The 114124-nt window shown below is 58.2% G+C and carries 106 protein-coding genes, 1 tRNA gene and 1 pseudogene (1 of these 108 running past the window's edge); 53 read left to right on the top strand and 55 right to left on the bottom strand.

Annotated features, from left to right (window positions below):
- Positions 1-23 precede the first annotated feature (23 nt).
- The 3 genes from purC to QMK58_RS22610 all read left to right on the top strand — a co-directional run bounded on the left by purC (position 24) and on the right by QMK58_RS22610 (position 1999).
- On the top strand, positions 24-737 hold the full coding sequence (purC, locus tag QMK58_RS22620) for a phosphoribosylaminoimidazolesuccinocarboxamide synthase (protein WP_007944067.1): 714 nt from the start codon (positions 24-26) through the stop codon (positions 735-737).
- A gap of 83 nt (positions 738-820) precedes the next feature.
- Positions 821-910, top strand: a tRNA-Ser gene (locus tag QMK58_RS22615).
- A 111-nt stretch (positions 911-1021) separates the two neighbouring features.
- Entirely contained in the window at positions 1022-1999 is a 978-nt protein-coding gene (locus tag QMK58_RS22610) for a site-specific integrase (protein WP_320395473.1), read from the top strand.
- A gap of 8 nt (positions 2000-2007) precedes the next feature.
- On the opposite strand, the gene QMK58_RS22605 is transcribed toward QMK58_RS22610, so the two are convergent.
- From QMK58_RS22605 to QMK58_RS22590, 4 genes are read right to left on the bottom strand one after another with little or no spacing between them, the layout of a single operon-like run.
- Positions 2008-2259: a hypothetical protein gene (locus QMK58_RS22605; protein WP_320395472.1), complete on the bottom strand. Its 252-nt coding sequence runs from the start codon at positions 2257-2259 to the stop codon at positions 2008-2010.
- 51 nt (positions 2260-2310) lie between these two features.
- Complete coding sequence (locus QMK58_RS22600) at positions 2311-2694, bottom strand: hypothetical protein (RefSeq protein ID WP_320395471.1); 384 nt, start codon at positions 2692-2694, stop codon at positions 2311-2313.
- 50 nt (positions 2695-2744) lie between these two features.
- On the bottom strand, positions 2745-3206 hold the full coding sequence (locus QMK58_RS22595) for a hypothetical protein (protein WP_320395470.1): 462 nt from the start codon (positions 3204-3206) through the stop codon (positions 2745-2747).
- Between the two features lie 58 nt (positions 3207-3264).
- Positions 3265-3963, bottom strand: coding sequence for a hypothetical protein (locus tag QMK58_RS22590; RefSeq protein ID WP_320395469.1), 699 nt, complete (start codon positions 3961-3963; stop codon positions 3265-3267).
- Positions 3964-4028: 65 nt separating this feature from the next.
- On the opposite strand from QMK58_RS22590, the gene QMK58_RS22585 reads away from it, so the two are divergent.
- From QMK58_RS22585 to QMK58_RS22545, 9 genes are all read left to right on the top strand, one after another.
- On the top strand, positions 4029-4478 hold the full coding sequence (locus QMK58_RS22585) for a terminase small subunit (RefSeq protein ID WP_320396560.1): 450 nt from the start codon (positions 4029-4031) through the stop codon (positions 4476-4478).
- Positions 4475-5632: a hypothetical protein gene (locus tag QMK58_RS22580; protein ID WP_320395468.1), complete on the top strand. Its 1158-nt coding sequence runs from the start codon at positions 4475-4477 to the stop codon at positions 5630-5632. Before QMK58_RS22585 ends, QMK58_RS22580 begins: the two co-directional genes overlap by 4 nt.
- Positions 5565-6086: a phage terminase large subunit gene (terL, locus tag QMK58_RS22575; RefSeq protein ID WP_320396559.1), complete on the top strand. Its 522-nt coding sequence runs from the start codon at positions 5565-5567 to the stop codon at positions 6084-6086. The genes QMK58_RS22580 and terL overlap by 68 nt, the downstream gene beginning before the upstream one ends.
- A 62-nt stretch (positions 6087-6148) precedes the next feature.
- Entirely contained in the window at positions 6149-8632 is a 2484-nt protein-coding gene (locus QMK58_RS22570) for a tail fiber domain-containing protein (RefSeq protein WP_320395467.1), read from the top strand.
- Between the two features lie 182 nt (positions 8633-8814).
- The gene (locus tag QMK58_RS22565; protein WP_320395466.1) at positions 8815-8979 is read left to right on the top strand and encodes a hypothetical protein; all 165 of its coding nucleotides are present in this window, start codon (positions 8815-8817) and stop codon (positions 8977-8979) included.
- Positions 8980-9137: 158 nt separating this feature from the next.
- Positions 9138-9908, top strand: coding sequence for an acyltransferase (locus QMK58_RS22560; RefSeq protein WP_320395465.1), 771 nt, complete (start codon positions 9138-9140; stop codon positions 9906-9908).
- A gap of 97 nt (positions 9909-10005) precedes the next feature.
- Complete coding sequence (locus QMK58_RS22555) at positions 10006-10428, top strand: cell wall hydrolase (RefSeq protein ID WP_320395464.1); 423 nt, start codon at positions 10006-10008, stop codon at positions 10426-10428.
- A 658-nt stretch (positions 10429-11086) separates the two neighbouring features.
- Positions 11087-12013 (top strand): LysR substrate-binding domain-containing protein, encoded by a 927-nt coding sequence (locus QMK58_RS22550; protein WP_053155786.1) that lies wholly within the window; start codon positions 11087-11089, stop codon positions 12011-12013.
- 60 nt (positions 12014-12073) lie between these two features.
- A complete protein-coding gene (locus QMK58_RS22545) occupies positions 12074-12439 on the top strand; it encodes a 5-carboxymethyl-2-hydroxymuconate Delta-isomerase (protein ID WP_053155789.1) in 366 nt (121 codons plus the stop codon).
- A 3-nt stretch (positions 12440-12442) separates the two neighbouring features.
- On the opposite strand, the gene QMK58_RS22540 is transcribed toward QMK58_RS22545, so the two are convergent.
- On the bottom strand, positions 12443-13375 hold the full coding sequence (locus QMK58_RS22540) for a LysR family transcriptional regulator (protein WP_053155791.1): 933 nt from the start codon (positions 13373-13375) through the stop codon (positions 12443-12445).
- 113 nt (positions 13376-13488) lie between these two features.
- The gene (locus QMK58_RS22535; protein ID WP_053155794.1) at positions 13489-14406 is read right to left on the bottom strand and encodes a DMT family transporter; all 918 of its coding nucleotides are present in this window, start codon (positions 14404-14406) and stop codon (positions 13489-13491) included.
- 376 nt (positions 14407-14782) lie between these two features.
- On the opposite strand from QMK58_RS22535, the gene QMK58_RS22530 reads away from it, so the two are divergent.
- The 5 genes from QMK58_RS22530 to QMK58_RS22510 all read left to right on the top strand — a co-directional run bounded on the left by QMK58_RS22530 (position 14783) and on the right by QMK58_RS22510 (position 19758).
- The gene (locus tag QMK58_RS22530; protein WP_320395463.1) at positions 14783-16432 is read left to right on the top strand and encodes a phosphoethanolamine--lipid A transferase; all 1650 of its coding nucleotides are present in this window, start codon (positions 14783-14785) and stop codon (positions 16430-16432) included.
- Positions 16433-16497: 65 nt separating this feature from the next.
- Positions 16498-17160 carry a class I SAM-dependent methyltransferase gene (locus QMK58_RS22525; protein ID WP_320395462.1) on the top strand — a complete coding sequence of 221 codons (663 nt, stop codon included), beginning with the start codon at positions 16498-16500 and terminating at the stop codon, positions 17158-17160.
- Between the two features lie 123 nt (positions 17161-17283).
- Positions 17284-18417 carry a ribonuclease D gene (rnd, locus tag QMK58_RS22520; protein ID WP_053155803.1) on the top strand — a complete coding sequence of 378 codons (1134 nt, stop codon included), beginning with the start codon at positions 17284-17286 and terminating at the stop codon, positions 18415-18417.
- A complete protein-coding gene (locus QMK58_RS22515; RefSeq protein WP_053155806.1) occupies positions 18414-18707 on the top strand; it encodes a YcgL domain-containing protein in 294 nt (97 codons plus the stop codon). Before rnd ends, QMK58_RS22515 begins: the two co-directional genes overlap by 4 nt.
- A gap of 118 nt (positions 18708-18825) precedes the next feature.
- Complete coding sequence (locus tag QMK58_RS22510) at positions 18826-19758, top strand: D-2-hydroxyacid dehydrogenase (protein ID WP_320395461.1); 933 nt, start codon at positions 18826-18828, stop codon at positions 19756-19758.
- Positions 19759-19827: 69 nt separating this feature from the next.
- Here the strand turns inward: QMK58_RS22510 and QMK58_RS22505 are convergent, their stop codons facing one another.
- Positions 19828-20421, bottom strand: coding sequence for a nitroreductase family protein (locus QMK58_RS22505; protein WP_053155811.1), 594 nt, complete (start codon positions 20419-20421; stop codon positions 19828-19830).
- A 164-nt stretch (positions 20422-20585) separates the two neighbouring features.
- On the opposite strand from QMK58_RS22505, the gene QMK58_RS22500 reads away from it, so the two are divergent.
- Both QMK58_RS22500 and QMK58_RS22495 read left to right on the top strand, forming a co-directional pair.
- Complete coding sequence (locus tag QMK58_RS22500) at positions 20586-21035, top strand: YcgN family cysteine cluster protein (protein WP_053155815.1); 450 nt, start codon at positions 20586-20588, stop codon at positions 21033-21035.
- 36 nt (positions 21036-21071) lie between these two features.
- On the top strand, positions 21072-22301 hold the full coding sequence (locus QMK58_RS22495; RefSeq protein ID WP_320395460.1) for a hypothetical protein: 1230 nt from the start codon (positions 21072-21074) through the stop codon (positions 22299-22301).
- Between the two features lie 89 nt (positions 22302-22390).
- On the opposite strand, the gene QMK58_RS22490 is transcribed toward QMK58_RS22495, so the two are convergent.
- The 3 genes from QMK58_RS22490 to QMK58_RS22480 all read right to left on the bottom strand — a co-directional run bounded on the left by QMK58_RS22490 (position 22391) and on the right by QMK58_RS22480 (position 23928).
- Positions 22391-22768: a DUF2892 domain-containing protein gene (locus QMK58_RS22490; protein WP_053155821.1), complete on the bottom strand. Its 378-nt coding sequence runs from the start codon at positions 22766-22768 to the stop codon at positions 22391-22393.
- Positions 22769-22859: 91 nt separating this feature from the next.
- Complete coding sequence (locus QMK58_RS22485; protein WP_046816778.1) at positions 22860-23330, bottom strand: RNA methyltransferase; 471 nt, start codon at positions 23328-23330, stop codon at positions 22860-22862.
- A gap of 136 nt (positions 23331-23466) precedes the next feature.
- The gene (locus QMK58_RS22480; protein ID WP_053155824.1) at positions 23467-23928 is read right to left on the bottom strand and encodes a MarR family winged helix-turn-helix transcriptional regulator; all 462 of its coding nucleotides are present in this window, start codon (positions 23926-23928) and stop codon (positions 23467-23469) included.
- A 170-nt stretch (positions 23929-24098) separates the two neighbouring features.
- Here QMK58_RS22480 and QMK58_RS22475 point away from each other — a divergent pair, with 170 nt between their 5' ends.
- Complete coding sequence (locus QMK58_RS22475; RefSeq protein ID WP_053155826.1) at positions 24099-24848, top strand: sulfite exporter TauE/SafE family protein; 750 nt, start codon at positions 24099-24101, stop codon at positions 24846-24848.
- Here the strand turns inward: QMK58_RS22475 and QMK58_RS22470 are convergent.
- Complete coding sequence (locus QMK58_RS22470) at positions 24838-25692, bottom strand: LysR substrate-binding domain-containing protein (RefSeq protein ID WP_053155830.1); 855 nt, start codon at positions 25690-25692, stop codon at positions 24838-24840. The two genes, QMK58_RS22475 and QMK58_RS22470, sit on opposite strands and share 11 nt — an antisense overlap.
- A gap of 95 nt (positions 25693-25787) precedes the next feature.
- Here QMK58_RS22470 and QMK58_RS22465 point away from each other — a divergent pair, with 95 nt between their 5' ends.
- Positions 25788-26003, top strand: a complete 216-nt coding sequence (locus QMK58_RS22465; protein ID WP_053155833.1) for a DUF1127 domain-containing protein — start codon at positions 25788-25790, stop codon at positions 26001-26003.
- A 64-nt stretch (positions 26004-26067) separates the two neighbouring features.
- Entirely contained in the window at positions 26068-27297 is a 1230-nt protein-coding gene (locus QMK58_RS22460) for a winged helix-turn-helix domain-containing protein (protein WP_053155836.1), read from the top strand.
- A gap of 87 nt (positions 27298-27384) precedes the next feature.
- Here QMK58_RS22460 and QMK58_RS22455 read toward each other — a convergent pair whose 3' ends face one another.
- Complete coding sequence (locus QMK58_RS22455; RefSeq protein WP_053155839.1) at positions 27385-28731, bottom strand: class II 3-deoxy-7-phosphoheptulonate synthase; 1347 nt, start codon at positions 28729-28731, stop codon at positions 27385-27387.
- Positions 28732-28880: 149 nt separating this feature from the next.
- Between QMK58_RS22455 and QMK58_RS22450 the strand changes: the two genes are divergently transcribed.
- On the top strand, positions 28881-29636 hold the full coding sequence (locus tag QMK58_RS22450) for a spermidine synthase (protein WP_053155842.1): 756 nt from the start codon (positions 28881-28883) through the stop codon (positions 29634-29636).
- A gap of 95 nt (positions 29637-29731) precedes the next feature.
- On the opposite strand, the gene QMK58_RS22445 is transcribed toward QMK58_RS22450, so the two are convergent.
- A complete protein-coding gene (locus QMK58_RS22445; RefSeq protein WP_053155844.1) occupies positions 29732-30523 on the bottom strand; it encodes a crotonase/enoyl-CoA hydratase family protein in 792 nt (263 codons plus the stop codon).
- 422 nt (positions 30524-30945) lie between these two features.
- On the opposite strand from QMK58_RS22445, the gene QMK58_RS22440 reads away from it, so the two are divergent.
- Positions 30946-32619, top strand: a complete 1674-nt coding sequence (locus QMK58_RS22440) for a DEAD/DEAH box helicase (protein ID WP_034150150.1) — start codon at positions 30946-30948, stop codon at positions 32617-32619.
- 151 nt (positions 32620-32770) lie between these two features.
- Here the strand turns inward: QMK58_RS22440 and QMK58_RS22435 are convergent, their stop codons facing one another.
- A complete protein-coding gene (locus QMK58_RS22435) occupies positions 32771-33538 on the bottom strand; it encodes a DODA-type extradiol aromatic ring-opening family dioxygenase (protein WP_053155848.1) in 768 nt (255 codons plus the stop codon).
- Between the two features lie 102 nt (positions 33539-33640).
- Between QMK58_RS22435 and QMK58_RS22430 the strand changes: the two genes are divergently transcribed.
- Positions 33641-34297, top strand: a complete 657-nt coding sequence (locus QMK58_RS22430) for a thiopurine S-methyltransferase (protein WP_053155850.1) — start codon at positions 33641-33643, stop codon at positions 34295-34297.
- Between the two features lie 177 nt (positions 34298-34474).
- Here the strand turns inward: QMK58_RS22430 and htpX are convergent, their stop codons facing one another.
- On the bottom strand, positions 34475-35365 hold the full coding sequence (htpX, locus tag QMK58_RS22425; protein WP_008059113.1) for a protease HtpX: 891 nt from the start codon (positions 35363-35365) through the stop codon (positions 34475-34477).
- A 317-nt stretch (positions 35366-35682) separates the two neighbouring features.
- Complete coding sequence (locus QMK58_RS22420; protein ID WP_008030363.1) at positions 35683-36894, bottom strand: pyridoxal phosphate-dependent aminotransferase; 1212 nt, start codon at positions 36892-36894, stop codon at positions 35683-35685.
- A gap of 226 nt (positions 36895-37120) precedes the next feature.
- Between QMK58_RS22420 and msrB the strand changes: the two genes are divergently transcribed.
- The 3 genes from msrB to QMK58_RS22405 all read left to right on the top strand — a co-directional run bounded on the left by msrB (position 37121) and on the right by QMK58_RS22405 (position 38635).
- Positions 37121-37516 (top strand): peptide-methionine (R)-S-oxide reductase MsrB, encoded by a 396-nt coding sequence (gene msrB / locus QMK58_RS22415; protein ID WP_053156062.1) that lies wholly within the window; start codon positions 37121-37123, stop codon positions 37514-37516.
- A gap of 175 nt (positions 37517-37691) precedes the next feature.
- Complete coding sequence (locus QMK58_RS22410) at positions 37692-38177, top strand: glutathione peroxidase (protein ID WP_053155853.1); 486 nt, start codon at positions 37692-37694, stop codon at positions 38175-38177.
- Positions 38174-38635, top strand: a complete 462-nt coding sequence (locus QMK58_RS22405) for a MarR family winged helix-turn-helix transcriptional regulator (protein ID WP_053155856.1) — start codon at positions 38174-38176, stop codon at positions 38633-38635. Before QMK58_RS22410 ends, QMK58_RS22405 begins: the two co-directional genes overlap by 4 nt.
- On the opposite strand, the gene QMK58_RS22400 is transcribed toward QMK58_RS22405, so the two are convergent.
- Positions 38619-40940 (bottom strand): response regulator, encoded by a 2322-nt coding sequence (locus QMK58_RS22400; protein WP_320395459.1) that lies wholly within the window; start codon positions 40938-40940, stop codon positions 38619-38621. The genes QMK58_RS22405 and QMK58_RS22400 overlap by 17 nt on opposite strands.
- Positions 40941-41105: 165 nt before the next feature.
- On the opposite strand from QMK58_RS22400, the gene QMK58_RS22395 reads away from it, so the two are divergent.
- Complete coding sequence (locus QMK58_RS22395; protein ID WP_053155862.1) at positions 41106-41996, top strand: ATP-binding protein; 891 nt, start codon at positions 41106-41108, stop codon at positions 41994-41996.
- Positions 41993-42475: a GAF domain-containing protein gene (locus QMK58_RS22390; protein WP_053155865.1), complete on the top strand. Its 483-nt coding sequence runs from the start codon at positions 41993-41995 to the stop codon at positions 42473-42475. Before QMK58_RS22395 ends, QMK58_RS22390 begins: the two co-directional genes overlap by 4 nt.
- Here the strand turns inward: QMK58_RS22390 and QMK58_RS22385 are convergent, their stop codons facing one another.
- From QMK58_RS22385 to QMK58_RS22370, 4 genes are all read right to left on the bottom strand, one after another.
- Complete coding sequence (locus QMK58_RS22385; protein ID WP_320395458.1) at positions 42476-45421, bottom strand: HD domain-containing phosphohydrolase; 2946 nt, start codon at positions 45419-45421, stop codon at positions 42476-42478.
- 48 nt (positions 45422-45469) lie between these two features.
- Positions 45470-49099, bottom strand: coding sequence for a transporter substrate-binding domain-containing protein (locus QMK58_RS22380; protein WP_320395457.1), 3630 nt, complete (start codon positions 49097-49099; stop codon positions 45470-45472).
- 8 nt (positions 49100-49107) lie between these two features.
- A complete protein-coding gene (locus QMK58_RS22375; protein WP_053155873.1) occupies positions 49108-49734 on the bottom strand; it encodes a response regulator transcription factor in 627 nt (208 codons plus the stop codon).
- A gap of 245 nt (positions 49735-49979) precedes the next feature.
- The gene (locus tag QMK58_RS22370; protein WP_053155876.1) at positions 49980-50372 is read right to left on the bottom strand and encodes a response regulator; all 393 of its coding nucleotides are present in this window, start codon (positions 50370-50372) and stop codon (positions 49980-49982) included.
- Between the two features lie 599 nt (positions 50373-50971).
- Here QMK58_RS22370 and QMK58_RS22365 point away from each other — a divergent pair.
- The gene (locus tag QMK58_RS22365) at positions 50972-52333 is read left to right on the top strand and encodes a deoxyguanosinetriphosphate triphosphohydrolase (RefSeq protein WP_320395456.1); all 1362 of its coding nucleotides are present in this window, start codon (positions 50972-50974) and stop codon (positions 52331-52333) included.
- A 250-nt stretch (positions 52334-52583) separates the two neighbouring features.
- On the opposite strand, the gene QMK58_RS22360 is transcribed toward QMK58_RS22365, so the two are convergent.
- From QMK58_RS22360 to QMK58_RS22350, 3 genes are read right to left on the bottom strand one after another with little or no spacing between them, the layout of a single operon-like run.
- Positions 52584-52928, bottom strand: a complete 345-nt coding sequence (locus QMK58_RS22360) for a hypothetical protein (protein WP_053155879.1) — start codon at positions 52926-52928, stop codon at positions 52584-52586.
- Entirely contained in the window at positions 52925-53314 is a 390-nt protein-coding gene (locus QMK58_RS22355) for a phage holin family protein (RefSeq protein WP_053155882.1), read from the bottom strand. The genes QMK58_RS22360 and QMK58_RS22355 overlap by 4 nt, the downstream gene beginning before the upstream one ends.
- Position 53315: 1 nt before the next feature.
- The gene (locus QMK58_RS22350; RefSeq protein WP_053155885.1) at positions 53316-53630 is read right to left on the bottom strand and encodes a DUF883 family protein; all 315 of its coding nucleotides are present in this window, start codon (positions 53628-53630) and stop codon (positions 53316-53318) included.
- Positions 53631-53958: 328 nt separating this feature from the next.
- On the opposite strand from QMK58_RS22350, the gene QMK58_RS22345 reads away from it, so the two are divergent.
- The 4 genes from QMK58_RS22345 (at position 53959) to QMK58_RS22330 (ending at position 56947) form a co-directional block, all read left to right on the top strand.
- Positions 53959-55167: an ammonium transporter gene (locus tag QMK58_RS22345; RefSeq protein WP_320395455.1), complete on the top strand. Its 1209-nt coding sequence runs from the start codon at positions 53959-53961 to the stop codon at positions 55165-55167.
- 93 nt (positions 55168-55260) lie between these two features.
- Positions 55261-55497: a glutaredoxin family protein gene (locus tag QMK58_RS22340; RefSeq protein WP_053155893.1), complete on the top strand. Its 237-nt coding sequence runs from the start codon at positions 55261-55263 to the stop codon at positions 55495-55497.
- Positions 55498-55668: 171 nt separating this feature from the next.
- Positions 55669-55986 carry a transcriptional regulator gene (locus QMK58_RS22335; protein WP_053155896.1) on the top strand — a complete coding sequence of 106 codons (318 nt, stop codon included), beginning with the start codon at positions 55669-55671 and terminating at the stop codon, positions 55984-55986.
- Between the two features lie 70 nt (positions 55987-56056).
- Positions 56057-56947 (top strand): pseudouridine synthase, encoded by an 891-nt coding sequence (locus QMK58_RS22330; RefSeq protein WP_053155899.1) that lies wholly within the window; start codon positions 56057-56059, stop codon positions 56945-56947.
- Between the two features lie 84 nt (positions 56948-57031).
- Here the strand turns inward: QMK58_RS22330 and QMK58_RS22325 are convergent, their stop codons facing one another.
- Both QMK58_RS22325 and mobA read right to left on the bottom strand, forming a co-directional pair.
- Positions 57032-57253 (bottom strand): YgdI/YgdR family lipoprotein, encoded by a 222-nt coding sequence (locus QMK58_RS22325; protein WP_053155902.1) that lies wholly within the window; start codon positions 57251-57253, stop codon positions 57032-57034.
- Between the two features lie 78 nt (positions 57254-57331).
- Positions 57332-57934, bottom strand: a complete 603-nt coding sequence (gene mobA, locus QMK58_RS22320; protein WP_053155904.1) for a molybdenum cofactor guanylyltransferase MobA — start codon at positions 57932-57934, stop codon at positions 57332-57334.
- Between the two features lie 81 nt (positions 57935-58015).
- Between mobA and moaB the strand changes: the two genes are divergently transcribed.
- Both moaB and glp read left to right on the top strand, forming a co-directional pair.
- Positions 58016-58555, top strand: coding sequence for a molybdenum cofactor biosynthesis protein B (moaB, locus tag QMK58_RS22315; protein WP_053155908.1), 540 nt, complete (start codon positions 58016-58018; stop codon positions 58553-58555).
- Between the two features lie 22 nt (positions 58556-58577).
- Positions 58578-59765 carry a gephyrin-like molybdotransferase Glp gene (gene glp / locus QMK58_RS22310; RefSeq protein ID WP_172681797.1) on the top strand — a complete coding sequence of 396 codons (1188 nt, stop codon included), beginning with the start codon at positions 58578-58580 and terminating at the stop codon, positions 59763-59765.
- A gap of 62 nt (positions 59766-59827) precedes the next feature.
- Here glp and QMK58_RS22305 read toward each other — a convergent pair whose 3' ends face one another.
- Complete coding sequence (locus tag QMK58_RS22305; RefSeq protein WP_256220578.1) at positions 59828-60151, bottom strand: hypothetical protein; 324 nt, start codon at positions 60149-60151, stop codon at positions 59828-59830.
- Between the two features lie 210 nt (positions 60152-60361).
- On the opposite strand from QMK58_RS22305, the gene yegS reads away from it, so the two are divergent.
- Positions 60362-61279, top strand: coding sequence for a lipid kinase YegS (gene yegS / locus QMK58_RS22300; protein WP_053155915.1), 918 nt, complete (start codon positions 60362-60364; stop codon positions 61277-61279).
- On the opposite strand, the gene QMK58_RS22295 is transcribed toward yegS, so the two are convergent.
- The 3 genes from QMK58_RS22295 to QMK58_RS22285 all read right to left on the bottom strand — a co-directional run bounded on the left by QMK58_RS22295 (position 61263) and on the right by QMK58_RS22285 (position 63748).
- The gene (locus QMK58_RS22295; protein ID WP_053155919.1) at positions 61263-61922 is read right to left on the bottom strand and encodes a response regulator transcription factor; all 660 of its coding nucleotides are present in this window, start codon (positions 61920-61922) and stop codon (positions 61263-61265) included. The genes yegS and QMK58_RS22295 overlap by 17 nt on opposite strands.
- Complete coding sequence (locus QMK58_RS22290; protein WP_320396558.1) at positions 61919-62812, bottom strand: sensor histidine kinase; 894 nt, start codon at positions 62810-62812, stop codon at positions 61919-61921. The genes QMK58_RS22295 and QMK58_RS22290 overlap by 4 nt, the downstream gene beginning before the upstream one ends.
- A 465-nt stretch (positions 62813-63277) precedes the next feature.
- A complete protein-coding gene (locus QMK58_RS22285) occupies positions 63278-63748 on the bottom strand; it encodes a hypothetical protein (RefSeq protein WP_053155926.1) in 471 nt (156 codons plus the stop codon).
- Positions 63749-64176: 428 nt separating this feature from the next.
- Here QMK58_RS22285 and QMK58_RS22280 point away from each other — a divergent pair, with 428 nt between their 5' ends.
- Complete coding sequence (locus QMK58_RS22280; RefSeq protein WP_053155929.1) at positions 64177-65112, top strand: chemotaxis protein CheV; 936 nt, start codon at positions 64177-64179, stop codon at positions 65110-65112.
- 110 nt (positions 65113-65222) lie between these two features.
- Positions 65223-66029 carry an MOSC domain-containing protein gene (locus QMK58_RS22275; RefSeq protein ID WP_053155932.1) on the top strand — a complete coding sequence of 269 codons (807 nt, stop codon included), beginning with the start codon at positions 65223-65225 and terminating at the stop codon, positions 66027-66029.
- A gap of 72 nt (positions 66030-66101) precedes the next feature.
- Here QMK58_RS22275 and QMK58_RS22270 read toward each other — a convergent pair whose 3' ends face one another.
- The 8 genes from QMK58_RS22270 to QMK58_RS22235 all read right to left on the bottom strand — a co-directional run bounded on the left by QMK58_RS22270 (position 66102) and on the right by QMK58_RS22235 (position 75430).
- Positions 66102-66386, bottom strand: coding sequence for a pyrimidine/purine nucleoside phosphorylase (locus QMK58_RS22270; protein WP_007940055.1), 285 nt, complete (start codon positions 66384-66386; stop codon positions 66102-66104).
- A gap of 69 nt (positions 66387-66455) precedes the next feature.
- Complete coding sequence (locus QMK58_RS22265; RefSeq protein ID WP_053155935.1) at positions 66456-66998, bottom strand: exonuclease domain-containing protein; 543 nt, start codon at positions 66996-66998, stop codon at positions 66456-66458.
- A gap of 71 nt (positions 66999-67069) precedes the next feature.
- Positions 67070-69031 carry an acetyl/propionyl/methylcrotonyl-CoA carboxylase subunit alpha gene (locus QMK58_RS22260; protein ID WP_053155938.1) on the bottom strand — a complete coding sequence of 654 codons (1962 nt, stop codon included), beginning with the start codon at positions 69029-69031 and terminating at the stop codon, positions 67070-67072.
- A gap of 117 nt (positions 69032-69148) precedes the next feature.
- A complete protein-coding gene (locus QMK58_RS22255) occupies positions 69149-69946 on the bottom strand; it encodes an enoyl-CoA hydratase/isomerase family protein (protein WP_053155941.1) in 798 nt (265 codons plus the stop codon).
- Complete coding sequence (gene atuD / locus QMK58_RS22250; RefSeq protein ID WP_053155944.1) at positions 69943-71100, bottom strand: citronellyl-CoA dehydrogenase; 1158 nt, start codon at positions 71098-71100, stop codon at positions 69943-69945. The genes QMK58_RS22255 and atuD overlap by 4 nt, the downstream gene beginning before the upstream one ends.
- A 25-nt stretch (positions 71101-71125) precedes the next feature.
- The gene (atuC, locus tag QMK58_RS22245; RefSeq protein ID WP_053155947.1) at positions 71126-72742 is read right to left on the bottom strand and encodes a geranyl-CoA carboxylase subunit beta; all 1617 of its coding nucleotides are present in this window, start codon (positions 72740-72742) and stop codon (positions 71126-71128) included.
- A gap of 3 nt (positions 72743-72745) precedes the next feature.
- The gene (locus tag QMK58_RS22240) at positions 72746-73615 is read right to left on the bottom strand and encodes an SDR family oxidoreductase (RefSeq protein WP_053155950.1); all 870 of its coding nucleotides are present in this window, start codon (positions 73613-73615) and stop codon (positions 72746-72748) included.
- A 12-nt stretch (positions 73616-73627) separates the two neighbouring features.
- The gene (locus QMK58_RS22235; protein ID WP_320395454.1) at positions 73628-75430 is read right to left on the bottom strand and encodes an acyclic terpene utilization AtuA family protein; all 1803 of its coding nucleotides are present in this window, start codon (positions 75428-75430) and stop codon (positions 73628-73630) included.
- 178 nt (positions 75431-75608) lie between these two features.
- Between QMK58_RS22235 and QMK58_RS22230 the strand changes: the two genes are divergently transcribed.
- The 3 genes and pseudogenes from QMK58_RS22230 to QMK58_RS22220 form a co-directional block, all read left to right on the top strand.
- A complete protein-coding gene (locus tag QMK58_RS22230; protein WP_053155956.1) occupies positions 75609-76235 on the top strand; it encodes a TetR/AcrR family transcriptional regulator in 627 nt (208 codons plus the stop codon).
- Between the two features lie 91 nt (positions 76236-76326).
- On the top strand, positions 76327-77145 hold the full coding sequence (locus tag QMK58_RS22225) for a substrate-binding periplasmic protein (protein ID WP_082344427.1): 819 nt from the start codon (positions 76327-76329) through the stop codon (positions 77143-77145).
- 180 nt (positions 77146-77325) lie between these two features.
- A pseudogene (locus QMK58_RS22220) lies at positions 77326-77976 on the top strand (GNAT family N-acetyltransferase); the annotation flags it as partial.
- Positions 77977-78045: 69 nt separating this feature from the next.
- Here the strand turns inward: QMK58_RS22220 and QMK58_RS22215 are convergent.
- Entirely contained in the window at positions 78046-78594 is a 549-nt protein-coding gene (locus QMK58_RS22215; RefSeq protein WP_053155962.1) for an RNA polymerase factor sigma-70, read from the bottom strand.
- Positions 78595-78966: 372 nt separating this feature from the next.
- Between QMK58_RS22215 and QMK58_RS22210 the strand changes: the two genes are divergently transcribed.
- Positions 78967-91962 carry a non-ribosomal peptide synthetase gene (locus QMK58_RS22210; protein ID WP_320395452.1) on the top strand — a complete coding sequence of 4332 codons (12996 nt, stop codon included), beginning with the start codon at positions 78967-78969 and terminating at the stop codon, positions 91960-91962.
- A gap of 127 nt (positions 91963-92089) precedes the next feature.
- On the opposite strand, the gene dsbG is transcribed toward QMK58_RS22210, so the two are convergent.
- The 3 genes from dsbG to dsbD are packed head-to-tail and all read right to left on the bottom strand — an operon-like array spanning position 92090 to position 95423.
- Entirely contained in the window at positions 92090-92857 is a 768-nt protein-coding gene (gene dsbG / locus QMK58_RS22205; RefSeq protein ID WP_053155968.1) for a thiol:disulfide interchange protein DsbG, read from the bottom strand.
- Positions 92833-93687 (bottom strand): TlpA disulfide reductase family protein, encoded by an 855-nt coding sequence (locus tag QMK58_RS22200; protein WP_053155971.1) that lies wholly within the window; start codon positions 93685-93687, stop codon positions 92833-92835. Before QMK58_RS22200 ends, dsbG begins: the two co-directional genes overlap by 25 nt.
- Positions 93687-95423: a protein-disulfide reductase DsbD gene (dsbD, locus tag QMK58_RS22195; RefSeq protein ID WP_053155974.1), complete on the bottom strand. Its 1737-nt coding sequence runs from the start codon at positions 95421-95423 to the stop codon at positions 93687-93689. The genes QMK58_RS22200 and dsbD overlap by 1 nt, the downstream gene beginning before the upstream one ends.
- 154 nt (positions 95424-95577) lie before the next feature.
- Here dsbD and QMK58_RS22190 point away from each other — a divergent pair, with 154 nt between their 5' ends.
- The 4 genes from QMK58_RS22190 to QMK58_RS22175 all read left to right on the top strand — a co-directional run bounded on the left by QMK58_RS22190 (position 95578) and on the right by QMK58_RS22175 (position 99566).
- Positions 95578-96258: a response regulator gene (locus QMK58_RS22190; protein ID WP_053155978.1), complete on the top strand. Its 681-nt coding sequence runs from the start codon at positions 95578-95580 to the stop codon at positions 96256-96258.
- Positions 96255-97580: an ATP-binding protein gene (locus tag QMK58_RS22185; RefSeq protein ID WP_053155981.1), complete on the top strand. Its 1326-nt coding sequence runs from the start codon at positions 96255-96257 to the stop codon at positions 97578-97580. The genes QMK58_RS22190 and QMK58_RS22185 overlap by 4 nt, the downstream gene beginning before the upstream one ends.
- Positions 97581-97850: 270 nt before the next feature.
- The gene (locus QMK58_RS22180; RefSeq protein ID WP_053155984.1) at positions 97851-99257 is read left to right on the top strand and encodes an aspartate aminotransferase family protein; all 1407 of its coding nucleotides are present in this window, start codon (positions 97851-97853) and stop codon (positions 99255-99257) included.
- Positions 99258-99338: 81 nt separating this feature from the next.
- Positions 99339-99566 (top strand): MbtH family protein, encoded by a 228-nt coding sequence (locus QMK58_RS22175; RefSeq protein WP_053155987.1) that lies wholly within the window; start codon positions 99339-99341, stop codon positions 99564-99566.
- A gap of 155 nt (positions 99567-99721) precedes the next feature.
- On the opposite strand, the gene QMK58_RS22170 is transcribed toward QMK58_RS22175, so the two are convergent.
- The 9 genes from QMK58_RS22170 to QMK58_RS22130 all read right to left on the bottom strand — a co-directional run bounded on the left by QMK58_RS22170 (position 99722) and on the right by QMK58_RS22130 (position 106683).
- The gene (locus QMK58_RS22170) at positions 99722-100624 is read right to left on the bottom strand and encodes a metal ABC transporter substrate-binding protein (protein ID WP_320395451.1); all 903 of its coding nucleotides are present in this window, start codon (positions 100622-100624) and stop codon (positions 99722-99724) included.
- On the bottom strand, positions 100625-101524 hold the full coding sequence (locus tag QMK58_RS22165; protein ID WP_027925783.1) for a metal ABC transporter permease: 900 nt from the start codon (positions 101522-101524) through the stop codon (positions 100625-100627). It abuts the gene before it with no gap.
- The gene (locus QMK58_RS22160) at positions 101524-102372 is read right to left on the bottom strand and encodes a metal ABC transporter ATP-binding protein (RefSeq protein WP_053155993.1); all 849 of its coding nucleotides are present in this window, start codon (positions 102370-102372) and stop codon (positions 101524-101526) included. The genes QMK58_RS22165 and QMK58_RS22160 overlap by 1 nt, the downstream gene beginning before the upstream one ends.
- Positions 102369-103295, bottom strand: a complete 927-nt coding sequence (locus QMK58_RS22155) for a metal ABC transporter substrate-binding protein (RefSeq protein ID WP_053155996.1) — start codon at positions 103293-103295, stop codon at positions 102369-102371. The genes QMK58_RS22160 and QMK58_RS22155 overlap by 4 nt, the downstream gene beginning before the upstream one ends.
- A 35-nt stretch (positions 103296-103330) precedes the next feature.
- Positions 103331-103903, bottom strand: coding sequence for a DUF6162 family protein (locus tag QMK58_RS22150; protein WP_053155999.1), 573 nt, complete (start codon positions 103901-103903; stop codon positions 103331-103333).
- A complete protein-coding gene (locus QMK58_RS22145; protein WP_320395450.1) occupies positions 103900-104229 on the bottom strand; it encodes a hypothetical protein in 330 nt (109 codons plus the stop codon). The genes QMK58_RS22150 and QMK58_RS22145 overlap by 4 nt, the downstream gene beginning before the upstream one ends.
- On the bottom strand, positions 104226-104765 hold the full coding sequence (locus QMK58_RS22140) for a hypothetical protein (RefSeq protein WP_053156005.1): 540 nt from the start codon (positions 104763-104765) through the stop codon (positions 104226-104228). Before QMK58_RS22140 ends, QMK58_RS22145 begins: the two co-directional genes overlap by 4 nt.
- A complete protein-coding gene (locus QMK58_RS22135; RefSeq protein ID WP_320395449.1) occupies positions 104762-105964 on the bottom strand; it encodes a PepSY domain-containing protein in 1203 nt (400 codons plus the stop codon). Before QMK58_RS22135 ends, QMK58_RS22140 begins: the two co-directional genes overlap by 4 nt.
- A 260-nt stretch (positions 105965-106224) precedes the next feature.
- Entirely contained in the window at positions 106225-106683 is a 459-nt protein-coding gene (locus QMK58_RS22130; RefSeq protein ID WP_320395448.1) for a VOC family protein, read from the bottom strand.
- Positions 106684-106927: 244 nt separating this feature from the next.
- Between QMK58_RS22130 and QMK58_RS22125 the strand changes: the two genes are divergently transcribed.
- The 4 genes from QMK58_RS22125 to QMK58_RS22110 all read left to right on the top strand — a co-directional run bounded on the left by QMK58_RS22125 (position 106928) and on the right by QMK58_RS22110 (position 111150).
- Positions 106928-107197 carry a hypothetical protein gene (locus QMK58_RS22125; RefSeq protein WP_053156012.1) on the top strand — a complete coding sequence of 90 codons (270 nt, stop codon included), beginning with the start codon at positions 106928-106930 and terminating at the stop codon, positions 107195-107197.
- Positions 107198-107298: 101 nt separating this feature from the next.
- The gene (locus QMK58_RS22120; protein WP_053156015.1) at positions 107299-107913 is read left to right on the top strand and encodes a LysE family translocator; all 615 of its coding nucleotides are present in this window, start codon (positions 107299-107301) and stop codon (positions 107911-107913) included.
- Between the two features lie 206 nt (positions 107914-108119).
- Complete coding sequence (locus QMK58_RS22115) at positions 108120-109277, top strand: cysteine desulfurase family protein (protein ID WP_320395447.1); 1158 nt, start codon at positions 108120-108122, stop codon at positions 109275-109277.
- Positions 109278-109341: 64 nt separating this feature from the next.
- Positions 109342-111150, top strand: a complete 1809-nt coding sequence (locus QMK58_RS22110) for an aminopeptidase P family protein (RefSeq protein WP_053156021.1) — start codon at positions 109342-109344, stop codon at positions 111148-111150.
- A gap of 71 nt (positions 111151-111221) precedes the next feature.
- Here QMK58_RS22110 and QMK58_RS22105 read toward each other — a convergent pair whose 3' ends face one another.
- Both QMK58_RS22105 and QMK58_RS22100 read right to left on the bottom strand, forming a co-directional pair.
- Positions 111222-111812 carry a 2-hydroxychromene-2-carboxylate isomerase gene (locus tag QMK58_RS22105; RefSeq protein WP_053156025.1) on the bottom strand — a complete coding sequence of 197 codons (591 nt, stop codon included), beginning with the start codon at positions 111810-111812 and terminating at the stop codon, positions 111222-111224.
- Positions 111813-111854: 42 nt separating this feature from the next.
- A complete protein-coding gene (locus QMK58_RS22100) occupies positions 111855-112583 on the bottom strand; it encodes an SDR family oxidoreductase (RefSeq protein WP_053156028.1) in 729 nt (242 codons plus the stop codon).
- A gap of 90 nt (positions 112584-112673) precedes the next feature.
- Between QMK58_RS22100 and QMK58_RS22095 the strand changes: the two genes are divergently transcribed.
- Complete coding sequence (locus QMK58_RS22095; RefSeq protein ID WP_320396557.1) at positions 112674-113234, top strand: TetR/AcrR family transcriptional regulator; 561 nt, start codon at positions 112674-112676, stop codon at positions 113232-113234.
- A gap of 8 nt (positions 113235-113242) precedes the next feature.
- Here the strand turns inward: QMK58_RS22095 and QMK58_RS22090 are convergent, their stop codons facing one another.
- Together QMK58_RS22090 and rhtA are read right to left on the bottom strand one after the other, a co-directional pair.
- Complete coding sequence (locus QMK58_RS22090) at positions 113243-113524, bottom strand: hypothetical protein (RefSeq protein WP_053156036.1); 282 nt, start codon at positions 113522-113524, stop codon at positions 113243-113245.
- A gap of 165 nt (positions 113525-113689) precedes the next feature.
- On the bottom strand, positions 113690-114124 hold the final stretch of the coding sequence (gene rhtA, locus QMK58_RS22085) for a threonine/homoserine exporter RhtA (protein ID WP_053156038.1). Its footprint extends 453 nt past the window's final position; only the last 435 of its 888 coding nucleotides appear in the window; the start codon falls outside the window, past its right edge; the stop codon is at positions 113690-113692.

Raw genomic sequence — 114124 nt, 5'->3', positions numbered from 1 at the left:
CTACTTAGCAAGCGGAGCCCATCATGGAAAAACGTGAAGAACTCTACCGCGGCAAAGCCAAATCGGTTTACAAGACCGATGACGCTAACCGCTTGATCCTGCTGTTTCGCAACGACACCTCGGCGTTCGACGGCAAGCGCATCGAGCAGCTCGACCGCAAAGGCATGGTGAACAACAAGTTCAACGCCTTCATCATGCAGAAACTCGAAGCGGCCGGCGTACCGACCCAATTCGACAAGCTGCTGGGCGACAACGAATGCCTGGTCAAGAAGCTGGACATGATTCCGGTCGAATGCGTCGTGCGTAACTATGCCGCCGGCAGCCTGGTCAAGCGTCTGGGCGTGGAAGAGGGCATGAAGCTCAACCCTTACACCTTCGAACTGTTCCTCAAGGACGACGCCAAGGGCGACCCGTTCATCAACGAATCCCACGTCGTGGCTTTCGGTTGGGGCACGGCTGAGCAATTGGTTCGCATGAAAGAATTGTCGCTCAAGGTCAACGAAGTGCTGAGCAAGCTGTTCGACGACGCTGGCCTGCTGCTGGTCGACTTCAAACTTGAGTTCGGCGTATTCCACGACGGCAGCATCGTCCTGGGTGACGAATTCAGCCCGGACGGCTGCCGCCTGTGGGACAAGGCTACCGGCAAGAAAATGGACAAGGACCGATTCCGTCAGGGCCTTGGTGACGTCATCGAAGCCTACGAAGAAGTCGCCAATCGTCTGGGCGTACCGCTTTAATCGGCGCAAGCATCTGATAGCACAGAAATATTTCGCCAAGGGGGTTCGCTTCCGACGAAAGTGTTGTTATGATGCGCGCCGTTGGAGAGATGCCAGAGTGGCCGAATGGGACGGATTCGAAATCCGTTGTACCTTCACCGGTACCTAGGGTTCGAATCCCTATCTCTCCGCCATATTTAAAGGCCCCGAGCGCTTAACCGCCTCGGGGCTTTTTTGTATTTGGGGGAAATTTGGGGGAATCGGTCCCTCGTGCCATTCCCCCAGACTCGCGCTACTATCCCCGCATGGCCTATTACGAAAAACGCGGTGACGCCTGGCGAGCCCAGATCCGTCGCAAAGGATACCCGACACTTTCAGCCACCTTCGACACAAAGGCAGAAGCTCAGCGATGGGCTGCCGAGATCGAGGGCGATATGTCTCGCTCGCGATTTGTCGACACCCGGGAGGCGGAAAGCACCACGCTCGAAGACGCTCTGACGCGATACCTGAATGAGGTCAGCAAGACCAAGAAGGGCGAGAAGCAGGAAAAGGTCCGCGCCGAAAAGTGGAAGAAGTCGGAGTACGGCGCCAAATCGCTGGCGACCATCCGCTCCAGCGACATGGCCGCATACCGTGACGCCCAATTGAAGTCGGGGAAATCAACTGCCACTGTTCGGTTGGATCTCGCGCTGATCAGCCATCTATATACAGTTGCGTCGAAGGACTCGGGTATCGATGGACTGAAGAACCCGTGCACAGCTATCCGCATGCCGAAGGGCAACAAGCAGCGAGAGCGCCGACCAACGGCCAAAGAGCTGAAGAACATCTATAAGCATGCCGGCGAGATCAATGCCGAGCTGCCAGTCATCATCGAACTGGCCGTGGAGACGGCAATGCGCCGATCGGAGCTGGTAATGCTCCGGAAGGATCAGATCAGGGGAAGAGTTGCATTCCTCGAAGACACGAAGAACGGCGAGCGCCGGTCCGTCCCGCTATCAACGCGGGCGGTGGAACTCTTGGAGGGATTGCCGACGCCAATTGACGGCGGCAGGTACTTTCATTTGAAAATGGACAGCGTCAGCAACTATTTCGCGCTGGCCTGTGAAGCGGCAGAGATAAAAGACCTCCGCCTTCACGATATGCGTCACGAAGCAACCAGCCGCCTGTTCGAGCGCGGCCTTTCCTTGATGGAGGTGGCGAGTATCACCGGGCACAAGACCCTGGCGATGCTCAAGCGGTACACCCACCTTTCCCCGCACGACTTGGCCGAGAAGCTGGGGTAAACCCAGAATCACGCCACACCCCTCAGCGTTGGCGGCGCCTGCCGCTTTCTGCCGACCTTCGGTGCTTTGTTTTCGCCGTCGCGGCATCCGCGCAAAAACTCCCGCACATCTTCTTTCAGCCAGCAGTGCCTGGTGCCCATTTTGAAGCTCTTGGGCAGCCAGTCCACGCCGCGGCGAATCCCTTCCCTGACAGATGCTTCGGTTCGTCCGAGCATTTTGCCCAGTCCATCCACAAAAACTATTTCCGCGTCATCGCTCATTTGTTGCTCCGTTGTTTGGTGCTCCATGCCGCGCGTGGCGACAGAAGGTGGTTATTCGGTTTTTGCTGGAAACCATTCGGTGTCGTACTCGAACTGAGTTACGCGCTCGATCTCGATGCTTGGAAGCTCACGCCGGAAGGTTTCAGTGCCGTATGGTTTCTTCACGTAGTCCGCCGCCTCTTCCATGAACTTGTCCTTGAAAATGCGCAGCAGGTGGTCGGCGGCCTTCTCGTATTGGTCTTCGCGGTAGTTGCCATCGCAGACACCGCCGCGGCACACGCGCCAAACGATCCGCTTTGGCTGCGCCTCGGCTGCCTTGATCTTTTCGTCCATGGCATCCCGTGCGAAGCGGAGCTGGTCGAGTGTCAGCGCGGCAACCCAGTCGGTGGTGCTGACGTGCTGGGTGTGACCCATGTGGCACTTAATTTCTGCCATGCGAATTCCTCGCCCGCCGATCACCGACAGGCTGTTGAGTTGGGGCAGGCTTACTTCGGGGATTGAGCGGCGTTTCGCTTTCTGGCGGCGGCGACTAGAGCCTTTGATGTGCTGGCCACACCACCCGCAACATCCTCTGGAAGGATTGCGGTGTTGCAGTGAGGGCATAGCGGCGCCATCTTCGTGCTGCGCCAGGCTTCGTCCATCACCTTGGCGGCCCGGCTTCGCATCTGGAATTTTTCGGCTTCGTCCAGTTCGCGTCGCCGGCGCTGAAGCGAACTCATGCCGCCGCTTAAAACCTCAACGATCCCAACGAACGCATCAAAGGGCTCAACCTCGGCTTCGCAGTCGCTGCACCAGACACGGCGCTCCTTTTCGTCGTATACCAGCTTCTTGTGCCGGCATGACGACGCTGGGCGCCGAGTCATCCCTCTGGCTACGCGAAGGTCCTCGATCTGGACAACCTTCACGCCGTACAAATATTCCTGCGGCTCGATAGGTGCATCACTCATCGCCACGGCCCCTTGTAGATGAGCCAGAGCATGTAGAGCGGGGCGGCTATTGGGATGATCATGGCGTCACCTGCTTGAACTCGACGACCCAGACCCATGGGTTGGCGTCCCAGTCGCCGCCGACAGAATCCCAAAGACCCGCAAAGGCCTTGGCTGCTGTCGTCTGCAAGCCGGTCTTCCCATCGTCAGGCCCGACCATATAGCCGGTGCAAATCGGCCAGCCGTCATCGGGTCGGAAAGCCACGCCTACGATTCCTTCGGCCTGCGCCTGTTCTTCGCTGATGTCCTGCAACCGCTCGAGGCGTACGTCGGTGATTTCCAGCAAGATCCGGCTGACCCAGCGGGGCATGTGGATGCTCGGCTTCCATGTTGGCTGATCCTGCTCATACGGTGTCAGGCCATCTGCCGCATAAACGAGTTCGCCATCTTCCCGGGCCTGGTCCAAATCCGCCAGGTCGGCAGGTTGCAGGTATGGGCCACGCTCAACTTCGAAGTGATCGCAGTACCATGTCTCGCGCACCCACAGCTGGTCACCGGGTTGGCCGTATGGGCAGAAGTCGTTGTAGTACCCGACGCTGTTCGGGTGCAGCGGTCCTTCGGCTGGCAGTTCGTGGCACTCGCCGAGCTGAACGCCGTAGCCGATGTTCTTCAGCGCCTGCTCGTTCAGCGCGCGCCGTGTGACCGTCTTCCGGCCTTCCAGGATGGCGCGCACCATCGGGGCCGAGAATAAGATCGGCCGTTCCTTTATTTCAGGCATGACTTCGTCCTTGCCGCTATAGCGGCTGACTTTGAAGGGGGAGGGAGTTACGGGTAGGTGTGCATATGGAAAGGCCAAAAAAGCGTCGATTCACCGACAAGATGGAGTCGTTTTGCCTCGCTTATATTGAGACTGGCAACGCTTCCGAGGCCTACCGTCGCACCTACAACGTCACCAAGATGGCGGAAAAGACCGTGCAGCGCGAGGGCTGGAACCTGTTTCAGCGGCCTCAGGTGCAGGAACGGCTCGCCGAGTTAAGGGAAGCTGTCATGGACCGACACCAGATCACCGTCGATACGCTGCTGTTGGAGCTGGAAGAGGCGCGGAAGGCTGCTCTCTCGGCTGAAACCCCTCAAACCTCGGCAGCTGTCTCGGCCACCATGGGCAAAGCCAAGCTGCTGGGCCTGGACAAGAAGATCGTCGAAATCACTGGCAAGAATGGCGGCGCTATCGAAACGAAGTCGCAAGTCACGGTGGACAAAAAGACTCTCGAATCTGTGCTTGATCGCCTATGAGTGCGCTTCTCGACTGGGATTCAATGAGTCGGGAGGAGAAGGAAGCATCAAAACTGATCAGCGAGCATTCCCCGCTTGCCTTCATGCGCGTCTTCTTCCAGATCAATCAGGGGATGAAGTTTCTCTGCAACTGGCACCACCGATACATGGACTACACGGCCAAGCAAGTCCTGGCCGGCGAGCTTAAAAACGTCGTTTTCAACATGCCCCCGGGCGGCACAAAGACTGAATACTGGTCGATCCACCTGCCTGCCTATGTGATGACCAAGTTCGACCGCACGCGAAACCTGAGCGTGTCCTACTCGAAATCGCTGGTCGAAGAGAACTCCAACCGCATCAAGTCGATCGTCACCAGCTCCGAGTACCAGGAGTTATGGCCGTGCGAGCTGGGCAAGGCTGACGTGGCCAACTGGATCATCACCGACGAGAACGGACGGAATAAACACCAGATCTTCAGCCGATCCACCGGCGGACAGATCACCGGTGTGCGTGGCGGCTACATCTCCGAAGGCTTTACCGGATTCATCAACCTGGATGACCCCGAGAAGGCTGACAGTGCGTTCAGTGCAACCATGCGAGCCAAGGCTCAACGGATTGTTACCAACACCCTGCGCAGTCGGCGTGCATCGCCCGACACCCCGGTCATCTGCACCCAGCAGCGCCTACACACGGATGACGTGTCAGGCTTCCTGCTCAAGGGCGGCATGGGTCTGGACTTCAGCCACATTAAAGTTCCGGCCCTGGTCACCCGTGAATATATAGAAGGGCTTCCCGCAGAGATCCGCGAGCATGCCGAGCGTGACGTTTTTAGCAGTCCCTCAATCGTCCGTGGCGGCGTTGAATACTGGTCCTACTGGCCAGCCAAGGAGACGGTCGCCGATCTGATGGCGCTGTGGGACCGCGACCCATACACCATGGTCAGCCAGTACCAGCAGGAGCCGGTGGCATTGAGCGGCGGCATGATCGATGCCGACTGGTTCAAGACCTATCAGCAGTTGCCTTTCCTCGTTTGGCGCGGCGTGTACGTCGATACCGCGCAAAAAAACTGGCGAGCAGCACGACTATTCGGTCTTCAGTCATTGCGGCCTGGGAGTCGACGGCAACCTGTACATCATCGAGGTTCATCGCGGCAAATACGACGCGGGCGATCTTGAAGCGGCCGCCCTACGCCTATGGCAGCAATGGAAGCCGTGGGACCAATTTCGTCCGGCGGCCCTGCGCTATATGCGTGTCGAGGACAAGTCGAGCGGCACCGGCCTGATCCAGACCATTAGCAAAAAGGGTTCGATTCCGATCGAGCCGCAACCGCGCGGCCCTGCTGCCAACAAGGTCACCCGATGCATGGACGCTGTGCTCTGGTTCAAGTCGGGCCGGGTGTTCGTGCCGGCCATCTACGACGACCAAGGCTGCAAGATCGAGAACGTTCGCGATCACCGCGGCGAGATCGTCGCCACCACCGACTGGGTCGCTCCCTTCCTCACTGAAGCCTCGGCCTTCACGGCTGACGACACCCACGCGCACGACGACCAGATCGACACAATCTTTGACGCGGTGGCCGACATGCTGATCAGTAACGGCGGCGAATTCTTCTCCAGCAACTGGCTTTAACCCTATTCCTCTGCCGACCGCACCTGGTCGCGCTCATTAAATTCGCCCCAAGGAAATACATAATGGCAGACCAGACCCAGCGGCTAGAGATCGCCACGGTAAAGGCCGAGATCGGCAGCGATATAATCAGCCGGTTTTCTCATGACGCGGTCGGCGCTGATCCGATCCCTACGGACTCCGGCGATATCCAAAACCTGAAACAGGTGATCGTCAGCATTCAGGAGGAAGGCGCTGAAAAGATCAGCTTTGCTACAACGATTTATCCGACGACTGCTGCGGGTATTGCCGGGACAACTGATGGCGCCATCTTCCTGGTCCGCTCGGCCGATCCAGATGAAATCTATGCCGTCTACAGCAACACTGCCGGCGTGGCTGAGGATACTGGCAAGCGCGCATTATCTGCTGCAGCCATTCAAGCCGCTATGGATGCCGCGCTTGAGTCCGCAAACGCCGCCGAGGATTCGGCTGATCTGGCCACGGCTCGCGTGGCACCATTCCTTGGCACCTTTTCCGCGGAGCCGATTGCGCGCAATGACGGCGCTGCTCTACAACTGGGTGACCGCTATTTCAACAGCGAAGAAGACCTTGAATACATTTACAAGGCGTCTGAGTGGGAGCCTAACAATCTGGATGGGGCTTTGCTTGCAGCGCCTGACGGCTCCAATGTTGTCGGTGTTCAGCAGGCCGGCGTAGGTGCGGCTATCCGCACAGGGCAAGATAAATTTCGAGAAAGCGTAACGCCGCAGGATTACTTGGCTGTCGGAGATGGGGCGACTAACGATAGTTCGAAGTTTACAGCGCTGGAGGTTGTGCACACTGGTAAAGAAGTTGATCTGCTTGGCAAGACCTACCTAGTAAATGCCTTCCCAACGGGGAACAAGTATTATGGGGGCTACTTCAAAATCGGCGCAGTCACTCACCCAGCTATGTGGAAAATGGTGCGTGACGGGAACGGGGTGGTATGTATTGGCGGAGCTGGTGGTTCAATTCCGCCAAGCTATCAGCCTCCAGCAAACCAATTTGCATACCACTCGAGCATCTTTGCGGCCGGGGTAGGGGCATTAGCCCTTGCAACAGGAGCCCAACAAACTATCGCTATTGGGCCTGACGCAATCGGCACGGCGCAAAAGTCTTTCGATAACCTCGCCATGGGAGAGTGCGCCCTATACAGCTTGCAGCCTGTTACCGATTCATACAGCACCGTAGCTATCGCAGGCACACGCAATGTAGGGCTTGGCGGTAACGCAGGCAGGTCTTTGACCACGGGCCGGGCTAACGTGCTCGTGGGACGGAACACAGGAGCGAGCCTAGTCAACTGTGACACCGTACTGGCTATGGGCGCTAACGCTCTTTCCGGCGAGGTTTTGAGCGGCTGGTATGCGCAGGTCGAGAACTTCGATCCCAATACTAACGTTGCCACACAGATAGTGGCTTTGGGATCGGATGCTGCGAAGTCATACACTGGTATTGTCTTGGTGGCAAACGGGTACAGAGCAGGTTTCAACTTAAGGAAGGGCAACAACAACGTAATATGTGGCGCTCTTGCGGGGCAGTTTCTAGAAAATCTTTCCGGATTCGGCGGAAAGGTCAAGAGTGATTACCCTAGTGATCCTTACGTTACCTATAGCAAGATTGGATCAGTGATTACTGTAACTGCTCCCGGGCATGCAGCCGTTGTAGGTGGGCGCGCTAATATTTATTGGGCTGGAGGGGGCCCAGCCTATGCGGGCCACGGTCACGGATTTCCGGTGGATGTACTCAGCGTCAGTGGTGACAACTTCACTGTATATTGCCCTTATAATGGAGATGGGTCGGGAAACGCCAGACTTTACTGGACAACCTCCTTGGTCGATGCACCTTTATCTCAGAACAAATTAATTAACGGGTCGCAGGCCGCCTCTGACACAACTACTTGCAATAACTCAACTGTGTCCGGGGCCTACGCTGCGAAGACTGTAACGTCTATTAGCAATTCCGCGATTTCTGGCAGCAACTCCTGCGAGAATGCTGTCGGCCCCTTGGTCGGGGTAACAACCCATGGGTATCGAGCATTACTGAACAACTCGGGCCCGACAATCAACACTACTGCAATCGGATATCAGGCGGGACTGGTGATGATCGATGGTTCGACGCCTTCCGTATCGGTATCCAACAGCACCCTGCTTGGTGCGAATACACGGGTGTCCGGTCCTAATCAGGTCCAAGGCGGAGATAGTGCTACTAACTTCTATGTGTATGGCACTGTGCAGAACCGTTCAGATGAACGGGACAAGGCTGAGATTCGGGAAACCCTACTGGGGCTCGATTTCATCCTTGACTTGAAACCGATTGATTTTAAGTGGGACATGCGAGATGACTATATTGAATTGGAGCTTGATCCTGTAACTGGCGAAGAAATTTCCGTCGTTAAGCCCCGCGATGGCAGTAAAGTACGAAGTCGATTCCACCAAGGGTTTCGCGCTCAGGACGTGGAGCGCACCATCCAAACCAAGGGCATTGACTTTGGAGGGTTCCAGCATCATGCGGTTAAGGGGGGGGCGACGTGATGTCGCTTGGTTACGACGAGTTCATTGCCCCGATCGTCCGCTCCGTGCAGCAACAACACCATGAGTTTATCCTTCCAACTGCCTTAGCTGTAGAGGGGCTTCTGGCCCGAATGTCCGCCCTTGAGGACGCCGTAGCGCGCAATTCAAGCTTGCTCACAAATCAAACAAATGAGGTATAACCAATGAAATTTTTGATCGAACAACAATTGGCGCAGGCGGTAGCTGATTATTTGACAACCCGGCCATATCGCGAAGTTGCCATGCTGGTTCGCGGGCTTGAAGCCATGACCCCTGTTCCTGATTCAACTTCTGTGCCTGATCCAGCTCCTGAGCCAGGCAAAAAATAATTTCCACTCCTTTCTTCCAAGCCCGCGGAACGTCGGTTGGAGAGGTCTGACCTCGCGATAAGCCACATCCCTTGGCAGTCAATAAAACGGCTAGATAAAAAAATGTACTTCCGTTACAGTCCGGGCCTAATGCTTGATTGTCACGCTTGGAGTGTGGTTTGAAGATTGTTCTGACTAAGATTCAAGATTATAAAGATGACAATAATAATGTAATTTCTTGTGGGGTCGTCATCGAGTCGGGTTTTAAAGTTGAGTTTACAGGAAAAAATAACAAGCTGGTTATTCATCCTGAAGCTAAAAATAGAAATCTTACAATAATGTTTGATTGTGATGATGGTTATTGCGAGATAGGAAAAAACACTTTCAGTGGTGTTGTGAGAGTAGGGTTTGAGTCTACGATCAAGATTGGCTCTGGAATAAATTGCACTTCGCCGGTCTATATATCTGCGGCTGAAAAGGCATCAGTGCACCTTGGTGATGACATCATGTTCGCTTCTCAGGTTGAGATAAGAGCAGATGATGGACATCCAATATTCGATGTGCGAACCAGAAAAAGAATCAATCTTCCAAAAAATGTGATGATTGGTAATCATGTTTGGCTTGGCGCTTACACGCGGATTCTGGGCGGGACCACCATCGGCGACGGAAGCGTCGTGGGCATTGGCAGTATCGTGAAAGGTAAATTTCCCAATAACTGCATTATAGTCGGGGTGCCGGGAAAAGTCGTGCGGAAAGATATCGCATGGGAGCGCCCGCATTTGACATTAACAAAACCTTATTACAAAGATGACCCAGGCTCTATAGCGCTGACCGATTACTGGAATTTGACAGTTGAAGACACTCCTACGGTAGAATCGCTGGATTATACTTCCCCGGTGCACAAATACAGTCGTTTGACGAGCTTCCTGAAACTTCTTAAATTTTGGTAAGTTACTTTAGGTTTATATTATTTTTGCAATTACAGCCCTGCATGTAATTTGAAAAACAGGCCCGCCACGTGCGGGCTTTTTTACGCCTGGAGAAAATATGACCGTCACTGAAGGAGACCGCGACATCCTCGCGCGCACGCTGTGGGGCGAGGCTCGCGGGGAAAGCCTTGCCGGCCAGGTCGCCGTAGCCTGGACAATTCGCAACCGCGTGAACGATGGCAAGGCTAAATCATGGTGGGGCGAGGGCTACGCCGGTGTCTGCCAGAAGCCGTACCAGTTCAGCTGCTGGAACAAGAACGATCCGAACTTCGCTTACCTGTCCGGTGCGAAGCAAATCCCGTTCCGCGAGTTCGCTCAGGCGCAGATCGCCGCTGAGCAGGTGATGGGTGGCAAGGTGCCTGATCCCACCGGCGGCGCCACGCATTACTACGCCACCAGCATTAAGGCGCCGGCTTGGGCAGCGAAGGCGAAGAAGACACTGAAACTGGGCGGTCATGTCTTCTTCAAGGATGTGCCGTGACTGCGCATCCTTCCTTTATATAGGGAGTATGTTCGGCCGGCAGAGCGCTGGGGGAAAATTGGGGGAACCATTCCCCCAAATGGTGTGGAATGTCGTTGTGTTGGTCTGCGTCGAAAATGAGGCCATGAAAGGGTTCTGAGGAAGGGCGCCCAATGATCATTATGGGCGAAAACGGATTCGAAATCCGTTGTACCTTCACCGGTACCTAGGGTTCGAATCCTATCTCTCCGCCATACCTATACGTTAAAGCCCTGATTATTCAGGGCTTTTGCGTTTCTGCGGTTCTGAAAAAATGCCAGCCTAAACTTTGGCCCATACTCTGGATTGCTCAGTGTTTTTCGACCAAAGGCTGATTTTCCGACAGTTTCTAAGCGAGTCCAGCAGTGATCTGTCGATCGATCTGATTCGCATCGTTGTAATTGGGACCATCATCTGACCGACACCAACGCACGAACGCTTGCCAGCGATTGTCTGTTGGCGCCGACGCTGAATTGACCCGGTACGCATGATCAGACGCCAACCAAGGAGTCTGATGGTGTGTGGTGAAGCTGCTCGCTCAGAGCAGCTTCGCTTCAACAGATCTCAGGGTTGTGAATAGACGCCTGTTGTGTCCACTACCTAAACTGTCAGCAGACTTAGGGATTGAGGGGGGCAATGGATGAATCGCAACGAGCTACGCAAGGCCGATATCAACCTGATGGTGGTGTTCGAAACGCTGATGCTTGAGCGCAACGTTACTCGCGTAGCGGAAAAGCTGTTTTTGGGTCAACCGACCATCAGCTCTGCGCTCAACCGTCTGCGGGCGATGTTCAATGATCCACTGTTTATTCGGGTTGGACGTCGCATGGAGCCAACGGCGCGAGCCGAGGAGATCATCCGGCATCTGTCTCCGGCGCTGGATTCGCTGTCAGTGGCTTTGAGCCTTACCCATGATTTCGATCCTTCCAGCAGCACCATGACCTTTCGTATCGGGCTGTCCGACGACGTCGAATTTGGCCTGTTGCCGCCCTTGCTGCGTGCGTTGCGCCAGGAGGCACCCAGCGTGGTGTTTGTGGTGCAGCATGTCGATTACTGGCGGATTCCCGACCTGTTGGCGTCCGGCGATATCACGGTGGGTATCAGCCAGACCCGCGGCCTGCCGGCCAATGCCAAGCGCAAGTTGTTGCGTCACATCCAGCCCAGCATTTTACGGGCCGACGCCTCCGACACGCCGCTGACTCTGGATGAGTATTGCTCACGCCCCCATGTGCTGGTCTCCCATACCGCCAACGTCAGTGGCTACGCCGATGAGTGGCTGGCGGAGATTGGTCGTACGCGACAGGTGGTACTCTCCGTTCCGCAATACAGTTCGTTGCCGGCCCTGCTGGCCGGGACCGATCTGATTGCCAGTCTGCCGGACTACACCGCTGAGGCGATGGCCGTATCCGGGCATTTGTTCAAGGAGCCGTTTCCGTTCAAGACGCCGACCCTGGACCTGTCCATGGTCTGGCTCAGTCATGTCGATACCGACCCTGCCGAGCGCTGGTTGCGTTCGCGTCTGGAAGGGTTCATGAGTGAGCGAGCTGTGTTGCCGCTGCCTGAGTGAGCAGGGCGTCGCCGTGATATATGTAGGATCTTTCCCCCCCCCACTATCAGGATCAATGCCATGCCTCACCTGCACATGGAATACACCGCCAATTTACCTGAACTGAATGCCGACGTAGCGTTGATGCGGCTGAACAATACGCTGGTGGGGTCCGGTCAGTTCGGCGCCGAAATCGACATCAAGAGCCGTGCAGTGAAGGTCGAGACATTCAAGGTCGGTACGGCGTTGACAGAACGGGCGTTCGTGCATGTGAAACTGGCGTTGTTGAGCGGTCGTTCCGCGCAGATCAAGCAGCAATTGTCGCAAAGTTTATTGGCTGTGGTGCAGGAGTTGTGTGAATGGCCGGCGGGTGTCGAAGTCCAGTTGTGTGTGGAAATCCTCGACATCGATCGCGAGTCCTACAGCAAGACGGCCATCAACAACTGAATCTCAGGCAATTTCCTGTTCTGTGCAGGCCTGGATCACTTGTTCGCGAAGCCATCTGTTGGCGTCGTCCTGATCTAGGTTTTGACGCCATTGCATATCGAGGCTGAACCCGGGCAAGCCATCGGGTGCTTCGCAATGATTGAACGCCGCGTCGGTGGCGAGCAATTGCTGAATGCGCCGAGGCAGGGTCAGGATGAAGTCAGTACTGGCGATCATCTTCAGCGCCGCGCTGTAACTGTTGGCGCGCGCGACGATCTGGCGTCTTTGTCCCTGTTGTGCGAGCCAGCCATCGACCATGTTGGTGGTGGAGGTCCAGGGTGTCGGAAATACATGCCGGCGTTCAACGTACGCTTGCAGGTTTAAATGCTCCAGCGGTGTAGCGCGTTTATCGAATACACACACCAGATCGTCTTCAAGCAGCGTGCGCGATTTGAGGTCGGCGTGGTTGCGATGAAAATTCGGGCCGAAGCAAATCACCAGGTCAAGACGGCCATCGCGCAAGGCGTCGACAGGAATGTCGGCGTCGAGCTTGTGCATGTTGACCGTCACCGGAAGCTCGGCGAGAGCAAAGCGTTTCAACAAGCGCGGCAGGATTAGCTGTTCGAAGTATTCCGGTGCGCAGAGGTTGAAGGTCACTGAGCGCAAGGTCGGGTCGAACGTCGGTGAGCCGGCGTGACACAGGTTGATGCTGTCGAGGATCCTCAGGATGTGAGGGTACATCGTGCCTGCCTTGTCAGTTGGCTGCATGCCTGAGCGGGTATTGATGAACAGTTCGTCATCGAAGCAGTTGCGCAGTTTTTTCAGGCAGTAACTCACCGTGGACTGGCTGACGCAAAGCCTCTCGGAGACATCGGTGACGTTGTTTCGCTCGAACACGGCGACGAACACCATGAGGTCCTGCATGTCGAGCTTTCTGAGCAAATTGCTGTTCAGCATCCTTTCTGTCTCGCAGAGCTACTGGCGCAGAACGTGCGCAAGGTATGTGAGTGATCCTAGCGGAGCAGAGGAATCAGGAGAATGCCTTGTGGGACTTTTCATGCAGGCTCACGTCAGCCTTGTACCGTGACCGGTACGGATCGGCGGCTGGATCTCAACAGGGCCAACATACCGATGGCCACCAAAGCGGCCCCGGCAACCTCCCATGGCAGTGGCAACTGACGCCCCAACAGCCAGTGATACATCGTGATGAACAGCGTGCTCAGGTAAATGTACGAAATCACTGAGGAGGGTGCGATCTCACCGATAGCACGATGCAGCAGCCAGAAAGTCGCCAGCGTCGCAAACAACGCCAGATAAATCAGCCAGAAAAAGTCGTGGGCAGTCAGCATCGACGCTGAGCGCCAGCCGCCGCTGAATCCGCAGAACACCAGCAGAAACAATGCGCCGAACAACATGTTCCAGAACGTCATTGCCACCGGGCTGCGACCCTTCAGGCTGCCAGCTTTAAAACGCTGGCTCAGTGGCGCGTAAAGTGCCATTGCCAGACAACCGACACCAAACACCGAGAGTGCGTAAAACGATGGCGGTTCGTCGGGCCCACTTCCCTTCATGATCAGCAGAACAGCGCCTGTAGCGGCAGTCAGCATGGGCAATATTCGTTGTTTCAGGCTGCTGTCAGGTGTCAGCACGGACTCGAAAAACAGGGTCAGTAATGGCACCAGCGTGAACACGGTCCCGGTGTTGACCGCCGAGGTATAGCGCAGAGCCTCGAACAGCGACCCGAAGTACATCGCCAACAGCAATCCGAGGACGCCATGCTCAAGCAGTCCGCGAATAGTCACGCCTGTATCGCCTTTAACCAGTAGCAACGGCAGAAACGCCGCCGCGCAAAACAGCAGTCGTAATCCGGTCAGCAGGACCGGGTCTATGACCTGGCTGACCTGTGCTGCCGCGGAAAATGATGCGGCGACCAACAAGGCCCAAAGCAGCATGCCGAGGTGGGCGGCGGCGAAGCCGGTGGTTTTCATGGAGGCATTCCGAGTCAGTGGGGGAGATTGGCGTGGGTGAAATGAAGTTCGATTAGGCGCGCAAGATCGGGAGGCTGCAAATCAGAATGTGCAGAATGAAATCCAGAAATTAAATAGCGCTGGTGCGGATCGTGGGTGGGTCATGCATTTGGACGGCAGTTGATGAGCAGTTGAGCGTGCTTATTTAAGTAATTCCTGAACAAAAGCTGAACCATTCTCAAATGGTATGGAAGTTAAGCTCGATATCAGTCGGCAACTAATCGTTGGCTTATTTTTCACAAAAAATTGATGGTTGGCTGCTTAAAGTTAGTGCTGTCTCGGTTAATGAAATTTTCACATTTACCGCAGGCGCTCTTTTTAGGAATAGTCAAACATCATGTTGAAGATTAAAGCCGTGCGCCCGGAATGGGTGACACTGATTGCCAGTGCCTTTTTATTAATGGGCTTCAATTTTGTTCTCTGGCAACATCTTTTCGAAATCACCGCGTCAGATGGCAAAGGCATCGTCCTGCGCGTGGCATTCGGGTTGATGATCTTCGCGGCGTTCAATATTTTGTTGACGCTGATGGCTTTTCGATCGCTGCTTAAACCCGTTCTCACACTGCTCTTCATGGTCAGTGCAAGTGTGGCGTATTTCATGGGCCAATACGGTGTTTTGCTGGACGCCGGCATGTTGCGTAACTTTGCAGAAACCAATGTCACTGAAGTGCGTGGTTTGCTGTCGATCAAGTTGTTTATCTATATTCTTCTGCTGGGTGTCCTGCCGTCGTTATTGTTGTGGAAACTTCCGATTGCATATCGTCGCTGGCACCGCGAGTTGCTGAGCAAAGCTTTAGTGTCGCTGGCGTGCGCAGCGGTTATCGGTGGTGTCGCATTGATTAACTATCAAGGCCTGTCTTCACTGTTTCGAAATCACCATGAATTGCGTTTGATGGTGGTGCCGAGCAATTACATCGGCGCGACGGCCAGGTATCTGGGTGAGCAGCTGGTGTCAGCGCAGCAGCCGTTTGTCAAAGTTGGCGAGGATGCGCAGTTAAATTCGAGTTGGCAAACTCATGGTCGTAAATCCCTGACGGTACTGGTGGTGGGAGAAAGTGCGCGCGCGGAGAATTTCGGCGTCCTCGGCTATGACCGTGATACCACGCCAAAGCTCGATAAGGAACGCGGCCTGATAGCGTTTACCGATGTGACCTCGTGTGGCACTGAAACCGCTGTATCGGTGCCTTGCATGTTTTCCAATATGGGTCGCAAGGATTACAACGCGAGCAAGGCAAAGAATGAAGAAGGTTTGCTGGATGTGCTCAAGCGTGCCGGACTGGAGGTAATCTGGCGTGACAATCAGTCAGGCTGCAAAGGCACCTGCGATCGCGTCACCCTTCAGGATGTGAGTAATCTGAAAGACCCGGGCCTGTGCGCCAACAGTGAATGCCGCGACGAAATCCTGCTGCAGGGACTGCAGCACTTTATCGATACTCTGGATAAGGACACGGTACTGGTATTGCACCAGATGGGCAGTCACGGTCCGGAGTACTTCAAGCGATATCCGAAAGAATATGAACGCTTTACCCCGGTCTGCGAAAGCAATGCACTGAACAATTGCAGTCGCGAAAGCATCATCAACGGTTATGACAACACGTTGGTGTATACCGATCATGTGTTGTCGACCCTGATCGATTTACTGCGCAAGAACCAGGACAAGGTTGATACCGCCATGCTGTATCTGTCGGACCATGGTGAATCCCTGGGGGAATACAACCTGTTCCTCCATGGTACGCCTTACATGTTGGCGCCAGAGCAACAGAAGCGTGTGGCGATGCTGGCCTGGTTCTCCGACAGCTATCAAAAGTCGTTCTCGGTGGACACTCATTGCCTGCAGCTGAGTCGCGAAAAACCCTTGAGCCAGGATAATTTGTTCCATTCGATGTTGGGTCTGCTGGAGGTCAACAGCAAGGTCTACAACCAGGATCTGGACATGTTTGCCGGGTGTCGAAGCGCAGTGATCGATGGCGTGCTGGCCAAAGATTGAGGGCAGCGTTGGCGTTTCACTCAATGGCCGCAAGCCTGTAGATCGTTCACCAAGAGTCATTGCACATGTCCGCTCAACCCCCATCCGCCATAGAGCTCGAGATCACTCGGCGCTACGTTCAGGAGCACGCGCGCGTCTGCCTCCAGCCGCAATCCCCAGGCCTGGCCGGGCGCCTGACGCTCTGGCGCGAGGAACGCCTGGTTCGCAATGCGCTGAAGATTGCCGGCGAACCGGGCCTGATCCTCGACGTTACATGCGATGTCGGCCGCTTCTGGCCTGTGCTGGCCGAGCACGCGAATCGGGTGGTGCTGGCCACCGCACCCTCGCAAGACATTCTCGATCACGCCCGTACTCACCACCCCCAAAGTTTGTTGAAGCGGGTCAAGACCTTTCAAAGTTCTGCATTCACCATTGGCTTGTCGGAAAACGCGGTCGACAGCATTTTTTGCATGCGACTGTTTCAGCACTTGGTCAGCCCCGAGCATCGTTTGGCGATGCTCGGCGAGTTTCATAGGGTCAGTCGCGATACGGTCATCGTTGCTGTGCGGATCGACGCTCGATTCATGCCGCAAACTGCCGGTGCTCAGGGCACGGCGCCCCAGCGGCAGGCGAGCAAAGCCCAGGTGGAAAGCGAATTCAGACAGGTCGGGTTCCGTTTGATCAGCCATCAGGATTTCCTGCCCGGTTGCACGCGAATGCGCATTTACGTGCTCGGTAAGCCCAACTAACGCAGCTTTGTCGGACTATTCTTTTTGTCTGGCATGAATTTTCGCTAATGCTCTTGTTCAGTGGATGCGCGGAAATCGCCGGGGGCGATATATACTGCGCGCCATTCTTCAAGGGAGAGCCGTGTGGCCATCGATATTCACTGGATTCGCGACAACGATAGCCTCGGTCGGTTTTGCACCGAGTGGCAACAGCTGCCTTTCGTTGCCCTCGACACCGAATTCATGCGGGTCGACACCTTCTACCCGATTGCCGGCCTGCTGCAGATCGGCGACGGCCAACGCGCTTACCTGATTGATCCGCTGACCATCAATGACTGGAAGCCCTTATCCGCGCTGCTGGAAAATCCGGCCGTGGTCAAGGTCGTCCACGCCTGTAGCGAAGACCTCGAAGTCTTGCTGCGCCTGACCGGCAGCCTGCCGGTGCCGTTGTTCGATACGCAATTGGCTGCCGCTTACCTGAACCTGGGTTTCTCCATGGGGTACTCGCGGTTGGTGCAGGAAGTGCTCGGTATCGACCTGCCCAAAGGCGAAACCCGTTCCGACTGGCTGCAACGTCCGCTTTCCGATACGCAGATCAGCTATGCCGCCGAGGACGCCCTGCACCTGGCGGAGGTTTTCGTACAGCTGCGTCCGAAGCTTTCCGACGAGAAATATGCCTGGGTACTGGAAGATGGCGCCGAACTGGTGGCCAACCTGCGCCGCGAAATCGATCCGTACGAGGTCTATCGCGACGCCAAGCTGGCCTGGAAGTTGTCCCGCGCCCAACTCGTCGTATTGCGTGAGCTCTGTGCCTGGCGCGAGAAGGAAGCCCGCGCCCGTGACCTGCCTCGCAACCGCATCATCCGTGAGCATTCGCTGTGGCCGCTGGCGCGCACCCAGCCGGACAACCTTGGCGCACTGGCGAAAATCGAAGACATGCACCCGCGTACCGTGCGTCAGGACGGCGAGTTTCTGCTTGATCTGATCAAACGCTCTGGCAGTGTGTCGCCTGATCAATGGCCGCCAGCCGTGCCGGAGCCATTGCCGGTGGACGCCGCCGCGTTGCTCAAGCAAATGAAAGCCATCGGCCAGGCTGAGGCCGAGCGCCTGAACATCGCGCCGGAACTGATGCTGCGCAAGAAAACCCTGGAAGCGCTGCTCAAGAGCGGCTTCCCCAATGGTCCCTACCAATTGCCTGATTCGCTGCGTGGCTGGCGCCGCGAATTGATGGGCCAGGCGCTGCTCGACAGCCTGGCCACCGCCGGAGAACAGCCTTGAAACGAATTTGCTCGATCTATCGCAGTACCAAAAGAAACGAAATGTACCTGTATGTGCTCAAGAGCGATGCCCTGGAGCGCGTGCCGGAAACGTTGATGGCCGCCTTCGGCAAAGCCATTCACGCCTTTGACCTGGTGTTGAGCCCAGAGCGCAAGCTGTCGCGGGAAGACATCACGGTCGTGCTGGAAAACCTTGATAAACAGGGTTATCACCTGCAAATGCCGCCGGCCGAAGACGAGTACATCGAACATTTGCCGGAAGAGTTGTTGCGCCGCAACGATCCGATGTGATCGGCAGACAGGCTCCGTTCAGAGCCACTGTGAAACACTGATTGATTTTGGCGATGGCCGCATCGATGGATTGATACTTTATCGACGGCTGTCCGCACCGCTTTTGAAAGGTTGAAGCATGCGCGTTCTGATTGCTGAACACGACCACCCCGAGTACGCCCGGTTGTTGCGCGAGGCAGCGCCGGAACTGGACGTGCTGACCAGCGGGGATTCTGCTGAATTGGCCAGCCAGGCCGCCGATTGCCCGGTCTGGCTCGGTCAGCCTGATCTGCTGGCGACGCTGTTGCGTCAGGGCCATCAGCCACAATGGCTGCAATCGACTTGGGCGGGCATCACGCCGCTGCTGGCCGACGGTTTGCCACGGCACTATCGTTTGACCCGCGCGGTGGGGATTTTCGGGCAGGTCATGGCCGAATATGTGCTCACGTACATGCTCGGGCACGAGCGTGAAGTGCTGGCCAGGCTGGTCAGTCAGGTCGAGCGCAAGTGGGACAGTCGCCACGGCCAGAGTCTGGCGGGGCGCAAGGTGTTGATTGTCGGTACGGGTGATATCGGGCAAACCGTCGCGCAATTTCTCGTGCCGTTTGGCGTCGAGTTGTACGGTGTTGCCAGTAGCGCTCGCGAGCAGGCGCCGTTTGTCGAAGTCGGTTCGCTGGCGGATCTGCCGCGCCTGGTCGGTGAAATGGATTTCGTGGTCAACCTGCTGCCCAATACGCCAGACACCCACGACATTTATGATGCCGCGCTGTTCAAGCAATTCAAGGCGACCGGGTTGTTCATCAACGTCGGACGCGGCGTGGCGGTGGTCGATGCGGATCTGGTTGAAGCTTTGAAGGAAGGGCATCTGGCGGGGGCAGTGATTGACGTGTGCCGCCAGGAGCCGTTGCCGCAGCGCCATCCTTTCTGGACTGCCTGGGGCTTGCTGCTGACCGGTCACAGTTCCGCGCCGACATCGCCATCGATGATGGTGCAGTTGTTTGTCGAGAACCTGCGGGCGTATCAGGCGGGCGAGGCGTTGCGCGGAGAAGTGGATTTCAATCGCGGGTATTGAGGCGCAGGAAAAAGATCGCAGCCTGCGACAGCTCCTGTAGGAGCTGTCGCAGGCTGCGATCTTTTGCTTTTAGAGGGTGAAATCACCTTCCGCCGCCAACTCGCTCAACGGACGACGCGGGCTTGGCTCCTCTCGCGCTTGCAGGTACTCCGCCAGGCTGGCCTTGTCGCCCAGCTTGCCGACGGCCACGGCCGCGTGCAGCGCGTAACCTTCAGGAATGTTCAGTTCTTTGCGGGTCAGTTCCTGATCGAAACCGGCCATGCCGTGGGTGTGCCAGCCGCTGATGCTCGCTTGCAGCGCCAGATGACCCCAGGCGGAACCTGTGTCGAAGGTATGCCACAGCGCCGGGGTTTCTTCGCTGGCACCAGGCGCGGCGAAGGTGGTTTTCGAGATCACGATCACCAATGCCGAAGCATGCTGTGCCCAGCTGCGATTGAACTCGTTCAGCAGGCCCAGGTAACGCTCCCAGTTTGGCGTATCGCGACGCGCGTAGAGAAACCGCCAAGGTTGAGAGTTGTACGCCGACGGTGCCCAGCGTGCAGCTTCGAAGAAGCTCAGCAGGGTTTCTTCGGGAATGGCTTCGCCGGTGAAGGCGCGGGGCGACCAGCGATCGGTGAACTGTCGGTGGATGGCGTATTCGGCAACGCGTGGGTTAGCACTCATCAAGAGATTCCTTGCTACGTTTGAAGGTGGAAGCGACGCGAAACCCTACTTGGCGGCGCTAAAACTGACAAGCACGTTCTACCGGCAGTCGCCAATGCTTGGCCGCAAGGCCTGCGGGCACTAGACTGGCGGCCTTTTCACCATCTGATGTCGATGCTCGAACCATGGCTGCCAAAGTAGAACCGTTCTGGATACGCAAAACCCTCGATCAACTCGATCAGGAGGAATGGGAATCGCTGTGCGACGGTTGTGGCCTGTGCTGCCTGCAAAAGCTTGAAGATGAAGACGACAACAGTGTCTATTACACCCGCATCGCCTGCAAACTGCTGGACCTGAAAACCTGTCAGTGCAGCGATTACCCGAATCGTCGCGATTCGGTGCCGGACTGTATCCAGCTCACGCCGGGCAAGGCCGACGAGTTCAAGTGGTTGCCGCCGACCTGCGGCTATCGCCTGGTCAGTGAAGGCAAGGACCTGCCGCTGTGGCATCACCTGGTGTGCGGTGATCGCGATGCGGTGCACCACGAACGCATCTCCCAGTCCGGGCGCATGCTCGCCGAGGGCAGCGTGTCGGAAGACGACTGGGAAGATCATCTGATTTTCAGGGCTGGCTGATCGCCCACGGATCTGACGTTTCACGAAGGAGTGTGTATGGCTGTGGGATGGCGGCTGGCGTTGACGGTTGGATGTCTGCTCTTGGGCTCGCCCGTGTGGGCCGCTCAGAAGGTTGATCTGGATTATCACGTGCGCCTGTTGCCGCAAAGCGACCAGGCCGAAGTGCGCCTGACGCTGGCACGAGGTTCGGTGGTGCGCAGCCTGGATTTCGACCTCGGCGACGGCAGTCACTACAGCGACTTCAAGGCCGATGGGCAATGGCAGCTGAGCCCAGGCAAGGAGGCGCGCGGTCTCTGGCGACCGGCCGCCGACAAGGCCAGCCTGACCTATCGCGTTCGTATCAGCCACGGTCGCAAGAGCGGCAGTTTCGATACGCGCATGACACCGAACTGGGCATTGATGCGCGGCGACGATCTGGTGCCGGCCGCCCGCCTCGATCAGCAGGACGGTATCGAATTGGTTTCACGTCTTGAGCTCGAGCTTCCCGGCGGCTGGAAGAGCGTCGAAACTGCCTGGCCGCGGATCGGCAAAAATAAATTCCGTATCGATAATCCGTCCCGACTGTTCGACCGACCCACAGGCTGGATGCTCGCTGGTCAACTTGGTAGCCGTCGCACTCGACTGGGCGAAACCGAGGTCACCGTCAGCTCCCCGCAAGGGCAGGGCATGCGCCGGATGGATGTGCTGACGCTGTTGACGTTTGTCTGGCCGCAAGTGCAAGCGGTGTTTCCTCGTCATCCCACCAAGCTGTTGATCGTGGGCGCCAGCGATCCTATGTGGCGCGGCAGTCTGGCGGCACATGAGTCGATCTACCTGAACAGCCGTCTGCCGTTGGTCAGCGAAAGCGGCACCAGTGCGTTGGTGCGGGAGTTGGCACAGGTATTGGGGCGGATCAACGACAAGCAGCGCAGCGACTGGATCAGCGAAGGGTTTGCCGAGTATTACGCCATTGAACTGGTGCGCCGTGCTGGTGGCATGAGCGATGAACGGTTCGACAGCTTGCATGGAAAACTGCTGAAGAGCAGCCAGAAGGTCACGACCTTGCGCGGTGAGCAGGCCAGCCCGGCGCAGGTGGCCAAGGCCGTTCTGTTGTTGCAGGAGCTGGATCGCGAGATTCGCTTGAAGACTCGCAATAAGCGATCACTGGATGATGTGCTGCGCGGCGCGATGCGTCTGGAGAGCGTTGATACCAAGGACTTTGTTGAGCTGTCAGAAAGTGTTATCGGCGACTCCTCCAAAGTCCTCGATACCGGGTTGCTCGAATAGGGAGCAGAAGCTCGCAGCCTTCGGCGCCTCCTGCAGGGTGCGTACACCCATAGGAGCCGCCGAAGGCTGCGAGCTTTTGCTTTGAATCATCAAACGCCGGTTTTCGGTGAATTCAATGAATCATTGCCCGTCACCGTTGCGGTTTTGGTTGCCGCCTCGGCATTGGCTTTCAACTGGCTCAGCTCTTCACCCGCCCGCTGGATTTTCGCCCGCACGTTGTTCATGTCCTGACGGCTTTTCTCCAACAGGCTTTTCGCCGAACTGTGGCCGGTAATACCACGGGCCAGAGCAACACCGCCGATGGCGACCTGGATCAACCCGAAGATCCCGCCGCGACGCAGGCCCTTACCCACCATCACTACGCCACCGGCGATAGAACCGATGCGTTCCCAGCCCTGAACATTCTGATCGACAGGGGTCTGGAATGGGGTGGATTCGATTCGTTCGACGCGCTTGAGTTCTCTCATGATCTTTCTCCAGGCAGGAAGGGCTGCTTCAGACTCGATAGTAAAGCTGACTGCCGGGGCGGGCCGCTTGTTCCATCGAATATGCGTTGACTCAGCGAAATTTCGGTCCCGAGCGGGTGTTGAGCCCTTTGGCCATGCGGTCGTAGAGCACGACGTTGACCGTCGCGGCCAGGTTCATGCAACCCGTGGTCGGGATGTACACCACGTCTTCGCACCAGTCGCGAATCTCTTTATCCAGCGAGCCGTCTTCCGGACCGAAGATGTAAAGCGCGCGATCGGGGTGGGTGTACTCCGGCAACGGACGGGCGCCATCGACCAGTTCCACGGCGACCGGAACGCAGTTCAGTGGCAGGATTTTTTTCAGGTCGTCGATGCCGATCAGCGGGATATCGTAGTGGACACGCTTGGTATCGGTGACGAAATCGGCGGCGCGTTCATAGCGCTTGCCGGTGTAAAACACCGAGGCCACGCCATAACAGCCAGCGGCGCGCATCACCGAACCGACGTTCTCCGGTGATTTGGGGTTATACAAACCAATGCAGCTGTACCGTTTGTCTGCCACGAGCGGGGTGCCTTTCTAAAAAAAGCGCGATTATACGGGGATTGGGGGAGGGTGGTCAGTTTGTAGATTGGTGGTGTTCGGACGGCCGCCTTCCCGGGCAACTGCGCTCCCACAGGGGATTTTTTTACTTGGAACATTACAGGCGGTCTTGCAGGTGGCTGCGCAGCTCTTGCAGATCGGCTTGCAATTTTTGCAGGCGCTCGAGCGTCAGGCCGCTGGCGCCGAGGATGCACTGGGGAATATCCCGGGCCTTGTCCCGCAAGGCGCGACCCTGCTCGGTCAACTCGACGTTCACCACCCGTTCATCTTCGCGGCTGCGAGTACGGCTGAGCAAACCTTCAGCTTCCAGGCGTTTGAGCAGCGGAGTGAGTGAGCCAGGATCGGTCAGCAGTCGCGTGCTTATTTCGCCTACGGTCAAACCGTCCCGTTCCCACAGCACCATCATTGCCAGGTATTGCGGATAAGTCAGCCCCAGTGTCTGCAGCAGCGGTTTGTAGACCTTGGTCATCATCAACGACGTGGAATGCAGGGCGAAGCAGACCTGATTATCCAGCAACAGCTGCTCGCAGTTATCCGGTGTGATGCGCTCGGTGGTCATGTGGAAACCTTTTTCAGTGATCCTTGGAATCTAGCGGGCAAATCTTTAATGCGCCAGATAGTTCTGGCCGGCGTTGAGGCGAGTATCGCGAAGTCGATAGGTTGCTTTTTATTTCCGCGCCAGAATCATCTGCGTAGGATGAAAGGCCTGACGCAAAGGGAAAATCGCTTGTGATTGAGTTTTTGATGTACCTGGTTTTTGGCGCAGCCCTGGGCACGCTCGGTGGACTGTTTGGCATCGGCGGGGGATTGATCGCCATCCCGCTGCTGGGTGTGCTGTTCGGCCTCGATCAGCAGATTGCCCAAGGCACAGCTCTGGTAATGGTGGTGCCCAACGTCATGTTGGCGCTGTGGCGCTATCACCAGCGCAACCGTATTGTACTGCGCCACGCACTGCCGCTGGCTTCGATGGGTTTTTGCTTCGCCTGGCTCGGGTCCATCTGGGCGGTAGGGATCGATGCCCAAACCATGCGTATCGGTTTCGTTGCGTTCCTGGTGGCGTTATCGGCCTACAACCTGCTGAGAATGTTTTCCGCCAGCGCACCGGACGCGTCGCAGATGAACTATTCCTGGCCCTGGTTGGGTGTGCTCGGCGCTGCATCCGGTGCGATGGGCGGTCTGTTCGGGGTGGGCGGGGCGGTAGTGGCGACGCCAGTGCTGACCAGTGTGTTCGGCACCAGTCAGGTAGTGGCTCAGGGGTTGTCGCTGGCATTGGCGCTGCCCAGCACGGGCGTCACACTGGTGACGTACGCCGTGCACCACCAGGTTGACTGGTTGATTGGCATACCCTTGGCGATCGGAGGCCTGATGAGCATCAGCTGGGGGGTGAAAATTGCCCACGCGTTGCCTGAGCGACGATTGCGCGGTCTTTTTTGCGGCTTCCTGGTGTTTTGCGCAGTGATGCTCGCATTTAAAGTTTGAAGCCCTCGATGATGTGCTCGGCCAGGCATTCGGTAATGGGCGAAGGGTTGTGCAGGTTACGCACCAGCATGATGCTGGCCTCTGGCAGTACCGGGAGATCTTCGGCCTCACCCAGAATGCGCATGTCCGCAGTGATCAGGCTTTCCAGTTGTGCGGTGACGGCCAGACCTGCGCTGACCACGGCCATGATCGCCGACAGGCTGTCGCTGTTGTACGCGACGCGGTAATCGCGCCCCTGGGCATCGAGCGCATTGCACGCCCACAAGCGGCAGAAGCAATCACTGTTGAACATAGCCAGCGGCAGGGGCGTCTGTTCATGGGCGCTGTAACACTGTGCTTCGGCCCAGACAAACCGTTCCTTGCGCAACAGCTGGCCGATCTCGCTACCCGGCTCGCGGGTGACGATGGACAGGTCGAGATCCTGCCGCATCAACAGCTGTTTTGAGGATTCGCAGTGCACTTCGATCTGGATCAGCGGATAGGACTGGGCAAACTGCCGCAAAATCCCGGGCAGGAAACGCATCACATAATCGTCCGGCGTGCCGATGCGCACCATGCCGACCATGTCCGGTTCGCGCAGCGTATTGAACACCTCGCTGTGCAGCTTGAGGATTCGTCGCGCATACCCGAGCAATACCTGACCTTCGGCAGTCAGGCGCACTTGCCGCCCGTCACGCTGGAATAACTGACGTTGCAGCACGTCCTCTTCCAGTCGCTTCATCTGCATGCTCACCGCCGACTGGGTGCGATTGACCAGTGCACCGGCGCGGGTAAAACCGCCCTGGTCGGCAATGGCGACGAAGGTGCGCAGTACATCGGTATCGATACTCGGGTAGGCCGACATGCATCAATCTCCGAGATATGTGACATCAGAAACATTCGTTGGATTGATCTTAGACCTGGCGCGAGACTGGAGCCATCCAAACGGAGGGCAACAAGATGAAAGGTCAACATGAGTTTCATGGCGCAGAACACCATTCGGTTCACCTGATCTCCGATCTGCTGCACAAGGTCAGCCGCTGGTACGAATTGCATCGCGAACGCGAATTGCTGGCGAGCCTGAGCGACGAGGCACTCAAGGACATCGGCATGAGCCGTGCGGATGTGGAGAACGAGTCGATCAAGCCGTTCTGGAACGACCCGATGCATAAATGATGGGAGCCACGCTACACAAACCCCTTACCGGTGAGGTAGGTTGCGAGCAGACAAGGAGATGCCCATGCCCGCAACATTGTCCTTTACCCTCAAACAGGCTCGGCGTCTGGCGCTGGCCGCCCAAGGGTTCAATGGGCGGTCTTCGCCAGCGACGATCAAAGCTGTTGCGCTCAATCGCCTGATCGAACGGCTGGGCATTTTGCAGATCGATTCAGTCAATGCGTTGGTGCGATCGCACTACCTTCCGCTGTTTTCCCGCCTCGGCAACTACTCATCTGATTTGCTTGATCAGGCTGCCTGGAGTCAGGGCCGACGACGTACGTTGTTCGAGTATTGGGGGCATGAAGCTTCGTTGCTGCCTCTGTCGATGTACCCGTTGATGCGCTGGCGCATGCAGCGCGCGAGCCGTGGCGAAGACATTTATCAGCAATTGGCGCGTTTTGGTCATGAACAGCAGGACACGATTCGTCGGGTGCTGGCTTTGGTCGAGGAGCGGGGCGCGCTGGGGGCGGGGAGTTTGTCGACCCGTCAGGAGCGGGCCGGACCGTGGTGGGACTGGAGCGCAGAAAAGCACGCACTGGAATGGCTGTTCGCCGCTGGCGAAGTGACCGTGGCCGGACGTCGCGGATTCGAACGACTTTACGATTTGCCGGAGCGGGTGATTCCCTCGGCGATCCTCGCGCAACCGCCTCTGAATGAAGCCGAAGCGCAGCGTGGACTGTTGCTGCATGCAGCGACCGCGTTGGGTGTCGGCACGGAAAAGGATCTGCGCGATTACTTTCGACTCAATCCCGCGGACAGTCGTCCGCGATTGGCGGAGTTGGTCGAAGCGGGCGAGTTGCTTATCTGCGAAGTTCAAGGCTGGAAGCAACCGGCCTATTGCCTGTCCGAGCCCAAGGTGCCGCGCAAGGTCGAGGCCAGTGCATTGTTGTCACCCTTCGATTCGCTGATCTGGGAGCGCAGCCGGACGGAGCGTCTGTTCGACTTTCGCTATCGGCTGGAGATTTACACGCCGCAGGACAAGCGGGTCTACGGCTATTACGTCTTGCCGTTTTTGCACAACGAGCGAATTGCTGCACGGGTTGATTTGCGTGCGGAAAGGGCGGCGGGGCGATTGGCGGTGCACGCGGTGCATGAAGAGGAGACGGAGCTGGATGACGAGGGGATGCTGGCGCTGGCGGTCAATCTGCGGCAGATGGCGGATTGGCTGGGGTTGGCGCAGGTTCAGTTGAATTGCCCTAGGGCGAGTGCGGACAGGTTGCGGGTTGCATTGGCACAGGTTGGTGGCGACTGAGCTGACGCCATCGCTGGCAAGCCAGCTCCTACAAGGGGTTGCACATTCCTGTAGGAGCTGGCTTGCCGGCGATAAGTGCGACGCGATTTAGCGTCGAACCTGCTTCAAGGTTTCGGCAATCAAAAACGCCAATTCCAGCGACTGATCGGCATTCATCCGCGGGTCGCAATGGGTGTGGTATCGATCCGACAATCCATCCTCGGTAATCGGCCGAGCACCACCGATGCACTCGGTAACGTTCTGCCCGGTCATCTCGATATGGATGCCGCCGGCATAGGTGCCTTCCGCTTCGTGGACCTGGAAGAATTGCTTCACTTCCCCAAGGATCTGCGCGAAGTCGCGGGTCTTGTAGCCGCTGCTGGCCTTGATGGTATTGCCGTGCATCGGGTCCGAACTCCACAGCACTTGCTTGCCTTCACGCTGCACCGCGCGGATCAACTGCGGCAAGTGATCGCCGACCTTGTTCGCGCCCATCCGCGCGATCAGGTTCAGACGACCCGGGTCGTTGTCCGGGTTGAGCACGTCGATCAGACGAATCAGGTCGTCCGGGTTCATACTCGGGCCGACTTTGACGCCTATCGGGTTGTTCACCCCGCGCAGGAATTCGACGTGGGCGCCGTCGAGCTGGCGGGTGCGGTCGCCGATCCACAGCATATGTGCCGAGCAGTCGTAATAATCGTTGGTCAGGCTGTCGCGGCGCACGAACGCTTCTTCGTAGTTGAGCAGCAACGCTTCGTGGGCGGTGAAGAAGCTGGTCTCGCGCAGTTGTGGCGAGGTGTCCATGCCGCAGGCGCGCATAAACGCCAGGGTTTCATCGATACGGTCGGCCAGGTGACTGTACTTTTCCGCCAGTGCCGAGTTGGCAATAAAATCGAGGTTCCACTTGTGCACCTGATGCAAGTCGGCAAACCCGCCCTGGGCGAAGGCGCGCAACAGGTTCAGGGTGGCAGTGGACTGGTGATAGGACTGCAGCAGGCGTTCCGGGTCCGGCACGCGGCTTTTCTCGTCGAAACCGATGCCGTTGACGATGTCCCCACGGTAGGCGGGCAGGGTCACGCCATCGATGGTTTCGTCGTTGGCCGAGCGGGGCTTGGCGAACTGACCGGCCATGCGCCCGACCTTGACCACCGGACAACCGGCCGCAAACGTCATGACAATCGCCATTTGCAGCAGCACCTTGAAGGTGTCGCGGATTTTTGCCGCGGAGAATTCGGCAAAGCTTTCGGCGCAATCGCCACCCTGCAACAGGAAAGCGCGGCCCTGGGTCACTTCGGCAAACTGACGCCGCAACTCCCGGGCCTCACCGGCAAACACCAGCGGCGGATAGCTGGCCAGGGTTTGCTCGACATGCTGCAAATGTGCGGCGTCGGGGTATTGGGGTTGTTGCTGGATCGGCAGGGCGCGCCAGCTGTCAGGGCTCCAGGGTTGGCTCATCACGGTCTCTAGTGTTTTTCGCTCGGACGGTCATGTTATCAGCAAATTAGTGCGTGACCTGTTCCCGTCGCTTCGCGGACAATCGCGCCTTTGCCGCTTCATGTTGCGGTTCAGCGCGTTGCCGGGCCAGGCAGCGATCAGGAGACGAAATGACTGAGGAGCGCGTCGAGCATCTGCTCGCCGAGGTGCAGGACGAGTTTGGTGTGATCCGCGTGCTGGAAGTGGCCGATTACCGTTTTCTCGAGTTCGGTGATGCCATCGAACAAAGCTGTGTGTTCACCGCCGATCCGAGTTGGCTCGAGTACGACTACACCCGCGCGATGCTGATCGGTGCGCTGTGCCATGAGCAGCCGGAAAGCGCGCTGTTCCTCGGCCTCGGTGCCGGTACGCTGACCCAGGCCTGTCTCAAGTTCCTGCCGCTGGAAGATGTCGAGGCCATCGAGTTGCGCCCCGACGTCCCGCGTTTGGCTATCGAGTACCTGGGGCTGGATGACGATCCGCGCCTGTACATCCGGGTGGGCGATGCGCTGGAATTGCTCGATACCGCAGAGCCGGCGGACCTGATTTTCGTCGATCTGTACACCGACGTCGGTCCCGGTGTCGGGCATCTGGCCTGGAGTTTCCTGGAAAACTGCCAGAAACGCCTGAACCCCGGTGGCTGGCTGGTGATCAACCAATGGGCCACCGACGATGGCAAACCGTTGGGCGCCGCCCTGTTGCGCGGGTTGTATCACCGCCATTATTGGGAACTGCCGGTGAAAGAGGGCAATGTGATCCTGATCGTGCCGTCGGAGCTGGATCAGGTGCTGGACAGGCAAGGCCTGGCCGCCCGCGCCGAAGCGCTGGCGCCGCGGTTGGGGTATTCGCTGGATTCGCTGATCAAGTGCATTCGCCCGGCGACTTGAGGCATACAAATCTCCGTGTAGGAGCTGCCGAAGGCTGCGATCTTTTGGTCTTGAACGTCAAAAGATCGCAGCCTTCGGCAGCTCCTACGCGTTTTTCAGCAGCCTTTGAAAACTCCGGGTCTGCGCTCCACCATCGACCGCACGCCTTCGGCAGCATCCTCGCTGGCCATCAGCTTCTTCACCAGCGGCGGCAACCCCTGCGCCGCTGCGGTTTCCCCTTCATAACGGGCCTGTCGCGCAGACATGAGCGTGGCCTGAACGCCAAGCGGCGCCTGCCGGGCAATGCGTTCGGCCAGTTCAATCGCCCGGGGGAGCAGATCCTCACTGGCCATGACTTCCTGCACCAATCCCAGGTGCAGCGCATCGTGGGCGTCGAATTCATCTCCAGTCAGCAACCAACGCATCGCATTGCCCCAGCCTGAGACTTGATGCAGTCGCAGGGTGGCACCGCCAAATGGAAAAATTCCGCGCTGCACTTCCATTTGCGCGAACCGGGTGTTGCTGGCGCAAAGGTTGATGTCGGCTGCCAGCATCAATTCGATGCCAATGGTCAGGCAATAGCCTTGCGCGGCGACAATCACCGGTTTATTGACTCGCGGGCCTGCGAACACGCCCCACGGATCGCAGCCGCCCGGCGGCGCCTGCCAGCCTTCAGTCAGGGTGACGCTGGCGTTCACCAGGTCGAGTCCGGCGGTAAAATGCTCGCCATGACCAAACACCACCGCCACCCGCGCCGCAGCGTCGGCTTCGAACTCGCCATACGCCAGGCTCAGTTCATTGAGCAGGTCGAGATCGAAGGCATTGCGCTTGGCCACCCGATCCAGACCGATCAAGAACACATGACCCTTGCTTTCGCGGCTGACACGACTGGAGCAGGGCTGATTCATGGAGCGGTCCTCGGGGTGGGAGAGGCGTGTCAGACAGGCGGTCTGCACAGCAAAGGGTGAAGCGTTTTAGCGCTATCACCTGCAAGGCCGGGCCTTTGAAAAATAGACGGCTGATCGATTATTCGCAAAGCCTGTGACACAAAGGTGTATTCGGTGCATATCTGATAAAAAAAGCTCCCTTTTCGAGCTAATTCCGGTATAGTGCGCGCCGGCCTTTAACCGGGCCGCGTTTAGGTAGCGCAATTCCCCGAAGCCAGCTTCGGCTGCACGTCCGCCCCGCGGACTCTTCCTTGACGATTCTTTTCATTCATTCGTTTTCGCAAATCCCCGCCGACAAAGCTGCCAGGGCGACTCTTGAGTCTCAACACGGCACGCGCAGCTTTGGAGCATGGGTCTTTGCGGATGCACTTAGAGGCAGACCCATGACCCAGGAAACCGGCGGCTTCGCCGCTTTTAATCTTAATCCGAATATTCTTGCAGCCGTCACCGCGACTGGCTACGAAGAGCCATCGGCTATTCAGCAGCAATCGATCCCGATCATCATGGCCGGTCACGACATGATTGGTCAGGCGCAAACCGGTACGGGTAAAACCGCTGCGTTCGCCCTGCCGATCCTGCATCGCATCGATCCTGCAAAGCGCGAACCGCAAGCCCTGATCCTGGCCCCAACTCGTGAGTTGGCGCTACAAGTTGCAACCGCTTTCGAAACTTACGCCAAGCAAATGCCGGGCGTAACTGTTGTGGCTGTCTACGGCGGCGCGCCGATGGGCCCACAATTGAAAGCAATCCGTAATGGCGCACAGATCGTTGTCGCCACTCCGGGCCGTCTGTGCGATCACCTGCGTCGCGACGAAAAAGTACTGGCGACCGTGAACCACCTGGTTCTCGACGAAGCCGACGAAATGCTCAAGCTGGGCTTCATGGACGACCTGGAAGTTATCTTCAAGGCCCTGCCTGCAACCCGTCAGACCGTATTGTTCTCGGCCACCTTGCCGCAGTCGATCCGTGCCATTGCTGAACGCCATCTGCGCGATCCGCAACACGTGAAGATCCAGACCAAGACCCAGACCGTTACCGCGATCGAACAGGCTCACCTGTTGGTTCACGCCGACCAGAAGACTTCTGCCGTTCTCAGCTTGCTGGAAGTGGAAGATTTCGACGCCCTGATCATGTTCGTGCGCACCAAGCAAGCGACCCTGGACCTGGCCAGTGCCCTGGAAGCCAAAGGCTATAAAGCCGCTGCGCTGAACGGCGACATCGCCCAGAACCAGCGTGAGCGCGTGATCGACTCCCTCAAGGATGGCCGTCTGGACATCGTTGTGGCGACCGACGTTGCCGCTCGTGGTCTGGACGTTCCGCGCATCACTCACGTGTTCAACGTGGACATGCCGTACGACCCAGAGTCCTACGTTCACCGTATCGGCCGTACCGGCCGTGCCGGTCGCGAAGGTCGTGCGCTGCTGCTGGTGACTCCACGTGAGCGCCGCATGCTGCAAGTGATCGAGCGTGTAACCGGTCAGAAGGTTGCTGAAGTTCGCCTGCCGGACGCTCAAGCCGTTCTGGATGCGCGCATCAAGAAACTGACCAACAGCCTGTCGCCGCTGGTGGCTGAGGCCGAATCGACTCACGGTGATCTGCTCGATCGCCTGACCGCCGACATCGGTTGCAGCCCACGTGCCCTGGCCGCAGCCCTGCTGCGCAAGGCTACCAACGGTCAAGCGCTGAACCTGGCCGCTATCGAGAAAGAACGTCCACTGGTGCCGAACAACGCACCGCGTGGCGATCGTCCAGAGCGTTCCGGTGATCGTCCTGAGCGTGGTGACCGCGAGCGTCGCGCTCCGATGCCACTGGGCGAAGGCCGTGCACGTTGCCGTACCGCGCTGGGCGCGCGTGACGGTATCGCTGCCAAGAACCTGCTGGGCGCCATCCTTAACGAAGGTGGTCTGGCACGTGAAGCGATCGGTCGCATCCAGGTGCGTGACAGCTTCAGCCTCGTCGAGCTGCCGGAAGATGGTCTGGAGAAGTTGCTGACCAAACTGAAGGACACTCGCGTTGCCGGTAAGCAGTTGAAGCTGCGTCGCTACCGCGAAGATTGATCCGCTCTCGGGCTGATTGATCGAACATAAAAAATCCCCGACTGGTTCGGGGATTTTTTTTTGCCTGGGAAAAATTGCAGCCTTTGCCAGCTCCTACAAAGAAATGCGATCCCTTAGGAGCTGTCGAAGGCTGCGATCTTTTGCTTTTCCGCTAGCCGAATCGGTAGATGTCCATGCCCAGCGCGCCCAGGGTGAATCCTTGATGCGCAATGCTGAAATCGCCACCGGAGGCGCGAGCAAAGTACAGCGGCAACAAATGCTCATCACTCGGATGGTTGCGCACGGCGTTTGGCGCTTGCGCGCGATAGTCATGCAGCACGGCTTCATCGTCCGCCGCGAGTTTTTCGATCATCCAGTCACGGAATGATTGCGCCCAGGGTTCAACGCTTTCCGGGCCGGCATGCCAGTCCAGCTCCCGCAGATTATGGGTAATGCTGCCGGAGCCGATCAGTAACACGCCTTGCTCGCGCAGTCCGGCCAAGGCATGACCGACGCGGGTTTGCAGGGCAGGGCCGCCACGGGTGGGCAGGGAAACCTGAACAATCGGGATATCCGCCTGCGGATACATCAACGACAAGGGGACCCAAACGCCATGGTCGAACGGTCGCTGGGTGTCGAGGCGTGCGGCAAGGTCATTGGACTTCAGCAGCTCGACAACCTTTGCGGCCAACGCTGGATCACCCGCTGCCGGGTACTGCACGTCGAACAGGGCCTTGGGAAAACCACCGAAGTCATGCCAGGTTTCAGGCTGCGGATTTGCGCTGACCAGCAGCTCATTGCTTTCCCAGTGCGCCGAAACAATCACGATGGCCTCGGGTTTCGGCATCTCGGCGGCGAGGCGCGCAAGGGCTGGTCCGCTGGCGCCGGGTTCGAGTGCCAGCATGGGGGAGCCATGAGATATGTATAGGCTGGGGAACATGAATAAGCTCCTGAGAGTTAAGATGCTGTCATCTTCAATCAGTCATTGATCTAAATCTAATATAAGTTTTAGGGTTTTTTGATCGAATTTTCGGGGTTATTTATGCAGCCGGAGTTTTGGCACAAGAAATGGGCGTCGAACCAGATCGGCTTTCATCTGCCGCAGGTGAACCCTTATCTGAAGCGGTTCTGGCCGGCGTTAAGCCTGGAAGAAGGCGCGCGCGTATTGGTGCCCTTGTGTGGGAAAAGCCTGGATCTGCTGTGGCTCGCCCATCAGGGTCATGAGGTTTTGGGAATCGAACTGTCGGAAAAAGCCGTTGAGCATTTTTTCAGCGAACATGGCTTTGACCCGGCCGTCAGCGAGCAGGGACCGTTCAAGGTTTATCGGGCAGGTTCCATTGAGTTGTGGTGTGGCGATTTCTTTGAGCTGACGGCCGGGGATGTTGCCGATTGCTCTGCGCTTTATGATCGTGCGGCATTGATCGCATTGCCGACCGAAATGCGCGAGCGCTATGCCGCCCATTTGAAGCGGGTATTGCCGAAGGAGTCCCTTGGCCTGTTGATTACTCTGGACTATGAGCAGGCGCAAATGCCCGGTCCACCGTTTGCCGTACTTGATGATGAGGTGCAGAGGCTGTTCGGGGATTCATGGGCGCTGAAAATCCTGGAAGATCAGGATGTGCTGGGCGAGAGCGGGAAATTCCTGGAGGCAGGTGTCACACGGCTTGAGGAGCGGGTGTATCGGGTTTCCAGCCGCTAATAAAGTTCCCAGTCCCGGCCTCATCGCGGGCAAGCCCGCTCTCACAATGATCTGTGGTGTTCACAGATCCTGTGGGAGCGGGCTTGCCCGCGATGAGGCCCTGAAAAACACTGACTTTTTCGACCAGAAAAAAGGCCCGCATCGCTGCGGGCCTTTCAATTTTTGCTGTGAAGTCTCTTAGCCGCGACGACGCGCCAGCGCATCGATACGCTCTTCCAGTGGCGGGTGGCTCATGAACATGCGGGCAAACCCCTGCTTGATGCCACCGTTGATACCAAATGCATTGAGGGTGTCCGGCATGTGCACTGGCAGCCCCTGTTCCGCACGCAGTCGCTGCAGGGCACCGATCATTGCGGCAGTGCCCGCCAGGTTGGCACCGGCTTCGTCTGCACGGAACTCGCGCTTGCGCGAGAACCACATGACGATGGCGCTGGCCAGGATGCCCAGAACCAGTTCAGCGAAGATGGTCGCCACGTAGTAGGCGATGCCCTGGCCTTCTTCGTTCTTGAAGATCACTTTATCGACGAAGTTACCGATGATCCGTGCGAAGAACATCACAAAGGTGTTCACCACACCCTGGATCAGCGCCAGCGTGACCATGTCGCCATTGGCGACGTGGCCAATTTCGTGGGCCAGGACGGCTTTCACTTCATCCGGCGAGAAGCGCTCGAGCAAACCCTGGCTGACGGCGACCAAAGCGTCGTTCTTGTTCCAGCCCGTAGCGAACGCGTTCGCTTCGTAAGCCGGGAAGATACCCACTTCCGGCATCTTGATTCCGGCTTCGCGGGACAGCTGCTCGACGGTTTGCAGCAGCCATTGTTCATGGCGAGTGCGCGGCTGGCTGATGATCTGGGTGCTGGTGCTCATCTTCGCCATCCACTTGGAGATGAACAGCGAGAACAGCGAGCCGGCGAAACCAAAGACCGCACAGAAAATCAGCAGCTGATTGAGGTTGAGATCAACCCCATTGGCCGCCATGAACCCGTTGAAGCCGAAAAGGCTCAGGGTGATGCTGGCAATCAGCACGACCGCCAGGTTAGTGGCCAAAAACAGCAGGATGCGCATCATGGTTGTAGAAATCTCCTTGAGCTAAAGATGTAGCGTACTGCGGGGTATATAAGGTGCTGCACCGGGGTATTCAACTGGGTGACTATTTCAAACTGTGTCCTACGGCAATAGCTTAGCTGTTTGCAGGACATTTCCGAGGCGCAAGACGGAAGTGTTTAAAAGTCGATTTACCTCGAAGTCCCACGGTCCGTCAGGCGCAAACAGGTACGGCGTTATCGGTTGAGGACGGCAGCGGCAGAGAATTGCGGGACGTCAGTATGTGTTGCTGAATGAATCACCGGGCGACGGACACTCACGTCGCACGGTGGTAAGGCCGTTTACTGGCGGTAAGACTTGAGGAAGTTGCCGATGCGCCCGATGGCCATGTCCAGGTCGTCTACCCGTGGCAGGGTCACGACACGGAAGTGGTCCGGCCATGGCCAGTTGAACGCGGTGCCTTGCACCACTAGCAGCTTCTCGGAAAGCAGCAGGTCGAGGACAAATTTCTCGTCGTTGTGAATCGGGCACACCTTCGGGTCAATGCGCGGGAATGCATACAGCGCCCCCATCGGCTTGACGCAGCTCACGCCCGGGATGTCGTTGAGCAACTCCCAGGTGCGGTTGCGCTGCTCCAGCAGGCGGCCCTGCGGCAGTACCAGGTCATTGATGCTCTGATAGCCGCCAAGCGCGGTCTGGATCGCGTGCTGGCTCGGCACGTTGGCACACAGACGCATGTTGGCCAGCATGTCGATGCCTTCGATGTAGCTTTGGGCATGGTGCTTGGGACCGGAAATGGCGATCCAGCCGGAGCGGAAGCCGGCTACACGATAGGACTTTGACAGACCATTGAAGGTCAGACACAGCAGGTCCGGTGCCAGGGAGGCGGTGCAGATGTGCACGGCATCGTCATAGAGGATCTTGTCGTAGATTTCGTCGGAGAACACCACCAGATTGTGTTGGCGGGCCAGTTCCAGCATGCCCAGCAACACTTCTTTGGAATACACCGCGCCGGTCGGGTTGTTCGGGTTGATGATCACCAGCGCCTTGGTGTTCGGGGTGATCTTGGCCTTTATGTCGGCCAGGTCCGGCCACCAGTTGGCTTGCTCGTCGCACAGGTAGTGCACCGGATTGCCGCCGGACAGGCTCACGGCTGCGGTCCATAACGGATAATCAGGTGCCGGCACCAGCACTTCGTCGCCATTGTTGAGCAAGGCCTGCATCGACATCACGATCAGTTCGGAAACGCCGTTGCCCAGGTAGATGTCTTCAATGCCAACGCCTTCCACCTGCTTTTGCTGGTAGTACTGCATTACAGCCTTGCGCGCGCTGAACAGGCCTTTGGAGTCGCTGTAGCCTTGTGCTGTTGGCAAATTGCGGATGACGTCCTGGAGGATTTCATCCGGCGCTTCGAAACCAAAGGGCGCCGGGTTGCCGATGTTCAGCTTGAGGATGCGATGGCCTTCCTCTTCCAGGCGTTTGGCGTGCTTGAGCACTGGGCCGCGAATGTCGTAGCAGACGTTGGCGAGCTTGTTCGATTTGCTGACCTGCATGGCGATGTGTTCCCGAAAATGAACGATCCAGGCGGCGTGTGAACAACCGTGCTGGGAATCCTGCGTATTCACACAGGCCTGACGCCTTGAGATGCGGCACCCATAAATCCGTTTGAATGCGCGCGGTCCGGCTGCCAGACTGGGCTTTGACGAGGCGCAATCATACGTGCCGCCCGATCCGTGGAAAAGGTACAGATCGGGCTTTTTCAGCTGCTGAGGTGTGATGATGGAAAAGTTGGAAAAAACCCTGGAAGAATGGAAGGCGATGCTCGATCCAGAGCAATACAACGTGTGCCGCCTCAAAGGTACCGAACGACCGTTCTCCGGCAAATACAACGACAGCAAGATCGACGGTATCTTCCACTGCATCTGCTGCAACGAGCCGCTGTTCGACTCCAAAACCAAATTTGATTCCGGCTGCGGCTGGCCGAGCTTCTACGCACCGATCGGTGACAGTGCCATGACCGAGATCCGCGATGTCAGCCACGGCATGATCCGTACCGAAGTGGTTTGCGCCAAATGCGATGCACACCTGGGTCATGTGTTCCCGGATGGGCCACCACCTACCGGCCTGCGATATTGCATCAACTCGGTGTGCCTGGACCTGGTACCGCGAGGGTAATGCGAGCCCCGTAGGAGCTGCCGAAGGCTGCGATCTTTTGGCCTCAAATAGAGGTGATTAAGAGATCGCAGCCTTCGGCAGCTCCTACGGGTGTCGCTGGGTTGATTATTTAAATTGCACACAATTCAATTGTTAGCTACCTTTACGGTTCTTCCTCCCATCGGAAACCTTAACCATGAGCGACAATCTGCTGAACATCCCTTGCACCACCATCAAGGGTGAGCAAAAGACCCTGTCGGATTTCGCCGGCAAAGCCGTGCTGGTGGTCAATACGGCCAGTAAATGTGGCTTCACCCCTCAATACAAGGGACTGGAAGAGCTCTGGCAGACCTACAAGGATCAAGGCCTGGTGGTGCTCGGTTTTCCCTGCAACCAGTTCGGCAAGCAGGAGCCGGGCAACGAAGGGGCAATTTCCGAGTTCTGCGAGCTGAATTTCGGCGTCACTTTTCCGCTGTTCAAAAAGATTGATGTCAACGGCTCTGACGCCCATCCGCTGTTTGTGCAACTGAAAAAACGCGCGCCAGGTGTGCTGGGTTCCCAAGGGATCAAATGGAATTTCACCAAATTCCTGATCGGCAAGGATGGTCAGTTGGTCAAGCGTTTCGCCCCGGCGACCAAGCCGCAGGACTTGAACCGCGAGATCGAAGCCCTGCTCAAATGAATACCTTGTCCGTCGATTCGCTGAAACTGGACAGCCAGCTCTGTTTCAAACTGTACGCCGCGTCCCGGGCAGTGATTCGTGCCTATAAGCCGATGCTTGATCAATTAGGCCTGACTTACCCGCAATACCTGGCGATGCTGGTTTTGTGGGAGTGGCAGGAAACTGCGCCGCAGCAGCCCACCGTCAAGGCGCTGGGCGAGCGTCTGGCCCTGGATTCCGGCACGCTGACGCCGTTGCTCAAGCGTCTTGAGCAGCTGCAATTGGTCCAGCGCCAGCGTTCGGCGCGGGACGAGCGTGAGGTGCATCTGAGTCTGTCGCCAGCTGGGCAGGCCTTGCGTGAGCAGGTTGGGCCACTCAAGGCGCAGCTGTTGTGTGACAGCGGGGTCGACCTGGATCGCTTGAATGACTTGCGCAATGGTCTGGATCAACTGCTGGGGCAAATCAAGGCGCTGTCGTAAGAGGGATCCATAAATCCAGCAGGGCTGCCAGTTCCTCGCGCCTGAAGGGTTTGGCCAGATAGTCGCTCATGCCTGCCGCACGGCAACGTTCGCGCTCTTCGGACATCGCGTTGGCGGTCAGGGCGACAATGGGCAAATGCGGCCAACGCCCGCTGCGACGGATATGTCGGCTGGCTTCATAGCCGTCCATCACCGGCATGTTGCAGTCCATCAGTACCAGATCGAAATCACGCAGCTCCAGATGATCCAGCGCCTCGGCACCGTGGGCGGCGGTGACCACCTCACAGCCGAGTTTGCCGAGCATGCCCTTGGCCACCAATTGGTTGACCGGATTGTCCTCTACAAGCAAAACGCGCCCGCGACGCTGAAGGTTCTGCGCGTCGGGACGAGCTTCGTTGAGCGTGTTGTGTTCCGGTTGCAGAATCCGTTGCAAGGACTGGTACAGCGCCGTACGTGCCAAGGGCCGAGCCTGTTGCTGCAACGGGGCAAGTGCGCTGACCTCTTCGCTGGGCATGAAGTTACCGTAGGCCGTCACTAGCAAAATGGGTGCGGTAACGGTAGGGCGCAGGTTGAACAGGCATTCGGGGCAGTCGGTGATCAGCACGTCGAGCTCCACGCCATTCAGCGGATCATCGATGGAGCGCCGCTGAAATTCGAGTCCCCAGCCAGGCAACACTGTGCCCAGCAGCTCTGCCAGGCCACTGCTGGCGGCAGTGATCGCGATAACCTTGCCTTGCAATGGCACAGGAGGCAAGAAACGAGTGTGACTGGGCAACGGCAGAATCGCGCAGAACTGGCTGCCAAAACCCGCCTCGGAGCTGATGGTCAGGCGCCCCTGCATGGCTTCGCAGAGGTTATAGGTCAACGCCAGACCCAGTCCTGTGCCACCAAATTGCCGTGTAATGCCGGCACCGGCCTGGGTAAATGGCTGGAAAATCTTGAACTGGGCATCCAGTGGGATACCGATGCCGGTGTCGCAGACTTCTATTCTGACACCGCCCTCGAACGTCGCCAGGCGTACATCGACCCGACCGAATCGGGTGAATTTGAGGGCATTTGACAGCAGGTTGCTGACGATCTGTCGAACGCGAGTCGGATCGCCGAGCACCAGTGCCGGGAATTGCGGATCGATCAGGCAGGTCAGCTCCACGCTTGGCGCGGCGTTTTGCGACAACAGGTTGGCGGTGTCTTCGATCAGCGAACCCAGGTCAAACGGAATGTTTTCGAGTTCGAGCTGGCCGGCATCGAACTTCGACAAGTCAAGGATATCGTTGAGCAGCTCCACCAGAACTTTGCCCGAGTCGTGGGCAATGGACAGTTGCTGCTGCTGTTCGGAATTGAGCGGTCCGTCGAGGGACAGGGCGATCATGCCGAGCAACCCGTTGAGGGGGGTGCGGATTTCGTGACTCATATTGGCCAGGAATACCGATCGCGCTTCGGCCATTTCCAGCGCGGTGCTGCGGGCGATCTCCAGTTCCTGATTGGACTGGCTGAGCCGGGCATTGATCGCCTTGAGTTCAGTGGTGCGGGCCGAGACGATGTTTTCCAGTTGACCAAGGTAATCGGTCAGGCGATTTTCGGCGTTGCGCCGCTGCTGGATTTCCGTTGCGATATTTTTGAATTGCTGGTTGGCAACCTTGACCAGCACGCCAATTTCATCTTTGGCATGCCCGGCTGGACACTCCAGCGTCGTCGGCTCAGCGCTGCGCGGATCTCGGCTACTAAGCTCGCGAATCACCCGCACCAGGGGTTTGGTCAACATCACATAAAACAGGGCCAGCAGGATGCCCGTCAGGATCAGGCTGCGCGCAAAGCCGTTGAGCAGCGTGACTTCGGCGCGACGCAGGAAACGGTTGCCGAAAGAGTAGGTGTCGACGTCGAGCTGCAACGTGCCGAGGGATTCATTCGGCAAGTGACTCAGGTAAAGACGATCCTCGAAGCGCCGATTGGCCCCGAACAGGTAGTCGCTGATCACCCGATAGTTGCTTTCCATCGGCGGACGCTTGACGTTGGCCAGCACGGTTGCGTTGTTATCGGTCAACTTCGCGCCGATTATTGCCGGTGAGCGCAACAGGCCCTGGGTCAGCTCCTTGGCGAGTTCGGCGTCGATGTTATAGGCAATGCGCGAGGCCGGATTGTGGCTGATTTCCAGTAAAGACAGGATTTCACGATTGATGGAGGCGTCTTCACTGGCATAATCGATGCTGATTTGCACCAGGCTGAGCAGCGTGCCCAGAATAAAACCGACCAGCACGGTAAGCCGGGCTTGTTTGTAAGATAGCCGGTTGGTGAATTTGATATCCATGGGCGGGTGTGTCACTTCCTTTTCTTTTCGCTGCTCAAGCATAGCCGATCATGCATGGCGACCGATGCTCTGACGAGCCTTGTGCAGCGGGGTGAGTCGCTTGTTGGACGCTGTGTTTCGTCGTTTTACCGCCATCATTACTGTGAACGTGCCCTAGGAGAAGTCGTGGATTCCCGATTGAATGCTTTTCTTGAACGTGCCGATTCCGTTCTGGCCCGCATCGAGCCCTTGCTGCCTGCTCCCCGGCAGGCCATTGACTGGACTCAATGCCTGGCTGCGCGCTGGCAGCGAGAAGGTCGCAGCGGATTTCTGTTACCACTGAAGGTCAGCCTCGACATGCGTCTGTCGGACCTGATCGGCGTCGACCGGCAAGTCGAGCAGCTGGGGCGAAATACCCAGCAGTTCCTTGACGGCATGCCTGCCAACCACGCATTGCTGTGGGGTTCGCGCGGCACCGGTAAATCGTCGCTGGTGCGCGCCTTGCTGGCCGAGCACGCCGCGGCGGGACTGCGTTTGATCGAGATCGAGCGTGATCACCTGGCCGACTTGCCCCGCGTCGTTGAACAGATCGCCAGGTTGCCCCAGCGTTTCGTGCTGTTTTGCGATGACCTGTCGTTCGAGTCAGGGGAAGGTGATTATCGGGTGCTGAAGAGTGTCCTCGATGGCTCGCTGGAGCAGGCTCCGGATAACGTGCTGCTGTACGCCACGTCCAACCGTCGCCACTTGGTGCCAGAAAAGGAAAGCGATAACGAAAACTGGAAACGCGTCGACGGTGAGCTGCATCCAAGCGAGGCGGTGGAAGACAAGATCGCGCTGTCGGACCGCTTCGGCCTATGGTTGTCATTCTACCCGTTTACCCAAGAGCACTTTCTCAACGTCGTCGAGCACTGGATCGGGCAATTGGCCGACAAGTCGGGACTGACGTGGCAGCGCACCGAAGAGCTGGACATTCTGGCCGTGCGTTGGGCCACGGGCCGGGGCAATCGCAATGGACGATGCGCCTATCAATTTGCCCGTTATTGGGTCGGGCTGAAACTGTTGGAGCACAAGGCATGATCGATTTACAAAAGAGCGGCCAGGGCCTCGAAGGCTACGGCATGTTGCATGCGCAACTGGAGTCCTTGTTGGCGCACGAGCGGGATTTCATTGCCAATGCCGCTCAGTTTTCGGCGTTTCTGTTCAATCAGCTCGATGACCTTAACTGGGCCGGTTTCTATCTCAATCGCAACGAAGAACTGGTGCTTGGCCCGTTCCAGGGGCAGATCGCGTGTGTGCGAATTCCGTTTGGTCGTGGTGTGTGCGGGGCAGCGGCGGCGACCTTGCAGACTCAGCGGGTGGAGGACGTACACGCGTTTCCCGGCCACATTGCCTGCGACAGTGCATCGAACAGTGAACTGGTCGTGCCGTTGGTAAAGGAGGGCCGATTGATCGGTGTGCTCGATCTCGATAGTCCGAAACTCGCGCGTTTCACCGCGCAGGATCAGGTGGGCATTGAACAGTTGGCAGCGATTTTTTTGCGCCTGACAGACTGCTGATCAACTCGTTAAACCAGCCTTGCTCAGCAAGCTTGCCGTGTCCACGGCGTCGATCTGCTGTGGATCGAGAAAACGCCGGGCGTACTGCAAATAGATGTGTGCGTCGAGAAATAGCCCGAACAGTTCCGGGTCGATGTGGGCGTCACGGCACATGAAGGCCATGATGCCCAGCGCTTCGCTCAAGGTCTTGGCCTTCTTGTATGGACGATCGGCGGCTGTCAGTGCTTCGAAAATATCGGCAATCGCCATCATCCGTGCCGGCAGGCTCATGTCTTCGCGTTTCAAGCGTTTTGGATAACCGGTGCCGTCCATTTTTTCATGATGCCCACCGGCCAGTTCCGCGACGGTACTCAGGTGGCCGGGGAAAGGCAGATGGTTGAGCATCAGAATCGTCTGCACCATGTGGTGATTGATGATGTATCGCTCTTCGCTCGTCAGCGTGCCCCGGGCAATGCTCAGGTTATACAGTTCGCCTCGATTGTACTTGTAGGTCGGTACATCGAGTTTGAATCCCCAGGGATTGTCTTCCGGGATTCGTTCGTTCTCGGGGCGCTCGAACAGGTGTTCGGCTTTGTCCGCCAGCAACGGTTCATCGACAGGCAGGGCGGGCGGCGGCGTTTGTGCCTGTCGCCGGTTTTCTTCCCAGGACACACCTAAACGGTCATCCAGGGTTCGGCTCCAGGTCCGTTGGGCCACCGCGCGCAAACGCTGCATGTCGGCCTCGGCCATGGCTTCGCTACCGAGGTTGCAACGGGCGACGAAGGCAAAATCATCATCCAGTTCGGCCAGTTCGGTACTGCGCTGCTGCACTAGCCTTTGTTCTTCGCCACCTTGGGCAAGGGCTTGCCAATAGTTGATCCAGACATCGCGTTTAAGCACCTCGAATCGGGTGCGGATTTCATGGATGCGATCATTCAGGGTTTCCAGTTTCGTGGCTTTGTCGACAACGTATTCCGGGGTGGTGACCTTGCCGCAATCATGCAGCCAGGCGGCAATGTGCAGTGCTTCCCATTCATCCTCGGTGGGTTGATAACTCTTGAAGGCAGGTGCCTGGCTGGCCGCTGCCGCCTGAGCGAGCATCAGCGTCAGTTCCGGCACTCGCTGGCAATGACCGCCGGTATAGGGACTTTTGGCGTCGATTGCTCCGGCCAGTAGTTGAATGAAGGCGTCCAGCAGTTGTTTCTGCCGAGCTTGCAGGCGCTGACTTTCGATACTCACCGCTGCCGCACCGGACACTGCCTGGAGAAACGCGATGCGGTCCGGTTTGAGTTTTTCCAGGTCACTCTGGCTACCACTGTCGGACAACAGGAAGACCAGCAGGCCAACCGTTTCATTATGCCGATTGTGCAGTCGGATACCGATCAGGTGAACCCGCGGACATTCCAGCGCGAGCATCACTTTTTGCAAATCCCCCGCCTGTTCGAACCCGAGACTGCTGACAACATTGTCGGCCTTTGCCAACTGTTGCAGCCATAACGGGCTTTGCGGGTCTTGGAGCGCGTGAGCCTGAATGTCGAATGACGACAAGTCCTCGGCGCTGTCGTTGATCACCAGTCCTTGGGGCTCCATGCGATCACCGTCACCCTCACGCAGGTAGATCAGCCCGGCCTGGGCCTGACCGATTTTCACTGTTTCAAATAGTACCCGTTGCAACAATGGGGCAAAGCGGGTTTCAGCACTGAGGCTGTCGGTGATCTGGAAGAAGCTCGCCAACGTGTCCTTCATGCGCGCCATGGACACGCTCAGTTGGTCCACCTCCAGAACCGGCGAGCGACGGGAAAGCGGAAAATTGAAATCGAAACTGCGAATTGCGTCGGCTTCCTGCACCAGCGCCCGTAGGGGTTTGACCAGGACTCTGGAGATCAGCCAACCCAGCGGCAAGCACAACAACAGTGTTGCCAATGTAATCAGGGCACCTTGCCAGCGCATGCGATAGGCATCAACGAGCAACTCGTCCTCGGGCACCAGCAATGCGAGTTGCAGTCCATTGGGCCCTCCCTCCTGCATGCTGCTGCGGGCCACGATCCACTGTCGGCCGTTGGCGTTCAGTCGATTGCCTTGCGGAGGGCTTCTGAGCAGGGCGCCAAGACTGGGGCTCAGGTCGGCAGCCTTGGCGAGGCGCGCCGTCTGATCGTCGATGATCAACTTGCGGCTGTCGGGGTAGGCGATGGCATTGCCTTGGGCATCGAACAGCACAATTTCAGTGTTGGGGGTCACGACGTGCTTGGCCAGGGTCGCGCTGAGTTCGGCCAGGGTCAGGTCAGCGCCGATGATTGCGTTATCACCGCTACGGCGGGCCAGTGTCGTGCCAACCTCATGGGTGGAAAAAAAGATATACGGCTCGGTGGTGATTTGATTGTCATCAAGGCGGGCCTTGGCAAACCAGGCGCGGGTGCGTGGATCGTAATTATCCCCCGGGTTGTCCTGACGGCTGAGCAGGGTCAGATTCCGATCGAAGAACAGGGATTTTGAGCGAGGCTGGCCGCTGTCGTCATGCTCGATGCTCCAGACCTGATAGTGCGCTGCCTCGGGAGCTTTGAGCAGGGCTTTCAGATCCTGGGTCCGCAGCGGACGAACCATGAAGAAATCACCGTTGTCATAGCCCAGGTATAACGAGGCCAGATCGGGATTGTCCTTGAGGGATTGGCTAAACGGCTTGAGCAGTGCCAGGCGTTGCTCCAGGTCCGACGACTGGCTCGCCGGGTTGGTCGCCAACAGGCTCAGCAGGTGTCGAATCGGTTCATAGGTGGCATGCAGGTCCAGGCGGACATCCTGCTCAATGCGGTTGAAGAGTTTTTCACTGCTGGAAAGGATGATTTGCGTGGTTTGCCGATAATTGAAAATGCCCAGCACCACTCCGGTCAGCAACAACAGGAAGGTGAACATGACGCTGATATGGACGTGCAGCGGAAACCGGCGTGGGTCCGGGCGCAGTGGGCTTGGCATTGCAGGTTCTCCAGGAGGGTTAACGCACTGCTTAGCGTCCAAGCATAGTTAAGGCTCTGTCATTCTGCTTTCGTCGTTTTTTCTGATTTGTATCCGCAATGCATGCTCCAGTTCATCCATGGCGCGCTGAAGGCTTTTTATGTAAACGGCCATTTCGTTGTCATTGAAGATCCCTTGGCAGGTAGTTTCGAGCGCCTCGCAACTTTCGATCAAGCGAGAGGCTTGCACGATCCGTGCTGCACCCTTGATTTTGTGTGCGATGTCGAGCAATGCCTGTTTGTCCCCGGTCTGAGATAACGACTGCAGTATTTGCAGGTCCTGACGGTTGCTGTCCAGCAACTCGGTCAACAAGCGCCTGTCCAGCACCGGGTTTCCTCCCGTCAGCAGGTGTAGCCCCTGCAGACTGAATGCAGGCTTGTCGATGCGCGGTTTTACCCCTTCAACCCATTGACTCAGGGCGTTCAGAGGAAGGGGTTTGAACAGGCAATCATTCATCCCGGCCTTTTTGCAGCGTTGTATTTCTTCGGGCTGAGCGTTGGCGGTGAAGCCAAGAATGGTGCAAGCAGGGCGTCTGTGTTGGTGCTCATGTCTGCGAATGGCTCGAGCCAATTCGTAGCCGCTCATGATGGGCATGTTGCAGTCCGCAATAACCAGATCAAACGGCTCGATTTTCCACGCATCGAATCCTTCCCGACCATCCATCGCGACTTGGTATCGATGTCCGAGAAACTCCAGTTGCTGGCACATGAGCAAGCGATTGGCCGAGTGATCGTCGACCACCAGTACATTCAGCGGGGCTTTGGCGACATTGATCTGTACCTCGGCTGGTTGTGCTAAATGCTGCACAGGCAGCGTTTCTAGCAAGAGAGATACCTCGACCTGAGTGCCGACGCCCGGCTGACTGTTCAGTTGCAAGCTGCCGCCCATCATTTCGCACAAGTTACGGCTGATCACGAGACCTAGCCCGGCACCACCTCTGGCGGACTGCACGGCGTTGGCGGCCTGGGCGAAAGGTTCGAACAGGCGCTGTTGATCCTGATCGCTAATGCCAATACCACTGTCGTGGACTTGTAAACGTAACTGCACTTGTTCGGGCTTCGCGGCGTCTTGCAGCTCGACAATCACTTTGACCTGACCCCGTTCCGTAAACTTGATGGCATTGCTGATCAGGTTCGACAGCACTTGCTTGAAGCGTAACGGGTCGAGCAGAAGATCGATTGTCGGCCGGACGGGATGGAATTCCAGTGAAAGCTCGAGCTTTTTCTGTCGCGCCAGGCCATCGAATATTCGAACCACCGACGCCACTAGTTCACCTGGGTTGACGCGCTCAGGGCTCAGACTCAGGTGTCCGGATTCAATCCGGGCGATGTCGAGAATGTCGCCAATCAGATCCAGCAGATCCTTCGCCGAGTTGTACGCGACATCGATAGCCGGACGATCTGGATGCTGCTGATCAATGCGTTTTAGCGTCAGTTCGAGCATGCCGATGATCGCATTCATCGGTGTACGGATTTCATGGCTCATGGTCGCCAGGAACGTACTTTTGGCGCGGTTGGCGTCATCGGCACGCTCTTTCGCACACCGTAGATCATCGAACAGTTGTCGCCGTTCACTGATGTCGATCCAGCCGCCGATGATCCCTTGTACTTCACCGCGGGAATTGCGATAGGGAAGAATCCAATGATAAATCGTCAGCCGTCGCCCGCCGATGTGCAACTCCCGATCGACAATCAACGGTCGTCCTTCGGCGATGACCCGCTGGTAATCAGCCTGGTACTCCCGAGCCTCGAACACGTTGCTGATGGTCCCTTGCATGACACTTTTGCCAATGACATCTTCGCGTCTGGCACTGAACGCTCGCAGATAGCTGTCGTTGCAGCTTTGCAGCAGGCCCTGGCGATCGCGTACGTAAATGGGATGCGGTGTGCCATTGACCAGCGATCGCATGAACTCGTATTGGTCGTTCAGTGCACGCTCGGCTGCTTTGCGCTGCTTGATCTGACGCCGCATGTAATCGTTCCAGGCAACGGAAATCAGCAGCAACACACCTGCCCCGATGACGATCTGATAGAACACCCGGTGATAGTTTCGCCAAGTGCTTTGCGAGGATGCGGAATAACCCCGCCAGCGGCTGTTGATGATGCCCAGTTCTTCAGGCGCGATGCTCAGCAGTGCCTTGTCGAGAATGGCATTCAGCTCCTTGGCTTCCTGAGCGGTGGCGAGAGAGAACGCGGCCTGTTCGGTGCCGATGGTCGTGCTGATCTGCAATGTGTGTTCGAACAGTTGGGACGAGATGAAATAGTTGGCAGTAATCAACGAGTTCACCGCCCCTTCGGCGAGCATTTCAACAGCGCTGAAAGTGTCTGCAGTTTCAATCAATTTGATCCGGGGGAACTCCCTGCGCAGATATTCCATCAGCGGATTGCCTCGGGCAATTGCCAGGCGTTTGTCATCAAGTTGCGAAAGATTGGTCGGGCTGTCGGTAGCTTTACGGGTCAACAGGACGTAGGAGTTTTCGAGAAAGGGGCGGGTGAAGTTCAGCGTGGTTTGACGTTGGGTGCTGGGAAGCAGGGCTGCGATCACGTCGGTCTGATTGTTTTTGATTTGTTCGATCATCTCGTCATCGCTTCGGCTGCGGCGGATATCAAAGCGCAAACCGGTGCGTAGTCTGATCAATTCAAGCAGGTCGGCCGTGACGCCGCGAAGTTTGCCATCGCTGTCAAAAAAGGTCAGCGGTGCAAATGCTTCATTGGCAACTACACGCACGATTGGATGTTGCATCAGCCAGCGCTCCTCACGGTCGGTGAGTTGCAGCTTTTGGTCGGTCAGGAGAATGTCGCTGCCCGCGCTCCACCGTTTGGCGATACTTTCTCGTTCACTGACCGGAATGGCGGCGATCAGCGTGTTGATGATGCCGAGCAGTTCCCGGTGACTCTTGCGTACGGCGAAGCTGAAACCATGGGCTTCGTGTTTGCCGAAGTTGGCCATGCGAATATTGTTCAGGTACCCCTTGTTGATCATGTAGTGGGTTGAAATGGTATCGCCCAGGAAAACGTCCGCCTGATCGAAGGCGACGGCGTTTATTGCGTTCTGGTAGGAAGGATAGGACGTGATCATTGCGTTGGGGTACAGCGCCTTGACCTCCGACAGCGGCAAATAGTGATACACCATGCTCAGACGCAGTCCTGCAAGACCTTCGGTCAGGGACCGGGTTTCTCCCTCCCGGGTCACCAGGACAGGCTGATCCACGGCATAGGGAGTGGAAAGGGCAATGTCGGCATTGCTGGCTTCGTATCCATTGGCGGTACCAAGCAGATCGACTTCGCCGTTTTCCAGTGCGGCGATTGCCGCCCCGCGCGACTCGAAGCGCTGAACCTTGATGGGCAATCCGGTAATTTTGCTCAGGATACCAGCGTAGTCAGCGGTGTACCCTTCGTAGTCGTGACGGCTGGTGGTCAGATCAAAAGGTGGATAATCGGGAGCCGAAGTGCCGAGACTCAGTTCGCGTTTCTGTTTGAGCCATTGTCGTTGTGATTCATCCAGTTGAACTTCCAGATTTCCGGCCTTTGAGCGTCCGAGCAACCTGTAGTTCTCACTGGCCTGCGCCGCGGACACAAGAATGCTCAGGCATAAACCTGTTGTTACCCGTATCAGATCATCCATTAAACGACTGGGCATTCAGGCTCTCACACAAGTGCGTTGCGTTTTGCCATCTCAATGAGTTCAACCAGAGATTTGGCCTTGAGTTTTTGCATGAGTCTTTTTTTATAAGTACTCACGGTCTTGTTGCTGAGGAACATGCCTTTGGCAATTTCCTTGTTGGTGCGCCCTTGTGCAAAAAGTTGCAGCACCATCAGTTCCCGGTCGTTCACCGACTTGAAGAGCTCCAGTTCGGCGCAGCGTGCTTCATCGCCACGCACGGGATTCAAGGCTTCGCTGGGAAAGTAGTTGTAACCTGATAACACCGCTTTAATCGCACTGACGAGTTCACTCAGGTCCTCTTGTTTGCACACATAACCAGAGGCTCCTGACTGCATGCAGCGAATGCCGAAAAGTGTCGGGCATTGTGCTGTCAATACGAGTGTTTTCAGCGGGGTACTCATGGCATTGAAACGGGAAAGTACTTCCAGACCGTCCAGCTTCGGGATGCTGATGTCGAGAATGACGAGGTCAGGCATGCATTCGCGAACCATTTGCATAGCGTCGACCCCGTTATCCGTTTCGCCGACAACTTTGTAACCTTCGTGTTCCAGTAACATTCGAACGGCAAGGCGGATGACTGGGTGGTCATCGACAATAAAAACGGAGTTCATAATAAAATCCCATGCGAGCTCAGATAAAGCGCGCACCTTAGCTCAGATGGTTTGGCTCACGTGTGAACGGACTGACCTGTAGCATCAATATAGGAAAAATCCTACACTCGAAGGAGAAGCGGACTACATGGCAACTGGGTTTTTTATAAGAAATCTTGAAAGATCACACAAATTATCCGTGGTCTTGGGTGTCATCTCTTGTAAGCTTTATGAGGATTAGTTATCTGCTGTTTTGGTGGTGTTTTTTATAATGTTGCCAAGGTCAATAAATTTCTGAATTCTGTTTGTTTCAGTGGTTTGATCAAGTATCCGAGCAATGGCAGTCCGTATTCAGTCGCTTGTTTCTCGAGCCCGTCCAACTCAGTAGATGTCAGGCTGCTGAGAAGAATGGCTTGTCTGATCATTCCGCGATGACTGGCGAACTGCACCAGGTCGAGCCCAGTCAAGTCAGGTAAGCATTGATCACATAAAAGAATATCAAAGGGTTGCGCGGCTCCGAGCATTTTTTGCATGGCGCCTTTGGCACTGTCGGTGGCGGTCAATTGGGTGAAACCATAACTTTCCAGCAAGTATTGAGTCGCTCTGAGCTGGAAGGGGTGGTCTTCCACCAGGAGAATGCGTAGATCGTCGTCAGCCATGGAACACTCTCATCTGTCGAACAGAGGGAGGCTGATTGTTCCCTGATAAACGCCGACTTTGCGATCAGTTTGCTCGGCGTGAGCTGTAGGGCGATTCCGTTAGACTTGAGTGTATTTAAAACTGAGAGGGGGGATCCGCCATAAAGTAGGGTGATATGGCCGATCTATCGAAACTCAATTAGAGGTTGGAACGGTCGGTAACTTCCAGTGACACCTGCGGCGTGTCTTGTTGGTCAAAACAGGCGCGGGCAGCAGCGTTGGTCAGCTGCTCGATTGGTTCGCCGCGCAGACTTCTGGTGTTGTTGAGCTTAAGGGTTGTGACGCGTCAGTTCTTCAATGACACATCAAAGTAAATGAAAGTTGTTTTCTGAAAAAAAAGCACAGCGGTTTGATAAATATTTTCGTGTGGTAGGTCTGAAGTTGAGTTCGTTTTTAAATTGGTAGGGTAGGGCGGTTTGTTATTGTGAATAGATAGCGATTGGCGGGCTGAAAATCAAGTCTTTGGGGGCGTCTTGAGTTTAGGGTTATAAATGGATTTTGAAATGTAATCCAAATAAGCTATTATGTCGGGTATTATATAAGTGGTTTGAGAGGCTGTCATGGAAAGCATGAGTTGGGATAAGTTGCTGAATAACACTCGTCTTGGCGGCCGGCCTCCTAAATCTGAGCTGGGCCGTTCACCTTTCCACTCGGATCATGACAAGGTTGTTTTTTCCGGGGCTTTCAGGCGGCTCGCAAGGAAGACTCAGGTTCATCCTCTCGCTACCAATGACCATGTTCATAATCGACTCACACACAGCCTGGAAGTCGCTTGCGTTGGTCGCACGTTGGGCGTGAGAGTAGGCCAAGAGCTGCTGAATGAAAGACTTATCCCTGGGCAACATTCAGCTTCTGATATTGGTGATATTGTCCAAACTGCTTGTTTGGCTCATGACATTGGTAACCCTCCATTTGGACATACAGGTGAAGAAGCTATTCGTCACTGGTTCTCCAGTGATGTTGGAGCAAAGATGATTGAACACTTGCCATTCAATGAAGCTACTGATTTGCGTCGATTTGAAGGTAATGCCCAAGGGTTTAGGGTTTTAACCACCTCAGAGTATCATCCGTATGAAGGAGGGATGCGCCTGACCTATGCGTCATTGGGGGCTTTCATTAAGTATCCCTGGCTGTCGGGTGATGCTATAAACCTGCAAAGACCTCTCCAGAACAAATACGGTATTTACTGCTCTGAGTTGGATTTGTTCAATGAAGTGGCCGATGCGACTGGTTTGTTGAAACTGGGTGATGGTTGGCGGTGCCGTCATCCGCTGGCTAATCTGATGGAGGTCTCTGATGACTTCTGCTACGCCATTCTTGATTTGGAAGATGGTGTAGAGATGGGCATCCTTGAGTGGGATAAGGTCTTTGAAATCTTGTGCCTTGTCCTTGGTGACCACCAGAAAAATCAGCTTGTCAAAGAAATCCAGGGCATGAAGGTGGGTCGAAGGCTCTCCATGGTTCGCGGAAAGGTCATTTCAGCTTTCGTAGATGCTGGAGCGGCAGCTTTCATGAATAACCACAATGAAATCATGACTGGCACGGTATTAGGTATCTTGGACCTCTGTGATAAGAACGTGCGTGAATGTGTAACAGCTGCCAAAGGTCTTGCCCGAGATGAAATTTTCCAACACCCGCGCAAGGTTGAGTTAGAAATCGGGGCTTATAGCACCATTTCTACGTTGCTTAATGTTAGCTGCTCTGCTGCTTTGGATTATGTCAGAAAGGGCGGTGTAGCTGATTCCAAAACGAGAAGGGTGGTTGAGCTTTTTGGGTTGGACTTGAAAAATTTAGATGGTCATGCGGGTGTTTCCAGGGAGTACGGTGCAATCATGCAGGTTCTGGATTACGTGAGTGGTATGACAGATAACTACGCTATGCACTTGGCTCGCCAATTTAATGGAATGGGCGGAGAGCGTTGAGTTGCTAATGTTGATCTGCCAATTAGTTCAAGGTTGCGCAGCGTTTTTCCGAGGCGTTCGCGTGTAAGCAGGGTACGCACTCCATGTCAGATGGCCTGGCTTCCCGTCTCGGGGCGGGACCTGCAAGCGGAACGACTGTCCGCAGGTATCGATTTCGATGAGCAGCGGATTGTCGCCATTGAACAGGTGCAAGGGATTGCCTTCCTCTATAAAGAAAGGCGTCCCGCTATTATCGCCAGAAGGCGAGTGATCAGTTTTTTCGCGAAGAGCCCTGAACGATCAGCTTGATCAGCGGACCCAGCGTGGTGCCGAGACGGATCAATCGGGTGAGGCTATTGATGCCACCGCCGTTTTTTGCCCCCTTGCCAGTCAGAAAACCCAACAGGGTGACAGCGGCCACACCCCAAAGTGGCGCGTGCTTGATGCCAAGACCTTCCTGCAGATTTTGCGTCATCCCGCGCACACGATGCAGGGGTTGCAGCAGTTGCCGCGATTCATGACGGATTTCCTGGCGATGCATCTCCATGCGCAGGCGGATCAGTGCCTTGCGCATTTCCGCACGCGAGCTGTTGCGTGGCAATTCAGGCAGGTTCATGGCAACAGGCGCTCCCGATCATTGGCCAACTCTTCAAGCGTCCCATGGAAGGGTGAAGACTCATCAAAAATCGCCGATCTCAGGCGGATCCCGCAAAAGATCGCCGCGAGGGTGTAGAACACACAGAGTCCGATGATGGCGGGTAGACGATAAGTGTCCCAAAACAGTATCAACACGAGCGTCGACAGCCCCACCAGTAACAGCAATGCAAATACCAATGCCAGCCCTGCGAAGAGCAAGAGGCTTACGGTACGAGCTTTTTGTTCCTGCAGTTCAATGCCGAACAGTTCAACATGGCTGTGCAGCAGTCCGAGGAATGCGGCAGCCAGGCGCCGCGATGAGGAGCTTGTGCCCGTCGCAGACGAGCCGATTTCATCAATAGCCATATCAGCGGCGACTGGCCAGCAGACCAATCAGGAAACCCACGCCGGCCGCGATTCCGACGGATTGCCAAGGATTGGCCTGGACGTACTCTTCGGTCGCGCTTACTGCAGCCTGGCCGCGTTCGCGCAGGGAGTCCTCGGTCAGTTTCAAGGTTTCGCGGGCGCGCAAAAGACTGTCGTGGATCTGCTCGCGCAACTCATCGGCCTGATCACCCGCCAGGGTGGCGGTGTGTTCGAGCAACCGTTCGGTGTCGCTGACCAGGGTCTGGAAGTCGTTCATCAGGATTTCTTGAGCAGTCTTTGCCTTGAGGCTGGCCATGGGTGATCTCCATATAAGTGGCGTTCTGAAGCGTTCGAGTATGAGCCTTCGGCGAAGGTTCAGTACAAATCACTGGTACAACTTTTGCTATGTCGTGGTGCGTCACTCTGCGTCCTGCGCTATCGCCGGGCAGGAATTCAGTCAAACCGTAACACCAATAAACAGAAATCGCCGCAAACGTCAGGGCCATGTTGTGACCTTGACACAAACAGTGCGCCAAACCGGTTCAACCGGATCTGCGCGCTGATCTTCGAAGCTGCAACTTGGTGCATGGACAGCCCACGCGAACTGCTTTGGTGCTTTTTTCAGCCATAAGGTCTGCCAACCCATGGAAAATCTGCAAAGCGCTGTGGACAGTCTGGTCCATAGCTCCAACACGCTGTTTATTTTGATCGGCGCGGTCATGGTCCTGGCCATGCACGCCGGTTTTGCCTTTCTGGAAGTCGGGACGGTCCGACAAAAGAACCAGGTCAATGCGCTGTCGAAAATCCTCAGCGACTTCGCCGTGTCGACCCTCGCCTACTTCTTTATAGGCTATTGGATTTCCTATGGGGTGACCTTCTTGCACCCGGCGGCTGAACTCAACGCCGATCATGGCTACGGGCTGGTCAAATTCTTCTTTCTGCTGACCTTTGCAGCAGCAATTCCAGCGATCGTTTCCGGCGGCATTGCCGAGCGTGCGCGGTTTGTGCCTCAGTTATGTGCAACCGTGTTGATCGTGGCCTTCATTTATCCGTTCTTTGAAGGCATGGTCTGGAATGGCAACCTTGGACTGCAAGTCTGGTTGCTGGAGCGCTTTGGCGCCAGTTTCCATGATTTCGCTGGTTCTGTAGTGGTTCATGCCATGGGCGGTTGGCTGGCATTGGCGGCGGTCTTGTTGCTCGGGCCGCGAAATGGCCGCTATCGGGAAGGACGACTGGTCGCGTTCGCGCCATCGAGCATTCCGTTTCTGGCCTTGGGCTCCTGGATCCTGATTGTCGGCTGGTTCGGCTTCAACGTGATGAGCGCGCAAACCTTGCAGGGTGTCAGTGGCCTGGTGGCAGTGAACTCGTTGATGGCCATGGTCGGCGGCACGATGGCCGCACTGATCGTTGGCCGCAATGACCCGGGCTTCCTGCATAACGGCCCACTGGCGGGACTGGTGGCGATCTGTGCCGGTTCTGACCTGATGCACCCTGTGGGAGCGTTGGTGACCGGGGCAATCGCTGGCGCGCTGTTCGTCTGGTGCTTCACTGCCGCCCAAGGCAAATGGCACATCGACGATGTGTTGGGCGTGTGGCCGTTGCATGGTTTGTGCGGTGCGTGGGGCGGGATTGCCTGTGGCATCTTCGGCCAAAGTGCCTTGGGCGGTTTGGGCGGGGTCAGCATGATCAGCCAGTTGATCGGCACAGCACTGGGCGTTTTGGTTGCACTGATCGGTGGGTTCACTGTGTACGGCATTATCAAAGCGTTTCATGGACTGCGCCTGAGCCAGGAAGAGGAGTACTACGGCGCGGACCTGTCGATCCACAAGATCGGTGCTGTGAGTCAGGATTGAGTTGCCTTCTGGCGCTTGTGTTCCGGGTTCTTTGGCTCGACGGTTTTTCGGGTCGGGCCTAGAATGGTCACTCAATTTTCCGGTTGAGCACTCATGCCTCCTGAATGTCAGTTGTTCGGCACCCTAGGGTGTCATCTCTGTGAAGTGGCTGAAGCCATGCTGATGGAGTTCGTCGAACGCGGACTGCTGGTGGAGCTGGTGGATATCGCTGAGGACGAAACGTGGTTCGCAGCGTACAGCTTGCGAATCCCGGTACTTCGACGGGTGGATACCGGCGCCGAACTAGGCTGGCCATTCAGCGCCGATGAAGTGGTTTGCTTCCTGCGTTAAGCGATTTTTTTCGTTCGTGGTGTTCCGCCTGTCGAACTTTACGATGGTTCCCCTTGGCTTATCGGGTGTTGTTCGGATACTGTATGCTCATACAGTTATTCGCTATGCCTGCTGTGCCGCTCCTGATGTTCAGGTTGGGGTATTCAGGTCCAGGTGTGAGAGGGATGAATCGTGGTCAATGTCGAACAATTGAAGAACAGCGTGAACCGCATGTCCGCCGAGGTCGTGCGCGAAGCGGTCCTTGAGTTACAGCTGGACGGCCTGGTGACCGAGCGCAAGACGCCCTTCAACAAAACCCATTTCAATACCTGTTTCGCAGAAATCGAAGCGTTGTTCCAGCGCGCGGGCTATCACCGGCAACTGGACGTCGTCGGCTATGAGGGTTTGTTGTATGCACTCTACGATCCGGTTCGCTGGGAGGCGGTCGATGTGTTGCGCTGGCTCAAGGAGTACACGGAAGCGGCAGCACTGAAGCAGATTTCGGCCTGAGGATTCTCTTCTGGGCTCATTCTCACAGCTGTTGGATAATGCCGCCCTGTATTGAGGTTAGAGCGTTTGTATGTCCACTTCTTCTTTTTCCGCGGCACACAACCAAGCCAGCACGCTTTATCTGCCGCCGGGCCCTTGGTTGACCGTGCTCGATTGCCTGTGTGAACACTTCAGCGCCATCGGCCGCGAACAATGGCTGGACAGAATCGCTCGTGGTCGCGTCCTGGATGGTCAAGGCCTGCCGATCGCCCTGGATCTTGCTTACAAGGAAGGTTTGCGCATTCACTATTTCCGAGAAGTCCCGGACGAAAAACCGATCCCGGTAACCGAATCGATTTTGTATGCGGACGAGCATCTGGTGGTTGCCGACAAACCACATTTTTTGCCGGTGACTCCGGCGGGTGAATATGTGGAGCAGACGCTTCTCAGACGTTTGATCCGTAGGCTGGATAATCCGCATCTGGTTCCGTTGCATCGTATTGATCGGCATACCGCTGGGCTGGTGCTGTTTTCTGCCAACCCGCAAAGTCGTTCGGCCTATCAGTCGTTGTTTCCGACGCGCCAGATCGAAAAGCGCTATGAGGCAATCGCTGGGGCATTACCGCAACATGTTTTCCCATTGGTCCATAAAAGCCGGCTTGTCGATGGCGAACCGTTCTTTCGCATGAAGGAAGGGCCGGGGGCAAGCAATACTGAAACAGCTGTGGAGGTCAGGGAGAAACAGGGTGATCTCTGGCGGTATGGGTTGTATCCAGTGACCGGCAAGAAACACCAGCTACGGGTGCATATGACGGCTCTGGGAGCCAGCATCTGCAACGATCCGTTTTATCCCGTGGTACTCAAGGATGCGCAAGATGACTACGCCAACCCACTGAAACTGCTGGCGCAGGGTCTGAAGTTCATCGATCCGGTAACAGGCCAGGAAAGAGCATTCGAGAGTGAAATCACCCTGAATTGGTGATTTGTACAGCCAACGAAGTTTTGCCCCGAACACGAAAAAGCCCGCAACCGGCGGGCTTTTCTGTTTTGGGTAACGCGTCCTCGATTACAGCTCCTTGACGGTACGAACCTGATCCTTGTTGATGCGGGTTTGCTTGCCATCCAGCTGCTCGAACTCGTAGAAACCCGATTCCTCGTCGTAGTGCGGTGCGTCGACGGCCTGGATTTCGCGACCGTCGTTCAAAGTGATCACCGTCGGCGATGCACAACCGGCAAGGGTCGCGAGGCCAAGTGCGAGCATGAAAGTGGCGAGGGTCCGTTGTGTCATGTGTGTGTCTCCGAATGGGAATTCTTTTGCTTGCCGAGCTTGAGACGTAAACAGCACGAGCAAGTTCCTTGGGTAATGTCACTCTGTCACAGTGTAGTCAGTGCTTAGCAATTCTGGTGTATTAAGGTTGGCCAGCCGAGGGTCATTGTCAGGGCATTGCAGTGCGGTCGCACCGAGCTTGCGCATCAGGCGCCCGGGACTGCGTTCACCCTCATTCCAGGCGGTTTCGAACGCTGCCTTGAGCATCACGGGTATCACGCACAAGAGCGGTTCCCAGTGCTCGTCATGCCGCAGCATCAACGGTTTGTCTGGATGCAGTTGCGCGGTATTGAGCATGCTGTCGAGCAGCTGCGCATCAACACGCGGAACGTCGCACGGCAATACCAGAAGATGTGGATGGCGAGCGGCGTTCAGACCTGCTCGGATCCCGGCCAGCGGGCCGGGGAAGTCACCTTCATCGTCATGGACCAACCGGTCGGCATAGGGCGCGTATTTCTCCAGATTGCGGTTGCAGGAGATGATCAGGTCATCGGTCATCGCGCGGGTCTTTTGATACAGATGAGCAATCAGCGGCTCGCCGTGCCATTCCAGTAAGCCTTTATCCTGACCGCCCATCCGTTGGCCGCGGCCACCCGCCAGGAGCAGTATGGAACAGGGCGGCAGCTGTGTATTTGGGGTCATGGCGGATCTCCATGGAGGCGGCGCAAAAAGGGGGCGCTGTGATATAACACCGGGCTGTTTCTCCTACAACTGGACGAGCCTATGAAAGCCAAGGCTGATGTGCCTTTCGCACCGCTGAACATCGCCGTACTGACTGTCAGCGATACCCGTACCCTGGAAACCGATACATCCGGCCAGGTCTTCGTCGACCGCCTGACCGCTGCCGGCCATAACCTCGCTGCCCGGGTTCTGCTCAAAGATGACCTCTACAAAATTCGTGCGCAAGTGGCTCACTGGATCGCTGACGATGTCGTGCAAGTCGTGCTGATCACCGGCGGCACAGGGTTTACCGGGCGTGACAGTACGCCGGAAGCGGTGAGTTGCCTGCTGGACAAGCAGGTAGATGGTTTCGGTGAACTGTTCCGTCAGATATCGGTGGCTGACATCGGTACCTCGACTGTTCAGTCCCGGGCGTTGGCCGGTCTGGCTAACGGCACGCTGGTTTGCTGCTTGCCGGGTTCGACCAGCGCCGTGCGCACAGGGTGGGATGGCATTCTTGGTGAGCAACTGGATTCGCGGCATCGCCCTTGCAATTTCGTGACCCATTTGAAACAGGCTGCCCCTTGTGAATCCCGTGGGTAAGCCTGGCAAGACCGGCAGTCTGATGCCCGTCGAAGTGGCATTGGCACGCTTGCTTGAAATGGCTGAAGACTCAAGGGTTTTCGAGCGTGAACGCTTGCCGCTGGCGCAGGTGCAGGGGCGTGTGCTGGCTGGGGATCTGCTTTCAACGCTGGACCTGCCACCCTGGCCCAACAGTGCCATGGACGGTTATGCCTTGCGTGTGGCGGATTGGACGGGCGAGCCGCTGGTCGTCAGCCAGAAGATTTTTGCCGGACAGGCTCCTGTTCCCCTGGCGCCCGGGACGTGCGCGCGAATTTTCACCGGGGCACCTGTGCCCGCCGGTGCCGATTGTGTCGAAATGCAGGAAAACGCCGAAGTCCTGGATGATGCGCGAGTGCGTTTTACCGAAGTCATGATCCAGGGGCAGAACATTCGCCCGCAGGGCCAGGAAACCAGGGCCGGTGAGCTGATACTGCCGGCAGGCACACGCATGGGGCCAATCGAGCAGGGATTGGCGGCCTCTTTGGGCTGTGCAGAGCTGGAAGTCATTCGCAAGATACGTGTTGCGGTGCTGTCCACTGGTGATGAATTGATTGAACCGGGGCAGGAACTGGGACCGGGGCAGATCTATAACAGCAATCGTGTGTTGCTCTGCAGCTGGTTGCAGCGGTTGGGTTGTGAAGTCATCGATGCGGGCATTCTTGCGGACAATCTGGAAACTACGCGTGCCCGATTGGGTGAGTTGAATAACGTCGATCTGATTCTCTCGACGGGCGGTGTATCAGTAGGTGAAGCCGATTTTCTGGGGATCGCCTTGCGCGAAGAAGGTGAACTGACGCTTTGGAAACTTGCTATCAAACCCGGCAAGCCACTGACGTTCGGACATTTTCGCGGCGTTCCCGTGATCGGCCTGCCGGGCAATCCGGCGTCAACGCTGGTGACCTTCGCGTTATTGGCCCGACCTTACCTCCTGCGCCGATTGGGTGTGCAAGAGGTTGAGCCGCTTAAAGTGCGCGTTCCTGCAGGGTTTGACTGGTCACAGGCCGGCAACCGGCGAGAGTACTTGCGCGGACGCCTTGAAAGCGGCCAAGCCGTTATCTACACAAACCAGAGTTCCGGCGTACTGCGCAGTGCCGCCTGGGCCGATGGTTTGGTTGAGGTGTTGGAGGGACGCACGCTGGTTCGCGGAGACAGCGTGAACTTCATTCCGTTAAGTGAAGTATTGGGCTGATTATTGCTGCTCCCCTGAATGCGAGGCCGGGTCGACCGAGCCGGGCTTGCGTTCAGAAGGCGTCAATGAGTCAGCAACAGGGCTACAACCTGCTCGAATCGGCTATTCGCGATCCAGCCGAGCAGCCCAAGGAGCACCGCCGTCCCGCCGGCCGAATAGGCAAGTCGGTGCTTGATGGACTGGATATCAGCCCGAACTTCTTCCATGTCTCGACGTATGTATTTGAGGTGTGATTCCAGCTCGGTGACACGAAGTTCCATATGATCTTCTCCAGTGGCTTTTGCGCTGTCTGCGGGCTCTGCTCGGGGGCCAGCGCGTTCTTCTGCGAGCGCCAGGGCCTGAATGGCCGATGACTTGATCTGTTGGCTTGGCAATGGCACGTCCATGTGTTTGATCCTGATAACTGAAAGCTGCCGACTCAAACTGAACCAATCCTCTTTCCTGGTCAATTGAGCCAATTCACCACGTTTTGTAAGAAGTCCCGCATTGGGGTGCCGGATCAAAATGCCCGCTGGAATTAATTCGACTCCAAGCGACTTTTATTGGGTGTGATGAGGTCACATTTCCCAGAGGGCATTAATTCCGGGAGAAACCAAATGAGCGAACGCAAGGCGCTATTGATTCTGCATGGCAAGCAGGCGCTCAACGAAGAAGTGCGCGCTGCTGTTCAAGGCAAGCGCGAAAAAGGCTGGGAATTGGCTGTTCGATTGACCTGGGAAGCCGGCGATGCCCAGCGGATGGTGGCGCAGGCATTGGCGCAGGGGTATCGACAGATTATCGCTGGGGGCGGCGACGGTACCTTGCGTGATATCGCCGAAGCCATGGCCGCGCAATCGACCGATGCCAGTCTGGTGCTGATGCCATTGGGCACCGCCAATGATTTTGCGCGCGCAGCGGGTGTCCCGCTTGAACCCGCTCTGGCGCTCGAGCTTCTCGACGCTTCACCAAGTGCGATTGATCTGGGGGAGGTGGGTGGGCAGATATTTCTGAACATGGCCACGGGAGGCTTTGGCAGCCAGGTGACGGCGAACACCTCGGAAGATTTGAAAAAAATCCTCGGTGGCGCGGCCTATCTGTTTACCGGCCTTTCACGCTTCAGCGAGCTACATGCAGCTTACGGTGAGTTGCAGGGACCGGACTTTCACTGGCAAGGCGATCTGTTGGCATTGGGTATCGGTAATGGAAGACAGGCCGGTGGGGGACGGGTGCTGTGCCCTGAAGCCCTGGTAGATGACGGATTGCTGGACATCAGTATCCTGCCTGCGCCGCAGGAAGTGGTCGGCACGTTGAAAAACCTGCTGACCGAGGGATTCGGCATCGACAGTCTGTTCGTACGCGCCCGCTTGCCCTGGATCGAGATCAAGGTTTCGGAAGGGCTTTACATCAACCTGGACGGCGAACCGTTGGAAGGTGACAGTCTGCGGTTCTCGGTGCGTCCAGGGGCGTTGCGGGTGCATCTGCCTGAAGCCTCACCGCTGCTGAGTACCCGGGAAGGAGCTAATCGTCCAGACTGATGATGTGTTCACGCACTGCAAACAGCACCAGGCCTGCCACGTCGTAGATCTGCAAGCGTTTCATGATCTGTGAACGATGGGTTTCGACGGTCTTGACGCTCAGGCCAAGGCCGTTGGCGATTTCCCGGGTGGATTTTCCGCGAACGATCAGCCGCAGGATTTCCAGTTGGCGCGCAGTCAGATTATGCGAGTCGCAAGTGTCCGGCTGATTATTCTGGTGACGGGTCAAAGCCTGATTGATAACCGTATGGGCGATGGCCGGGCTCAGGTAGCGCTCGTTGTTACGCAAGGCCTCCAGTGCATGCTCGAGCTCGGTGGCCGTGGTGTCCTTGAGCAGGTAGCCGTGGGCGCCGGATTCCAATGCCTGCATGATGAGTGCCGGATCGGTGTGCATGGACAGGATCAGCACCTTGCTTTGCGGTCGCACGCGTTTGAGTTGTTGCAGTGCTTCCAGGCCTCCGGTGTGCCGCATGGAAATGTCCAGCAGGACAATATCCGGATTCAATTGCTCGACCAGTTCAAGCAACTGCGCCCCGTCATTAGCTTCTCCAATGACGGCGTAGCCGGGAATATCCATTACCAGGGCGCGCACGCCAGCCCTGATCAGCGAGTGGTCATCCACCAGAAGTAAGTTACAAGTCAATGCATAACCTTATTCGAACTGGCCCGTTCCAGCGCACGAGGTGCCCACGGGAAGAGAGCTTCGATTTGAGTGCCTTTGCCCGGTGTGCTGGAAACGGTCAGTGTCCCGCCCAATTGATCGATCCGCTCCGACATCCCGGCCATTCCGCGTTGACCTTCACGACCAGGATCTGCGGCAGGTGCAAATCCCTGACCGTCATCCCGGATGTGTAACATCAGGCCTTGCGGCAGGCGTTGCAGGCAAACCAGCAAATTCCTGGCCTGAGCATGTCGCAAGATGTTGGTGACCGCTTCCTGGGTGATACGGAATGCCGCCACGGCCATTTCTTCCGGTATTCCGGTCAGACGCTGGTGACATTCCAGGCTCCAGTGCACTTGGGTATTGGTCAGGGTCTTGAGCAGGTGCGCACGCAGACTGGCCTCCAGTCCCAGGCTGGCCAACTGCCGGGGATTGAGGATAGCGGAGACATCACGAACTTTGGCCAGCGTCTCTTCCAGCGTGTCGAACAATACCGAGCATTGTCCGTGGAGTTCTTCGGGCATGCGCCGCTTGAGCCAGTCGCTTTGCAGCTTGGCGGCGGTCAGCAACTGGCCAATGTCGTCATGCAGCTCCCGGCTCAGCCGGTGACGCTCATTTTCCTGAACCTGTAACAGGCGGTCTGCCAGTTCCTGGGGCTGGAATTTTATAGATTTACGCGAGAGGTGGTATTGCACCCAGACGCCGGCCAGCGCGGCAGCGTTGAGCAGCAGTAGACCGAGTGGCAAGCGAACGGCAAGACTATAGGCCCACAAGCTGCCGAGTGTGGAGCAGGCACAAAGCAACAGCGTGAACCTACGTGCATTTTCTCGGGAGGGTGGCCACGTGATGATCGACTTGAGGCTGGCGTGCATAACGGATGAAGCCAATGAATGTTCGCTTGCGGGCAGACCGGTCAAGTCGACAAGTCTCTGTTTTGTCCGGTGGAGCATCGACTTCAACGGCATGTGCATTTTGATTGACCACAGCCTTCTTTCATCGGCTTGTGAAGCATGCACTCACACCACCATTAATTGGCGTCAACTAATGGGCGGCATAATAGCACCTAAGAAACCGTTGGTCGCGCTTGGGTTAATGTCCATGAAGCCAGGAAAATCGAACTTTGGACGATGATTCCAAAATGGAAAAAGCGTGGCCGATGCCATTACTGATATCAGGCACAACCCTGGGCAGGAAGGGGGTACTTCATAATCGAAAGGAGCAGCTGTCAGTCAATGACTGTCGTTTATGGATATGAAGTAATCAAATGCGCCATCTAAGCAAGTAGGTGCCAGTAGCCAAGGCACATTAACGTCTGCTTTGCGGCAATGTCGGGAGTCTCAGGCTTGCCGTTCCGAGTAGGAAATGATCGTGAATGGCTTGGAGTTGAGAGGAGGCTGAAAATGGCCTTGTCCTACCTGAAAGGCAAAAGCTGCGATCAGTGTCGCCTGTTCACTTTCATCGAGGCTGAGCTGGCCTGTGGTCTGGTCAATGAGTTCGAGTTGCCAGGCGATCAGGGTCAGGCAGTCTTTAAGCGCACTCAGTGCCTCGTCGTGCAGGCTCATGTGATTCTGAGCGTGGTTGAGCAGTTCATGGATGTGCAGCGAGAATTCCGACACAGCGGCCAATGCCAGTGCATCAGCCCTGTTGGCCAGCTTTAGCAGCGTGCTGAGCATGCAATCGATGGCATCCTTGTCATTGCTGATCAGTTGCAGATGACACAGGCATTCCTCGGTTTTACCCAGGAGCGTTTCAGCCTCGACAAGAAATTCCGGGATTCGCTGAGCCCACTCTTTACGGTTGTTCGGCATGATTATCTCCACAACGTCATTTGAACTGAGGGGATGTCGTGTGTGCCGACGAAGACGCAGTCGGGTGAATCGGCCTGGAGGCAGGCTGAGAAACACGAGAGGGTGGTTGTCCACTTACCTGCGGTTGCACACAAAAGCCTGACTCCGTTCATGCAATGAGAATGGCGTCACATTAATGGCTATTGGATATTGCGAATATCAGGTTGCACCTGATTGTTGCTAGGGGAATCCCTTATGCAGCGGAACCTAACGCACAAACTATGGTCGTTGCGCGCGGAAGTAGCGGATATCAATTACGCAGCCAGTAAAGCATGATGTTAATGTGACATCAATGCTTCGGCGTGGCATTTTAGAGGGGTCAAGCAACGGCAATCATGGCCGATAACCTTCCTTAAGCGAACTCATCCGAATAAGACCTGGAGTGATCAATGGCCGGCATTCTCGACACGGTAGACCAACGCACGCAACTGGTGGGTGAGAATCGCCTGGAAATTCTCATGTTCCGCCTCGCCGGGCGTCAATTGTTCGCGATCAACGTCTTCAAAGTGCAGGAAGTCCTGCAGTTGCCGAAGCTGACCCTGATGCCTCAGCGCCATCCTTTCGTGTGCGGGGTGGTCAATCTGCGTGGCCAGACTTTGCCAGTCATCGACTTGTCCCAGGCCATTGGCATGCGTCCTCTGGTGCCGGGGCCGGGCAGTACGATTATTGTCACTGAATACAACCGCTCGGTGCAGGCATTCCTCGTCGGTGGCGTGGACCGCATCGTCAACATGAACTGGGAAGCTATCCTGCCGCCGCCGAGCAGCGCCGGTCGCCAGCATTATCTGACGGCCATCAGCAAGGTTGACGATCAGTTGGTTGAGATCATCGATGTGGAAAAGGTCTTGGCCGAGATCGTCCCTTACAACGCCAAGGTATCCCGTGAAAAGCTGGCGGATCCTGTGCTGGAGCACGCCCGGGGCCGTGAAGTGCTGCTGGTGGATGACTCGAACGTGGCGCTGGCACAGTTGCGTGACACATTGGGACAGTTGGGCGTGAAGATGCACATCGCCAGCGATGGTCTCAAGGCGTTGAACATGCTCAAGGCCTGGGCGGATACCGGCGTGCACATGACCGACAAGTTGCTGATGGTCTTTACCGATGCAGAGATGCCGGAAATGGATGGCTATCGCCTGACCACCGAAATTCGCAACGATCCGCGTCTGCGTGGCCTTTATGTGGTGCTGCACACGTCCTTGTCGGGCAGTTTCAACGACTCGATGGTGAAGAAAGTCGGCTGCGATAACTTCCTGTCCAAATTCCAGCCGGACAAACTCGTCGACGTAGTTCGCCAGCGCCTGATGCTTGACGAAGTGCCTGCCTGATCAGGACCACACTCAACGGTGGGGGCCGTCTCGCCCCTACAGGTTTTTGCTCTTTGATTCGGCGATCAAGCTCGTATAGGGTGGAATTTTTGCCATCCAGGGAGCCGGCCATGTTGCGTCTGAGTGCGCTTTATCGTTATCCGTTGAAATCCGCCAGGGGCGAAATCTTGCAACAGGTCGGCCTCGACAAATTGGGGCTGGACGGAGATCGACGCTGGATGCTGGTCGATGAGCCCAGTGGTCGCTTCCTGACCCAGCGCGCGGTGGCGAAAATGAGTCAACTGTCGGCCCTGTGGAACGCGCAAGGCGGATTGACCCTCAATGCGCCGGGCCAATTGTCGATGGATGTGGCGTTGCCCGGCAGTGACGCAGAGCTGCGTGGCGTGACGATCTGGCGTGACACCTTGCGTGTTCCCGATGCCGGTGATGCGGCGGCGGCCTGGGTCAGCGATTTCATCGGTAAACCGACACGTCTGGTGCAGGTGCCACTGGAGCGGGCACGAACCACCCAGGCGGGCTTCGGTAATGAGGATGATCAAGTGGCGTTCGCCGATGGTTTTCCGCTGTTGTTGATCGGCCAGGCCTCTTTGGACAACTTGTCACAGCAGGTCGGGCGCCCGATGGAGATGTTGCGTTTCAGGCCGAATCTGGTGATCGAGGGCAGCGACGCCTTCGCCGAGGATGGCTGGAAGCGCATTCGTATTGGCGAGATCGAGTTCCGCTTGGTCAAGCCGTGCTCTCGCTGCATTCTGACCACCATTGACCCGCAAACCGGCGATCGCAGCATTGATCGAGAACCCTTTGCGACATTGCAGAAATACCGCTCCACAGCAGACGGTGCAATGTTCGGCCAGAACCTGGTCAACGATGGCAATGGCCGACTTGAAGTCGGCATGCCGGTCGAGATTCTCGAATAGTCGTCGCAGAAATGAAAAATGCCCGTGTCCAGAGACACGGGCATTTTTTTGTGCGGTAAAACGCCGAGGGTATTAGCCGCGGTATTCGCACAGGTAAGCGGTGTCGACGGCCACTTTGAGCTGGAACTTGCTGTTGGCAGGCACGTTGAACTGGCTACCGGCGGCGAAGGTTTCCCAATCGCTGCTGTCTGGCAGTTTGACTGTCAGTGCACCGCTCACCACATGCATGATTTCACGCTGGCTGGTGCCGAATTCGTATTCGCCCGGAGCCATGACGCCGATGGTCGCGGGACCTTCTGCGGTGCCAAAGGCGATCGACTTGACGGTGCCGTCGAAGTACTCGTTGACTTTAAACATGGGCGATTCCTCGAAAAGGGCTTAAAAGGGCCGGCCAGTATGCACAAGGCCCTGGGTGCCGTCACCTGTCTAAAGCGGAAGAACCAACGGCAAAAGCCGTGCAGTATTGCGCGCATCTTCCAGCGCACGGTGTTGCTGGCCGGTGAACTGCAGGCCTGCCAGTTGCAGGGCGCCATTGAGCCCGAGTGGACGTTCGAGTCGCCTTGCCTTGGCAAACCGCTGCTTGAGGTTCATGTGGGGTACGTTGGCCAATACGCTGTCGAGTTGCAGTCGTTGCCACTCCTGCAGTAATTGTTTGCGGTCGTAATCGCCCCAGCTGACCCAGCCTTCAAGGCGCGTATGGTGTTGGCCAAGCCAGCGCTCAAAGGCTGGCCAGACCTCGCCCAGCGGGTGCGCGGTATCGATGTTGGTTTGGGTGATGTGCGTTAAATCCCGACAAAAAGGCGTCAGCAAGGGCCTCCGCAACGGCCGGACGAAACGCTGGAAGTGATCCAGCTCCCGCCCCTTGCTATCCACCAGGGTCGCGCCGATTTCGATGATTTCCATTTCCGTTATCGGCCAGCCACCCTCATCGGTGGTGGCTTCCAGATCGATGACCAGCCAGTGAGGCATTGCAGGGTTCCTGATATCCGCGTCTTGATAGCGCTTGAGCGTAGCCAAACCCGGCGGTTCCGCCTAGCGGCTTATTCGACCTCCAGCAGAATCTGGCGGTTTTTGACTTGATCGCCGACCTGTACCTGCAAGCGCTTGAGCACGCCGTCGATGCCGGACCTGAGCGGGTGCTCCATTTTCATGGCTTCCAGTACCACCAGCAGTTGCCCTTTGGTCACAGAACTGCCTTCTCTGACCAGTACATCGACAATCGCTCCATCCATGGGGGCCTTGAGGGTGCCGGTGCTGATACTGGCCTGAGTGCTGACCGGCGCTTGGGTGCGATCCTCCAACCGCAAACTGCCCGGCCGGGTGAACAGCCAAAGTTGCCCGGTCACCAGACGATAAGCATGACGCTGGCGAATGCCGTCGATTTCCAGGGTGGCCCAGCGCCCGTCGCACTGGATGATCTTCAGATTAATCTGCTGACTGGCGGCTTGAATCCGCAATGGCTCACCCGGTACGGCGTTCAATTGCACCGACCAGTCTTGATCCTCCAGCCCCATACGATAGTGCAGCGGCACGCTGGCGTTGTTGCGCCAACCGGCCAGCGGAGCGGGGTGCGTCATCGTCGACGCCTGATAAAACAGCGCCGCGGCAACGGCCAATTGTTCGGCGCTCGGCACGTGGGCATGTAGACAGGCATGCTCGGCAAAATGTTGGGGGATGAACCCGGTGCTGAATTCGCCGCTGGCAAATTGCGGATGCTCCAGCAGACTGGTGAGCAAACGCTGATTGCCGTGCAAGCCCAGCAGCACGCTGTCTTGCACCGCCCGCAACAACTTGCGCCGCGCCTCGTCGCGCGTGGCGCCGTGAGCGATGATCTTGCCTAACATCGGGTCATAGAACGGGCTGACGGTGTGGCCTTCGATCAGACCATGGTCGATTCGCACGCCATCCTGCAATGCCGGTTCCCACGCCGTGACCTGTCCGGTCTGCGGCAGGAAACCTTGCGCAGGGTCTTCTGCATACAGGCGCGCTTCCATGGCGTGCCCGTTGAGTTGCACCTGCTCCTGACGCAGTGGCAGCGCTTGCCCTTCGGCCACTTTCAGCTGCCAGGCAACCAGGTCTAATCCAGTAATCAGTTCGGTGACCGGATGCTCCACTTGCAACCGGGTGTTCATCTCCAGGAAGTAAAACCGGCCGTGCGCGTCCAGCAGAAATTCCACCGTGCCGGCGCCGACATAATTTACTGCTCGCCCGGCTTTGAGGGCCGCTTCACCCATGGCCTGACGCAATTCGGTGGTCATGACCGGGCAGGGTGCTTCTTCGATGATTTTCTGGTGGCGACGCTGGATCGAACAATCGCGTTCACCAAGGTAAATCAGGTTGCCGTGCTGATCGCCGAACAGTTGAATCTCGACGTGACGAGGCTCGATCAAGGCTTGTTCGAGTATCAGTTCATCGTTGCCAAAGCCATTCAAGGCTTCAGAGCGCGCGGTGCGAATCTGCTCAAGCAGGCTTGCTGCGTCGTGCACCAGACGCATGCCACGACCGCCGCCGCCGGCACTGGCCTTGATCATCAGCGGATAGCCGATTCGCTCGGCTTCACGGCTCAGGCTTGCGTCATCCTGTTGTGCACCTTGATAGCCGGTGATGCACGGCACTCCGGCTTCAATCATGGCGATTTTCGACAGGCGCTTGCTGCCCATCAATTCGATGGCTTCGGGGCTGGGGCCGATGAAGGTGAGACCCGCTGCCTGGCAGGCGCGGGCGAACGCGGCGTTTTCCGAGAGAAAGCCGTAGCCAGGATGGATCGCGTCCGCTCCTGTGCGACGAGCCGCGTCGATGATTGCCGGAATGTTCAGATAAGAATGTTGCACCGGGGCCGGGCCGATGTTGACCGCTTCGTCCGCCATCTGCACATGCAGCGCATCGGTGTCGGCATCGCTAAATACAGCGACCGTGCGATAGCCCAGCGCCTGCGCGGTGCGCTGGATGCGGCAGGCGATTTCACCGCGGTTGGCGATGAGGATTTTTTTGAGTCCGGACATGGGGTGGCTCTCTGAAAGTTGCGGTGTCTGGTCGGGCCTCATCGCTGGCAAGCCAGCTCCTACAGTGGATTTATGTCGCACACAGAACCTGTAGGAGCTGGCTTGCCAGCGATGCTTTCAAGAAGCCCACCCCGGTTTACGTTTTTGCAAGAAGGCCATCGTTCCTTCGACCCCTTCAGGCCCGGTCACCGCTTCGCTGAACCATTGGGCCGCTTGATCGAGCAGGGCGTCCGACGGTTGTCCTGCACTCGCCAACAAGAGCTTCTTGGTTGCCGCGTTGGCCCCCGGAGCACAACACAACACATGGGCCAAGACCTCGTCGAGGCGCTCGGCCAGCGTCTGTGGATCGTGTTCCACAAAATGCACCAGCCCCATCCGCCGCGCCTGGATACCATCGAAACGGGCCGCTGTCAGGGCCAGTCGCCGGGCCTGGGTCAGGCCGATGCGTTGCACCACGAACGGCACGATCTGCGCGGGCAACAGGCCGAGGCTGGTTTCCGGCAGGCCGAATTGCGCTGAATGATCGGCCATGGCGATATCGCTGACACACGCCAGTCCTAAACCACCGCCCAATACAGCGCCTTGCAGCACCGTGATCACCACTTGCGGCGTGTGTTGCATCTCTTGCAGCAGCGCACCGAACACCCGGTTCAAATCGCGGTGGGCATTGGGACCCTGAGCGCGGGCGTTGGCCAGGTCCTTGAGGTCGCCGCCGGCACAGAAGTGCCCACCGACGCCACCAATCACCAGTGCGCGAACCCCTGGCTTATCGCGTACCGAGGCCAGCACCGAACGTAATTCGGTGACCATTTGCAGGCTCATGGCGTTGCGACTTTCCGGCCGGTTGAGGGTGATGTGCAACACGCCGTTGTGCAGCTCCAGCAGCAGGGTTTGGCAAACCGGCAGGTTGTTCATTGCTTTTTCCCCGGCAGGATACCCATGAGTTTGCAGATGATCCCCAGCATGATTTCGTCGGCACCACCGCCAATCGATACCAGCCGTACATCACGATAGGCGCGGGCCACCGGGTTGTCCCACATGAAACCCATGCCGCCCCAGTATTGCAGGCAACTGTCGCTGACTTCGCGCCCCAGCCGCCCGGCCTTGAGCTTGGCCATGGACGCCAGCCGCGTAACGTCCTGGCCTTTGACGTATTGCTCGGTGGCCTGGTAGACCAGCGCGCGCAGGCATTCGATTTCGGTCTGCAGCTCGGCCAGGCGAAAATGGATAACCTGGTTGTCGATCAGCGCATTGCCGAAGGTTTTACGTTCCTTGCAATACTCGATGGTGCTGTCGACGCAGTACTCCAGGCCCTTGATCATATTGGCGGCGCCGAACAGGCGTTCTTCCTGAAACTGCAACATCTGCATCATGAACCCCGCACCTTCATGGCCGACGCGGTTGCGCTGTGGCACGCGCACGTTGTCGAAAAACACCTGGGCGGTTTCCGAGCTGCGCATGCCGAGTTTGTCCAGATGCGAGCTGAGGGTGATGCCCGGCGCGTTCATCGGCACCATGATCAGTGACTTGTTGATGTGCGGTTTGTCGTCCGAGGTGTTGGCCAGCAAGCAGATGAAGTCGGCGCTCGGCGAGTTGGTGATCCACATCTTGCTGCCGTTGATCACGTAGTCGTCGCCGTCCTTGCGTGCGCAGGTTTTCAGCCCGGCCACGTCTGAACCGGCACCGACTTCGGAAACGCCAATGCAACCGACCTGCTCGCCGCTGATGGCCGGGCGCAGGAACTCGTCGCGCAACTCATCGGAACCGAAACGGGCCAGCGCAGGGGTGCACATGTCGGTCTGCACGCCGATGGACATCGGGATGCCGCCGCAATGGATGGTGCCGAACTCCTCGGCAGCGACAATCGAGTAGCTGTAGTCGAGCCCCATGCCACCGAATTTTTCCGGTTTGGAAATGCCCAGCAAGCCGAGGTCGCCGGCCTTGCGGAATATTTCGTGGATGGGGAAGCGCCCGGCTTTTTCCCATTCATCGACGTGCGGATTGATCTCGTGCTCGACGAATTGGCGCACCGTGCGGCGCAGCGCTTCGTGTTCCTGGGTGAAGATCATTTTTATTGTTCTCCTGACGATCAATTCAAAAACGCGAAACGCCAAAACTGTTGGTTTGAAGCGACCGCACTTCAGCTTCGTGGCAGATATCGAGTAAATAACCGAGCAACGTCCGGGTATCTCGCGGGTCGATAAGGCCGTCGTCCCACAGATTGGCGCTGCAGTAGAGCGCCGTGGACTGGCTGTCGAGTTTCTGCGCGGTGACCTGTTCCAGCATGTCGAGCATTTTCGGGTCGGGCACCAATCCATCATTGGCCTGTTTGGCCTCGGTGACGATGCGCAGCACCTTGCCTGCCTGGGCACCGCCCATCACCGCGGTGCGGCTGTTGGGCCAGGCGAAGATGAAGCGCGGGTCAAGGCCACGCCCGCACATAGCATAGTTGCCGGCACCATAGGAACCACCGACGACGATGGTCAGTTTCGGTACTCGGGCGTTGGCCACCGCTTGAATCATCTTGGCGCCATGCTTGATCACGCCTTGTTGTTCCGATTCGGTGCCGACCATGAACCCGGTGGTGTTGTGAAAAAACAGCAGCGGTGTCTGGCTCTGGTCACACAGCTGAATGAACTGCGCTGCCTTGCTCGCACCTTTGGGCGTGATCGGGCCGTTGTTACCGATGAAACCACAGGTTCGACCCTGGATTTTCAGATGACCGCAGACGGTCTGCTGATCGAACTCGACCTTGAAGTCGAGGAAGTTCGAACCATCGGCGATACGGGCGATGATTTCGCGCACGTCGTAAGGTTTTTTCGGGTCGTCCGGGATCAGCCCCAGCAGTTCGTCGATAGGGTAGAGCGGCTCTGCCCATTGTGCTTCAGGTCGCCAGGGCAGTTGATCGTTCCACGACAGCAGGCTGACGATCTCGCGCACCTGATGCACACCGTCGGCGTCGTTTTCCGCCAGGTACTCGGCGGTGCCGGCGGTTTGGGCGTGCATCTCGGCGCCGCCCAGTTCCTCATCGGTCGCGACTTCACCGGTGGCCGCCTTGAGCAGCGGCGGGCCTGCCAAAAACAATTTGGCCTTGCCGCGTACCACCACCACGTAGTCCGACAATCCAGGTTGATACGCGCCGCCTGCAGTGGCAGAGCCGTGCACCACGGTGATCTGTGGCAGGCCCATCGCCGACATCCGCGCCTGGTTGGCAAAGCTGCGCGCGCCTTCGACGAAAATCTCCGCTGCGTAATTGAGGTTGGCGCCGCCGCTTTCGGCGAGGGTGATCACTGGCAGTTTGTTTTCCATGGCGATCTGTTGCAGGCGCAGGGATTTTTTCAGACCGCTGGGGGAAATGGTTCCGCCCTTGATCGCACTGTTGTTCGCCACCACCAGCACCCGCACGCCCGCAACGTAACCGATGCCGGCGATCAGGCCGCCACCGGCAGAGCTGCCGTCCTTGTCATCGTGCAGTTTGTAGCCGGCCAGACTGGCCAGTTCGAGGAACGGCGCGCCGGGATCGAGTAAAAGATTGAGGCGCTCGCGGGGCAATACCTGGCCGCGTTTCTCGAACTTCGGCTTGGCTTCGGCAGCCTTGGTCAGCAGGTTCTGTTCAAGGGTGCGGACCTGCTCTACAGCGTTCAACATCGCCGCACGGTTCTGCGCGAACTGTTCGCTATGGGGATCGAGTTGCGACTGAATCACCGGCATGGGTTATTCCTTGTCCCTGAGGACATCGGGAAGGTAGGCACGGTGGAAACCGTTGTAAGACTCACTGTTGGTCGCCTTGTGGATCGGCCACGCGCGCCCGCCGAGGCTGGCGGCTCCGTCGATGCGTAATGTGCTGCCGCTGACAAATGCAGCCGCTGGGCTGAGCAGGAAAACAATCGCCGCGCTGACTTCCGATTCTGTCCCGATGCGTTTGAGCGGCACGTGTTCTCGCAAGGTCGGGATCACGGCCTTGAAGGCACCTTCGTAGGTGTCCATGCCGCTGGAAGCAATCCAGCCTGGCGCCACGGCATTGACTCGCACGCCGGCGTAACCCCATTCGAACGCGGCGGTCTTGGTCAGGTTATCCATGCCCGAACGCGCAGCACCGGAGTGCCCCATTCCGGGCATGCCGCCCCACATGTCGGCCAGCATGTTGACGATGGCGCCGCCGTGCTTGCTCATGGACTGATTGAACACTTCCCGGGCCATCAGGAAACCGCCGACCAGGTTGGTGCGCATCACGGTTTCGAAGCCTTTTTGATTGATCGACGAAAGGGCGCAGGGGTACTGTCCGCCAGCGTTATTGACCAAGCCATGAATGGGGCCGTGCCGGCGGATCAGCTCGCTGACCAGGTGCGTGACAGCTTCTTCGTCGCGTATATCGCAAGCCGCCCAATCGGCTTTGCCACCGTCATCGGAAATTTCCGCCGCAACGGTTTTGAGCTTTTCGGATTTGCGTCCGACCAGCAGCACGTGGGCGCCGAGGGCGGCCAGTTCGTGGGCCGTGCAGCGGCCGATGCCACTGCCGCCACCGGTGACAATGATGTTTTGGCCAGCAAACAGATCGGCTTTGAAAATCGAATCGTAGGCCATGGCGGCAGTCCTCTACTTGACCTGGTCGGCGATGCGCTGCGGCACCGGAATCTGGATTTCCAGCAATTGCTGGGCGAAGGCCTTGCCTTGCGGGTCGATCCGCAGGCTGGCGATGCCGCCGCCACCGAGGGCGTTCTCCAGCAGAAAATTCAGGCTGTGGCTGGCGGGCAAATACCAGCGTTCAACGCGCCCGAACACCGGGTCGAGGACATGGCTCATCCAGTCGACGATCACTTCCGGGGTCAAGGCTTCGGCGATCCACGGCAGGTATTCGGGCTCGCGGGCCATGACGCCGATATTGCTGTGGTTGCCCTTGTCGCCGGAGCGCGCGACCGCGAGTTTGATCAAGGCCACGCTGGCGTCGGCACGACCATCGGGTTTGGGTGGCTCGACCGGTACGGGCAAGTCGTGGGTGTCGAGCGCGTCCAGGGCGGGCAGGGCACACGGGTGACGACGGCCCATGAAATCAATGTCCAGCGTGCAGGCGGTTTTGTCGATCAGGAACGAGAACAGCCGGATCAGCGGATACACCGTCGGCCGGCCACCGACAATCCCGGTCAGCCCCGGCGCCATGCCGGTGGCGGCCTGAGCGATTTCCCGGGAGAACATGATCAATGCCTGTTTGTTCGGATGGCGCACGGCGAGTTTGATCACCACTTCGCGAGTGTCCTGGCGCTGGCCGTGGGGGCCATAAGTAGCCTCGCTGCCGAGCAGTTCGATGTTCACTTCGCTGAAGGGTGCCCAACCCCGCTGGCTGAACATTTCCGATGTCTTGTTAATGATCGCGTCGCTGACGCGCCGTGCCTTGGCGAATGCATCGATGCCGGCGATCAGGCAGCTGGCGGTGCAGCGATAGCCGTCCGGGTACGTCGCGCTGACCTTGTACTGAGCGGTCGGCGGCAAGCCTTTCGCGCCGTGGACCCGGACCGCGTTCTTGCCTTGTTGCTGCAGTTTTACTTGAGTGAAATCGCAGACCACATCGGGCAGCAGATAGGCCCGTGGGTCACCGATCTCATAGAGCATTTGTTCGCCGACGGTCAGCGGCGTGATCAAGCCGCCGGAGCCTTGCGGTTTGCTGACAACAAACTGACTGTCGGCGCTGACTTCGACGATCGGGAAACCGATGTGCTCGTAATCGGGTACCTCGCGCCAATCGGTGAAATTGCCGCCAGTGCACTGGGCGCCACATTCGATGATGTGCCCGGCCAGTGCCGCCTGGGCCAGTTTGTCGTAGTCATGCCACGACCAGCCGAATTCATGCACCAGGGCGGCGCTGACCACCGCGCTGTCGACCACTCGCCCCGTGATGATGATGTCCGCCCCCAGACGCAAAGCCTCGACAATGCCTGGCGCACCCAGATAGGCATTGGTCGATACGCATATCGATGGCAATGGCGCGCCGTTGAACATTTCATGAATGCCGAGGCTACTGAGTTGTTTGAACTGCGGTTGCAGGTCATCCCCCAGCAGCACAGCGATTTTCAGCGTCACGCCGGCCTTGTCGCAGGCAGCTTGCAGCGCGGCGGCGCACGCTTTCGGGTTGATTCCACCGGCATTGCTGATGACGCGAATTTTTTGTTCGGCCAGGTGTGAAAGCAGGGGGCTGAGGACTTCAATGAAGTCACCCGCATAACCCGCTTGGGGATCTTTCATTCGTGCACCGGCCATGATGGACAGAGTGATTTCTGCCAGGTAATCAAAGACCAGATAGTCCAGATGCCCGTGCTCCACCAGTTGCGCGGCCGCTGTCGAGGTGTCGCCCCAGAAGGCACTGGCACAACCGATACGAATCGTTTCAGGCGAAATCCGTTGCATAGTCACCTCCAGCCGAAGTGCATTGACATTACCAAGCAAGCGCTTGGTTTGTAAATGCCCGAACCTTTCTTCTGCCCAAGCGCTTGCTTGGTTAAAGCCGTCAGCTTAAATTGCCCGCGCAACCCCATTGTTTCCGGGGGGCTGGCGCATTGGATTGATCGACTGTAGGAGAGAATGGGTGGACGAGCAAAAAGCCCTGAGCGTCATGCGCGAATTGGTCGGCAACGGCCAGTTGACCGATCCGGACAGCGCCCGTGGCAAGCTGCTGCAAGTGGCGGCTCACCTGTTCCGCAATAAAGGCTATGAGCGTACGACGGTACGTGATCTGGCCGGCGCCGTGGGCATTCAGTCCGGAAGCATCTTTCATCACTTCAAAAGCAAGGACGACATCCTGCGGGCGGTAATGGAGGAGACCATTCGCTACAACACCGCCTTGATGCGCGCGTCCCTCGCCGAGACAGGCAATGTGCGTGAACGTGTGTTGGCGCTGATCCGCTGCGAATTGCAGTCGATCATGGGTGGCAGCGGCGAGGCCATGGCGGTGCTGGTCTACGAATGGCGGTCGCTGTCCGGGGAGGGTCAGGCCAAGGTGCTGGCGCTGCGGGATATTTATGAGGACATCTGGTTGCAAGTGCTGGACGAGGCCAAAAGTGCCGGTTTTATTCGAGGGGATGTGTTCATCACCCGACGGTTTCTGACCGGGGCATTGTCCTGGACCACGACATGGTTTCGCGCCGGTGGCAGCATGAGCCTCGATCAATTGGCCGAAGAGGCGTTGATTCTGGTGCTCGAAGCGAAGCAATAAGCTTGTAATGGATGGCAAAATGCTGGCTAATTGAGCGAAACGCTTGGCGCCAATGCATTGATGCCGTTCTATCGGGGAGTGGTTTGTTTTGATGGGGTTGCCAATCCGGACGGTCTCGCGGCTTTTGCTGGCGGCGCTTGGGGCATTATCGATGGTGCCGTCCCAGGCCGCGCAACTGGTGCGCGTGGGTGCCGCTCACTTTCCGCCATACACCGTGCGCCCGGAATCGGGGGCCGACACCGGATTGCTGCCGCAGTTGATCCACGCCCTCAATGCTTCTCAAGCCGACTATCAGTTCGTGTTGGTGCCCACCTCCATTCCTCGGCGCTTTGGCGATTTCAAACAGGGCCGGATCGACATGGCCTTCTTCGAAAACCCCGCATGGGGTTGGGACAGCGTCCCCCACACCTCCGTCGACATGGGCCTGGAAGATGCCGAGATTTTTGTCGCGCGACGCCAGCCCGATCGGCAGCAAGATTACTTTGCCGACCTGACCGGCAAACGTCTTGCGCTGTTCAGTGGCTATCACTACGAGTTCGCCAGTTTCAATGCCGAGTCCCAGTACCTGGCGAAAACCTACAACGCCACGCTGACCTATTCCCACGACAGCAACCTGTTGATGGTGTTGCGCGGGCGCGCCGACATTGCCCTGGTGACGCGCTCTTACTTGAGCGATTACTTTTTGCGCAACCAACAAGTCGCCAAACAATTGCTGGTGTCCGAGCGCGTCGACCAGGTCTATCACCACTACGCCATTGTTCGTCCCGCCTCGCCCATCAGCGGCGAGGCCTTCACCAGGTTGCTGCAAGGCTTGCGGGACAACGGTCAGATGCTGAAGATCTTCGACCCCTACGAGATTGCGGTGATGCCGGTGCCACACACTGAAAGGACGTCACAAGTCGCGAACTGACGGACTTTTCTTAAATTTCCCCCAGCGGCCCACGTCACATCGTTGAACAGTCGACGATTATCGCGAGCCCGACCCATGCCCAACCTGAATGACCTCAACGCCCTGCACCGACCGACTGGCAGCAGTCTTGTGGCGCATGAAACCGAAACCCGCTTGAGCCCGCAACCCTGTCCTGGCGATTCACCGACCGGCAACTATCCACAGCAAATGGTCATGAGCGCTGGCAAGCGACATCCCCTACGGCCGGTTAAACCCGATGGTGAAGTCTATCGACGCTTCGACGCACGACTGGGCGTGTGGGTGTCCTTGCGCACATTGGACATCGAAAAGGATCTGGCGCGTTTCAATCGTTGGCAGAATAACCCGCGAGTCGCGAGTTTCTGGCAGGAGGAGGGCAGCCTCGAACAACATCGCGAGTACCTGAGCAAACTCGAAACCGACCCCCATACCCTGATGTTGATCGGCTGCTTCGGCGACCAGCCGTTCGCCTATTTCGAAGCCTATTGGACCAAGGAAGATCGCATTGCGCCGTTCTATGACGCGGCCGATTACGATCGCGGCGTTCACATGCTGGTCGGCGAAGAGAATCACCGCGGACCGCACAAGGTGGCGAGCTGGTTATCGGCGCTGGTGCATTACCTGTTTCTCGACGAATCGCGCACGCAACGTGTCGTCGCTGAACCTCGCGCCGATAACGCGAAGATGATCGGCTATATGCAGGATCAAGGTTTTCACTGCGAAAAAGAATTCGACTTTCCGCACAAGCGGGCGGCCTTGATGGTATTGGGGCGCAAGGATTTTTTTGATCGGTGCGAATTGGCGCAGAAGTAAAAGATCGCAGCCTTCGGCAGCTTCTACAGAAGTGGACCGTAGGAGCTGCCGAAGGCTGCGATCTTTTATTCAGTGGCGGGCAGAGGATTCACCACGGCTTCCCGAGACCTTGCGGCAATGCAACAGGGCATCACGAATCATGAAGTTCACCAGGGTCGGCGAGACACCGAGCTCCTTGGCGATGTCTTTTTGTGGCACCCCGTGCAAGCGATACATCTCGAAGGCATAACGCGTACGGCTCGGCAGCTGCGTCAACGCATCGGCGATGTGTTCCAGGGTCGAGAAGTTGATGTGCGACGTTTCCGGTGACGCGCCTTGAATCACCACGTTCAGGCCTTCCTCTTCGGGGCCGGAATACTTCTGCTCCAACGCCTGCTTGCGGTAGTGATCGATCGCCAGGTTACGCACGATCTGGAACAGATAACTGAGCTGTGCCTTGATCGAACTGGTGATTTGCGGCGCTGATTGCAAGCGAAAGAACGCATCCTGCACAACATCTTCAGCTCGGGAGCGGCAGCCGGTAATTCGCGCTGCGATCTTCACCAGAATCAGTCGATTATCGACAAAAGCCTGAAGTAGCGGTGTATCGCACCTGCTTGTGGACACTGGTTCCATCATGGAAATCACCCTGCTGCCAAAAGGTTAGTGGGACGGGATAAACCGGGGGGCCGTCCTACGCGTCGAGCGACAAATTAGGCTTAATGATAATGATTGTCAAATGAGAAAAAGAACTAATGCGCCACAAAAGTGCAGAGTGAGAACTGCGACACGGCGCCACAGGCCGACCCGTATGGCGTTCGTGCCTGACGACTAATTATTTCAGCACTTCATCCGTTCTCTTTGGTGAATGGACCCGGGCAACCGTCCCGGTGACTACCGCATTCCCTATGCCTTGCGCGGTCGCCGAAGACCGCGTCCTGCGTGCCTCCGATGGGGCGCGACGCTAGAAAACCGATTCCAATTGCAAGCCGAAATCAGGCAGGAAACCTCATGACCGACGCGTTCGAAATCCCCAGCACAATGGTCCAAGCCCTCCAGCGCCGCGCGGCCCTGACGCCGGATCGGGTCGCCTTGCGTTTTCTCGCCGAAACCCCGGACCAGGCTGTGGTGCTCAGTTATCGCGAGCTGGATCAGCGCGCGCGGACCATTGCCGGCGCCTTGCAGGCCGAGGCTGATTTCGGCGACCGTGCGGTATTGCTGTTTCCCAGCGGTCCCGATTACGTGGCTGCATTCTTCGGTTGCCTGTACGCGGGTGTGATCGCCGTTCCGGCCTATCCACCGGAGTCGACCCGTCGTCATCATCAGAAGCGTTTGCTGTCGATCATTGGCGATGCCGAGCCGCGTCTGCTGCTGACCAGCGCCGGCCTGCGCGATGCGTTGCTGCAAATCGAGGGCGCGCCGCCGCTGATGTGCGTCGATGCCTTCGATGCCGATCTGGCCGAGCGCTGGGTCGCGCCGGACCTGCGAGACAGTCACATCGCTTTCCTGCAATACACCTCCGGTTCCACCGCGCTGCCTAAAGGCGTGCAAGTCAGCCACGGCAATCTGGTGGCCAATGAATTGCTGATTCGTCGCGGTTTTGGCATCGATCTGAACCCTGATGACGTGATCGTCAGCTGGTTGCCGCTGTACCACGACATGGGGCTGATCGGTGGTCTGCTGCAACCGATTTTCAGCGGTGTGCCGTGCGTGCTGATGTCGCCCGCGTACTTCCTTGGTCGACCCTTGCGCTGGCTCGAAGCGATCAGTGAGTACGGCGGCACCATCAGCGGCGGGCCAGACTTTGCCTATCGCCTGTGCAGCGAGCGGGTCAGTGAAGCAGCCTTGGAACGCCTCGACCTGAGCGGCTGGCGCGTGGCGTATTCCGGGTCCGAACCGATCCGGCTCGACACCGTCGAAAGCTTCGCCGAGCAGTTCGCCACCTGCGGCTTTTGCGCGGACAACTTTATGGCTTCCTACGGTCTGGCGGAAGCCACGTTGTTTGTCGCCGGGACGCCGCGCGGTCAAGGCATCGGCCACTTGCGTGTGGACGATCAGGCCCTCACGCAAAACCGCGCGGAACCCGGCGAGGGCAGTGCGATCATGAGCTGCGGTATCAGTCAGCCGGAACACGCTGTAATGATCGTCGACCCGGCGTCGCTCAGCGAATTGGCGGATAACGCCGTAGGAGAGGTCTGGGCCAGCGGGCCGAGCATTGCGCACGGCTACTGGCGCAATCGCGAGGCGTCGGCAAAAACCTTCGTCGAATACGCGGGACGGACCTGGTTGCGCACCGGTGATATGGGCTTCATGCGCAGCGGTGAACTGTTCATCACCGGTCGCCTGAAAGACATGCTGATCGTCCGCGGCCACAACCTTTATCCGCAAGACATCGAGCAAGCTATCGAGCGTGAAGTGGAAGTGGTGCGCAAAGGGCGAGTTGCTGCGTTCTCGGTCAACACAGAAGGTCAGGAAGGCATCGGTATCGCCGCCGAAATCAGCCGTAGCGTGCAGAAGATTCTGCCGCCAGACGCCGTGATCAAAGCCATTCGCCAAGCCGTTGCCGAGGCCTGTCAGGAAGCGCCAAGTGTGGTGGTGCTGCTCAATCCGGGCGCATTGCCCAAGACGTCCAGCGGCAAACTGCAACGCTCGGCGTGCCGCAATCGCCTGGCTGACGGCAGCCTCGACAGCTATGCGCTGTTTGCGTCGGCGGCGACAGAAAGCACCGACAACATCGAATCCGGGTCTGAGCTGCAAAGCTTGATCGCTCAGATCTGGAGCGAGCAGTTGCAGGTCGAGCGGGTCGGTGCCGACGCTCATTTCTTCCTGCTCGGCGGAAACTCGATTGCGGCAACTCAGGTGATGGCGCGGTTGCGCGAAGCCCTTGGTCTGGAGCTGAACCTGCGACTGCTGTTCGAAGCGCCGACTCTTGACGCATTCGTTGAGGTGGTGGCCCGGCTGCAACAGAATGGCGGACTGGCCCAAGGCGCGATCACCCCGTTGTCACGCGTAGAAGCCATGCCGCAATCCCTGGCCCAAAATCGTCTGTGGATCACCTGGCAACTCGATCCGCACAGCAGCGCCTACAACATTCCCGGTGCCTTGCGCCTGCGTGGCGAACTGGACGAAGACGCGTTGCAGGCCAGTTTCCAGCAATTGATCGAGCGCCACGAAGCCCTGCGCACGCGGTTCTTCGAGCGTGACGGCGTAGCGTTGCAGCAAGTGATTGCGGCCGGTGAGTTCAACCTGCAAATGATCGACATCAGCGATCTGCCAATGGCCGAGCGTGAAGCCCGTGCGCAACGCATCCGCGAGGATGAGGCGCGCACGCAGTTCGATCTGGAGAAAGGACCGTTGCTGTGGGTGACCCTGGTACGCCTCGACGACGAGGATCACCAGTTGTTGGTGACGATGCACCACATCATCGCTGACGGCTGGTCCCTCAACGTGTTGATTGACGAGTTCTCCCGTTTGTATGCCGCCGCTTGTCAGGGTCAGGCCGCGACACTTGCACCATTGTCCACGCAGTACGCCGATTACGGCAGCTGGCAACGCCAATGGCTGGCGCAGGGTGAAGGCGAGCGACAACTGACGTATTGGAAAGTACAGCTGGGCGACGAGCAACCTGCCCTGAGCCTGGCGACGGACCATCCCCGTTCAGCACAACAACAGCACAGCGCTGCCCGTCACGCCGTACGTTTAGACGCTGCGCTGAGCGCGGCGATTCGCCAGACTGCACACGCTCATGAATCGACCTCCTTCATGCTGCTGCTCGCCGTGTTCCAGACCTTGTTGCACCGCTACAGCGGTCAACGTGATATCCGCATCGGCGTGCCCAACGCCAACCGTCCCCGCCTGGAAACCCAAGGTCTGATCGGCTTCTTCGTCAACACCCAGGTGCTGCGCGCCGAGGTCGATTCGCGGCTGCCGTTCGTTGCATTGCTGGCGCAAACCCGGCAGGCGGCGATGGGGGCGCAAGCCCATCAGGACCTGCCGTTCGAACAACTGCTCGAAGCGTTCCCGCAGGTTCGCGAACAAGGCCTGTTCCAGGTCATGTTCAATCATCAGCAGCGTGACCTCAGCGCATTGAAGCGTTTGCCAGGCCTGCTGGCCGAAGAGTTGCCGTGGCACAGCCGCGAGGCCAAGTTCGATTTGCAGTTGCACAGCGAAGAAGATCGCAACGGTCGCCTGACCCTCTCATTCGATTACGCCAGCGAATTGTTCGATGCGGCGACCATCGAGCGTTTGGCCGAGCATTTTCAGAATTTGTTACGTGACGTCTGCGAGCATCCGCAAACGGCCCTCGGCGATCTGCGACTGCTGACAGCGTCTGAGATTGGCCAGCAAGCTGACTGGGCCAATGCAGCGTGCGCGCCGGCCGGCCAGTGGCTGCCAGAATTGCTCAACGAGCAAGCACGTCGGACGCCTGAACGCACGGCGCTGCTGTGGGACGGCGGCCAGATAGACTTCGCCCAATTGCACACTCGGGCCAATCGACTGGCCCAGTACCTGCGCGACAAAGGCGTCGGTCCCGACGTCTGCGTGGCGATCGCGTGCGAGCGTTCGCCACAATTACTGATTGGCTTGTTAGCGATCATCAAAGCCGGTGGTGCCTACGTACCGTTGGACCCGGATTACCCGGCCGAGCGCTTGGCGTACATGCTCAGCGACAGCGGTGTGGAATTGTTGCTGACCCAGACGCCATTGCTCGACCGCTTGCCGGTCAGCGAAGGTGTCAGCGTGATCGCCATGGACGCCTTGCATCTGGATAGCTGGCCGAGCCATGCGCCGGGATTGCACCTGCACGGCGACAATCTCGCTTATGTGATTTACACCTCAGGTTCGACCGGACAACCCAAAGGCGTCGGTAATACGCACGCGGCCCTTGCCGAGCGTCTGCAATGGATGCAGAACACCTATCGCCTGGACGACACCGATGTGCTGTTGCAAAAGGCGCCGATCAGTTTCGACGTGTCGGTGTGGGAATGCTTCTGGCCGCTGATTACGGGTGCGCGGTTGGCAATCGCCGGACCCGGCGAGCACCGCGATCCCCATCGCATCGCACAGTTGGTCCAGCAGTTCAGCGTCACCACGCTGCACTTCGTACCGCCACTGCTTGCACGATTCATCGACGAACCGCTGACAGCTGAATGTACCAGTCTGCGCAGGGTGTTTTCCGGTGGTGAAGCCTTGCCCGCGGAGCTGCGCAACCGCGTGCTGGCGCAACTGCCGAGCGTGCAATTGCACAATCGTTACGGACCGACCGAGACGGCGATCAACGTTACCCACTGGCATTGCACCACAGGCGATGGCGAGCGCTCGCCGATTGGCCAGCCACTGGGAAATGTGATCTGTCGAATCCTCGACAGCGATCTCAACCCTGTACCGGCCGGGGTACCGGGTGAGCTTTGCATCGGCGGCATCGGTCTGGCCCGAGGTTATCTGGGCCGTCCGGCGCTGACCGCCGAGCGTTTTGGGGTCGATCCGGGCGAGCCGGGTGCACGCTTGTACCGAACCGGCGACCGTGCGCGCTGGACCGCTGATGGCGTGATCGAATACCTCGGTCGCCTCGATCAGCAGGTCAAGTTGCGCGGATTCCGCGTCGAGCCGGAAGAAATCGAAGCCTGTCTGCTGGCTCAGGAGGGCGTCGCGCAAGCCGTGGTGCTGGTGCGCGAAACCGCGGCGGGCGATCAGTTGATCGGCTACTTCACGGCGACGGATTTCGGCGATAACGAAGAGGCTCAAACGGCACGTCTGAAAATCGCCCTGGCCGCCGAGCTGCCGCAATACATGGTCCCTGCACAGCTTATGCGCCTGGACGAGATGCCCCTTAGCCCAAGCGGCAAGCTCGACCGCTGCGCCTTGCCGGAACCGCAGTGGCAAGTCCGCGAGCACGTTGAGCCTGTGACAGACCTGGAGCAACAGATCGCCGTTATCTGGCGCGATGTGCTGGGCCTGTCGCAAGTCGGTCTTCGCGATGATTTCTTCGCCCTTGGTGGTCACTCGCTGCTGGCCACACAAATTATTTCCCGAGCCCGCCAGGCCTGCGACGTCGAGTTACCGCTGCGGGTATTGTTCGAGCACAGTGAACTGGGTGAATTCGCCGAACAGGTGCGCCTGATCCAGGCCAGCGGCCGCACCAACAAACAGCCGCCGATTGAAAAGGTCGACCGCAGCCAACCCGTTCCATTGTCCTATTCCCAGCAACGCATGTGGTTCCTCTGGCAAATGGAGCCGGACAGCCCGGCCTATAACGTCGGTGGCATGGCGCGTCTACGCGGGGTACTGGATGTCGCACGTTTCGAAGCGGCACTGCAAGCCCTGATCCTGCGTCACGAAACCCTGCGCACCACATTCCCGAGCATCGACGGCGTCGCCCGTCAACGCGTGCACGCGCAAACCGGTGTGCGCATGACGTGGAAGGATTTCACCACGCTGGATGCCGATAGCCGCGAGTGGCAGGTCCAGCAACTGGCCGACGACGAAGCGCACCAGCCGTTCGATCTGGAAAGCGGTCCGTTGCTGCGCGCTTGCCTGGTCAAGACTGCCGAGCAGGAACACTACTTCGTGCTGACCTTGCACCACATCGTCACGGAAGGCTGGGCGATGGACATCTTCGCCCGGGAACTGAGTGCGCTGTACGAAGCGTTCTTGGATGACCGCGAGTCGCCGCTGCAACCGCTGCCGGTGCAGTACCTGGACTACAGCGTGTGGCAGCGTCAGTGGCTGGAGTCCGGCGAACGTCAGCGTCAACTCGACTACTGGACCGCGCAATTGGGCCGCGAGCACCCGCTGCTGGAATTGCCGGCCGACCGTCCGCGTCCTCCCGTGCAGAGCCATCAGGGCGAACTGTACCGTTTCGACCTCAGCGAGAAGCTTGCCACCCAGGTCCGCGCCTTCAACGGGCAAAACGGCCTGACGTTGTTCATGACCATGACGGCTGCGTTGGCCACTTTGCTGTACCGCTACAGCGGCCAGACCGATTTGCGCATCGGCGCGCCGGTGGCCAACCGCATCCGGCCGGAGAGCGAAGGGTTGATCGGTGCGTTCCTCAACACCCAGGTGCTGCGCTGTCAGATCGACGGGCAGATGTCCGTGGGGGAGTTGTTCGAGCAGGTCCGTCACACGGTGATCGAAGGCCAGTCCCATCAAGACTTGCCCTTCGATCATCTGGTCGAAGCCCTGCAACCACCGCGCAGCGCGGCCTACAACCCGTTGTTCCAGGTCATGTGCAACGTACAGCGCTGGGAATTCCAGCAGAGCCGCAGCTTGGCCGGCATGACCGTCGAGTACCTGGCCAACGATGCACGGGCGACCAAATTCGACCTCAATCTGGAAGTCACCGACCTCGACCACCGCCTGTGTTGTTGCCTGACCTACAGCACCGACCTGTTCGACGAACCGCGTATCGCACGCATGGCCGTGCATTGGCGCAACTTGTTGCAAGCGCTGATTGCAGATCCGCAACAGCGCCTCAGTGAGCTGCCGTTGCTGGACGCGGACGAACAACAACATCTGCTCGACAGTCTTGGCGTCGAGCCCGGCGAGCATCGACTCGATCAGTGCATTCATCAGCTGTTCAGCAAACAGGCTCTGGCGCGTCCCGATGCACCGGCGCTGACCTTCGCCGGACAAACCCTGAGCTACGCTGAACTCGACCGCCGCGCCAATCGCCTCGCGTGGATGCTGCGTGAACGCGGTGTCGGTCCGCAGGTGCGCGTGGGCCTGGCGCTTGAGCGTTCGCTGGACATGGTTGTCGGACTGCTGGCGATCCTCAAGGCCGCAGGTGCCTATGTGCCGCTGGACCCGGAATATCCGCTCGACCGCTTGCATTACATGATCGAAGACAGTGGTATCGGATTGCTGCTCAGTGATGCGGCGATGTTCAAGGCCCTTGGTGAATTGCCGCCGACGATTGCCCATTGGTGTGTGGAGGAAGACGCGGTAAAACTCGCCGATTATCCGGCAACCGAGCTGCCGTTCATCAACCTGCCGCAGCATCAGGCGTACCTGATTTACACCTCGGGCTCCACCGGAAAGCCCAAAGGCGTGGTGGTGTCCCATGGTGAGATCGCCATGCACTGCCGTGCCGTGATCGAGCGTTTCGGTATGCGCCCGGACGATTGCGAACTGCATTTCTATTCGATCAACTTCGACGCCGCTACCGAGCGTTTGCTGGTGCCGCTGCTCTGTGGTGCGCAGGTCGTCTTGCGTGCTCAGGGCCAATGGGACGCCGAGGAAATCTGCGCACTGATCCGCACCCATCGCATCAACGTGCTGGGTTTCACGCCAAGCTACGGCAGCCAGTTGGCGCAATGGCTGGCAACTCAGGACGAAACCTTGCCGGTGCGCATGATCATCACCGGCGGCGAAGCGCTGACCGGCGAACACCTGGCGCGCATTCGTGCGGCGTTCAAACCGAATCTGTTTTTCAACGCCTACGGTCCGACCGAAACCGTGGTCATGCCGCTGGCCAGCCTTGCGCCCCAGGTATTGGAAGAAGGAGTGGGCAGCGTGCCGATCGGCAGCGTGATTGGCGACCGCGTGGCGTACATTCTCGACGCCGATCTCGCGCTGGTGCCGCAAGGTGCGACAGGCGAGTTGTATGTTGGCGGCACCGGTCTGGCGCAGGCTTATCACCAGCGTCCGGGCATGAGCGCTGAACGCTTTGTGGCCGATCCGTTCTCCGACAACGGCGGGCGTGTTTATCGCACTGGCGATCTGGTGCGCCAACGTCCCGATGGATTGGTGGAATATCTCGGTCGTATCGACCATCAAGTGAAGATTCGTGGATTCCGCATTGAGCCGGGCGAAATCGAAACCCGTCTGCTGGAGCATGAATCGATTCGCGAAAGCGTGGTATTGGCGCTCGATGCACCGAGCGGTAAACAGCTGGTTGGCTATCTTGTGACTGAGGTCGCTGAACAGGACGAAGCGCAGCAATCGGTTTTGCGCGAAGCCCTCAAGGCGCATCTGAAATCGCAATTGCCGGATTACATGGTGCCGACGCACCTGATCCTGTTGACCGCTATGCCGCTGACCGCCAACGGCAAACTCGACCGTCGTGCGTTGCCGGCACCGGACCCCGAACTGAATCGTCAACACTACGTGGCGCCGAGTAACGAACTCGAAGTCACGCTGGCGCAGATCTGGCGCGAAGTGCTGAACGTCGACCAGGTCGGCCTCAACGACAATTTCTTCGAGCTGGGTGGCGACTCGATCCTCTCGATTCAAGTGGTCAGCCGTGCGCGGCAGCAGGGCATACACTTCAGCCCGCGCGACTTGTTCCAGCATCAGACCGTGCAGACTCTCACCGCCGTGGCGACCCGCAGCGATCAGATCACTGCCGAGCAAGGGTTGCTCAGCGGTGAGTCGCGCTTGACGCCGATTCAGCACTGGTTCTTCGACACCGACATCGCGCAGCGGCAACACTGGAACCAGGCGTTGTTGCTGCAACCGACCGCGCCTCTGGAACCTCATCGCCTGGAGCAAGCGCTGTTGGCGGTGATCGAACAGCACGATGCCTTGCGCCTGCGCTTCAGCGAAGTGGGAGGCCATTGGCATGCGGCGCATCAGGCGATTTCCGATACCTCGGTGTTGTGGCAGGTGCGTGTTTCGTCCATGGACAAATGCGTCGCCCTGTTCGCCGATGCCCAGCGCAGCCTCGACCTCAACGAAGGACCGCTGATGCGGGTATTGCTGGTCGATGGTCCAGAGGGTCAGCAACGGTTGTTCATCGCGATTCACCACTTGGTGGTCGATGGCGTTTCCTGGCGCGTACTGCTGGACGATTTGCAAACCGTGTATCGCCAACTCGACGCGCAGCAGTCGGTAAAACTGCCGGCCAAAACCAGCGCCTTCAAGGACTGGGCGGCACGTTTGCAGGCCTACGCCGGGAGCGAATCCCTGCGCGAAGAACTGAGCTGGTGGCAGAGGCAACTGGCCGGTCCGAATGCCGAATGGCCGTGTGATCGACCCGAGGGCGGTCGGCAGAACCGGCATGCGCAAACGGTCAGTGTGCGTCTTGACGGCGAGCGCACTCGGCAATTGCTGCAACAGGCGCCGGGCACGTATCGCACTCAGGTCAACGATTTGCTGCTGACAGCGTTGGCCCGTGTGTTGTGCCGCTGGACCGGGCACGATTCGGCGCTGATTCAACTGGAAGGCCACGGCCGTGAAGCGCTGTTCGACGAGATCGACCTGACGCGCACTGTCGGCTGGTTCACCAGCGCTTATCCGCTGCGTCTGACACCTTCCAATATCGAGGAGGCTGCAGGGCAGGGCGCGTCGATCAAAGCCATCAAGGAACAGTTGCGCGCTGTACCGCACAAAGGTCTGGGTTATGGCGTGCTGCGTTACCTCGCCGATGACCTGAGTTGCCGGCGCATGGCCGAGTTGCCGGCGGCGCCGATTACCTTCAACTACCTCGGTCAGTTCGACCAGAACTTTGGCGCGCAGGCGCTGTTTCATCCGCTCGATGAACCCATCGGCGCAGCCCACGATCCGAAGGCGCCGTTGCCCAACGAATTGAGTGTCGACAGTCAGGTTTACGGTGGTGAACTGGTGCTGCGCTGGACCTTCAGCGCTGAACGTTACGATCTGCAAACCATCAATGAACTGGCGGACGCCTATCTGGGCGAATTGCAAAGCCTGATCGAACATTGCCTGCGCGACGATGCCGGTGGCCTGACGCCGTCTGACTTCCCGCTGGCGAAACTCAGTCAGGCGCAACTGGATGCGCTGCCGATTCCAGCCACTGCCATCGAAGATGTCTACCCGCTGACGCCGATGCAGGAAGGCATGCTGCTGCACACGTTGCTGGAACCGGGCACCGGCCTGTACTACATGCAGGATCGCTACCGCATTAACAGCGAGCTCGATCCGCAGCGTTTTGCCCAGGCCTGGCAAGCGGTGATTGCCCGTCATGAAGCGCTGCGCGCATCGTTCTGCTGGAATGTCGGCGAAGACATGCTGCAAGTGATTCACAAACCGGGGAGTACACCGATCGAATACCTCGACTGGAGCGCTATCGCCGAAGCCGAGCAAGAACCGAAGTTGCAAACCTTGCTCAAGACCGAGCGCGAGACCGGGTTCGATCTGCTCAACCGGGCACCGTTCCACCTGCGCTTGATCCGCGTGGGCGCGGCGCGCTACTGGTTCATGATGAGCAATCACCACATCCTCATCGATGCCTGGTGCCGCTCGTTGCTGATGAGCGACTTCTTCGAGATCTACACCGCGCTTGGTGAAGGTCGCGAAGCGCAGTTGGCCGTACCGCCGCGTTATCGCGATTACATCGGCTGGCTGCAACGCCAGAGCCTGGACGCAGCGCGGCAGTGGTGGAAAACCAATCTGCAAGGCTTCGAGCGCACGACGCCGATCCCGAGCGACCGGCCGTTCCTGCGCGAGCATGCCGGTGACAGCGGGGGGATGATCGTCGGCGACCGTTACACCCGACTCGATGCCCGCGACGGTGCGCAGTTGCGCGAATTGGCCCAGGCCCATCAGTTGACCATCAACACCTTCGCCCAAGCGGCGTGGGCGTTGGTGCTGCGGCGCTTGAGCGGTGATCGCGACGTGCTGTTTGGCGTCACGGTGGCGGGCCGTCCGGTGGAGATGCCGCAGATGCAACGCACCGTCGGCCTGTTCATCAACAGCATCGCCCTGCGGGTGAAAATGCCCGAAGACGATCAGCGTTGCAGCGTGCATCAATGGCTGACGGGGCTACTCGACAGCAACATGCAACTGCGCGAGTACGAATACCTGCCGCTGGTGAGCATCCAGGAAAACAGCAAGCTGCCCAAGGGTCAACCGCTGTTCGACAGCCTGTTCGTGTTCGAAAACGCCCCGGTGGAAGTCTCGGTGCTGGACCGGGCGCAGAGTCTCAACGCGACGTCCGACTCGGGCCGAACCCATACCAACTTCCCGCTGACGGCGGTCTGCTATCCGGGTGATGACCTGGGCTTGCACCTGTCCTACGACCAGCGTTACTTCGATGAATCGACGGTCGAACGCATGCTCGGGGAGTTCAAGCGGTTGCTGCTGGCGTTGGTCGAAGGTTTCCATGGAGACATGGCTGACCTGCCGTTGCTCGGCGTTGAGGAACAGGCTTTGCTGATTCATGGCTGTAACCAGAGCGAGCACGGGTATCCGCTTGAGACCAGTTACGTTGAATTGTTCGAAGCGCAAGTTGCCGAGCATCCGCAGCGGATCGCCGCCAGTTGCCTGGCGCAGCAGCACAGCTACTTCGAGCTGAACCAGCGCAGTAACCGTCTCGGACATGCACTGATCGCCGCCAGTGTCGGCCTGGATCAACCGGTGGCGTTGCTGGCGGAACGTAATCTCGACCTGCTCGGCATGATCATCGGCAGCTTCAAGGCCGGCGCAGGTTACTTGCCACTGGATCCGGGCCTGCCGAGCCAGCGTTTGAGCCGCATCATCGATCTCAGCCGCACGCCGTTGCTGGTCTGCACCCAGGCGTGCCGCGAGCAAGCGGTTGAGCTGCTGGAAGAATTCGGCTGCGCCAATCGCCCTCGCTTGCTGGTTTGGGAGGAGGTGCAGGCCAGTGCTGTTTCGGTGAGCAATCCAGGCATCTACAGTGCTGCGGACAACCTCGCCTACGTCATCTACACCTCAGGCTCCACCGGGTTGCCGAAGGGCGTGATGGTCGAACAGCGCGGCATGCTCAACAACCAGTTGAGCAAAGTGCCGTACCTGAACCTGAGTGAAGCCGACGTGATCGCGCAAACCGCTTCGCAAAGCTTCGACATCTCCGTCTGGCAGTTCCTCGCCGCGCCATTGTTCGGTGCTCGGGTGGACATCGTGCCGAACATCATTGCCCATGATCCGCAAGCTTTGCTGGCTCATGTGCAGAGCCAGGGCATCACCGTTCTGGAAAGCGTACCGTCTCTGATCCAGGGCATGCTCGCTCAGGAACGCATGGGCATCGACGGCTTGCGCTGGATGCTGCCGACCGGTGAGGCCATGCCGCCGGAACTCGCGCATCAATGGTTGCTGCGCTACCCGCAGATCGGCTTGGTGAACGCCTACGGACCGGCAGAATGCTCGGACGACGTGGCGTTCTTCCGCGTTGACCTGGCCTCGACACGTGGCAGCTATTTGCCAATCGGCACGCCAACCGACAACAACCGTTTGTACCTGCTCGATGGTGCGCTGGAGCTGGTGCCGCTGGGTGCGGTGGGTGAGCTGTGCGTCGCCGGCACCGGGGTCGGGCGTGGTTATGTCAGCGACCCGCTGCGCACTGCTCCGGTGTTTGTGCCGGACCCGTTCGGCGAGCCGGGTGATCGTTTGTACCGCACCGGCGACCTGGCTCGTCGACGCAGTGACGGTGTGCTGGAATACGTCGGACGTATCGACCATCAGGTGAAGATTCGCGGCTACCGTATTGAGTTGGGTGAAATCGAAGCGCGTCTGCATGAGCAAGCGCAAGTCCGCGACGCAGCGGTGGGTGTGCAGGAAGGTGTGAATGGCAAGCATCTGGTTGGTTATCTGGTGGCAGCCGATTCAACGCTCAATCCTGCCGAGCGATTGGAGCGCATTAAACAACGCCTGCGTGCCGAACTGCCTGAATACATGGTGCCGCTGCATTGGTTGTGGCTCGATAAAATGCCGCTCAACGCCAACGGCAAACTGGATCGCAAGGCACTACCGGCGCTGGAAATCGGCCAGATGCAAAGCCAGGTCTATCAGGCGCCGCGCAGTGATCTGGAGCAAACCCTGGCCGCTATCTGGGCCGACGTGCTGAAGGTCGAGACAGTCGGCGTCCACGACAACTTCTTCGAGCTGGGCGGGCATTCGCTGCTGGCCACGCAGATCGCATCACGGGTGCACAAAACCCTGCAGCGGGATGTGCCGCTGCGGGCGATGTTCGAGTGCAGTACGGTGGAGGAGCTGGCCAGGTACATCGATGGGTTGGCGGCCAGCGACATCACCGAGGAGAAGGTGGATCGCTTGAATGATCTGATGGCGGAGCTGGAGGGGCTTTAATTCTCTGGTGCCTGGAATGGCCTCTTCGCTGGCAAGCCAGCTCCTACGGGGTTGGTGGTGAACACAAATTTAGTGAACGCCACCGATCTTGTAGGAGCTGGCTTGCCAGCGAAGGCGTCGATGCGTGTTACTTCGGCCCGAGAATCTTCACCAACGTTTCCGGTGACGGCGCACCTTGCTGTTGTTGCAACTCGCCCTTGGCGTCCATATAGAAAATCGCCGGGGTGGCTTGCAGTTCCAGCTCTTCCATCAGTTGCATGTTGGCCGCCAGCTTTGCCTGGACGGCGGGCGGCACGTCCTTCAAGGCCTTGAGCGAACTGCTTTTTCCGGCGGCTTCGTGGTCTTGCAGGGCTTTTTGCGGGTCTTTGGCAGCAAGCAGTGCGGCGGACTTGCCCGGGCTGTCTTCGCGGATGATGCCGACCATGATGTGGCGCAACTGCACTTTGCCGGACTTGACCCATGGCCGCGCCTGTTCCCAGAACACGTTGCAATACGGGCAGTTCGGGTCGCTGAACAGGTAAACCAGGCGCGGGGCGTCCTTCTTGCCATCGCCAATCCAGTTGCTCGCTTCGAACTTGTTCCAGACCTCCTTGGACATCGGCGCGTACACCAGTTTCTGCAATGGTGCGCTGGTCAGGTCGTTGCCCTCGGCGTCATACAGATTGCCCAGCAATACATGCTTGCCATCCGGGGTCAGGTACAGCGCCATGCCGCGGTTCTGGTATTGCGCGGCATATCCGCGCAGGCCGTCGGGCGCGTCGAACTGACCGACGATTTTCGCGCCTTTGGCTTCGATCTTCTTGATCGCCTCGGGCAGCTCTTCGGCCTGCACCGACGGCAGGTGCAGCAGAGCGGCACCGAGGCTCAGGGTCAGCAGGTGGCGGAGGCGGGGCATGGCAGTTTCCTTGAAGAAGTGGCGGGGACGGTGTCGAAGTTTTCCAGGGCGCGGGCCAGGCTGGCTTCCGACAGTTCGCCCAGATGGCTGCCCAGCAGGCGACCTTCCGGGCTATAGAACAGCGTCGTTGGCAGTGCCATGGAGCCAACGGCCTGACCCAGACGACCACCGCCGTCGAACAGCACGTTGGACAGGCTCAAGCCCTGGGTTTCCAGGTAGGTCGCGACGCTTTGCATGCTTTCGGCCTGATTGATGAACAGAAAGGTCAGGTCCGACCGGGCTTGCTGGGCATTTTCCAGCACCGGCATTTCCCGGCGACAAGGCGGGCACCAGGTGGCCCAGAGATTGATCACTAAGGGGCCGCCCTTGTAGTCGGCCAGTTGCACGGTTTCGCCGGCGGCGTTGCGCAGGGCAATTTCCGGCAGACGTGTGCCTTGTTCGTAGATCGACAGGGAGAATGTCGCCAGTAACCAGAACGCCAGGCCGCTTGCCACACCAAATCCCAATGGGCGTCGCAGTCCTGGGCGCCGCCAGCCTCGATACAAAGTCGCCAGCAGCACGACGATCACGCCGGGCCAGGCGAGGAAACCGCCATCACGCAAATCGATGATCTGCCACGGATCGTTGCGATAATGCGTCCAGTAGGCCGCCACGAAACCCACGCGAGCTGCCAGCAAGCCCAGCATGAACAGGCTGAACAACGCCGACTCGGGGTTATCCCCGCCACGCTTGGCCACCCGCCAGCCGACAAAAGTAGCCAGCGCCAATGCACTGATCAGCAGCAGGTGATTAAGCGCGATGGCAAAGGTGCCGAGGGTGAAGGTCAGCATTAACGGGCGTCTCGGGTGATGGACCAGCGTTGCAGGAAAGTGTCGGCATCGACCTCACCGGTGATGCGCTGGCTGCGACGCTCTTCACCGTCAGCGCCAATCCACAGCAGGCTCGGTGGCCCCGGCACTTTATAACGGCCGAGCAGTTCGCGGCTGGCGGCATTGTCGGCGGTGACGTCCAGCCGGAGCAAGCGCACATCGCTCAGGGCTTCGAGAACTCGGGTTTTACCGAACACCTGTTTTTCCATGACCTTGCACGACACACACCAGTCTGCGTAATAGTCCAGCAGCACCCATTGGCCCTGAGCCTTGGCGACGTCGAGTTCACGTTGCAACGCTTGCGGGTCATTGATCGTGATGAAGGCTTCGTGGCCGACCGGAACGGCGGCAACCGCTGTGCCTGAAGCGCGAAACACCTGCAACGGCTTGAACAGATCATCACTGCCGCCCGCCGCGCCGATCATCAACAGGCTGCCCCACACACCGAGCAGCAACGAGCTGGCTCCGAACAAGTGAGCGATCCGCCCAAAACCGTCCGACTGTTTCCAGGCGCTGTAGGCTGCAACCAGTAGCAGGGCACCGCAGAGTCCGACCCACAGTGATTCGTCCAGTACCGGACGCAGCATCAGCAACGCCGTTGCGAGAAACAGGAAGCCGAAAATACCTTTGACCAGATTCATCCAGGCGCCCGGTTTGGGCATGAAGCGGTTGCCGACAGTGACCAGCAACAGCAGCGGCACACCGATGCCAATCCCCATGGCGAACAGAATCAAGCCGCCGTGCAGCGCATTGCCACTCTGCGCGATATAGAGCAACGCACCGGCCAACGGAGCGGTCATGCACGGGCCGACCAACAGACCCGACAAGGCACCCAATACACCCGCGCCGATCAAGCTGCCGCCGCGTTGATTGCGCGAGACGTTTTCCAGGCGATCACGCACGGCCACCGGCAACTGCAATTCAAAGAAGCCGAACATCGGCAATGCCAACAGCACGAAAATCGCCGCGAAACTGCCGAGCAGCCAAGGGTTTTGCAGCAACGCCTGCAGATTCGCCCCCAGCATGGCGGCCAAAACCCCCATTGCCGCATACACCAGCGCCATGCTGATCACATAGCTACTGGCCAGGGCCAGACCACGTTTTGGCGTTGCGCCACTGCCCACGATCAGGCCGGCCAGAATCGGCAGCATCGGCAATGAACAAGGGGTGAATGCCAGTAACAGGCCCAGACCGAAAAACACCAGAAGGCTCCAGCCCAGGGCCCGCTGTTGCAGACCGCTGGCCAAGGCTTGATCCGGAGCTTCAGCACCTGAGTTCGTCACATCAATATTGCCCAGATCGACAACTTTGGTTTGCGGTGGATAACACAAGCCGGCATCCGCGCAGCCCTGATAGCTCACTTTGACCTGACCGCTGGCACCCGCCGGAATCTTCAGCTCCAGGCCCTGGCGGTAGACTTGCTGCTGACCGAAGAACTCGTCGCTGTGGTCTTCACCCACGGGCAAAGCCGGTTTGTGCTCGACTGGCAGACCGTCGAACTTCAGGCGCTGCTGGTATAGGTAATAGCCGTCGGCTATCTGCCAATAGAGCTGGGTTTCACCGGATTCCAGGCGTTCAGACGTAAAGGTGAAGGCTTTCTCGACAGGGAGAAAATCGGGTTTGGTCTCAAACGGATTGGTCCCTGCCTGAGCCAGGCCCGTGATCAGGAAAGCGAAAAGTAAAAACAGTCGACGCATGGGTAAGCCTTTGCCCTGTGCAAGTGAGGTGCACAATGGGCGGTCGCGATTAACCGATGATTAACCGTGGCGGCCTTGTGGCGGTGGCGCTTGCGGCATAATGTCCGCTTAATCGGTCAAAGGCTTAATCTGCTTTATTTACACGAGGCTCCCCATGCACGTACTGGTTTGCGAAGACGATGAGCTGATCGCCAGCGGCATCGTCGCCGGCCTGACCGCCCAGGGCCTGACGGTGGAACACGTCGCCACGGCATCTGCGGCGCGGGCCATGCTCAAGGTGGCCGAGTTCGACGTGATGGTGCTCGACCTCGGATTGCCCGATGAAGACGGCTTGAAACTGTTGCAGCAATTGCGTCACAACGGCCTGGAATTGCCGGTGCTGATTCTGACGGCGCGGGACTCGGTCACCGACCGTGTCGACGGTTTGCAGGCGGGTGCCGACGACTACCTGCTCAAGCCTTTCGATTTGCGCGAACTCGCCGCACGGTTGCACACCCTGTTGCGCCGGGTGGCCGGGCGCAGCGTCAACCTGATCGAACACGGAGCCCTGACGTACGACCCCAGCAGCCGCGAAACCATGCTCTGCGGTCAGCCTGTAGACCTCTCGCGCCGAGAGCAGTCGCTGCTGCAGGCCCTGCTGCACAATCGTGGGCGCGTGCTGTCGACCGAGCAGCTCAAGGACAGCGTCTACGGTTTCAACGATGAGCTGGAGAGCAACGCCCTCAACGTCCACATCCATCACCTGCGGCGCAAGCTCGGCAACGGGATTGTCGAGACCGTGCGCGGCCTGGGTTATCGCCTGGGGCCGGCTGATGGCGGAGAGCGATCGAAGTGATGAGCCTGCGTTTGCGCCTGAGCCTGACACTCGGCGCCGCTTTTGCGTTGATCTGGGCGCTGGCTGCGGCCTGGATGCTCAGTGATCTGCGCAATCAGATGATGTTTTCCCTCGACCAGCGGCTGGTGGCATCGGCACGCATGGTCGCGGGTCTGATGGAGCAATTGCCGCCGTTGCCGACCAAGGGCGAGGGCACGCACTTCAGCGCCGAGCAGTTGAACATTCCCGGCGGCATGGCCTGTCAGGTCAGTTCGTTGCGCGGGGAGATCCTTGCCCGCAGTCACACCGATCCGCAGCAAACCCTGGAAGCCGAGAAACTGGGCTTCCACGATCAAATGATCGACGGCGCACCGTGGCGCAGTTTCACGTTGGCCCGGGGCGATTTGCGCATTACCACGGCCGACCGCCAGATCGAGCGTGAAGCATTGAACATGTCGATCCTGCTGGCCGCTTCGGTGCCGGTAGGCGTGGCATTGCTCGGTTGCCTGTGCCTGCTCTGGCTGGGCATCGGCCAAGGCCTGGCGCCGCTCAATCGCATGCGCGATGCCTTGATGCGCCGCAGTGCCGACTCCCTGGAACCCTTGCAGATCCATCCATTGCCCAGTGAGCTGCAACCCTTGCTGGAAACCCAGAACCAGTTGCTCCAGCGCATCGGCAAGACCATCGAGCGCGAACGCCGCCTGACCGGTGATGCGGCCCACGAACTGCGCAGCCCGTTGACCGCGATCAAGACCCATCTGCAAGTGGCGCGCATGACCGAAGGCAGCGCCCGGGATCAATCGTTGGCCAGGGCCGAGGAGGGTGCCGACCGTTTGCATCGGACCCTCGAACAATTACTGTTGCTGGCGCGGGTCGAAGGCAGTCTATCGTTCGATGACGGTGTGCAATGCAGCGCCGAGCAGGTGGCGAAACTGGCGATCCAGGATGCCTCCAGTGGGGATCGTGAACGTATCCGGTTCCAAGCGCCGATCAAGGTGTCGAATGCCCCGGTGCAAATGCCCGCCGTATTGTCGATTGCAGCGCTGCGCAACTTGCTCGATAACGCCCTGCGTCACACTCCGGGCGATAAAGCTGTGGAACTGAGTCTGGAAACCTCTGGTGATCGTGTGCAGTTCGTGGTGCGCGATCACGGGCCGGGCATTGCCGAAGAGGATTTGCAGAACCTGACCCAACGTTTCTGGCGCAATGGCCAGAGCACCGGCTGCGGCCTAGGGCTGGCGATTGTCCAGGCCATCGTCCAGCGTTGCGGCTGCACCCTGCATTTCGATAGCCGGCCGGACGGCTTGCGGGTGGAGCTGACCATGCCGCTACAACCAGCCTGATAAACACCCAACCCCTTGTAGGAGCGAGCCTGCTCGCGATGACGTCGTGTCAGTCAACATCAATGTTGCCTGATACACCGCTATCGCGAGCAGGCTCGCTCCTACAAGGGCTTGGGGTGCCTCCGAGAAAGCCGGTCAAAAGGCTAAATCCTCTCGACGCCGATGCGTTTCCAGAACAGGAAAACCTGACAAGTGCGCTCCGTGAGCGCAATGCGCACCTGCCCGGTATGCAGTTTTGGTCACTATCACAGCGTATTGAGGGGTCGAGAGATGTCAGTCGCTACCAGCCTTATCGAAGATCAGCCGGCCCGGGTCGCCCCGACCGAAACGCTTTACCAGTTCAACGAATCGCCTTTGCTGGCCCGTCAGAGCCGGCAGGAATCCAACGCCCGCAGCTACCCGCGACGCATTCCCTTGGCACTCAAGCGCGCCAAGGGCCTGTATGTCGAAGATGTCGAAGGCCGCACCTTTATCGACTGCCTTGCCGGCGCCGGAACATTGGCCCTTGGGCATAACCACCCGGTAGTGATCGAAGCCATCCAGCAAGTGCTGAGTGATGAGTTGCCGCTGCACACCCTCGACCTGACCACTCCGGTGAAAGATCAGTTCGTTCAAGACTTGTTCGGCCTGCTGCCACCGGCATTGGCCGCTGAAGCGAGGATCCAGTTCTGTGGCCCGACCGGCACCGACGCTGTCGAAGCCGCACTGAAACTGGTGCGCACTGCCACCGGTCGCAGCACGGTGCTGTCGTTTCAGGGCGGTTATCACGGCATGAGCCAAGGCGCATTGAGCCTGATGGGCAGCCTGGGCCCGAAAAAGCCTCTGGGCGCGTTGCTCAGCAGCGGCGTGCAGTTCATGCCGTTTCCCTACGATTACCGTTGTCCATTCGGATTAGGCGGTGCCCAAGGCATCAAGGCCAATCTGAACTACCTGGAAAACCTGCTCAACGATCCCGAGGCCGGCGTGCAATTACCGGCGGCGGTGATCGTTGAAGTGGTGCAGGGCGAGGGCGGGGTGATCCCGGCCGATCTGGACTGGTTGCGTGGTTTGCGCCGGATCACCGAGCAGGCAGGCGTGGCGTTGATCGTCGACGAAATCCAGAGCGGTTTCGCCCGCACTGGCAAGATGTTTGCCTTCGAACACGCCGGGATCATTCCCGATGTGGTGGTGATGTCCAAAGCCATCGGCGGCAGCCTGCCGCTGGCGGTGGTGGTCTACCGCGACTGGCTCGACACCTGGCTGCCGGGCGCCCACGCGGGGACTTTCCGTGGCAACCAAATGGCAATGGCCGCCGGTTCCGCCGTCATGCGTTATCTGGTTGAGCACAAAGTGTGCGAACACACTGCCGCGATGGGCGCGCGGTTGGTCGAGCACCTGCGCATCCTGCAACGGTACTTCCCGCAGATGGGCGACATTCGCGGTCGCGGCTTGATGCTGGGTGTGGAGCTGGTCGATCCGGCCGGTGCGCTGGACGCTCTGGGTCATCCACCGGCCTTCGCGCGCCTGGCGCCGCTGGTGCAGCGCGAATGTCTCAAGCGTGGCTTGATTCTGGAGTTGGGCGGTCGGCACGGCGCGGTGGTGCGTTTCCTGCCGCCGCTGGTGATCACCGCTGCTGAGGTCGACAGGGTTGGCGAGATTTTCGGCCGGGCTTTGGCCGCTGCCACCGCCGCGCTCTAAATTTTCCGGCGCGTACAACGTTCCTTCTACATAACGACTGCGCACACAGCGCAGCCTGCCCTAGAACGATGGAGACATAGCATGACGTCAGTATTCGACCGCGAGGACATCCTCTTTCAGGTCGTGGTCAACCACGAAGAGCAATACTCGATCTGGCCTGACTACAAAGCCGTGCCACAAGGCTGGCGCACCGTGGGCAAAAGCGGACTGAAAAAGGACTGTCTGGCCTACATCGAAGAGACCTGGACGGACATGCGCCCGTTGAGCCTGCGTCAGAAGATGGAAGAGCAGGCGGCTGTGGCGCACTGAGTTGTCGCGGCAAAAAGAAGCCCGCTGGACTGGTGACAGTCGGCGGGCTTCTTTCATGCCTGGAATCTTTATTGGCTGATGGATTGCCTTCGCGAGCAGGCTCGCTCCCTGTAGGAGCGAGCCTGCTCGCGATGAACGATAACGCGGTCCTGACCTTAAACGCCGCTCAAACCCTTGATCAGCAAATCCACATTCCCTTCAAGTTCCGCCACCGGATCGTCGGCGTCGATACTCAACACCACCAATCGGCTACCCGCCTCGGTAATCACCGCTTTCAGGGCCTGCGACGGCTGCCGGTGATGCAGCACCACCGCCACATCATTGTCTTTGAGCTGTACGCCCAATTCCTTGAGAGCCTCCGGTGTCCATTCGGCATCCGGCCTTGCGTCGAGCCCGACCAGCTCCAGATTCAGTCCGCCAATCAGGTAGCCGAAGTGATCGCTCAAGCTCATCACGCTGAGGTTGTCGGCGCTGGCCAACTGCGCTTCGCTGGTGGCACTGAGTTTGAGCAAGCGCTGCTTGAGGGCCGCGAGGTTGGCCTCGATTTTCGGTTTTGCCTGCGGCGCCAGGCGCACCAGGTCCGCGGCCATCACGTCCGCCATGCGTCCCATGTTGTTGCTGGACAACCATGGTTGGCTATTCAGGCCGTCGACTTTGTTGCCTGGCTGCACGGCAATGCCGGGCAGGGCGCCGTCGACGGGGCGGGCGGCATCGACTTCGATGATACGGATATTGCTGCGACGGGAAATCGGATACAGCGGATCGTCCGGCCACAACGAGCGCAAGCCAATCACCGCATCGGCGTCCGTCGCCAGTTTCGTCAGCGCAGGCGCACCGCGACCGGTGAAGTACGCGGTCTGGCGGCTTCCGGGCAGATTGGCTGGCGCGGCGCGTTCGAGGCTGACATCAGTGCCCTTGAGCAGCACTTCGCCGAGTCCGTAGGTGATCGGTAGCGAGGCCAGTACGCGCAGAGGTTTGCCGCCATCAGCCGCTAATGTTGTGGTAGCCAGTGCGCACAGTGCGATGGCCAGGGTCAGTTGACGCAGAGAAAATGACATTTATCCGAGGTTCCCTTTCAGGCTGGGGACGACACCGCGCGCGATGGCGGACAGGGCGAAAGCAATGCCAGCCACTAGAATGATCGCGGCGCCGGACGGGATCGGCAGGTCGAAGACAATCGGCGCGAGAATTCCGCACAGGGTGCTGACCGTGGCGATCAGCACCGAGCACCAGAAGAAACCTTTCAACGATTGGCTGAGCAAGCGTGCCGCTGCCGCCGGTATCACCAGCAGGGCGCCCACCAGAATGGCGCCAATGACTTTCACTGCGGCAACGGTGATCAGTGTCACCAGAATCACGAACAGGTAATCCAGGGTCTTTACTGCCACACCACGAACCGCCGCCAGCTGCGGGTTGAAGCTGGCGAGCATGATGCGGTTGTACAGCGGCAAGGCCAGCGCCATCACCAGCGAGCCGACAATTGCCAGCACGGCGAGGTCATTGCCATTGACGGTCAGTACCGAGCCGAACAGCACGTTCTCCAGAATGTGCACGTTGATCTTGCCCGCCAGAATCAGCAGCAGGCTGGCCCCCAACGCCAGCGATACCGAGAGGAACACGCCGATCAGCGTATCCGGCGCCAGACCGGTGCGGTTGCGCAGGTAGTTGAGCAGGATGCCGAACAACAGGCAGTAGCCGAACAGGCTGCCGTAAGGACCGGTGTAGGGTTCGCCGAGCAATATGCCAATGGCCACGCCGGTCAATGCAGCGTGCCCCACGGCTTCGGAGAAAAATGCAAAGCGCTTGACCACCACCAATGTGCCCAAGCCGCCCAGCACCGGGCCGATCAGCAGGCCGGCGAGCAACGCGTTGACCACGAATCCGTAGGCGAGGGCTTCGGGCAGATACCCGGATGAAGCCCAACCCTGAACCATCAAACGAAAAGCTTCGTAACTCATCAGGCAATGCTCCGGGGATGGGTCGAAAACAGCGTCAGCAGACGCTCCGGCGTCAGTGCCTGTTTCGGCGTGGCGTCGAATAGCACCCGACGATTGAGTCCCGTCACGTGATTGGCCAGACGCCCGACGGCTTCCAGATCGTGTTCGATCCACAGCACGGTAATCCCGGCCGTACGCCAGTCGCCGAGCAAGCGTTCGAACACCTGAATGCCGGCTTCATCAAGCGCCGACATCGGCTCATCGAGTACCAGCAATTGCGGCGAAGGGATCAACCCCTGAGCCAGCAACACCCGCTGACGCTCGCCGCCGGACAGCGCCCCCATGCGTCGTTTGCGCTTGTCCTGCATGCCGACACGCTCCAGCGCCTCGCCAATCGCCGCCGCGTAGTGCTTGCTCAAGCCGAGGAACGCCGGGCGCCGCTGGCACATGGCAGCCATGAAGTCATCGACGGTCATCGGCAGGCCGCGGTCGAACTCCAATGCTTGCGGGACGTAACCGATGGTGCCCGGATCAGCGGGCCATTGCAGGCTCAAACGGCCCTGATGCGGCATCTGCCCGAGCAACGTCTTGATCAGCGAACTCTTGCCGCCACCGTTAGGGCCAACCAGCGCATGCACGCTGCCGGGTTGCACCTTGAAGGTTACGTTGTCGAGAATGGTGGTGCGCCCCAGCGTCAGGCTGACCCCGGTGAAATCCAGCGTCGGCCCGGAAAACTGTAGGAGCGAGCTTGCTCGCGATAGCGGTGTGTCATTCAAGGGAAATGTTGACTGACCGGATCCCTTCGCCAGCAGGCTGGCTCCCACAGGGTGTTCGGCGTCCTGGGCGGTGAGCGTTTCTTTCGAGGTCATGCGCCGGACTCCTGAATTGCCCGCACCACGGTGTCGAGGTTGCCGGTCATTTCCTTTTCGTACTTCTCGGCGGTGTATTCGCCGTAGGAAATGTGCGACAGCGGATACAGCTTTACCCCGGATTCGCGCTGGATGGTGTCGACGTAGGCGGAAGGGAAATCCATCTCCGAGAAGATCACTTTCACGTCCAGCTCACGCAATTGGTCGATGGTTTTTTTCAGCTGGCTCGGGCTCGGTTCGATGCCGTGGGCCGGTTCGACTACGGCGGTGACCTCCAGACCAAACTCGCGCAACAGGTAATCGTAAGCGGCGTGCACCGTGGCCACGCGCAGTTCGGCGTTGGGCGCCTGGGTCAGTTTGGCCAGGGCGTCGGCGCGCATCTTGCGCAGGCGCTTGCCGTAGGCGCGGGCGTTCTCGGTGTAGGTCCTGGCATTGACCGGGTCGAGCTTGCCCAGCTCCCGGGCGATATTGTTGACCTGGGCAATGGACGCGCTGATCGACAGGAACGTGTGCGGGTTCACCACCTTGCCCGCACCGCGCGCGGCAACACCGGTGGCGGCCAGCAGCGGTACGTTTTCGTTGGCTTCGATCACCTTGACGTTCGGGGTTTCGCTGGCGGCGATCATGCGGTCGGCGAAATCGTCATGGCCGACACCATTGAGCACGATCACGTCCAGTCCGCTGATGCGCTTGATGTCTTCGGCGCGAGGCTCGTAGGCGTGGGGGTTGAAACCGGCTGGAATCAGCGGCACGACTTCGGCCTTGTCGCCGACGATATTGGCCACGTAGCTGTAATAAGGGTGCAGGGTGATGCCGATGCGCAGACGCTTGGCCTCGTCGGCACTGGCCAGGGTTGGGAGCAGGCAGGCAAGCAGGCCGACCAGCAGCAGGCGCAAGAACGAACGTTGAGATGAAATGGGCATGGGAAAGCGGTCTTCTCTCGGGAAAAGGCGAGGGTTCAATGCTTGTGCTGGCGGGTCACGCCGGCATCGAATTGCGCGACGATCTGCTGCCAGCCGGCACTTTCAAGCGCGGCGTCGCTGAGGTCGGCAGGGGCCTTGAGGTCGGTTGCGCGGTTGAGCCAGATGTCTGGCGCGTCGTTTGTTGCGGTCAAGCGCATCAGGAAGGAACCGGCGACACCTTGCGCCTGGCTCTGGCCGAAATAGGCCTTGCTGTCGAGCAACTGCCAGGCGTGTGCTCCGCGGCTGACGGAGCTGGCGTCCTGGGCAAATGGCGCAAAGCCCTCATCAGCGAGGGTTTCAGGTGTTGGCAGCGCTTGTTTTTCCTGACGCAGAAGGTGAATTTCGTCCAGTGTTACACGCAGGTCGGCGTAGATGCCTTGCTCAGAAGCACTGAGGTCGCGACGGGCGTCCAGTTGATGACTGTTGACGCTGCTCACCTCATGGGGCTCGCCGCGCCAGAGCACCACCGAACCGGCAATCGCCAGAATCATCAGGCACAGCAGCAGAACGTAGAGGGTTTCGTGGCCGGCCCCGGCCGGGCGGACGATTTGAGTGGTTGGCGTACTCATGGTGCCTCGATGTCCGCTTGGTCGATTTCAACGACATGGCCAGGGCCTGCATCGAACAGCACATAAAACTCGGCGCCGGGTTTCTTGAAGGTCACGGTCGAGTCGGCGCCCAGCTTGCCGGGTACGAGGATGGTTTCGTCGTAACCGATCACGTCAAGGGTGACACCCGGTGCGCCGCTGCCGTCGGAAAAACCGCCGGTGCATTTGATCTGCTCGGCGTCGATGGCCTTGCATTCGCACATCGGGTTGTGGGCCAGGGCGCTGGCACTGAAACCTGCACAAAGCAGCAGCAAAACCGCGTGGAGAGGGCGGGAAATGCGGGTCATGGTTTGCCTCCTTGTTTACTCAGCCAGGCGACGGTTGCGGGGGATGCCTGGTTCAAAGGAATGGATGCCTGATGCATGCTGCCGTCCCAGCCTTCCATGGTGATCCACAGCTGAGCGTCGGCCGTGGTCTTTTCGGGAACCGGCAGCATGGCGCTCATGCGGTACGGTGTGCCGAAGAAAATCACCCCGGCGGCGCGCAGACTGCGGGGCTTGCCGATGCGCAGGTAAGTCGCCTTGACCTGGTCGATACAGGTGTCGCAGAGCGCTGCGTTGAAGTTCTTCATGTGGCCGGCCGGGCTATTGAGCGGAGCTTCGTTGCGCAGTTCCGCCAGGCGCAGGCTCCAGGGGCCGACTTGCACTTCGCCGACCTCCCGCTGGCCCAGACCGCTGTCACCACGCTGCAACGCCTCGTCGGCGAAGTACTTGGGCATGAACCCCAACGGAATGAGGAGCAGCAGGATGTTCAGGTGGAAGCGCCATTTATGCCAGAACACGCGCAGACGGGAAGCTTGAGGGGCAGCAGTGACATTGCTCACAGGTTAGCCTCCGACGGTTCGTTGCTCAGAGCTGTTTGGGTTTTCGTGGCGTGTTGTTTTTTGTTGCTGCGCTTCAAAGCATTGGCGGTGGCCAACGCGGTGCGTTTGGTCCAGATCAGCAAGCCGCTCAGGACCATCATGCTCAACAGAAGGCCGAAGAAGGCCCAGATCAGCTTGATCCAAAGCCCGCCGAAGTCGCCGGTATGCAACGGGCGCATCGACTCGGTGACGAACTCCAGTGCCGAGCGGTCCGAGATCAGCCGTGTGGCAGCGATTTCTCCGCTGTACGGGTTGAGGGTGGCGGTCTGGAACATCAGCGGATACCAACCGCGTCCGCCGACATCCATATGGCTATAGGCATTACCCGGCAGGCTGACAAAGCTTGCTTCCAGCCCGGAGATCTTTTGCGAGGCAATTTCAATTGCGCGATCAAGGTCGATGCGCGCTGGCGGCGTGCCGTCGGCCGACAGCGGTACGGCTTCACGGGACATCGCGGGGATGATTTTTTCGGTGGAGATCGACACCTGGTTATCGAACATGAATGCCTCGATCAGAAACCAGGTACCGGTGACGGAAATGACCGCAATAAACCAGATCGACCAGATGCCGCTCAAACGGTGGAAGTCGCCCCAGAAAATCCGGGCACCGTGGCGTATGCGCAGGGTCGGGCGGAAAAAGCCTTTCCAGAAACGTTTGTAGACAACCAGCCCCGTCACCAGTGAAGCCAATAGGGGCAACCCCAGAAACGACACCAGATACCAGCCCCAGCTGTAGCCATTGGTAAACGGCACCAGCCACCAGCCGTGAAGCGCGCGGGTGAATGCCTGGAAATTGAATTCCGGCGCTACACCCTGAATGACGCCGCTGTACGGGTTGACGTAAATCACCACCGATTTTCCGTCGGGGTAGCTGACTCTGACGTCGAGGGCAAAATGCGACTCGTCGGGGCGGCTGATGCTTTCCACCACGGTTTGTGGCTCGGCCTTGTGAATAGCGTCGAGAACCTGCTGATAGCTGAGCAGCGGTGCATCATCGGAAGGCTGGCTGGCGCGCATGGACGGGTTGGCCAGCCAGACGATCTCCTGGCTGACGACCGCGAGAGTGCCGGTTACACAGACGATCAATACGAAAAACCAGATCGGCAACGCCAGCCAGCTATGGACCAGAAACCAGATTTTTGAGCGGGACTTCTTTGACATGGTGAGAGGTCTTGCCTGGATGGGAGGGGCTCTGCTGCGGGATTCACAGCGACGATGTCCCTGGAAAGTACGGTCGTGGCTTTTGCCTACGCGACCGACTGCATCTAGATAAGACGAATGATGACTGAAAAACCCGAACGGCAATGCAAAAGTAAATGTTTCTTGTTATTACTTCAATGCCCGATTGACGTGGAGAACCGCAGCCTGCGGTCGTTATGCCCGATCACCGCTCTTGTCGCAGGCTGCGATCTTTGCGTGCTTCAACCCTGACTGAACATCTCTTTGGCCCGTTGCTCGATCTGCTCCTGGGTCAGGTCCTCCTTGCGCGTGGCCAGGAACCACAGGTGCCCATAGGGATCTTTCAATGTCCCGGAACGGTCGCCGTAAAACTGATCCTTGACCTCGGACACGATGGTTGCACCGGCCTCAATGGCCTGTTTGTAGGATTTGTCGACATCCGTCACATACAGGTGCAGGCCCACGGATGGCGTGCTGTCCGGATTACTCAGCGGCCCTTGATCGCACGGCGTGCCCAACATGATCGGGCAATCACCGATACGCAGTTCGGCATGACCGATACCACCATCAGGCATGGCCAGTCGCATCACTTCAATGGCGCCGAAGGCTTTTTTGTAGAAGTCGATGGCCTGGGCGGCTTTTTGAATGCCCAGATAAGGTGTGATGCTGTGATACCCCTCTGGAATGGGTTTGACGCTCATGATGGATCTCCCTGTTTTTGTTGTGTGAGACATGGAGGTTCTGTGCCGTTATCCGGCCGGATAAATATAGGCCAGCCTCATCACGGCAACTGAGCGCCCGACGAGCAGCGTCATCCTGCGCTCCAGATGAACGGCATGTTTCCGTTTTTCAGATAGCCACTATCGAGCGCGTTGATTTCTGCCGGTTCGAAGGCACGGGTAGCCTGTGTTCATTGCCCCGAACCCAGATGCCAGGACGCCTGAAATGAAACCTCTAATCGCCATTTTCCTGCTGTTTGCCGTTTCCGTGCTCGCCGGATGTGCCAGCCATGTTTCCCCTGAGCTACGGCCCTACAGCGCTGAAGAAAGCAGGGAACTGGCGTTGGAGGCGTTGAATCGTCGCGGCTTGTCTTTTGACGAGTACCACGCGAAAAAAGCTGAATTGCTTGGCGAGTCGCAGAAGTCGTTCCGCTTCGACAGACAGGGCGAAATGAACGCCGAGCGATCTGTACAGCTTCACGGCCGCCCAAGCTAATCAAAAACTGTACCGGTTGAAGTTTCACGTAACTGTCCGTGGGTTTCGCTCAAGGTGTGCGATAGGGTCAATGCCTGACTGACCCTGATGGACTGCCACCGATGACACTCTCACTTGACCTGCTCCTGGGCTTCGCTCTGTTTGCCCTCGTCACTTCAATTACCCCCGGCCCGAACAACACCATGTTGCTCGCATCGGGCGTCAACTTTGGCTTCAACCGCACTATCCCGCACATGCTGGGCATCACCTGCGGGTTTTTTGTTCTCGTCGTCGCCGTGGGTTTCGGACTTGGCGCGGTATTCCAGACTTATCCGGTGCTCTATTCCGTACTGCGATACGTCGGTGCCGCTTATCTGCTGTACCTGGCATGGAAAATCGCTCATTCCGGGCCAGTGTCGGACAGCCAGCAGGGCGAAGCGAAACCGATCAGCTATCTGGGCGCAGCCGCGTTCCAGTGGGTCAATCCCAAGGCGTGGATCATGGCCATCGGTGCCATCAGCACTTACACGCCGATGCAGGGTTATTTCACCAATGTGATCGTGATCGCTGCGGTGTTTGCGCTCATTAATCTGCCAAGCGTCAGTGTCTGGGCCGCGTGCGGCACGTTGTTGCGCAATGTGTTGAAAGACCGTCGCTGGTTGCGTCTGTTCAACTGGGGGATGGCTGCACTGCTGGTGATTTCATTGTATCCATTGTTGCTCGAAAGCTTTAGCTGACGCGCTGCTTCGACCGGTCGCCCGATGCCTGTTAAGCTGGCTTTTCAGGAGCGTTCCTACGCACTTTTAAATGAAGTTGTACTTCTTTAACGGCATCCGATCAGGTATTGGTAACGTTCTGAAAACTGCGCGCAGCTCACAAGGCTGCGCCTTGCCGTTTGCAGTCACGAGCTTCCTGATCCCGGAACACGCTCTGCGAGTCTTTTATGAATAAACGTCCGTTGTATTTCGATTACGCCGCCACCACGCCGGTGGATGAGCGGGTCATCAAAGTCATGGTCGAGTGCCTGGGGTTCACCGGCAATTTCGGCAACCCGGCTTCAAGCTCCCACGCGTTTGGCCAGCAGGCTCGGCAATCGGTCGAACAGGCGCGACGTCAGGTCGCTGAACTGGTCGGCGCAATGCCTGAACAGATCGTCTGGACATCCGGTGCCACTGAGTCCAACAATTTGGCCCTCAAGGGAGTGGCCCAGGCTCGCGCAATGACCGGTGGCCACATCATCACCAGCCAGATCGAACACAAAGCGATTCTCGACACCGCCCGGCAATTGCAGGACGCCGGTGTCGCGGTGACCTATCTGGTACCGGACGCCGAAGGTCTGATCACTGCGCAAGCCGTCAACGACGCCATGCGCGAAGACACTTTTCTGGTGTCGTTGATGCTGGTCAATAATGAACTGGGGACGCTCAACGACATCCTGGCGATTGGCGAAGTGGTGCGTGGGCGCGGTGCGTTGTTCCATGTCGACGCCGCACAGGGGGCAGGCAAAGTGGCGATCGACCTGGCGCAGTGGCCGGTGGATCTGATGTCATTCTCTGCACACAAGCTTTACGGCCCGAAGGGTATTGGCGCTTTGTACATCGGCCCGCGTGCGCAAACGCGTTTGCAGGCGCAGATCCACGGCGGCGGTCACGAAGGTGGTTTGCGCTCCGGAACGTTGGCGACCCATCAGATCGTTGCCATGGGAGAGGCTTTCACGTTAGCGGCGGCGCTGTTCGAAACAGAAAAAGCCCAGATCCTGCGCTTGCGTGAACGGCTGCTGAAGCAACTGCTGAGCCTGCCCGGTGTGCACCTCAATGGCAGCCCGTCCCGGCGCATTCCCCATACCTTGAGCCTGACTTTCGGCGAAGGGGAATTCAATTCGGCGGTGTTGGGCCATTCGATCGCGTTTTCCGCGACCTCGGCCTGCAATTCCGCGAGCAATGCCCCATCCCACGTGTTGCTTGCCCTGGGGCTCGATGCCCGAGCGGCCGGACGCACGATTCGCTTGAGCCTGGGACGTTTCACCACGGAACAGGATATCGACCAAGCGGTAGAACTGATCAAAACAGCCTGCGCCAGTGCCCCGGCATTCTGGCAATAGGGCGATAAAGTGCCGACGCTGATCGGCGCGCAACAATAATGATGAGTGGTTAGCAGGAGTCATGATGAATATGCAGTCTTCGATCAATGGATCGGTGCCCCAGCGCCTGGCGCAAACCCGTGAACTGATGAGCCGGGAAGGCATCCATGCCTTGCTGGTGCCGTCGGCCGACCCGCACCTATCCGAATATCTGCCAGGTTACTGGCAAGGCCGCCAATGGTTGTCAGGCTTCCACGGTTCGGTTGGTACACTGATCGTAACCCCGGACTTTGCCGGCGTTTGGGCCGACAGCCGTTATTGGGAGCAGGCTACCAAGGAACTCAACGGCAGCGGCATCGAACTGGTCAAGCTGCAACCGGGTCAGCCCGGACCGCTGGAATGGCTGGCCGAGCAAACGCCTGAGGGTGGCGTTGTCGCGGTTGATGGTGCGGTGATGGCCGTCGCTTCGGCGAGGACATTGGGAGGCAAGCTTGAAGAGCGCGGTGCCCGTTTGCGCACAGATATCGATCTGTTGAGCACTGTCTGGAGTGATCGCCCTCAGCTGCCAAACGAACCGATCTATCAACACTTGCCACCGCAGGCGACCGTCAGCCGTGGCGAAAAACTCGCCAAGCTGCGTGAAACCCTGAAATCCCGAGGCGCCGACTGGCATTTTATCGCCACCCTCGATGACATCGCCTGGCTGTTCAACCTGCGCGGCGGTGACGTGTCGTTCAATCCGGTGTTCGTTTCTTTCGCTTTGATCAGCCAGCAGCAGGCCACCCTGTTCGTGGCTCTGAGCAAAGTGAGCGCCGAGCTGCGCGCAATCCTTGAACAGGATGGCGTGACCCTGCGTGATTACAGCGAAGTGGCAGCGGCGCTGAAAGCTGTTCCGGAAGGGGCAAGCCTGCAAGTCGACCCGGCACGGGTCACGGCCGGTCTGCTGGAAAACCTGCGCAGCGGTGTCAAACTGACAGAAGGTCTGAATCCGACCACCCTGGCCAAATCGCAGAAAAGCCTGGCTGATGCCGAACACATCCGCAAGGCCATGGAGCAGGACGGCGCGGCGCTTTGCGAGTTCTTTGCCTGGCTGGATTCGGCAATGGGGCGCGAACGCATCACCGAGCTGACCATCGACGAACACCTGACGGCTGCCCGTGAGCGCCGTCCGGATTACGTCTCGCTGAGCTTCAACACCATTGCCGCGTTCAACGCCAATGGCGCGATGCCGCACTATCACGCCACCGAGGAAGAGCATGCGGTGATCGAAGGAGACGGTTTGTTGCTGATTGACTCCGGTGGCCAATATCTGGGCGGCACAACCGATATTACGCGGATGGTACCGGTCGGCACGCCGACGACAGAACAGAAGCGTGATTGCACCCGTGTGCTCAAGGGGGTGATTGCCCTGTCCCGTGCACAGTTCCCGAAAGGCATCCTGTCGCCGTTGCTTGATGCCATCGCCCGTGCGCCGATCTGGGCCGAAAGCGTCGACTACGGTCATGGCACCGGCCACGGCGTAGGCTACTTCCTGAATGTCCACGAAGGCCCGCAAGTGATCGCCTATCAGGCTGCACCTGCACCGCAGACCGCAATGCTACCGGGGATGATCACGTCCATTGAACCAGGCACCTATCGCCCAGGTCGTTGGGGCGTGCGGATCGAAAACCTGGCGATTAATCGTGAGGCCGGAAAAAGCGAGTTCGGCGAATTCCTGAAATTCGAAACCCTGACCCTGTGCCCGATCGACACGCGTTGCCTGGAAACATCGTTGCTGACTGAGGACGAAAAGCAATGGTTCAACGCCTATCACGCTGAAGTGCGCGAACGCTTGAGTCCGTTGCTCGAGGGTGCAGCCCTTGCTTGGTTGAATACCCGTACGGCGGCGGTTTAACTGTAACGCAGCTCGATTGATCAAGGGTATTTCCCGCCACCCTGAACCTCAGGGTGGCGGGTAGTCGAGATTCAGCTCAAGGCTTCAAGGACAAAGTCCAATCGATCCTGGCCGAAGTACAACTGGTCGCCGACAAACATGCTCGGCGCCCCAAACACTCCCCGTCGCACCGCTTTCTCTGTGTTGTCCTTAAGCGTGGCTTTGACCTCTTCGTCTGCCGTCAGCGCCAGCACTTCGTGGGGATTAAAACCGTTTTCGATCAGCACTGCTGCAACAGTGGCCGACTCATCGAGACTACGACCGTCTACCCACAGAGCCTTGAACAGGCATTCGATAAATGCGCAAAAACGCTCGGGCTGGCGCGACTGGATGCCCGTCACGGCACGCATCAGCATCAGCGTATTGATCGGAAATTGCGGATTGAACTTCAATGGCACGCCGTAGCGTTTGGCGTAGCGGTCCAGGTCCTGAAACATGTAGCGGCCCTTGGCCGGAACCGTCGCTGGTGAGGCGTTGCCGGTGGCTTTGAATACACCGCCCAGCAAGATTGGAACGTAGATCAACTGCGCGTCGGTCTTCGCGCAGATCTTCGGTAACTGGGTGTAGGCCAGGTAAGTGGCAGGGCTGCCGAGGTCGAAGTAGAACTCCACGGTTTTGCTCATGATCAATGCTGCTCGTTTTATTGTTGTGGGGGAGGGGAGGGCTTACCAGCGTTCGCTCCAGGGACGCAGGTCGAGCTCAAAGGTCCAGGCGTCGCGGGGCTGGGTGTGCAAATACCAATAGTTCTCTGCGATGTGTTCGGGATTGAGAATGCCGTCCTGGTCCTTGGTCGCATACTTCTCGGGAAAACTCTCGCGGATGAAGTCGGTATCGATGGCGCCATCGACGACCACGTGGGCGACGTGAATGTTCATTGGCCCCAGCTCACGAGCCATGCTCTGGGCCAACGCGCGGATCCCATGCTTGGCGCCCGCAAAGGCGGCGAATCCGGCAGCGCCACGCATCCCCGCGGTCGCTCCAGTGAAGAGAATCGTTCCACGTTGACGCTTGGCCATGCGTTTGGCCACTTCTCGGGCGTTGAGAAAACCCGAGAAGCAGGCCATTTCCCAAATCTTGAAATACTTGCGGGCCGTTTCTTCGAGAATGCTGCACGGCACGTTGGCGCCGATGTTGAACACGAACGCTTCGATGGGGCCAATCTGGCTTTCAATCTGTTCCACCAGGGCGACCACGTCTTCTTCTTTGCGCGCATCGCAGGCAAACCCGCATGCTTCACCGCCTTGGGCCTTGATGGCGTCGACCAGTGGTTGGAGTTTGTCCGCGCTGCGACGAGTGACGCAAGCGACAAAACCTTCTGCGGCAAAGCGTTTGGCAATTGCGCCGCCTGTTGCATCACCTGCCCCTACAACCAGTACGACCTTCTTGTTATTCATGGGTTGATCCTTTAGTAAACGATCGTTAACTAAACGAACGTTATGCTACGATTCGGCGAGCGTCAAGGGATTCAATTCGGGGAGAAGGCTATGCGTTATTCGAGCGGTCACAAGTTGGAAACCAAGGAGAAGCTGCTGCAAAGCAGTGCGGTTTCGGCCAAGAAGTCCGGTTTCTCGACGGTAGGTGTCGATGGTTTGATGAAAGCAATCGGTTTGAGTGGCGGTGCTTTCTATAGCCACTTCTCATCGAAGGATGAATTGTTCGCGACCATTGTCGAACGTGAGCTTCGCCAAAGCCTGGAGCGTTTGGGGGCGGAGCAGGATCGAGAAAAGCTTGAGCGCTGTCTCAAGCTTTATCTCAGCATGTCCCATGTCGAACATCCGGAAACCGGTTGCGCGCTGCCTGCATTGGGAGCTGAGATCGCCCGGTCAGACATGAAGATCCGCCTACAGGCAGAACACTGGATCTGTCGGCTTCAGGAAAGTTGGGCAGATATTTTGCACAGCGACAGCTTGGCGTGGGCGATCCTGTCGCAATGCATTGGGGCACTGGTTGTAGCGCGGATGCTGGCGACTCCGGATACTCAGCGCAGGGTGCTGAAATCCAGCTACGATGAGATCGGTCGCCAGATCGCAGGTCCGGTAGCCTGAGGGGGCTCCTATTTGCAGATTACGATCATGCTGCGGCTGGTATAGCCCGCAGGATTGAGACCAAACGGGTAATCACCAGGCTCTTCGACCGCATCTCCCGACTTGGCAATCACTTTGTATCCCTTGGGAGCGCAAGCATTGGCGGCGCTGGCATAACATTTGTCCCAGGATGAAGAGAGCCCGGAACAGTTGATATGCAGCCCTTTCTTGCCATGTTTGATCTTGGTTTCTGATGTCGCTGCGCAACCTGCAATTGCAAGTACGGCGATCAGTATCAAAATTCGTTTCATTACTATCCTTTATAGCGCCCGGGTCTTGTGCCCGGGTCTGCTTCCGATCGCTTTGCTTGAAGCGTCTGAAATCCCTGTCTGAAGTCGCCCTTGCCTGACTCTGATTTGCGGACCTAAACATGGCCTAAATGTGAGCCAAATACCAGAACTTCATCATCGCTACTGTCAATCTGCCGCTATCGCAGGTTTGGCCGCACTGCCCATGGTCAGTGTCGCACCCACGGAGGCCAGAATGATGCACATGATAGCCATCCACTGCGACAGTGAAAGGAACTCATTAAGAAACAGCAGTCCTGAGAGCGCTCCGACGGCAGGTTCAATGCTCATCAGTGTGCCGAAGGTTCGAGCCGGCATGCGGGTCAGTGCAACCATTTCCAGGGTATAGGGCAATGCGGTGGACAAGATGGCGACACCGAGGGCCACCGGGATCAAGGCTGGCGTCAATAGAGCTGAGCCTGCATGGACAATACCGATAGGGGCGACGAACAACGCGGCAATCATCACCCCCAGTGCAGCCGTCTGAACTCCGTTGTCGGCGCCGGCCTTCTGACCGAACAGGATATACAGCGCCCAACATACCCCGGCCCCCAAGGCATAACC

The organism is Pseudomonas sp. P8_241, assembly GCF_034008315.1.
In the GTDB taxonomy this organism is placed as follows: Bacteria; Pseudomonadota; Gammaproteobacteria; order Pseudomonadales; family Pseudomonadaceae; genus Aquipseudomonas.
The sequence above is the reverse complement of the archived record's forward strand: the minus strand, read 5'-3'. Positions and strand labels throughout refer to the sequence as shown.

Bases quoted from the DNA above. Each gene is read 5' to 3' on its own strand.
- purC (WP_007944067.1), top strand. From the start codon at position 24: ATGGAAAAACGTGAAGAACTCTACCGCGGCAAAGCCAAATCGGTTTAC.
- QMK58_RS22610 (WP_320395473.1), top strand. From the start codon at position 1,022: ATGGCCTATTACGAAAAACGCGGTGACGCCTGGCGAGCCCAGATCCGT.
- QMK58_RS22605 (WP_320395472.1), bottom strand. From the start codon at position 2,259: ATGAGCGATGACGCGGAAATAGTTTTTGTGGATGGACTGGGCAAAATG.
- QMK58_RS22600 (WP_320395471.1), bottom strand. From the start codon at position 2,694: ATGGCAGAAATTAAGTGCCACATGGGTCACACCCAGCACGTCAGCACC.
- QMK58_RS22595 (WP_320395470.1), bottom strand. From the start codon at position 3,206: ATGAGTGATGCACCTATCGAGCCGCAGGAATATTTGTACGGCGTGAAG.
- QMK58_RS22590 (WP_320395469.1), bottom strand. From the start codon at position 3,963: ATGCCTGAAATAAAGGAACGGCCGATCTTATTCTCGGCCCCGATGGTG.
- QMK58_RS22585 (WP_320396560.1), top strand. From the start codon at position 4,029: ATGGAAAGGCCAAAAAAGCGTCGATTCACCGACAAGATGGAGTCGTTT.
- QMK58_RS22580 (WP_320395468.1), top strand. From the start codon at position 4,475: ATGAGTGCGCTTCTCGACTGGGATTCAATGAGTCGGGAGGAGAAGGAA.
- QMK58_RS22570 (WP_320395467.1), top strand. From the start codon at position 6,149: ATGGCAGACCAGACCCAGCGGCTAGAGATCGCCACGGTAAAGGCCGAG.
- QMK58_RS22565 (WP_320395466.1), top strand. From the start codon at position 8,815: ATGAAATTTTTGATCGAACAACAATTGGCGCAGGCGGTAGCTGATTAT.
- QMK58_RS22555 (WP_320395464.1), top strand. From the start codon at position 10,006: ATGACCGTCACTGAAGGAGACCGCGACATCCTCGCGCGCACGCTGTGG.
- QMK58_RS22550 (WP_053155786.1), top strand. From the start codon at position 11,087: ATGAATCGCAACGAGCTACGCAAGGCCGATATCAACCTGATGGTGGTG.
- QMK58_RS22545 (WP_053155789.1), top strand. From the start codon at position 12,074: ATGCCTCACCTGCACATGGAATACACCGCCAATTTACCTGAACTGAAT.
- QMK58_RS22540 (WP_053155791.1), bottom strand. From the start codon at position 13,375: ATGCTGAACAGCAATTTGCTCAGAAAGCTCGACATGCAGGACCTCATG.
- QMK58_RS22535 (WP_053155794.1), bottom strand. From the start codon at position 14,406: ATGAAAACCACCGGCTTCGCCGCCGCCCACCTCGGCATGCTGCTTTGG.
- QMK58_RS22530 (WP_320395463.1), top strand. From the start codon at position 14,783: ATGTTGAAGATTAAAGCCGTGCGCCCGGAATGGGTGACACTGATTGCC.
- QMK58_RS22525 (WP_320395462.1), top strand. From the start codon at position 16,498: ATGTCCGCTCAACCCCCATCCGCCATAGAGCTCGAGATCACTCGGCGC.
- QMK58_RS22510 (WP_320395461.1), top strand. From the start codon at position 18,826: ATGCGCGTTCTGATTGCTGAACACGACCACCCCGAGTACGCCCGGTTG.
- QMK58_RS22505 (WP_053155811.1), bottom strand. From the start codon at position 20,421: ATGAGTGCTAACCCACGCGTTGCCGAATACGCCATCCACCGACAGTTC.
- QMK58_RS22500 (WP_053155815.1), top strand. From the start codon at position 20,586: ATGGCTGCCAAAGTAGAACCGTTCTGGATACGCAAAACCCTCGATCAA.
- QMK58_RS22495 (WP_320395460.1), top strand. From the start codon at position 21,072: ATGGCTGTGGGATGGCGGCTGGCGTTGACGGTTGGATGTCTGCTCTTG.
- QMK58_RS22490 (WP_053155821.1), bottom strand. From the start codon at position 22,768: ATGAGAGAACTCAAGCGCGTCGAACGAATCGAATCCACCCCATTCCAG.
- QMK58_RS22480 (WP_053155824.1), bottom strand. From the start codon at position 23,928: ATGACCACCGAGCGCATCACACCGGATAACTGCGAGCAGCTGTTGCTG.
- QMK58_RS22470 (WP_053155830.1), bottom strand. From the start codon at position 25,692: ATGTCGGCCTACCCGAGTATCGATACCGATGTACTGCGCACCTTCGTC.
- QMK58_RS22465 (WP_053155833.1), top strand. From the start codon at position 25,788: ATGAAAGGTCAACATGAGTTTCATGGCGCAGAACACCATTCGGTTCAC.
- QMK58_RS22460 (WP_053155836.1), top strand. From the start codon at position 26,068: ATGCCCGCAACATTGTCCTTTACCCTCAAACAGGCTCGGCGTCTGGCG.
- QMK58_RS22455 (WP_053155839.1), bottom strand. From the start codon at position 28,731: ATGAGCCAACCCTGGAGCCCTGACAGCTGGCGCGCCCTGCCGATCCAG.
- QMK58_RS22450 (WP_053155842.1), top strand. From the start codon at position 28,881: ATGACTGAGGAGCGCGTCGAGCATCTGCTCGCCGAGGTGCAGGACGAG.
- QMK58_RS22445 (WP_053155844.1), bottom strand. From the start codon at position 30,523: ATGAATCAGCCCTGCTCCAGTCGTGTCAGCCGCGAAAGCAAGGGTCAT.
- QMK58_RS22440 (WP_034150150.1), top strand. From the start codon at position 30,946: ATGACCCAGGAAACCGGCGGCTTCGCCGCTTTTAATCTTAATCCGAAT.
- QMK58_RS22435 (WP_053155848.1), bottom strand. From the start codon at position 33,538: ATGTTCCCCAGCCTATACATATCTCATGGCTCCCCCATGCTGGCACTC.
- QMK58_RS22430 (WP_053155850.1), top strand. From the start codon at position 33,641: ATGCAGCCGGAGTTTTGGCACAAGAAATGGGCGTCGAACCAGATCGGC.
- htpX (WP_008059113.1), bottom strand. From the start codon at position 35,365: ATGATGCGCATCCTGCTGTTTTTGGCCACTAACCTGGCGGTCGTGCTG.
- QMK58_RS22420 (WP_008030363.1), bottom strand. From the start codon at position 36,894: ATGCAGGTCAGCAAATCGAACAAGCTCGCCAACGTCTGCTACGACATT.
- msrB (WP_053156062.1), top strand. From the start codon at position 37,121: ATGGAAAAGTTGGAAAAAACCCTGGAAGAATGGAAGGCGATGCTCGAT.
- QMK58_RS22410 (WP_053155853.1), top strand. From the start codon at position 37,692: ATGAGCGACAATCTGCTGAACATCCCTTGCACCACCATCAAGGGTGAG.
- QMK58_RS22405 (WP_053155856.1), top strand. From the start codon at position 38,174: ATGAATACCTTGTCCGTCGATTCGCTGAAACTGGACAGCCAGCTCTGT.
- QMK58_RS22400 (WP_320395459.1), bottom strand. From the start codon at position 40,940: ATGGATATCAAATTCACCAACCGGCTATCTTACAAACAAGCCCGGCTT.
- QMK58_RS22390 (WP_053155865.1), top strand. From the start codon at position 41,993: ATGATCGATTTACAAAAGAGCGGCCAGGGCCTCGAAGGCTACGGCATG.
- QMK58_RS22385 (WP_320395458.1), bottom strand. From the start codon at position 45,421: ATGCCAAGCCCACTGCGCCCGGACCCACGCCGGTTTCCGCTGCACGTC.
- QMK58_RS22380 (WP_320395457.1), bottom strand. From the start codon at position 49,099: ATGCCCAGTCGTTTAATGGATGATCTGATACGGGTAACAACAGGTTTA.
- QMK58_RS22375 (WP_053155873.1), bottom strand. From the start codon at position 49,734: ATGAACTCCGTTTTTATTGTCGATGACCACCCAGTCATCCGCCTTGCC.
- QMK58_RS22370 (WP_053155876.1), bottom strand. From the start codon at position 50,372: ATGGCTGACGACGATCTACGCATTCTCCTGGTGGAAGACCACCCCTTC.
- QMK58_RS22365 (WP_320395456.1), top strand. From the start codon at position 50,972: ATGGAAAGCATGAGTTGGGATAAGTTGCTGAATAACACTCGTCTTGGC.
- QMK58_RS22360 (WP_053155879.1), bottom strand. From the start codon at position 52,928: ATGAACCTGCCTGAATTGCCACGCAACAGCTCGCGTGCGGAAATGCGC.
- QMK58_RS22355 (WP_053155882.1), bottom strand. From the start codon at position 53,314: ATGGCTATTGATGAAATCGGCTCGTCTGCGACGGGCACAAGCTCCTCA.
- QMK58_RS22350 (WP_053155885.1), bottom strand. From the start codon at position 53,630: ATGGCCAGCCTCAAGGCAAAGACTGCTCAAGAAATCCTGATGAACGAC.
- QMK58_RS22345 (WP_320395455.1), top strand. From the start codon at position 53,959: ATGGAAAATCTGCAAAGCGCTGTGGACAGTCTGGTCCATAGCTCCAAC.
- QMK58_RS22340 (WP_053155893.1), top strand. From the start codon at position 55,261: ATGCCTCCTGAATGTCAGTTGTTCGGCACCCTAGGGTGTCATCTCTGT.
- QMK58_RS22330 (WP_053155899.1), top strand. From the start codon at position 56,057: ATGTCCACTTCTTCTTTTTCCGCGGCACACAACCAAGCCAGCACGCTT.
- QMK58_RS22325 (WP_053155902.1), bottom strand. From the start codon at position 57,253: ATGACACAACGGACCCTCGCCACTTTCATGCTCGCACTTGGCCTCGCG.
- mobA (WP_053155904.1), bottom strand. From the start codon at position 57,934: ATGACCCCAAATACACAGCTGCCGCCCTGTTCCATACTGCTCCTGGCG.
- moaB (WP_053155908.1), top strand. From the start codon at position 58,016: ATGAAAGCCAAGGCTGATGTGCCTTTCGCACCGCTGAACATCGCCGTA.
- glp (WP_172681797.1), top strand. From the start codon at position 58,578: ATGCCCGTCGAAGTGGCATTGGCACGCTTGCTTGAAATGGCTGAAGAC.
- QMK58_RS22305 (WP_256220578.1), bottom strand. From the start codon at position 60,151: ATGGACGTGCCATTGCCAAGCCAACAGATCAAGTCATCGGCCATTCAG.
- yegS (WP_053155915.1), top strand. From the start codon at position 60,362: ATGAGCGAACGCAAGGCGCTATTGATTCTGCATGGCAAGCAGGCGCTC.
- QMK58_RS22290 (WP_320396558.1), bottom strand. From the start codon at position 62,812: ATGCACGCCAGCCTCAAGTCGATCATCACGTGGCCACCCTCCCGAGAA.
- QMK58_RS22285 (WP_053155926.1), bottom strand. From the start codon at position 63,748: ATGCCGAACAACCGTAAAGAGTGGGCTCAGCGAATCCCGGAATTTCTT.
- QMK58_RS22280 (WP_053155929.1), top strand. From the start codon at position 64,177: ATGGCCGGCATTCTCGACACGGTAGACCAACGCACGCAACTGGTGGGT.
- QMK58_RS22275 (WP_053155932.1), top strand. From the start codon at position 65,223: ATGTTGCGTCTGAGTGCGCTTTATCGTTATCCGTTGAAATCCGCCAGG.
- QMK58_RS22270 (WP_007940055.1), bottom strand. From the start codon at position 66,386: ATGTTTAAAGTCAACGAGTACTTCGACGGCACCGTCAAGTCGATCGCC.
- QMK58_RS22265 (WP_053155935.1), bottom strand. From the start codon at position 66,998: ATGCCTCACTGGCTGGTCATCGATCTGGAAGCCACCACCGATGAGGGT.
- QMK58_RS22260 (WP_053155938.1), bottom strand. From the start codon at position 69,031: ATGTCCGGACTCAAAAAAATCCTCATCGCCAACCGCGGTGAAATCGCC.
- QMK58_RS22255 (WP_053155941.1), bottom strand. From the start codon at position 69,946: ATGAACAACCTGCCGGTTTGCCAAACCCTGCTGCTGGAGCTGCACAAC.
- atuD (WP_053155944.1), bottom strand. From the start codon at position 71,100: ATGATCTTCACCCAGGAACACGAAGCGCTGCGCCGCACGGTGCGCCAA.
- atuC (WP_053155947.1), bottom strand. From the start codon at position 72,742: ATGCCGGTGATTCAGTCGCAACTCGATCCCCATAGCGAACAGTTCGCG.
- QMK58_RS22240 (WP_053155950.1), bottom strand. From the start codon at position 73,615: ATGGCCTACGATTCGATTTTCAAAGCCGATCTGTTTGCTGGCCAAAAC.
- QMK58_RS22235 (WP_320395454.1), bottom strand. From the start codon at position 75,430: ATGCAACGGATTTCGCCTGAAACGATTCGTATCGGTTGTGCCAGTGCC.
- QMK58_RS22225 (WP_082344427.1), top strand. From the start codon at position 76,327: ATGGGGTTGCCAATCCGGACGGTCTCGCGGCTTTTGCTGGCGGCGCTT.
- QMK58_RS22215 (WP_053155962.1), bottom strand. From the start codon at position 78,594: ATGATGGAACCAGTGTCCACAAGCAGGTGCGATACACCGCTACTTCAG.
- QMK58_RS22210 (WP_320395452.1), top strand. From the start codon at position 78,967: ATGACCGACGCGTTCGAAATCCCCAGCACAATGGTCCAAGCCCTCCAG.
- dsbG (WP_053155968.1), bottom strand. From the start codon at position 92,857: ATGCCCCGCCTCCGCCACCTGCTGACCCTGAGCCTCGGTGCCGCTCTG.
- QMK58_RS22200 (WP_053155971.1), bottom strand. From the start codon at position 93,687: ATGCTGACCTTCACCCTCGGCACCTTTGCCATCGCGCTTAATCACCTG.
- dsbD (WP_053155974.1), bottom strand. From the start codon at position 95,423: ATGCGTCGACTGTTTTTACTTTTCGCTTTCCTGATCACGGGCCTGGCT.
- QMK58_RS22190 (WP_053155978.1), top strand. From the start codon at position 95,578: ATGCACGTACTGGTTTGCGAAGACGATGAGCTGATCGCCAGCGGCATC.
- QMK58_RS22180 (WP_053155984.1), top strand. From the start codon at position 97,851: ATGTCAGTCGCTACCAGCCTTATCGAAGATCAGCCGGCCCGGGTCGCC.
- QMK58_RS22175 (WP_053155987.1), top strand. From the start codon at position 99,339: ATGACGTCAGTATTCGACCGCGAGGACATCCTCTTTCAGGTCGTGGTC.
- QMK58_RS22170 (WP_320395451.1), bottom strand. From the start codon at position 100,624: ATGTCATTTTCTCTGCGTCAACTGACCCTGGCCATCGCACTGTGCGCA.
- QMK58_RS22165 (WP_027925783.1), bottom strand. From the start codon at position 101,524: ATGAGTTACGAAGCTTTTCGTTTGATGGTTCAGGGTTGGGCTTCATCC.
- QMK58_RS22160 (WP_053155993.1), bottom strand. From the start codon at position 102,372: ATGACCTCGAAAGAAACGCTCACCGCCCAGGACGCCGAACACCCTGTG.
- QMK58_RS22155 (WP_053155996.1), bottom strand. From the start codon at position 103,295: ATGCCCATTTCATCTCAACGTTCGTTCTTGCGCCTGCTGCTGGTCGGC.
- QMK58_RS22150 (WP_053155999.1), bottom strand. From the start codon at position 103,903: ATGAGTACGCCAACCACTCAAATCGTCCGCCCGGCCGGGGCCGGCCAC.
- QMK58_RS22145 (WP_320395450.1), bottom strand. From the start codon at position 104,229: ATGACCCGCATTTCCCGCCCTCTCCACGCGGTTTTGCTGCTGCTTTGT.
- QMK58_RS22135 (WP_320395449.1), bottom strand. From the start codon at position 105,964: ATGTCAAAGAAGTCCCGCTCAAAAATCTGGTTTCTGGTCCATAGCTGG.
- QMK58_RS22130 (WP_320395448.1), bottom strand. From the start codon at position 106,683: ATGAGCGTCAAACCCATTCCAGAGGGGTATCACAGCATCACACCTTAT.
- QMK58_RS22125 (WP_053156012.1), top strand. From the start codon at position 106,928: ATGAAACCTCTAATCGCCATTTTCCTGCTGTTTGCCGTTTCCGTGCTC.
- QMK58_RS22120 (WP_053156015.1), top strand. From the start codon at position 107,299: ATGACACTCTCACTTGACCTGCTCCTGGGCTTCGCTCTGTTTGCCCTC.
- QMK58_RS22115 (WP_320395447.1), top strand. From the start codon at position 108,120: ATGAATAAACGTCCGTTGTATTTCGATTACGCCGCCACCACGCCGGTG.
- QMK58_RS22110 (WP_053156021.1), top strand. From the start codon at position 109,342: ATGAATATGCAGTCTTCGATCAATGGATCGGTGCCCCAGCGCCTGGCG.
- QMK58_RS22105 (WP_053156025.1), bottom strand. From the start codon at position 111,812: ATGAGCAAAACCGTGGAGTTCTACTTCGACCTCGGCAGCCCTGCCACT.
- QMK58_RS22100 (WP_053156028.1), bottom strand. From the start codon at position 112,583: ATGAATAACAAGAAGGTCGTACTGGTTGTAGGGGCAGGTGATGCAACA.
- QMK58_RS22095 (WP_320396557.1), top strand. From the start codon at position 112,674: ATGCGTTATTCGAGCGGTCACAAGTTGGAAACCAAGGAGAAGCTGCTG.
- QMK58_RS22090 (WP_053156036.1), bottom strand. From the start codon at position 113,524: ATGAAACGAATTTTGATACTGATCGCCGTACTTGCAATTGCAGGTTGC.